This is a genomic window from Rickettsiella endosymbiont of Miltochrista miniata (assembly GCF_964031245.1).
Taxonomy (GTDB): Bacteria; Pseudomonadota; Gammaproteobacteria; order Diplorickettsiales; family Diplorickettsiaceae; genus Aquirickettsiella.
In genome coordinates this window covers 1,095,760-1,211,102 of record NZ_OZ035017.1, presented here as the reverse complement: position 1 = coordinate 1,211,102, position 115,343 = coordinate 1,095,760, and the positions used below count along the sequence as shown (strand labels likewise).

General features: G+C 38.8%; 106 protein-coding genes, 2 tRNA genes and 1 riboswitch (2 of these 109 only partly in view). Of the genes, 78 read left to right on the top strand and 30 right to left on the bottom strand.

Translation table 11 applies throughout. The features are described from left to right. The 37 genes from rplJ to rplQ all read left to right on the top strand — a co-directional run. Window positions 1-396 carry the 3' portion of a 50S ribosomal protein L10 gene (gene rplJ / locus AAHH40_RS05570; RefSeq protein ID WP_342219691.1) on the top strand. The gene continues 135 nt to the left of window position 1, outside the view, so the window shows 396 of its 531 coding nt (coding positions 136-531); the start codon falls outside the window, past its left edge; its stop codon occupies window positions 394-396. A 164-nt stretch (window positions 397-560) separates the two neighbouring features. Then, on the top strand, window positions 561-944 hold the full coding sequence (gene rplL, locus AAHH40_RS05565) for a 50S ribosomal protein L7/L12 (protein ID WP_342219690.1): 384 nt from the start codon (window positions 561-563) through the stop codon (window positions 942-944). A gap of 310 nt (window positions 945-1,254) precedes the next feature. Further along, window positions 1,255-5,388 carry a DNA-directed RNA polymerase subunit beta gene (gene rpoB / locus AAHH40_RS05560; RefSeq protein WP_342219689.1) on the top strand — a complete coding sequence of 1,378 codons (4,134 nt, stop codon included), beginning with the start codon at window positions 1,255-1,257 and terminating at the stop codon, window positions 5,386-5,388. Window positions 5,389-5,586: 198 nt separating this feature from the next. Next, window positions 5,587-9,825: a DNA-directed RNA polymerase subunit beta' gene (rpoC, locus tag AAHH40_RS05555; protein WP_342220807.1), complete on the top strand. Its 4,239-nt coding sequence runs from the start codon at window positions 5,587-5,589 to the stop codon at window positions 9,823-9,825. Between the two features lie 215 nt (window positions 9,826-10,040). Continuing rightward, window positions 10,041-12,086 (top strand): hypothetical protein, encoded by a 2,046-nt coding sequence (locus AAHH40_RS05550; RefSeq protein ID WP_342219688.1) that lies wholly within the window; start codon window positions 10,041-10,043, stop codon window positions 12,084-12,086. 359 nt (window positions 12,087-12,445) lie between these two features. After that, on the top strand, window positions 12,446-12,823 hold the full coding sequence (gene rpsL, locus AAHH40_RS05545; protein WP_342219687.1) for a 30S ribosomal protein S12: 378 nt from the start codon (window positions 12,446-12,448) through the stop codon (window positions 12,821-12,823). Between the two features lie 22 nt (window positions 12,824-12,845). Continuing rightward, the gene (gene rpsG, locus AAHH40_RS05540; protein ID WP_342219686.1) at window positions 12,846-13,391 is read left to right on the top strand and encodes a 30S ribosomal protein S7; all 546 of its coding nucleotides are present in this window, start codon (window positions 12,846-12,848) and stop codon (window positions 13,389-13,391) included. A 27-nt stretch (window positions 13,392-13,418) separates the two neighbouring features. Continuing rightward, window positions 13,419-15,533 (top strand): elongation factor G, encoded by a 2,115-nt coding sequence (fusA, locus tag AAHH40_RS05535; RefSeq protein WP_342219685.1) that lies wholly within the window; start codon window positions 13,419-13,421, stop codon window positions 15,531-15,533. Between the two features lie 24 nt (window positions 15,534-15,557). After that, entirely contained in the window at window positions 15,558-16,760 is a 1,203-nt protein-coding gene (gene tuf / locus AAHH40_RS05530; protein WP_342219684.1) for an elongation factor Tu, read from the top strand. Between the two features lie 19 nt (window positions 16,761-16,779). Continuing rightward, entirely contained in the window at window positions 16,780-17,133 is a 354-nt protein-coding gene (gene rpsJ, locus AAHH40_RS05525; RefSeq protein WP_342219683.1) for a 30S ribosomal protein S10, read from the top strand. Window positions 17,134-17,171: 38 nt separating this feature from the next. Then, a complete protein-coding gene (gene rplC / locus AAHH40_RS05520) occupies window positions 17,172-17,843 on the top strand; it encodes a 50S ribosomal protein L3 (protein ID WP_342219682.1) in 672 nt (223 codons plus the stop codon). 55 nt (window positions 17,844-17,898) lie between these two features. Further along, window positions 17,899-18,516, top strand: a complete 618-nt coding sequence (gene rplD / locus AAHH40_RS05515) for a 50S ribosomal protein L4 (protein WP_425287957.1) — start codon at window positions 17,899-17,901, stop codon at window positions 18,514-18,516. Then, window positions 18,513-18,827, top strand: coding sequence for a 50S ribosomal protein L23 (rplW, locus tag AAHH40_RS05510; RefSeq protein WP_425287956.1), 315 nt, complete (start codon window positions 18,513-18,515; stop codon window positions 18,825-18,827). Before rplD ends, rplW begins: the two co-directional genes overlap by 4 nt. A 15-nt stretch (window positions 18,828-18,842) precedes the next feature. Beyond that, window positions 18,843-19,670: a 50S ribosomal protein L2 gene (rplB, locus tag AAHH40_RS05505; RefSeq protein WP_342219681.1), complete on the top strand. Its 828-nt coding sequence runs from the start codon at window positions 18,843-18,845 to the stop codon at window positions 19,668-19,670. Window positions 19,671-19,692: 22 nt separating this feature from the next. Then, a complete protein-coding gene (gene rpsS, locus AAHH40_RS05500; RefSeq protein ID WP_342219680.1) occupies window positions 19,693-19,986 on the top strand; it encodes a 30S ribosomal protein S19 in 294 nt (97 codons plus the stop codon). A 17-nt stretch (window positions 19,987-20,003) separates the two neighbouring features. Then, window positions 20,004-20,351, top strand: a complete 348-nt coding sequence (rplV, locus tag AAHH40_RS05495) for a 50S ribosomal protein L22 (RefSeq protein ID WP_342219679.1) — start codon at window positions 20,004-20,006, stop codon at window positions 20,349-20,351. A gap of 2 nt (window positions 20,352-20,353) precedes the next feature. Further along, window positions 20,354-21,127 (top strand): 30S ribosomal protein S3, encoded by a 774-nt coding sequence (gene rpsC, locus AAHH40_RS05490; RefSeq protein ID WP_342219678.1) that lies wholly within the window; start codon window positions 20,354-20,356, stop codon window positions 21,125-21,127. 36 nt (window positions 21,128-21,163) lie between these two features. Next, window positions 21,164-21,577, top strand: coding sequence for a 50S ribosomal protein L16 (gene rplP / locus AAHH40_RS05485; protein WP_342219677.1), 414 nt, complete (start codon window positions 21,164-21,166; stop codon window positions 21,575-21,577). Beyond that, window positions 21,577-21,783 carry a 50S ribosomal protein L29 gene (gene rpmC / locus AAHH40_RS05480; RefSeq protein ID WP_342219676.1) on the top strand — a complete coding sequence of 69 codons (207 nt, stop codon included), beginning with the start codon at window positions 21,577-21,579 and terminating at the stop codon, window positions 21,781-21,783. The genes rplP and rpmC overlap by 1 nt, the downstream gene beginning before the upstream one ends. Continuing rightward, window positions 21,780-22,073: a 30S ribosomal protein S17 gene (gene rpsQ, locus AAHH40_RS05475; protein WP_342219675.1), complete on the top strand. Its 294-nt coding sequence runs from the start codon at window positions 21,780-21,782 to the stop codon at window positions 22,071-22,073. The genes rpmC and rpsQ overlap by 4 nt, the downstream gene beginning before the upstream one ends. A gap of 12 nt (window positions 22,074-22,085) precedes the next feature. Then, window positions 22,086-22,454 (top strand): 50S ribosomal protein L14, encoded by a 369-nt coding sequence (gene rplN, locus AAHH40_RS05470; RefSeq protein ID WP_342219674.1) that lies wholly within the window; start codon window positions 22,086-22,088, stop codon window positions 22,452-22,454. A 14-nt stretch (window positions 22,455-22,468) separates the two neighbouring features. Further along, entirely contained in the window at window positions 22,469-22,789 is a 321-nt protein-coding gene (gene rplX, locus AAHH40_RS05465; RefSeq protein ID WP_342219673.1) for a 50S ribosomal protein L24, read from the top strand. A 17-nt stretch (window positions 22,790-22,806) separates the two neighbouring features. After that, window positions 22,807-23,349 carry a 50S ribosomal protein L5 gene (rplE, locus tag AAHH40_RS05460; RefSeq protein WP_342219672.1) on the top strand — a complete coding sequence of 181 codons (543 nt, stop codon included), beginning with the start codon at window positions 22,807-22,809 and terminating at the stop codon, window positions 23,347-23,349. 26 nt (window positions 23,350-23,375) lie between these two features. After that, window positions 23,376-23,660, top strand: coding sequence for a 30S ribosomal protein S14 (gene rpsN, locus AAHH40_RS05455; RefSeq protein ID WP_425287955.1), 285 nt, complete (start codon window positions 23,376-23,378; stop codon window positions 23,658-23,660). A gap of 11 nt (window positions 23,661-23,671) precedes the next feature. After that, window positions 23,672-24,067, top strand: coding sequence for a 30S ribosomal protein S8 (rpsH, locus tag AAHH40_RS05450; protein ID WP_342219670.1), 396 nt, complete (start codon window positions 23,672-23,674; stop codon window positions 24,065-24,067). 20 nt (window positions 24,068-24,087) lie between these two features. Beyond that, window positions 24,088-24,618 carry a 50S ribosomal protein L6 gene (rplF, locus tag AAHH40_RS05445; RefSeq protein ID WP_342219669.1) on the top strand — a complete coding sequence of 177 codons (531 nt, stop codon included), beginning with the start codon at window positions 24,088-24,090 and terminating at the stop codon, window positions 24,616-24,618. 13 nt (window positions 24,619-24,631) lie between these two features. Continuing rightward, a complete protein-coding gene (rplR, locus tag AAHH40_RS05440) occupies window positions 24,632-24,997 on the top strand; it encodes a 50S ribosomal protein L18 (RefSeq protein WP_342219668.1) in 366 nt (121 codons plus the stop codon). Between the two features lie 18 nt (window positions 24,998-25,015). Further along, on the top strand, window positions 25,016-25,519 hold the full coding sequence (gene rpsE, locus AAHH40_RS05435) for a 30S ribosomal protein S5 (RefSeq protein WP_342219667.1): 504 nt from the start codon (window positions 25,016-25,018) through the stop codon (window positions 25,517-25,519). Between the two features lie 14 nt (window positions 25,520-25,533). Beyond that, complete coding sequence (gene rpmD, locus AAHH40_RS05430; RefSeq protein WP_342219666.1) at window positions 25,534-25,719, top strand: 50S ribosomal protein L30; 186 nt, start codon at window positions 25,534-25,536, stop codon at window positions 25,717-25,719. 2 nt (window positions 25,720-25,721) lie between these two features. Beyond that, entirely contained in the window at window positions 25,722-26,156 is a 435-nt protein-coding gene (gene rplO / locus AAHH40_RS05425) for a 50S ribosomal protein L15 (protein ID WP_342219665.1), read from the top strand. A gap of 4 nt (window positions 26,157-26,160) precedes the next feature. Beyond that, window positions 26,161-27,516 carry a preprotein translocase subunit SecY gene (secY, locus tag AAHH40_RS05420; RefSeq protein WP_342219664.1) on the top strand — a complete coding sequence of 452 codons (1,356 nt, stop codon included), beginning with the start codon at window positions 26,161-26,163 and terminating at the stop codon, window positions 27,514-27,516. A 41-nt stretch (window positions 27,517-27,557) separates the two neighbouring features. Next, window positions 27,558-27,674: a 50S ribosomal protein L36 gene (gene rpmJ / locus AAHH40_RS05415; RefSeq protein WP_339049872.1), complete on the top strand. Its 117-nt coding sequence runs from the start codon at window positions 27,558-27,560 to the stop codon at window positions 27,672-27,674. Between the two features lie 247 nt (window positions 27,675-27,921). Continuing rightward, window positions 27,922-28,281 carry a 30S ribosomal protein S13 gene (rpsM, locus tag AAHH40_RS05410; RefSeq protein WP_342219663.1) on the top strand — a complete coding sequence of 120 codons (360 nt, stop codon included), beginning with the start codon at window positions 27,922-27,924 and terminating at the stop codon, window positions 28,279-28,281. 45 nt (window positions 28,282-28,326) lie between these two features. Continuing rightward, window positions 28,327-28,779: a 30S ribosomal protein S11 gene (gene rpsK / locus AAHH40_RS05405; RefSeq protein ID WP_342219662.1), complete on the top strand. Its 453-nt coding sequence runs from the start codon at window positions 28,327-28,329 to the stop codon at window positions 28,777-28,779. Window positions 28,780-28,948: 169 nt separating this feature from the next. Then, a complete protein-coding gene (gene rpsD, locus AAHH40_RS05400) occupies window positions 28,949-29,569 on the top strand; it encodes a 30S ribosomal protein S4 (RefSeq protein WP_342219661.1) in 621 nt (206 codons plus the stop codon). An 11-nt stretch (window positions 29,570-29,580) separates the two neighbouring features. Beyond that, entirely contained in the window at window positions 29,581-30,624 is a 1,044-nt protein-coding gene (locus AAHH40_RS05395) for a DNA-directed RNA polymerase subunit alpha (protein ID WP_342219660.1), read from the top strand. Between the two features lie 18 nt (window positions 30,625-30,642). Further along, the gene (rplQ, locus tag AAHH40_RS05390; protein ID WP_342219659.1) at window positions 30,643-31,014 is read left to right on the top strand and encodes a 50S ribosomal protein L17; all 372 of its coding nucleotides are present in this window, start codon (window positions 30,643-30,645) and stop codon (window positions 31,012-31,014) included. A 109-nt stretch (window positions 31,015-31,123) separates the two neighbouring features. On the opposite strand, the gene AAHH40_RS05385 is transcribed toward rplQ, so the two are convergent. Further along, window positions 31,124-31,477, bottom strand: a complete 354-nt coding sequence (locus AAHH40_RS05385; RefSeq protein ID WP_342219658.1) for an Hpt domain-containing protein — start codon at window positions 31,475-31,477, stop codon at window positions 31,124-31,126. Between the two features lie 152 nt (window positions 31,478-31,629). Between AAHH40_RS05385 and prmB the strand changes: the two genes are divergently transcribed. The 14 genes from prmB to AAHH40_RS05315 all read left to right on the top strand — a co-directional run bounded on the left by prmB (window position 31,630) and on the right by AAHH40_RS05315 (window position 45,830). After that, window positions 31,630-32,574, top strand: coding sequence for a 50S ribosomal protein L3 N(5)-glutamine methyltransferase (gene prmB, locus AAHH40_RS05380; RefSeq protein ID WP_342219657.1), 945 nt, complete (start codon window positions 31,630-31,632; stop codon window positions 32,572-32,574). Beyond that, entirely contained in the window at window positions 32,558-33,580 is a 1,023-nt protein-coding gene (locus tag AAHH40_RS05375; protein ID WP_342219656.1) for an aspartate-semialdehyde dehydrogenase, read from the top strand. The genes prmB and AAHH40_RS05375 overlap by 17 nt, the downstream gene beginning before the upstream one ends. Before the next feature lie 125 nt (window positions 33,581-33,705). After that, window positions 33,706-34,932, top strand: a complete 1,227-nt coding sequence (locus tag AAHH40_RS05370; protein ID WP_342219655.1) for an O-antigen ligase family protein — start codon at window positions 33,706-33,708, stop codon at window positions 34,930-34,932. Between the two features lie 41 nt (window positions 34,933-34,973). Beyond that, complete coding sequence (locus AAHH40_RS05365; RefSeq protein ID WP_342219654.1) at window positions 34,974-35,990, top strand: glycosyltransferase family 4 protein; 1,017 nt, start codon at window positions 34,974-34,976, stop codon at window positions 35,988-35,990. Window positions 35,991-36,203: 213 nt separating this feature from the next. Continuing rightward, window positions 36,204-36,671: a hypothetical protein gene (locus tag AAHH40_RS05360; protein WP_342219653.1), complete on the top strand. Its 468-nt coding sequence runs from the start codon at window positions 36,204-36,206 to the stop codon at window positions 36,669-36,671. Then, window positions 36,672-38,078: a Dot/Icm T4SS effector AnkH/LegA3 gene (gene ankH, locus AAHH40_RS05355; protein WP_342219652.1), complete on the top strand. Its 1,407-nt coding sequence runs from the start codon at window positions 36,672-36,674 to the stop codon at window positions 38,076-38,078. It begins immediately after the preceding gene. A gap of 27 nt (window positions 38,079-38,105) precedes the next feature. Beyond that, window positions 38,106-39,158, top strand: coding sequence for a hypothetical protein (locus AAHH40_RS05350; RefSeq protein WP_342219651.1), 1,053 nt, complete (start codon window positions 38,106-38,108; stop codon window positions 39,156-39,158). Between the two features lie 71 nt (window positions 39,159-39,229). Continuing rightward, a tRNA-Met gene (locus AAHH40_RS05345) sits at window positions 39,230-39,306 on the top strand. A gap of 112 nt (window positions 39,307-39,418) precedes the next feature. Further along, the gene (gene rimP, locus AAHH40_RS05340) at window positions 39,419-39,877 is read left to right on the top strand and encodes a ribosome maturation factor RimP (RefSeq protein ID WP_342219650.1); all 459 of its coding nucleotides are present in this window, start codon (window positions 39,419-39,421) and stop codon (window positions 39,875-39,877) included. Between the two features lie 13 nt (window positions 39,878-39,890). Then, complete coding sequence (gene nusA, locus AAHH40_RS05335) at window positions 39,891-41,429, top strand: transcription termination factor NusA (RefSeq protein ID WP_342219649.1); 1,539 nt, start codon at window positions 39,891-39,893, stop codon at window positions 41,427-41,429. 121 nt (window positions 41,430-41,550) lie between these two features. Then, window positions 41,551-44,007, top strand: coding sequence for a translation initiation factor IF-2 (gene infB, locus AAHH40_RS05330; RefSeq protein WP_342219648.1), 2,457 nt, complete (start codon window positions 41,551-41,553; stop codon window positions 44,005-44,007). Further along, window positions 44,007-44,399, top strand: a complete 393-nt coding sequence (gene rbfA / locus AAHH40_RS05325) for a 30S ribosome-binding factor RbfA (protein ID WP_342219647.1) — start codon at window positions 44,007-44,009, stop codon at window positions 44,397-44,399. The genes infB and rbfA overlap by 1 nt, the downstream gene beginning before the upstream one ends. A 59-nt stretch (window positions 44,400-44,458) precedes the next feature. Continuing rightward, window positions 44,459-45,529 (top strand): tRNA pseudouridine(55) synthase TruB, encoded by a 1,071-nt coding sequence (truB, locus tag AAHH40_RS05320; protein WP_342219646.1) that lies wholly within the window; start codon window positions 44,459-44,461, stop codon window positions 45,527-45,529. A 130-nt stretch (window positions 45,530-45,659) separates the two neighbouring features. After that, complete coding sequence (locus tag AAHH40_RS05315; protein WP_342219645.1) at window positions 45,660-45,830, top strand: hypothetical protein; 171 nt, start codon at window positions 45,660-45,662, stop codon at window positions 45,828-45,830. A 356-nt stretch (window positions 45,831-46,186) separates the two neighbouring features. Here AAHH40_RS05315 and efp read toward each other — a convergent pair whose 3' ends face one another. Both efp and orn read right to left on the bottom strand, forming a co-directional pair. Then, entirely contained in the window at window positions 46,187-46,756 is a 570-nt protein-coding gene (gene efp, locus AAHH40_RS05310; protein WP_342219644.1) for an elongation factor P, read from the bottom strand. Window positions 46,757-46,765: 9 nt separating this feature from the next. Further along, on the bottom strand, window positions 46,766-47,311 hold the full coding sequence (orn, locus tag AAHH40_RS05305) for an oligoribonuclease (protein WP_342219643.1): 546 nt from the start codon (window positions 47,309-47,311) through the stop codon (window positions 46,766-46,768). Window positions 47,312-47,642: 331 nt separating this feature from the next. On the opposite strand from orn, the gene plsY reads away from it, so the two are divergent. Together plsY and AAHH40_RS05295 are read left to right on the top strand one after the other, a co-directional pair. Then, window positions 47,643-48,248: a glycerol-3-phosphate 1-O-acyltransferase PlsY gene (gene plsY / locus AAHH40_RS05300; protein ID WP_342219642.1), complete on the top strand. Its 606-nt coding sequence runs from the start codon at window positions 47,643-47,645 to the stop codon at window positions 48,246-48,248. A 115-nt stretch (window positions 48,249-48,363) separates the two neighbouring features. Next, complete coding sequence (locus AAHH40_RS05295) at window positions 48,364-50,520, top strand: DUF5617 domain-containing protein (RefSeq protein ID WP_342219641.1); 2,157 nt, start codon at window positions 48,364-48,366, stop codon at window positions 50,518-50,520. A 9-nt stretch (window positions 50,521-50,529) separates the two neighbouring features. Here the strand turns inward: AAHH40_RS05295 and tsaD are convergent, their stop codons facing one another. Then, complete coding sequence (gene tsaD / locus AAHH40_RS05290) at window positions 50,530-51,585, bottom strand: tRNA (adenosine(37)-N6)-threonylcarbamoyltransferase complex transferase subunit TsaD (protein ID WP_342219640.1); 1,056 nt, start codon at window positions 51,583-51,585, stop codon at window positions 50,530-50,532. 61 nt (window positions 51,586-51,646) lie between these two features. Between tsaD and rpsU the strand changes: the two genes are divergently transcribed. From rpsU to wip, 10 genes are all read left to right on the top strand, one after another. Then, on the top strand, window positions 51,647-51,874 hold the full coding sequence (rpsU, locus tag AAHH40_RS05285; protein WP_006035291.1) for a 30S ribosomal protein S21: 228 nt from the start codon (window positions 51,647-51,649) through the stop codon (window positions 51,872-51,874). 2 nt (window positions 51,875-51,876) lie between these two features. Then, window positions 51,877-52,326, top strand: a complete 450-nt coding sequence (locus tag AAHH40_RS05280) for a GatB/YqeY domain-containing protein (RefSeq protein WP_342219639.1) — start codon at window positions 51,877-51,879, stop codon at window positions 52,324-52,326. Window positions 52,327-52,556: 230 nt separating this feature from the next. Further along, window positions 52,557-54,314: a DNA primase gene (gene dnaG / locus AAHH40_RS05275; RefSeq protein ID WP_342219638.1), complete on the top strand. Its 1,758-nt coding sequence runs from the start codon at window positions 52,557-52,559 to the stop codon at window positions 54,312-54,314. Between the two features lie 326 nt (window positions 54,315-54,640). Continuing rightward, on the top strand, window positions 54,641-55,759 hold the full coding sequence (gene ald / locus AAHH40_RS05270) for an alanine dehydrogenase (RefSeq protein WP_342219637.1): 1,119 nt from the start codon (window positions 54,641-54,643) through the stop codon (window positions 55,757-55,759). After that, entirely contained in the window at window positions 55,752-57,125 is a 1,374-nt protein-coding gene (locus AAHH40_RS05265) for a leucyl aminopeptidase family protein (RefSeq protein WP_342219636.1), read from the top strand. The genes ald and AAHH40_RS05265 overlap by 8 nt, the downstream gene beginning before the upstream one ends. Before the next feature lie 32 nt (window positions 57,126-57,157). Beyond that, window positions 57,158-57,253, top strand: a riboswitch (TPP riboswitch). A 71-nt stretch (window positions 57,254-57,324) separates the two neighbouring features. After that, complete coding sequence (locus AAHH40_RS05260; RefSeq protein WP_342219635.1) at window positions 57,325-58,269, top strand: ABC transporter substrate-binding protein; 945 nt, start codon at window positions 57,325-57,327, stop codon at window positions 58,267-58,269. After that, window positions 58,269-58,571, top strand: a complete 303-nt coding sequence (locus AAHH40_RS05255; protein ID WP_342219634.1) for an FAD-dependent oxidoreductase — start codon at window positions 58,269-58,271, stop codon at window positions 58,569-58,571. The genes AAHH40_RS05260 and AAHH40_RS05255 overlap by 1 nt, the downstream gene beginning before the upstream one ends. 286 nt (window positions 58,572-58,857) lie before the next feature. Next, window positions 58,858-60,087: a thiamine phosphate synthase gene (gene thiE / locus AAHH40_RS05250; RefSeq protein WP_342219633.1), complete on the top strand. Its 1,230-nt coding sequence runs from the start codon at window positions 58,858-58,860 to the stop codon at window positions 60,085-60,087. Further along, window positions 60,084-61,202: a ThiF family adenylyltransferase gene (locus AAHH40_RS05245; protein ID WP_425287981.1), complete on the top strand. Its 1,119-nt coding sequence runs from the start codon at window positions 60,084-60,086 to the stop codon at window positions 61,200-61,202. The genes thiE and AAHH40_RS05245 overlap by 4 nt, the downstream gene beginning before the upstream one ends. 94 nt (window positions 61,203-61,296) lie before the next feature. Beyond that, on the top strand, window positions 61,297-62,580 hold the full coding sequence (wip, locus tag AAHH40_RS05240) for a Dot/Icm T4SS effector Wip (protein WP_342219631.1): 1,284 nt from the start codon (window positions 61,297-61,299) through the stop codon (window positions 62,578-62,580). Between the two features lie 86 nt (window positions 62,581-62,666). Here the strand turns inward: wip and folD are convergent, their stop codons facing one another. Further along, entirely contained in the window at window positions 62,667-63,521 is an 855-nt protein-coding gene (folD, locus tag AAHH40_RS05235; RefSeq protein WP_342219630.1) for a bifunctional methylenetetrahydrofolate dehydrogenase/methenyltetrahydrofolate cyclohydrolase FolD, read from the bottom strand. Between the two features lie 49 nt (window positions 63,522-63,570). On the opposite strand from folD, the gene serS reads away from it, so the two are divergent. From serS to AAHH40_RS05215, 4 genes are all read left to right on the top strand, one after another. Further along, window positions 63,571-64,845: a serine--tRNA ligase gene (gene serS, locus AAHH40_RS05230; RefSeq protein ID WP_342219629.1), complete on the top strand. Its 1,275-nt coding sequence runs from the start codon at window positions 63,571-63,573 to the stop codon at window positions 64,843-64,845. Window positions 64,846-64,856: 11 nt separating this feature from the next. After that, window positions 64,857-66,836: an OPT family oligopeptide transporter gene (locus tag AAHH40_RS05225; protein ID WP_342219628.1), complete on the top strand. Its 1,980-nt coding sequence runs from the start codon at window positions 64,857-64,859 to the stop codon at window positions 66,834-66,836. A 157-nt stretch (window positions 66,837-66,993) separates the two neighbouring features. After that, window positions 66,994-68,247, top strand: coding sequence for a divalent metal cation transporter (locus tag AAHH40_RS05220; protein WP_342219627.1), 1,254 nt, complete (start codon window positions 66,994-66,996; stop codon window positions 68,245-68,247). A 141-nt stretch (window positions 68,248-68,388) separates the two neighbouring features. Then, a tRNA-Lys gene (locus tag AAHH40_RS05215) sits at window positions 68,389-68,464 on the top strand. Between the two features lie 7 nt (window positions 68,465-68,471). On the opposite strand, the gene AAHH40_RS05210 is transcribed toward AAHH40_RS05215, so the two are convergent. From AAHH40_RS05210 to AAHH40_RS05200, 3 genes are all read right to left on the bottom strand, one after another. Beyond that, the gene (locus tag AAHH40_RS05210) at window positions 68,472-68,696 is read right to left on the bottom strand and encodes a hypothetical protein (RefSeq protein WP_342219626.1); all 225 of its coding nucleotides are present in this window, start codon (window positions 68,694-68,696) and stop codon (window positions 68,472-68,474) included. 71 nt (window positions 68,697-68,767) lie between these two features. Further along, window positions 68,768-69,721, bottom strand: coding sequence for a hypothetical protein (locus tag AAHH40_RS05205; RefSeq protein ID WP_342219625.1), 954 nt, complete (start codon window positions 69,719-69,721; stop codon window positions 68,768-68,770). 31 nt (window positions 69,722-69,752) lie between these two features. Next, a complete protein-coding gene (locus tag AAHH40_RS05200) occupies window positions 69,753-71,027 on the bottom strand; it encodes a hypothetical protein (RefSeq protein ID WP_342219624.1) in 1,275 nt (424 codons plus the stop codon). A 197-nt stretch (window positions 71,028-71,224) separates the two neighbouring features. Here AAHH40_RS05200 and AAHH40_RS05195 point away from each other — a divergent pair, with 197 nt between their 5' ends. Further along, on the top strand, window positions 71,225-73,771 hold the full coding sequence (locus AAHH40_RS05195) for a vWA domain-containing protein (protein ID WP_342219623.1): 2,547 nt from the start codon (window positions 71,225-71,227) through the stop codon (window positions 73,769-73,771). 67 nt (window positions 73,772-73,838) lie between these two features. On the opposite strand, the gene AAHH40_RS05190 is transcribed toward AAHH40_RS05195, so the two are convergent. The 4 genes from AAHH40_RS05190 to metE form a co-directional block, all read right to left on the bottom strand. Next, complete coding sequence (locus AAHH40_RS05190; RefSeq protein ID WP_342219622.1) at window positions 73,839-74,285, bottom strand: ankyrin repeat domain-containing protein; 447 nt, start codon at window positions 74,283-74,285, stop codon at window positions 73,839-73,841. A gap of 84 nt (window positions 74,286-74,369) precedes the next feature. Then, entirely contained in the window at window positions 74,370-75,128 is a 759-nt protein-coding gene (locus tag AAHH40_RS05185; protein WP_342219621.1) for a hypothetical protein, read from the bottom strand. 130 nt (window positions 75,129-75,258) lie between these two features. After that, complete coding sequence (gene metF / locus AAHH40_RS05180) at window positions 75,259-76,098, bottom strand: methylenetetrahydrofolate reductase [NAD(P)H] (RefSeq protein ID WP_342219620.1); 840 nt, start codon at window positions 76,096-76,098, stop codon at window positions 75,259-75,261. Beyond that, window positions 76,076-78,424: a 5-methyltetrahydropteroyltriglutamate--homocysteine S-methyltransferase gene (metE, locus tag AAHH40_RS05175; RefSeq protein ID WP_342219619.1), complete on the bottom strand. Its 2,349-nt coding sequence runs from the start codon at window positions 78,422-78,424 to the stop codon at window positions 76,076-76,078. Before metE ends, metF begins: the two co-directional genes overlap by 23 nt. Before the next feature lie 565 nt (window positions 78,425-78,989). Between metE and AAHH40_RS05170 the strand changes: the two genes are divergently transcribed. Next, window positions 78,990-79,706: a hypothetical protein gene (locus tag AAHH40_RS05170; RefSeq protein ID WP_342219618.1), complete on the top strand. Its 717-nt coding sequence runs from the start codon at window positions 78,990-78,992 to the stop codon at window positions 79,704-79,706. A gap of 13 nt (window positions 79,707-79,719) precedes the next feature. On the opposite strand, the gene AAHH40_RS05165 is transcribed toward AAHH40_RS05170, so the two are convergent. The 8 genes from AAHH40_RS05165 to rodA all read right to left on the bottom strand — a co-directional run bounded on the left by AAHH40_RS05165 (window position 79,720) and on the right by rodA (window position 89,936). Next, window positions 79,720-81,057 carry a S41 family peptidase gene (locus AAHH40_RS05165; protein ID WP_342219617.1) on the bottom strand — a complete coding sequence of 446 codons (1,338 nt, stop codon included), beginning with the start codon at window positions 81,055-81,057 and terminating at the stop codon, window positions 79,720-79,722. Window positions 81,058-81,389: 332 nt separating this feature from the next. Next, complete coding sequence (gpmI, locus tag AAHH40_RS05160; protein ID WP_342219616.1) at window positions 81,390-82,943, bottom strand: 2,3-bisphosphoglycerate-independent phosphoglycerate mutase; 1,554 nt, start codon at window positions 82,941-82,943, stop codon at window positions 81,390-81,392. 4 nt (window positions 82,944-82,947) lie between these two features. After that, the gene (locus AAHH40_RS05155; RefSeq protein ID WP_342219615.1) at window positions 82,948-84,351 is read right to left on the bottom strand and encodes an MATE family efflux transporter; all 1,404 of its coding nucleotides are present in this window, start codon (window positions 84,349-84,351) and stop codon (window positions 82,948-82,950) included. Between the two features lie 324 nt (window positions 84,352-84,675). Next, window positions 84,676-85,455, bottom strand: a complete 780-nt coding sequence (lgt, locus tag AAHH40_RS05150; protein ID WP_342219614.1) for a prolipoprotein diacylglyceryl transferase — start codon at window positions 85,453-85,455, stop codon at window positions 84,676-84,678. A 3-nt stretch (window positions 85,456-85,458) separates the two neighbouring features. After that, the gene (locus tag AAHH40_RS05145; RefSeq protein ID WP_342219613.1) at window positions 85,459-86,919 is read right to left on the bottom strand and encodes a glycosyltransferase family 87 protein; all 1,461 of its coding nucleotides are present in this window, start codon (window positions 86,917-86,919) and stop codon (window positions 85,459-85,461) included. Window positions 86,920-86,927: 8 nt separating this feature from the next. Further along, on the bottom strand, window positions 86,928-87,803 hold the full coding sequence (locus tag AAHH40_RS05140) for a septal ring lytic transglycosylase RlpA family protein (protein WP_342219612.1): 876 nt from the start codon (window positions 87,801-87,803) through the stop codon (window positions 86,928-86,930). Continuing rightward, window positions 87,787-88,803, bottom strand: a complete 1,017-nt coding sequence (gene mltB, locus AAHH40_RS05135; protein ID WP_342219611.1) for a lytic murein transglycosylase B — start codon at window positions 88,801-88,803, stop codon at window positions 87,787-87,789. The genes AAHH40_RS05140 and mltB overlap by 17 nt, the downstream gene beginning before the upstream one ends. 11 nt (window positions 88,804-88,814) lie before the next feature. After that, window positions 88,815-89,936, bottom strand: a complete 1,122-nt coding sequence (gene rodA / locus AAHH40_RS05130) for a rod shape-determining protein RodA (protein ID WP_342219610.1) — start codon at window positions 89,934-89,936, stop codon at window positions 88,815-88,817. 258 nt (window positions 89,937-90,194) lie between these two features. Here rodA and AAHH40_RS05125 point away from each other — a divergent pair, with 258 nt between their 5' ends. The 3 genes from AAHH40_RS05125 (at window position 90,195) to AAHH40_RS05115 (ending at window position 92,560) form a co-directional block, all read left to right on the top strand. Next, complete coding sequence (locus tag AAHH40_RS05125; RefSeq protein ID WP_342219609.1) at window positions 90,195-91,190, top strand: L,D-transpeptidase family protein; 996 nt, start codon at window positions 90,195-90,197, stop codon at window positions 91,188-91,190. Between the two features lie 44 nt (window positions 91,191-91,234). Then, on the top strand, window positions 91,235-92,038 hold the full coding sequence (locus tag AAHH40_RS05120) for an RMD1 family protein (protein ID WP_342219608.1): 804 nt from the start codon (window positions 91,235-91,237) through the stop codon (window positions 92,036-92,038). 132 nt (window positions 92,039-92,170) lie between these two features. Then, a complete protein-coding gene (locus AAHH40_RS05115; RefSeq protein ID WP_342219607.1) occupies window positions 92,171-92,560 on the top strand; it encodes an HU family DNA-binding protein in 390 nt (129 codons plus the stop codon). 156 nt (window positions 92,561-92,716) lie between these two features. Here the strand turns inward: AAHH40_RS05115 and zapE are convergent, their stop codons facing one another. After that, the gene (gene zapE / locus AAHH40_RS05110) at window positions 92,717-93,754 is read right to left on the bottom strand and encodes a cell division protein ZapE (RefSeq protein WP_342219606.1); all 1,038 of its coding nucleotides are present in this window, start codon (window positions 93,752-93,754) and stop codon (window positions 92,717-92,719) included. Beyond that, window positions 93,751-94,404, bottom strand: coding sequence for an alpha/beta hydrolase (locus AAHH40_RS05105; RefSeq protein WP_342219605.1), 654 nt, complete (start codon window positions 94,402-94,404; stop codon window positions 93,751-93,753). Before AAHH40_RS05105 ends, zapE begins: the two co-directional genes overlap by 4 nt. 79 nt (window positions 94,405-94,483) lie before the next feature. On the opposite strand from AAHH40_RS05105, the gene AAHH40_RS05100 reads away from it, so the two are divergent. From AAHH40_RS05100 to hemH, 3 genes are all read left to right on the top strand, one after another. After that, on the top strand, window positions 94,484-95,401 hold the full coding sequence (locus AAHH40_RS05100; RefSeq protein WP_342219604.1) for an ABC transporter ATP-binding protein: 918 nt from the start codon (window positions 94,484-94,486) through the stop codon (window positions 95,399-95,401). Between the two features lie 191 nt (window positions 95,402-95,592). Further along, window positions 95,593-96,366 carry an ABC transporter permease gene (locus AAHH40_RS05095; protein ID WP_342219603.1) on the top strand — a complete coding sequence of 258 codons (774 nt, stop codon included), beginning with the start codon at window positions 95,593-95,595 and terminating at the stop codon, window positions 96,364-96,366. Beyond that, window positions 96,363-97,310 (top strand): ferrochelatase, encoded by a 948-nt coding sequence (hemH, locus tag AAHH40_RS05090; protein ID WP_342219602.1) that lies wholly within the window; start codon window positions 96,363-96,365, stop codon window positions 97,308-97,310. Before AAHH40_RS05095 ends, hemH begins: the two co-directional genes overlap by 4 nt. On the opposite strand, the gene AAHH40_RS05085 is transcribed toward hemH, so the two are convergent. Continuing rightward, window positions 97,243-100,971 carry a hypothetical protein gene (locus AAHH40_RS05085; RefSeq protein ID WP_342219601.1) on the bottom strand — a complete coding sequence of 1,243 codons (3,729 nt, stop codon included), beginning with the start codon at window positions 100,969-100,971 and terminating at the stop codon, window positions 97,243-97,245. The genes hemH and AAHH40_RS05085 overlap by 68 nt on opposite strands. A 367-nt stretch (window positions 100,972-101,338) precedes the next feature. Here AAHH40_RS05085 and AAHH40_RS05080 point away from each other — a divergent pair, with 367 nt between their 5' ends. Continuing rightward, window positions 101,339-102,637 carry a flavohemoglobin expression-modulating QEGLA motif protein gene (locus tag AAHH40_RS05080; protein WP_342219600.1) on the top strand — a complete coding sequence of 433 codons (1,299 nt, stop codon included), beginning with the start codon at window positions 101,339-101,341 and terminating at the stop codon, window positions 102,635-102,637. Window positions 102,638-102,721: 84 nt separating this feature from the next. On the opposite strand, the gene AAHH40_RS05075 is transcribed toward AAHH40_RS05080, so the two are convergent. From AAHH40_RS05075 to AAHH40_RS05065, 3 genes are all read right to left on the bottom strand, one after another. Next, a complete protein-coding gene (locus AAHH40_RS05075; RefSeq protein ID WP_342219599.1) occupies window positions 102,722-106,138 on the bottom strand; it encodes a hypothetical protein in 3,417 nt (1,138 codons plus the stop codon). Between the two features lie 401 nt (window positions 106,139-106,539). After that, a complete protein-coding gene (locus AAHH40_RS05070) occupies window positions 106,540-107,784 on the bottom strand; it encodes a hypothetical protein (protein ID WP_342219598.1) in 1,245 nt (414 codons plus the stop codon). 18 nt (window positions 107,785-107,802) lie between these two features. Further along, a complete protein-coding gene (locus AAHH40_RS05065; RefSeq protein WP_342219597.1) occupies window positions 107,803-109,092 on the bottom strand; it encodes a hypothetical protein in 1,290 nt (429 codons plus the stop codon). 273 nt (window positions 109,093-109,365) lie between these two features. On the opposite strand from AAHH40_RS05065, the gene AAHH40_RS05060 reads away from it, so the two are divergent. Then, window positions 109,366-112,698 (top strand): hypothetical protein, encoded by a 3,333-nt coding sequence (locus AAHH40_RS05060; protein WP_342219596.1) that lies wholly within the window; start codon window positions 109,366-109,368, stop codon window positions 112,696-112,698. Between the two features lie 70 nt (window positions 112,699-112,768). Continuing rightward, window positions 112,769-113,437 (top strand): endonuclease III domain-containing protein, encoded by a 669-nt coding sequence (locus tag AAHH40_RS05055; protein WP_342219595.1) that lies wholly within the window; start codon window positions 112,769-112,771, stop codon window positions 113,435-113,437. A gap of 122 nt (window positions 113,438-113,559) precedes the next feature. On the opposite strand, the gene AAHH40_RS05050 is transcribed toward AAHH40_RS05055, so the two are convergent. The 4 genes from AAHH40_RS05050 to rpoH form a co-directional block, all read right to left on the bottom strand. After that, window positions 113,560-113,883: a DUF3579 domain-containing protein gene (locus AAHH40_RS05050; RefSeq protein WP_342219594.1), complete on the bottom strand. Its 324-nt coding sequence runs from the start codon at window positions 113,881-113,883 to the stop codon at window positions 113,560-113,562. A 55-nt stretch (window positions 113,884-113,938) separates the two neighbouring features. Continuing rightward, the gene (locus AAHH40_RS05045; protein WP_342219593.1) at window positions 113,939-114,622 is read right to left on the bottom strand and encodes a CYTH domain-containing protein; all 684 of its coding nucleotides are present in this window, start codon (window positions 114,620-114,622) and stop codon (window positions 113,939-113,941) included. Between the two features lie 85 nt (window positions 114,623-114,707). Next, window positions 114,708-114,884 (bottom strand): CBU_0585 family protein, encoded by a 177-nt coding sequence (locus AAHH40_RS05040; protein WP_342219592.1) that lies wholly within the window; start codon window positions 114,882-114,884, stop codon window positions 114,708-114,710. Further along, on the bottom strand, window positions 114,881-115,343 hold the 3' portion of the coding sequence (gene rpoH / locus AAHH40_RS05035; RefSeq protein WP_342219591.1) for an RNA polymerase sigma factor RpoH. 407 nt of this gene lie beyond the right edge of the window; the window shows 463 of its 870 coding nt (coding positions 408-870); the start codon falls outside the window, past its right edge; its stop codon occupies window positions 114,881-114,883. The genes AAHH40_RS05040 and rpoH overlap by 4 nt, the downstream gene beginning before the upstream one ends.

Below are 115,343 nucleotides of genomic sequence, written 5' to 3'. Positions count from 1 at the left end.
CGCAGTTCTGGAGTGTATTTACGTGTCGTGCGTAATACCTTGGCGCGTCGTGCTTTAGAAGGTACAGGCTTTGCGTGTTTACAAGATACGCTGGTAGGTCCTTTACTTTTGGCGTTTTCCCAACAAGAGCCAGGTGCAGCAGCGCGGCTTATTCGAACATTTACTAAGCAAAATGAAAAATTGGTCGTTAAGGCAGTTGCCTTTGATGGTCAATTACTAGCAGTGAATGAACTCGAAAAACTCGCGAATCTTCCAACCCGTAATGAAGCAATTGCGACATTGATGGCAGTTATAAAAGCACCGATTACTAAGTTAGTGCGTACACTGGCTGAACCACAAGCCAAACTGGTACGTACATTGGCTGCTGTGCGTGATAAGCAACAAGTAGCCGCATAATGCGCTGTAGATACTCACAGCAATGGGATTTTTGGCAAGGCGCCGCGACAATGAGCAACCGGAGTGTATTAGACATACATGAGGATTGCGAGTCGAGCGGTAACACAGACAAAAATTCAAGTGCGAAGAGTATAAGTTAAAGTTATTTTTTTGGAGTGATTAATATGAATGCTAAAGCAAAAGAAGATGTATTAGATACAATTTCTAACATGAGTGTCATGGAAGTTGTTGATCTTATTAAGAATATGGAAGAAAAATTTGGTGTTTCTGCAGCCGCCGCTACAGTCGCCGTGGCAGCAGCACCTGGTGCAGCAGCGGCAGCGGTTGAAGAAAAAACCGAATTCAATGTTGAGTTGAAAGAAGTGGGTCCTAATAAGATCAATGTGATTAAAGTAGTGCGCGAAGAAACTGGCCTTGGCTTAAAAGAGGCTAAAGATTTAGTTGAATCAGCACCTAAAGCGGTCATTAAAGAAGGTATGTCTAAAGCAGATGCCGAAAAGCTTATCGCTAAGCTTACAGAAGCTAAAGCTGTAGGCGAAATGAAATAAGTTTTATAACACTAAAAGAATGCTCAGATTTATGCTGGGCATTCTTTATGTTATGAAACTAGTTTCTAAGCATATATTTTTAATCTTTAAATGTGCAGTACATTATATAAGATTTGGATTTAAGACGATGTTGGTCGTAGGACGTAGGGTTAAATAGGGACTAAGAGTGAGATTGAAGTTCTATAATTCACTGAAATTGTGTAAAAAATAGACTTTAAAGCGTTATCAATAACCAACATAAACATAGGCCCAGACATAATGGGCGCGATTTTTCTTTATTTATTCTGTTCTCTAACTAGGTGAACTTTAGATGGTAATTCGGACATCCCCAGCAACTGAGCAAACAAATACCCCTTATTCATTTACTGAAAAAAAACGTATTCGTAAAAATTTTGGTAAACAAGCGACCATAATGGAAGCGCCCTATTTATTAGCGACGCAAATTGAGTCTTATCATCGATTTTTACAAACAGATACCTCGCCGGATGCGCTAGAAGATGTGGGACTTAATGCCGCATTTAAATCTATATTTCCTATTTCTTCTTATTCTGGTGGCGAAGCTACGTTGGAATATATTAATTATCGAATCGGGCAACCGCCTTTTGATGTTAAAGAATGCCAAGCCCGCGGTTTAACTTACGGCGCTCCTTTACGTGTAAAAATGCGTTTAATTATTTACGATAAAGAAGCAGCGCCAGGTTCAACAAAGCTCAAGTATATTAAAGAACAAGAAGTTTACATGGGCGAGCTGCCATTGATGACTGATACAGGAAGTTTTGTGATTAATGGAACGGATCGGGTGGTAGTTTCACAGTTACATCGTTCACCCGGTGTGTTTTTCGAGCATGATAAAGGTAAAACGCATTCTTCAGGTAAATTGTTATACGCGGCGAGAATTATTCCGTATCGCGGTTCTTGGTTAGATTTTGAATTTGATCCTAAAGATAATTTGTTTGTTCGTATTGATAGACGACGTAAATTAGCCGCAACCATATTATTACGCGCATTAGGTTATACCTCAGAAGAGATATTAGAGTTATTTTTTAGTAATAATGTCTTTCATCTAAAGGGTGAGAAGGTTGTTTTAGATTTAGTGCCCGAACGTTTGCGTGGTGAAATAGCGAGCTTTGATATTAAAGATGCCAGTGGCAAAGTGATTGTTGAGCAAGGTCGGCGTATTGCGGTAAGACAAATTCGTGAAATAGAAAAAGCTAAGATCAAACACTTAGAGTTACCGATAGATTACTTGATTGGCAAAACATTGGCCAAGCCTATTATTAATGCAGAAACCGGCGAAATTTTATTTGAAGCGAACACAGAATTAAGTGCAGATACTGTCAAAAAATTAATAGAAGCACAGATAGAAAAAATAGAAACCTTATATACCAACGATTTAGATTCGGGTGCTTATATCTCTACCACCTTACGTATTGATCCAAGTCACAGTCAGCAAGAAGCATTGGTAGAAATTTACCGTATGATGCGTCCGGGTGAGCCACCCACTAAAGAAGCTGCGGAGGCTTTATTTAAAAATTTATTTTTTGTTTTGGATCGTTACGATTTATCTGCAGTAGGACGGATGAAGTTTAATCGTCGCTTAGGCCGTGAAGAAATTACTGGGTCTGGTACCTTGACCAAAGATGATATTGTGGCTGTGTTACGCGCATTGATCGAAATACGTAATGGTAAAGGCGATGTGGATGATATCGATCATTTAGGCAATCGTCGCGTACGTAGTGTCGGTGAAATGGCCGAAAATCAATTTCGTATTGGTTTAGTGCGTGTTGAACGAGCCGTTAGAGATCGTTTAAGCGTGGCTGAATCTGAAAATTTAATGCCGCAAGATCTTATTAATGCTAAGCCTATCTCAGCGGCAATCAAAGAGTTTTTTGGTTCCAGTCAATTATCGCAGTTCATGGATCAGGTGAATCCGCTCTCCGAAATTACGCATAAACGTCGCGTATCTGCCTTAGGGCCTGGCGGTCTAACCCGTGAACGAGCAGGTTTTGAAGTTCGAGACGTGCATCCTACGCATTACGGTCGTGTTTGTCCGATTGAAACACCTGAAGGACCGAACATTGGATTAATCAATTCTTTGGCGGTGTATGCTCGAACTAACCATTATGGTTTTCTTGAAACACCGTATCGTAAAGTTGAAAATGGTAAAGTAACCAAAGAGATTCAATATTTATCGGCCATTGAAGAAGGTAAATATGTCATTGCGCAGGCCAACACACGTCTTGATGGCCATGGTAAGTTGATCGATGACTTAATTCCTTGTCGGCATCGTAACGAGTCGATGCTGACGACCGCAGATAAAGTCAATTATATGGATATTTCACCGGCCCAAGTTGTTTCGGTGGCAGCCTCTTTGATTCCCTTCTTAGAACATGACGATGCAAACCGTGCATTGATGGGTTCGAACATGCAACGTCAAGCGGTGCCTACCTTGCGTACTGAAAAACCTTTAGTGGGTACCGGTATGGAACGTAAAGTAGCGGTAGACTCCGGTGTGGTTGTAGTGGCTAAACGTGGCGGTTTTATTGATTCCGTTGATGCAGGTCGTATCGTCGTTCGTGTTGATGATAAAGAGGCAACAGCAGGCACGGCCGGTGTCGATATTTACAATCTGACAAAATATACGCGCTCTAATCAAAATACCTGTATTAATCAACGGCCTTTAGTAAAGAAAGGCGATATGATTAAGAAGGGCGACGTTATGGCGGACGGTCCTTCTACCGACTTAGGTGAGTTAGCTTTAGGGCGTAATCTGCTGGTAGCTTTCATGCCGTGGAATGGATACAACTTTGAAGATTCTATTTTGATTTCTGAGCGGGTTGTTTCTGAAGATCGTTTTACCACGATACATATCGAAGAATTAACCTGTATTGCACGTGACACTAAATTAGGGACCGAAGAAGTTTCATCCGATATTCCCAATGTTGGCGAAAGTGCTCTCTCTAAATTAGATGAGTCGGGTATTGTGCATTTAGGCGCTTGGGTAGAAGCCGGTGACATATTGGTTGGAAAAGTAACACCTAAGGGTGAAACGCAGTTAACACCTGAAGAAAAACTATTACGCGCGATATTTGGCGAAAAAGCGTCGGATGTAAAAGACAGTTCGCTACGTGTGCCTTCTGGAATGCGTGGTACAGTCATTGATGTTCAAGTATTCACGCGAGATGGTTTAGAAAAAGATAAACGCGCGTTAAGTATTGAAGAAATGGCTTTAGATAAAATTAAAAAAGATTTATACGACGAGTTTAGAATTTTAGAAAATGATTGTTATCAACGTCTAGAAACCTTATTGATCGGTGCTACGGCGAGCAATGGACCGAATAAATTAAAGTCAGGTAGCAAAGTTACCTGTGAATATTTACAAAATCTGGCTAAAGATCAATGGTTTTCCGTCAGCTTGCGTGATGAAGCGGCTAACCAGCAATTAGAAGCCGTTGCCAAACAGTTAGAAGCGGCACGTCTCGCATTAGATGAGAAGTTTGAGAATAAACGAAAAAAACTAACCCAAGGTGACGATTTAGCACCTGGCATACTTAAGATTGTTAAAGTTCATTTAGCCATCAAGCGTTGTATACAGCCCGGAGATAAAATGGCCGGTCGACATGGTAATAAGGGAGTTATTTCTACCATCATTCCCGTAGAAGATATGCCCTATATGGAAGATGGCACACCGGTTGATATCGTTCTTAACCCTTTAGGCGTACCATCACGTATGAATGTGGGTCAGGTGCTGGAAACGCATTTAGGTTGGGCAGCAAAAGGTTTAGGTATCAAAATTGGTGACATGCTGGATGCGCAAAAAAATATTAAAGAAATTAAACACTTCTTAGGGTCTATTTATAACGACACGAAAGAAACGGCACAAAAAGTAGATTTAGACAAATTATCGGATGAGTCTGTTGTTGAGCTGGCGCAAAATTTACGTCACGGCGTGCCTATGGCAACACCTGTTTTTGATGGTGTGACCGAAGCGGAAATTAAACGCATGTTGCGCTTGGCTGATTTGCCAGAATCAGGACAAACCACGCTCTATGATGGTAGGACCGGCGAACGTTTTGAACGACTTGTTACGGTGGGTTATATGTACATGCTTAAGTTGAATCATTTAGTCGATGATAAGATGCATGCACGTTCTACTGGATCGTATAGCTTAGTCACTCAACAACCACTGGGCGGTAAAGCGCAATTTGGTGGTCAGCGGTTTGGTGAAATGGAAGTTTGGGCGTTAGAAGCTTATGGAGCGGCTTATACTTTACAAGAAATGTTAACAGTCAAATCGGATGACGTTGCCGGTCGAACCAAGATGTACAAGAACATTGTTGATGGTGACCATCAAATGGAAGCGGGTATGCCAGAATCATTTAACGTATTAGTCAAGGAAATACGCTCCTTGGCAATTAATGCAGAATTAGAAACCAAAGATTAACCTGAAGTGGGGACTATAACCTTGGCTACATCTAAACCAAAAGCAGACACTGTAAAGTCAGAGCTTGAGCAGGCTACGACGATTGCATCCGAACTAGTGAAGCCAGAGCCCGCTCAAGAAAGCTTGGCGAGCATGGCGGAAGCGATCGAGTCGAACGCAAACAATGAAAGAAACAAAGTATTTGCTGATAAACCGTTGATGTCGGATTTATTGGGAATATTGAAGCAAGAAGATTATTTGGATGAGTTTGATAATATTCGTATCTCCTTAGCTTCGCCGGAAATGATTCGTACTTGGTCTTATGGTGAAGTTAAAAAACCAGAGACCATTAATTACCGCACTTTCAAACCTGAAAGAGATGGTTTGTTTTGTGCAAAAATCTTCGGGCCGATTAAGGATTATGAATGTCTATGTGGTAAGTACAAGCGGCTTAAACATCGTGGTGTGATTTGTGAAAAATGCGGTGTTGAAGTGGCATTGACTAAAGTACGACGTGAGCGTATGGGTCATGTCGAACTGGCAAGCCCAGTCGCCCATATTTGGTTTTTAAAGTCTTTACCATCACGTATCGGTTTATTACTCGATATGACATTACGCGATATAGAACGCGTTCTATATTTTGAAGCATTTGTGGTCATAGAGCCAGGCATGACAACCTTGGAACGTGGTCAGCTTTTAACTGATGAGCAATACTTAGAAGCTATCGAAGAACATGGTGACGAATTTGATGCGCGTATGGGTGCCGAAGCCATACAGCAATTACTGATCACCTTAAATATGAAGGAAGAAATCAATACCTTACGTGAAGAGATTCCCAATACCAGCTCGGAAACCAAATTAAAAAAATTCTCCAAACGCTTAAAACTGTTAGAAGGATTTGACCAATCCGGTAATAAACCAGAATGGATGGTGTTAACCGTATTGCCCGTACTCCCACCTGATTTACGTCCTTTAGTACCTTTAGATGGGGGACGTTTTGCGACGTCGGATCTGAATGATCTTTATCGACGTGTGATCAATCGTAATAACCGTCTTAAGCGTTTATTAGATTTGAACGCACCCGACATTATCGTGCGTAACGAAAAACGTATGTTGCAAGAATCAGTAGATGCGTTATTGGATAACGGTCGACGTGGTCGTGCTATTACTGGTAGTAATAAACGACCATTAAAATCTTTGGCGGACATGATCAAAGGTAAACAAGGTCGATTTAGACAAAATTTACTGGGTAAACGTGTCGATTATTCAGGTCGTTCGGTCATCGTAGTGGGCCCTACATTAAAATTGCATCAATGTGGTTTACCGAAAAAAATGGCTTTAGAGTTATTTAAGCCTTTCATTTTAAGTAAATTACAATTCCGTGGCTTAGCGTCTACGATCAAGGCTGCTAAGAAAATGGTAGAAAATGAGTCTCCTGAAGTTTGGGATATACTCGAAGATGTGATTCGTGAACATCCGGTCTTATTAAACCGAGCACCTACCTTGCATCGTTTAGGTATACAAGCATTCGAACCTATATTAGTCGAAGGCAAGGCAATCCAGTTGCATCCTTTAGTTTGTACCGCTTATAACGCGGACTTTGACGGTGACCAAATGGCGGTACACGTTCCATTAACCATCGAAGCCCAACTAGAAGCGCGTACGTTGATGATGTCGACTAACAACATTTTATCTCCCGCGAATGGCGAGCCGATTATCCTTCCGACTCAGGATGTGGTGTTAGGACTTTATTATTTAACGCGAGACAAAATCAATGCTAAAGGCGAAGGCTTAATTTGTGCCGATGTTAACGATGTGCGTCAGTTGTATGATGCAGGCTATGCAGATTTACATGCCAAGATTAAAGTGAGAATAACTGAAGTGTTATTCGATGCGAAAGGTGAACGTAACGAGTCGGTTAAGCTAATTGACACCACCGTGGGTAGAGCTTTGTTACGTGAAACGCTGCCAGATGGCTTACCTTTTTCTCTAATTAATAAAACACTGAATAAAAAGGCAATACTAAGTCTTATCAATGAATGTTATCGACGTTTGGGTTTGAAAGCGACGGTTATTTTTGCTGATAAATTGATGTATACCGGCTTTGGTTATGCCACACGTGCCGGTATTTCGGTAGGGATTGAAGATTTGATCATTCCTGAAAATAAAGCCGCAATTATCGCGGCCGCTGAAACCGAAGTAAAAGAAATTGAAGCGCAATATGCATCCGGTTTAGTCACGCAGGGAGAACGTTACAACAAGGTGGTTGATATTTGGTCGCGTACCAATGATCAAGTGGCTAAAGCGATGATGGAAAAATTAGCCACCGAAAATGTTACGGCTGCTGATGGTACTATTGTATCGCAAGAGTCATTTAATCCAGTGTATATGATGGCAGACTCAGGCGCCCGGGGTTCACCCGCGCAAATGCGTCAGTTGGCCGGTATGCGAGGTTTGATGACTAAACCGGACGGTACCATTATTGAGACACCGATTACGGCTAACTTCCGTGAAGGTTTAGACGTATTGCAGTACTTTATTTCTACACACGGTGCGCGTAAAGGTTTGGCGGATACCGCACTTAAGACCGCTAATTCCGGTTATCTGACCCGACGTCTGGTTGACGTAGCTCAAGATATGGTGGTTACTGAAGATGATTGCGGAGCGACCTTAGGCATTGCTATTACTCCCCATGTTGAAGGTGGAGAAATCATGGTGCCATTACGTGAGCGTGTATTAGGCCGCGTATTGGCTGAAGATGTTAGCTTGCCAGGTAGTGACGATATTGTGGTAAATAGAGGAACCTTATTAGATGAAGATTGGGTCAATATCTTAGAAGAGCGAGCAGTGGATCAAGTTAATGTGCGTTCGCCGATTACCTGTGAAGCTAAATATGGTATCTGTGCTGCCTGTTACGGCCGTGACTTAGCGCGTGGTCATTTAGTGGGTATTGGTGAATCAGTCGGCGTTATCGCTGCTCAGTCGATAGGGGAGCCCGGTACACAGTTAACCATGCGTACCTTCCATATTGGTGGTGCGGCTTCGCAGGTGGCTTTGGCTAATCATATCCAAGTGAAATCTAAGGGTCGCATTAAATTGCATAATATCAAGCTCGTCAAACACAATGATGGGCATTATGTGACGGTCTCACGTTCAGGTGAATTAACGCTGTTGGATCCTCAGGGTCGTGAAAGAGAACGTTATAAGCTGCCTTATGGTGCTGCTATTAAAGTTTCTGACGGTACCGAAGTGGTGCCAGGGCAATTAATTGCTCAATGGGATCCACATACGCATCCCGTGGTAACGGAAGTAGCCGGCTATGTTAAGTTTATCGACTTAATCGACGGTATTACCATGAATCGACAAACCGATGAACTTACCGGTTTAACCAGTATTGTGGTCATGGATTCCAAGCAACGTGGCTCAGGAGGTAAAGAATTACGTCCTATGGTAAGACTTACCGATAAAGAAGGTAATGATCTGTTCTTGCCGGGTACGCGTTTACCAGCGCATTATTTCTTGCCGATTAATGCTATTTTGAGTTTGGAAGATGGCGCTGCGGTTGGCGTGGGTGACATTGTCGCACGTATTCCACAAGAAACTTCAAAAACCCGTGATATTACCGGTGGTTTACCACGTGTCGCGGATCTTTTTGAAGCACGTAAGCCTAAAGAGCCTGCCATCTTAGCGGAAATATCCGGCATCATTAGCTTTGGTAAAGAAACGAAAGGTAAACGACGTTTAGTGATTACTGGCAATAACGGCGAAGCGTTTGAAGCGCTAATTCCTAAATGGCGTCACGTGACGGTGTTTGAAGGTGAACACGTAGAGCGAGGTGAAATTGTCGCCGATGGACCTTTAAATCCACATGATATTTTACGTTTGTTAGGGATTAACGCACTGACTAATTATATCGTCAGTGAAGTTCAGGAAGTGTATCGATTACAAGGGGTGAAGATCAATGATAAACACATTGAAGTAATCGTTCGTCAGATGTTACGTAAAGTAAATATCCTTGACTCCGGTGAAAGTCGTTACCTAAAAGGCGAGCAATTGGAAGAATCACGTCTCAAAGAAGAAAATAGGAAGCTGGTTGCTGAAAATAAATTACCGGCACGTTTTGAAGCGGTATTGTTAGGTATTACCAAAGCTTCGTTGGCGACGGATTCCTTTATCTCAGCCGCGTCATTCCAAGAAACGACACGTGTATTAACCGAGGCGGCGGTTACTGGAAAACGTGATGAACTGAAAGGATTAAAAGAAAACGTGATAGTCGGGCGTTTAATTCCTGCAGGAACTGGATTTGCTTATCATGCTGAAGCGCGTCGTCAGCGGGCTGCTAATATATTGGCAAAACAACAACGTTTAACGGCTGCTGCGGCACCACAAATGACAGCGAGTGATGTGGAACAAGCGCTGAGTGAGGCGTTATCTGAGCCTAAGAAAGATGAGAAGTAATACTATCTATCGTTAAATCTTCTCTAGTTTATAAAAAAATGCACTTTACGGTGCATTTTTTTTAATCTTTTTGTAACACTTCCCCTATACATTAAATAGTGAAAATCAGCTGAAGAAAGTTCAGCGCGTTCATTTTTTGTTAATAATCTTCTGCTTTAATTGGCAGATATATCAATTTTTTTGATATGAGATATTAACAAAAAAAGAATAATCCCATGAAAAAGATACTATTTGCAGCTGAAATACACGACCTTAAAGAAAATTTAAAACGACGTGGAAAATCTTTTAAAGCAGGGATGCTTTTATTAGTCGATGCTTTAAAAAACATTGAACTTACAAAAAATGTCAATAATAAAGAAACGAGTCAATTGATAGAAAAATATATAGCTATCATCGTTTGTATTGATGAGTTTTACGAAGAATACACGTCGAAGTTGGATGTTATCACTTCTCTAGATGGAGGAAAGCAAAATTTAAGTGATTTGCTTAGCAAGTATACACAGCTATTGCAGGCAAATATCGTATTAAAAGACCCTTTTCAATCTTTATGTGAGGCAGAACGTTATTCGGTGTGGAAAAATGGACGAGAAGCTTTGGATACGGTGGTTAAAAGCAGTCAATTTGAAGTAACTGGTATGACTGTTAAAAGTAATCAACTTGAAGTGACACAGCAAGAAATTCCTTACCATGATCAGGATCTTTTGGCTGAAGAATATAAAAAGATTAACGATAAAACTTCACCATTCTGGTTTAAGTGGTTATCACCTTGGCAACAAGGTTTTATTCGAGCTAATCAAGCTACGCTATTAAAAAATACTATTCCATCTTCTTTACGTTCTGTCCCTGGGCTGGCGAATTTATCAAAACACGTTTGCCGTATTAACGGTGTTGAAAGCTTAGCTTATTTTCGGCATGCCACGCCAAGGCCGGTGGATTTGATGAATAATAAAGATGCTTACGATGAAGAATACCGCGTAACCTGTTTGAATATGGCCAGTCAGATTAGATTGAGTTTGGAGGAACAAATTAAACGGGCTGGTGCAAAACAAATGAGAGAAGCTGTTATTTTAACGCAATCACTGTTGTCACCCGGAACAGCAGCCGATCTTAAGAGTAAGATTTCTGGACCTAGTGACAATGACACCGAGATATACAAAATGAAGGAGGAGATCGTTGAGCTCTTTCAATACGCATTATCTCACCCTAATAAGTCTGTAGATGAAAAACACGTGCGACTAAAAGTATTATTTTTTAGTTTAAATCAAGCAATTTATTATAAAGATTTTTTAGCCAAATGGGGCCTAGAAACACAACCTGATGGTTTATTTAAATACAAAAACTGTGACCCCTTAAAAATTACCTTGTTATCGACTAATCATCCTCTAAACATATTGCGACGTGGTGGCCCTTATTCCCAGCAAGGTGTAACAAACACGTATAATACAGCCCTATTGCTAGGGGCTATCGGACGCTACTTACATCCAATTTTTTCTGAAAAAGCTAAGCGACATGGAATTTCATTCCAGGAATATAACTACAATCAATTGTTAAGGACACTTAGTCAGTGCGAAGAAGAAAAAATAATCGCAACAGGTGATAAACGAAATTTAATTGAAGTTTTGAATAATTTATTGGGGATTCATCATAAATTGAAATTGGATCCAAATACCTTGCTTTTACTCCATGCAATGCATACGTTGCTGACGACACCATTAGATCAGGGTGGATTGATAGATGAAGATGTGCGTCACAATCAGTTGATGATAAGTGGTGCAGAAGCGATTATTTTGAACTGTCTCAATGGCTCGCTCTGGGTGGCTTGCAAAAGCGGCAAGGACCGCACCGGAATAGCCTCAGCTGCCTATGATGCTACGTTATTATATTATTATGAATATAAAAAATTACCTAAGTATAGCGATAAACAAGCCGATAGAAATGCCTATGTTTCGCAGTTGGAAAAGCTATTCAGCTCAGGCCATCAGCAAGAGGCAGCGGGGCAAAATGCCCCGGGCGCAAAGGGTATCGTTGAGCCACGGATGATTTTACCAGCCGATGTCAAGCTCAGTGAAGATAGCAATGAATTAAATACCTTTTTTGCCCGTTTAAATAAGCCAGCTGATCCAGATGGAAGGAAAATGATGGCCCCCTTATCCTCTCTAAGAAATCTAACCAAAGGACTATTTTTCAAACCAGTAAAAGAGCTAATAGCAGAGATCGAAAGCCCAAAGCCGAAAAGGGGTGGAATCCGGTTAGGAAGTTAAGAAAGGGGGATAAATTTTCCAGTCTGCTTAGATTTAAGATAATTGGAGAATTACGCTAAAAATAATCGGCCATTTTAGATAAGAAAATAAGCCTAAAGCGGGTAGCTATTCTGGCGGTATAGGTTTAAAAAAATACAAAAAAAAGAGTAAAAAATAAGTGAATAAGCCGATGGCGACACTTGACATCTTAGAGCGGTCTCTTTACAATCTCGCACCTCTTCGTTCGATGAAGAAAGTATTTTTTGAGCTTACTGTAACGCCTAAAAAATTTAGTGTAAACGCAACTAAAAACGTGATTTACACTAAAAAAGAAAGTATTCAGACTAAATTTAAGCCACATTTTTGAGTAAAGAGATTACATGGCCACAATTAACCAGTTAGTACGAAAGCCGCGTGTACAAAGACGCGCTAAATCAATGGTACCTGCGTTGGGCGAATGCCCCCAAAAACGCGGTGTTTGCACACGTGTTTATACAGTTACACCTAAAAAGCCAAATTCGGCTTTACGTAAGGTGGCGCGGGTGCGCTTAACCAACGGCATGGAAGTAACGACTTACATCGGTGGTGAAGGTCATAATCTCCAAGAGCACTCGGTTATTCTGATGCGTGGCGGTCGTGTAAAAGACTTGCCTGGTGTTCGATATCACGTAGTGCGCGGCGCTTTAGATACCTCAGGGGTATCGGGTCGAAAACAAGGGCGTTCTAAATATGGTGCTAAACGGCCTAAAGATAAATAAATTAATAGCTAGGAATTGAGTTATGCCAAGAAGACGTGTTGCTGCTAAAAGGGTTATCCTCCCTGATCCTAAGTTTAAAAGTGAGTTATTGAGTAAATTCATTAATTCAGTGATGAAGAATGGGAAAAAAGCTGTTGCGGAAAAAATCGTTTATGGCGCTTTAGAACGCTTAGATGCCCGATTAAGAGATAAGTCTAAAAAAGTAGATAGAGACGAAGAAGCAGGCGGGGAAGGTAGTAGTAAGCAAGGATTTGATGCGGACGCATTGCTCGATGTTTTTGACCAAGCTTTAGATAATATCCGACCGAATGTTGAGGTAAGAGCAAGGCGTGTGGGCGGCTCGACCTATCAAATTCCAGTTGAAGTGCGGCCGTCGCGACGTACAGCCTTAGCTATGCGCTGGCTGAAGGTAGCAGCGAGTCAACGTAGCGAAAAGACCATGGCACAGCGCTTGTCGGCAGAGATTTTGGATGCTTATGACAATAAAGGCATCGCAGTGAAAAAACGAGAAGATACGCACCGTATGGCTAAGGCTAACCAAGCTTTTGCTCATTTCCGGTTCGGCTGATTTCAAAAAATTTAAAAGGTACTGAGTGTGGATCGACAAACACCCATAGAACGCTATCGAAATATCGGTATTATTGCCCATATAGATGCGGGGAAGACAACAACAACAGAGCGTATATTATTTTATACTGGGGTATCACATAAGCTAGGTGAGGTCCATGAGGGCACCGCCATTATGGATTGGATGGCTCAAGAGCAGGAGCGCGGTATTACGATTACCTCGGCTGCGACCACCTGCTTTTGGGATGGTATGGCCCATCAATTTCCTCAGCATCGTATCAATATCATTGATACGCCTGGACACGTCGATTTTACTATTGAAGTGGAACGTTCACTGCGTGTGCTGGATGGAGCTTGTGTCGTCTTTTGTGCTGTGAGTGGTGTTGAGCCGCAATCGGAAACAGTATGGCGTCAAGCAAATAAATATCAGGTGCCGCGTCTTGCCTTTGTGAATAAGATGGATAGAGCGGGTGCAAACTTCTTGCGCGTCGTTGAGCAGATAGCTAAGCGCTTGGGCGGGCGTCCGATTCCTATCCATATCCCGATAGGTGCAGAAGAAAAATTTGAAGGCGTCGTTGATTTAGTGCAGATGAAGGCTATTTACTGGGATGAAAGTACGCAAGGCATGCGTTTTGAGTATCGAGATATTCCCGAAGCCCTACAAGCTGAGTGTGAAATTTGGCATGAGAAACTGATTGAGGCAGTCGCTGAAGCTTCTGAAGAGATGACGGAGCGTTACCTTAACGGCGAAAAATTTACACCTGATGAAGTCAAGCATGCTATTCGTGTGTTGACCTTAGATAGTAAGATTGTTCCTGTGCTATGTGGTTCTGCCTTTAAGAATAAGGGTGTGCAAGCGATGTTGGATGCCGTTATTGAGTATTTACCGGCGCCTAATGATGTTGCAGCCATTAAAGGTGTGCTCGATGATGCTAATCAAACGGTTGCTGAAAGACCGCCGGTTGATGATGCGCCTTTTGCAGCGCTTGCGTTTAAAATTGCTACCGATCCTTTTGTTGGTTCGCTGGTGTATTTTCGAGTCTATTCAGGTGTTGTAAAGAGCGGCGATGGTGTTTACAACCCAGTTAAAAGTAAAAAAGAGCGTATAGGACGTATCGTGCAAATGCACGCCAATACACGCGAAGAAATAAAAGAAGTTCGTGCAGGCGATATTGCTGCCGCTGTTGGTCTGAAGTACACCACAACCGGTGATACACTTTCAGATCCAAATAATATTATTACGTTGGAGCGCATGGAGTTCCCTGAGCCAGTTATCTCCGTAGCGGTAGAGCCTAAAACCAAGGCCGACCAAGAGAAAATGTCTATTGCCTTGAGTAAACTAGCGCAAGAAGATCCTTCCTTTCGAGTGCGTGTCGATGAAGAATCAGGTCAAACCATTATTTCTGGTATGGGAGAACTGCATTTAGAAATTATTGTTGACCGTATGAAGCGAGAATTCAGTGTCGAAGCGAATGTCGGTAAACCGCAAGTCGCTTATCGAGAAACCATACGTAAAGCCGTTGAACAAGAAGGGAAGTTTGTTCGTCAAAGTGGTGGTCGCGGTCAATATGGCCATGTATGGATAAAGCTGGAACCATTAGAAGCAGGTAAAGGCTACGAATTTGAAAATGCTATTGTCGGCGGGGTTATTCCTAGAGAATATATTCCAGCCGTGGATAAAGGGATAAAAGAGCAATTAGAAAATGGTGTCATAGCAGGCTACCCAGTCGTAGATGTGAAGGTAACACTTTTTGATGGTACTTATCACGATGTCGATTCCAGTGAAATGGCTTTCAAAATTGCGGGCTCAATGGCTTTTAAAGAAGGAGCACGCAAAGCGTCGCCTGTCTTGTTAGAGCCGATTATGAAAGTTGAAGTAGTAACGCCTGAAGAGTATATGGGTGATGTCATGGGTGATTTGAATCGCCGGCGTGGAATTTTGCAGGGTATGGAAGATTTGCCTGCGGGTGGTGGGAAAATGATACGCGCTGAGGTTCCACTTTCTGAAATGTTTGGTTATGCCACAGACTTACGTTCAGCGACTCAAGGACGTGCAACCTATACGATGGAGTTTGGTAAATATAACGAAGCTCCCGCTAACGTTGCGGATGGCATTATTCGTAAAAAAGATGATAGTAAATAATTAATAGTTATTGAGGTAAAAATTATGGCCACTGGAAAATTTGTACGAAATAAGCCCCACTTAAATGTGGGAACGATAGGCCACGTTGATCATGGTAAGACAACATTGACCGCAGCCATTACCAAATGTATGGCAGACAAATTTGGTGGCGAAGCGATTGCGTTTGATAAGATCGATAAAGCCCCAGAAGAAAAGGCGCGTGGTATTACTATTTCGACTTCACACGTAGAGTATGAAAGTGAAAAACGTCACTATGCACACGTTGACTGTCCAGGTCACGCCGATTATGTCAAAAACATGATTACCGGTGCTGCACAAATGGACGGTGCTATTTTGGTGGTTAGTGCGGCAGACGGTCCTATGCCACAAACACGTGAACACATCTTATTAGCGCGACAAGTCGGTGTGCCTAACATTGTTGTATTCATGAATAAATGTGACATGGTAGATGACGCCGAGTTATTAGACTTAGTGGAAATGGAAATCAGAGAATTACTTTCTAAATATGAATTTCCAGGCGATGATATTCCAATTATTCGTGGATCGGCTAAGAAAGCACTAGAAGGTGATTGCGAAGGTGGTGGTGTTATTGCGCTAGTTAAGGCGATGGATGATTATTTCCCAGAACCCGTACGTGATACCGATAAGCCTTTCTTAATGCCCATCGAAGATGTGTTTACGATTTCAGGTCGTGGAACGGTAGTAACCGGCCGTGTAGAACGTGGAATTGTTAAAGTAGGTGATGCTGTACAAGTGGTAGGTTTAAGAGCAGTACAAGATACCGCTGTGACGGGCGTGGAAATGTTCCGTAAGTTGCTAGATCAAGGTGAAGCAGGCGATAACATTGGTGCGTTAATCAGAGGATTAAAGCGTGAAGATGTGGAACGCGGTCAAGTATTAGCTAAGCCAGGTACAGTAGAAGCTTGGGTAGAATTTGAAGCGGAAATTTATGTATTGACTAAGGAAGAAGGCGGCCGTCATACGGCATTCATGAATAACTATAAACCACAATTTTATTTTCGAACGACCGATGTAACTGGAACGATTAAGCTTCCTGAAGGTTCGGAAATGGTAATGCCGGGTGACAACGTTAAAATTACAGTGACACTGATGAATGAATATGGTGTTGCTATGGAAAAAGGTTTACGTTTCGCAATTCGTGAAGGTGGTAAAACCGTAGGGTCTGGTGTTGTTTCTAATCTTGTTAAAAAAGGTAAAAAGGCCTAATGGTCAGTAGGAAATAATTATGTCTTTAAAAGTCCCAGATTTGCGTATAGTGCTACTTGCGTTTGATCATCGATTAATCGATGCGACAACGAAAGAGATTGTGAATTCATTAAAACGAACCGGAGCTATTATCTCTCCGCTTCCTTTGCCGACACACAAAAAAAAGTTGACGGTTAACACTTCACCACATGTCGATAAAGATGCTCGAGACCAATATGAAATACGTACGCATAAACGCATAATAGATGTTTATGCGTCAACTGATAAAACAGTCGATGCGATTAGATATCTTGAGGCTTTACCGTCTAATGTCGACATCCAGGTGAAAACCATGAGCGACAAAAAAGATAAGAGTGATAAGAAAGATAAGTAATTTCCTTAAAAATACTAATTCAGTGAAGGTGTTTTGTTATGACAATGGGTTTAATAGGTCGAAAATGTGGTATGACACAGATATATGCTGAGAATGGTGCGGCAATACCTGTCACGCTCGTTGAAATACTACCTAATCGTGTGGTTCAAATTAAAACTAAAGAACACGATGGTTATGAATCTGTTCAAGTAACTACAGATAAAAAATCTTCTTCACGGCTAAATAAAGCGGAAGCAGGTCATTTTGCTAAGGCCAATGTTGAGCCTGGAAAGGGTCTTTGGGAGTTTCAATTAAGTGACGAAGATAGTGAATTTGTTAAAGATTTGTCATTAGGAAAAGAAATTACTGTTGGCGAGTTATTTAAATTGGGTACATGGGTAGACGTAACGGGAACTAATAAAGGTAAAGGATTTGCAGGTGTTATTAAGAGACATCATTTCGCTACTCAAGATGCAACCCATGGTAATTCGCTTTCGCATCGTGCTCCAGGTTCTATTGGTCAGCGCCAATCGCCGGGCCGGGTATTTAAAGGGAAAAAAATGTGCGGACAGTTAGGGAATCACCGTTGCACTATTCAGTCGTTAGAAGTAGTCAAGGTCGATCCTGAACGGCATTTGCTGCATATAAAAGGAGCGGTGCCAGGAGCGCCAGGCGGACACCTTATTATAAAACCCGCAGTAAGAAAAAAGAATAAACGAAACAAAGGTTGATCCCTTGGTAGAGATTAAATAGAAATATTGAGATATAAATTTTTGGAATGGTGTTATGCAAGTGGCTTTAGTAACAAAGAATGGCTCGAATCAAGAACTGCAGTTGTCAGAAACTGTCTTTGGTTGTCGTTTTAATGAGCCTTTAGTTCATCAAGTTGTCACTGCTTATTTAGCAGGAGGACGGCAAGGTACGCGCGCCCAAAAAAATCGTTCTGCGGTGAGCGGTGGTGGAAAGAAGCCTTGGAAACAAAAAGGTATGGGTCGTGCAAGAGCAGGTACTATCCGTAGTCCGCTGTGGCGTAGTGGTGGAGTTACTTTTGCATCAAGTACGCAAGATTTTTCGCAAAAGGTAAATAAGAAAATGTATCGCGCAGCGATGCGATCCATTTGTTCAGAATTATTACGACAAGGACGATTTGTAGTTTTGGAATCGTTTGATCTTGAGAAAGCCAAGACACGTGATTTCGTGGCTAAGCTTCAAGAACTGAATATTGATCACAAGGTCCTTGTTGTTCTTGAAGAAGTTAATGAAAATATTTATTTAGCGGCAAGAAATTTACATAAAGTAGAGTTAACTGACGTGGAAGCTATCAATCCTGTTAACTTAATTAATTATGAAAAAATATTAATTACAGCGCCTGCTTTAAAACAAATTGAGGAACTCTTAGCATGATGAATATTGCCCTAACTCAGCAGTTGCGCCGGTTTAAGATTATTCAACGGCCGCATTTATCAGAAAAATCTACGATGTTAGCCGATAAGCATCGACAGTTTGTTTTTAAAGTATTAAAGAATGCAAATAAGTCAGAAATCAAACAAGCAGTAGAATCTCTGTTTAATGTGAAAGTAAATGCCGTGCAACTTTTGAATGTAAAAGCTAAAGGTCGACGCTTTAAACAAGTTGAAGGTCAGTTAAAAGGTTGGAAAAAAGCTTATGTAAGCTTAAAAGATGGTTACGACATTGATTTTACCGGAACAAAATAGAGAGAAATAAGTTTTATGCCTAGTAAAAAAGCAAATCCTACCTCACCAGGCCGTCGCTTTGTCGTTGAGATCTCCAAAGTAGGTCTACATAAAGGTAAACCACATAGTAGTTTATTGGCTCCAAAACCTAAAAAGGGTGGACGCAATAATCAAGGAAGGATTACGACTCGTCACCAAGGTGGTGGTCATAAACAGCAATATCGATTGATCGACTTTAAGCGAGATAAAGAAGGAATAGCGGGCCGTGCTGAAAGAATAGAATACGACCCAAATCGTACCGCACACATCGCTTTAATACTGTATCCGGATGGTGAACGGCGTTATATTTTGGCTCCGAATGACCTTAAAGTGGGTATGCAAGTAACAGCAGGGTCGGAAGCCTTGATAAGGCCGGGTAACTCATTGCCTTTACGCAATATCCCTGTTGGGACGGTATTACATGCGATCGAACTGAAGCCTGGTAAAGGCGCTCAGTTGGCACGTAGTGCTGGCGCATATGTACAGCTCATTGCGCGTGAGGGAGATTATGCTACTATACGGCTGCGATCGGGAGAGCTAAGAAAAGTCCCTGTCGAATGTAAAGCAAGCATAGGTGTTGTCAGTAATAATGATCATAATCTGCGTTCTTTAGGGAAAGCAGGGGCATCTCGTTGGCGTGGAATTCGGCCTACTGTTAGAGGTGTGGCGATGAACCCAGTCGACCATCCGCATGGTGGTGGTGAAGGTAAAACGTCAGGTGGACGACATCCTGTCAGTCCTTGGGGTCTTCCAACCAAGGGATATAAAACTCGCCGAAATAAACGTAATGCCAAAATGATTGTGCAACGGCGTAAAAAGAAATAATTTAATTTGATGAGGTGATCTAGTGCCACGCTCAGTAAAAAAAGGTCCATATATACAGGGACATTTAACGAAAAAGGTACAGGCCGCACAAGCGGCTAGTGTTAAGCGACCTATTAAAACATGGTCACGTAGCTCTATGATTTTGCCTGAAATGATAGGTTTGACGATAGCGATTCATAATGGTCGTGATTTTGTTCCTGTCTATATTACAGAAAATATGATAGGCCACAAATTAGGAGAGTTTTCTATTACGCGAACTTTTCGTAGCCATAGGGCAGCTGATAAGAAAGCCAAAGGCGCAGATGAAAAAAAATAGTTAATGAGGTATAGAAAGTGGAAGTTGCTGCACGTTTAAAATACGCACGGTTGTCACCGCAAAAGTGTCGATTAGTAGCGGATCAGGTACGCGGTCTGACCGTGGAGAAAGCACTGCAAGTTTTGACCATTAGTGTCAAAAAAAATGCTAAGGCTATAAAAAAAGTTTTGGAATCAGCCGTTGCTAATGCAGAACATAATGCTGGAGCGGATATCGATACACTGAAAGTTTCGACTATTTTTGTTGACCAAGGCCCTACTTTAAAACGTATGCACGCCAGAGCTAAAGGTCGAAGTAATCGCATATTAAAACCAACTTGTCACATTACAGTGAAAGTGTCAGATGTTAATGGGGAGAAAAACTAATTATGGGCCATAAGGTAAATCCTGTTGGAATACGTTTAGGTATTACCCGAACATCGACAGCAAGATGGTATGCAAAAAAGTCGCGTGAGTATGCGGATAATCTTTACAGCGATTTATGTGCTCGTAAGCAGATAGAAAAGGCGCTATTGCAAGCGGGAGTTTCTTCTATACAAATAGAGCGAGCGGCTAGAAAATCAAAAATAACCATAGCTGTTGCAAAACCAGGCATAGTGATAGGTAAAAAAGGGGAATATATCGATCGTTTAAGAGAACAATTAGAAAAAATTATGCTGGTGCCAGTTCGACTTTCCGTAGTGGAAGTAAAGAAACCTGAATTGGATGCAAAATTAGTGGCAGAAAATATTGCGCAGCAATTAGAGCGTCGAGTTATGTTTCGTCGAGCGATGAAACGTGCTGTGCAAACCGCGTTACGTTTGGGTGCACTTGGAATTAAAATTAATGTGTCCGGACGTTTAGGTGGGGCTGAAATTGCACGTAGCGAACGCTATCAAGAAGGAAGTGTTCCATTGCATACTTTCCGAGCGGATATCGATTACAGTTTAGCGGAAGCGCAAACAACCTATGGAAAATTAGGTGTAAAGGTTTGGATTTATAAGGGTGAAGTTTTTGATCGCTCAAAAATTTCGAATTTAGAAACTACAGAAGCTAAGACACAATTCCTTGATGATCGAAATCAAAAGCATTATAGTCGCAGACGTCAATCCGCGCCTAAACATGCTGTGAATAAAGAAATTGTCGATGAAGCTACGCGTTAAAATAATAGTGAAGAATAGGTAATTTGGGAAAAGATTATGTTGCAACCCAAGCGAACAAAATATCGTAAGCAGTTTAAAGGGCGTAATCGCGGTATTGCTACACGAGGTACAGAAGTTAGTTTTGGACAATACGGCTTGAAAGCAACCGCTGCAGGCTTTATTACTTCGAGGCAAATTGAAGCAGCGCGCCGTGCCTTAACGCGACACATAAAACGAGGTGGGAAAGTTTGGATTAGGATATTTCCTGACAAACCGATTACTAAAAAACCTTTAGAAGTACGTCAAGGTAAAGGTAAGGGCAGCGTTGAATATTGGGTAGCAGTCATACAGCCAGGGCGTGTTTTATTTGAAATGGAAGGCATCTCTGCTGAAACAGCTAAAGTGGCTTTAAAATTGGCAGCAGCAAAATTGCCTATGACGACTAACTTTGTAACGCGGACGGTACTTTAATGAATAAAAAAGAGAAAGCTGAATTACGAAAATTATCAATAGAATCGCTTAGGGAAGAAAGCTTTAAGTTAGGACAGGAAAAGTTTAAATTAGAAGCACAACATGCGACACATCAATTGACTGCGACACATAGATTGAAAGCAGTTAGGCGGTTGTTAGCAACATCATTAACTATTTTACACGAAAATATAGGCCAGAAAGTATGAGCCAAGCTAGTAAAGTAAAGCGGACCTTAACGGGACGAGTTATCAGTAATAAGATGGATAAAACCATCAATGTTTCCATAGAACGTAAAGTGAAACATCCTAAGTATGGAAAATACTTGAAACGTAGCAGTAAAATTCTTGCGCATGATCCTGAAAATCAGTGTCAAGAAGGAGATACTGTTATTATTCAGGAAGGACGTCCAATTTCAAAACGTAAAGCCTGGTCGCTCGTGCAAGTGGTAGTAAAATCGATAAATCAGCAACCCGTTCCTGAAGAAACGGCGGGATAGGGGAAGTTATTTATGATACAAATGCAAACAGAATTAGCTGTGGCAGATAATAGCGGCGCCCGTAGAGTGATGTGTATTAAGGTATTAGGCGGATCAAAAAGGCGCTATGCCGGAGTCGGCGATGTTATTAGAGTCAGTGTTAAAGAGGCTGTGCCGCGCGGTAAAGTTAAAAAAGGCGAGGTTTGTCACGCCGTTGTTATTCGTACTAAAAAAAGAGTACGTAGAAACGATGGTAGCGTGATACGTTTTGATAGCAATGCAGTTATTTTGTTGACTGCACAATTACAACCATTAGGCACGCGTGTATTTGGTCCTGTTCCTAGAGAATTACGTACCGAACGCTTTATGAAAATTATCTCATTAGCATCTGAAGTATTATAAAGGTAGACCAAAACATGCGTAAAATTAGAAAGGGTGATACCGTCATCGCCTTAACCGGTAAAGACAAAGGTAAACAAGGAAAGGTACTGAACATTAACGTGGCTCAGAATCGTGCGCGCGTGGAAGGAATTAACTTAATAAAAAAACACGTAAAACCTAACCCGCAAAAAAATGTTGCTGGGGGGATAGTCACGCAAGAAGCGGCAATTAATTTAACGAATTTGGCTGTGTATAATCCAGTATCGAAAAAAGGCGATAAAGTGGGGATAAAAAAGCTGGAGGATGGAAGGATGGTACGCATCTTTAAATCCAACGGTGAACTGGTTGATATCTAATAATTAGGTGAGATTTGATGGTAAGGTTAAAAGAACATTATTTAAATACGGTTATGGCCCAACTTAAGCAAGAATTTGCCTATGGTAGTGTCATGGAAGTTCCACGTATTACTAAAATTACACTCAATATGGGTGTGGGTGAAGCCGCCGCTAATAAGAAAGTTATTGATGCAGCCGCGTCAGATATGACGTTAATTGCTGCACAAAAACCAATTATTACTAAAGCTAAGAAATCTAACGCGGGTTTTAAAATCCGTGAAGACTGGCCTATTGGCTGTAAAGTAACACTGCGAAAAAATCGTATGTACGAGTTTTTAGATCGATTAATCAGCGTAGCAATACCGCGGATTCGAGATTTCCGTGGATTTAGTCCTCGATCTTTTGATGGTCGCGGTAATTATAGTTTAGGGATACGTGAACAAATCGTTTTTCCTGAGATTAAATACGATACTATTGATGCGTTACGAGGTATGGATATTACGATTACTACCACTGCAAAAACTGATCGGGAAGGCCGGGCTTTATTAGCAGCATTTGAGTTTCCGTTTAAAGAGAATTAATATTTATGGCAAAGAAAAGTGTAATTATGCGCCAGAAAAAGCGCGAACTTATCGTTAAAAAATATGCGGTAAAACGTGCTGAGTTAAAAGAAATTATTTATAGTCTAAACGCATCTGATGAAGATAAATGGTTGGCGCAACAGAAAATTCAATTATTGCCACGTGATTCTTCTCCCGTGCGATTACGCAACCGTTGTCGTTTAACAGGACGACCACGAGGTGTTTATCGACACTTTGGATTGTCTCGAAATATGCTGCGGCTTTATGCTATGAAAGGTGAGCTCCCAGGATTAGTAAAATCAAGCTGGTAAGGTAAAAAAATATGAGTATGCAAGATCCTATCGCAGATATGCTCTGCCGAATAAAAAATGCCCAAGCTATTGAAAAGCCAACGGTATCGATGCCTTCATCAAAAATAAAATTAGCTATTGCTAAATTGTTAAAAGAAGAAGGCTATATTACTGATTTTCAATGTGAAGAAAAGGGTTTTAGATCCGCGCTGACAATATTTTTAAAATATTATATGGATAAGCCCGTTATCGCTTCATTAAAACGTGTGAGTCGTCCTGGTTTGCGAATTTATCGTTCTGCGACTGACTTACCCAAAGTGGTAGCAGGTTTAGGAGTCGCTATTATTTCTACTCCAAAAGGGTTAATGACAGATAGAGCGGCTCGAGCTTTAGGTCAAGGCGGCGAAGTTATTGCTATCGTTGAATAAACGTTAAGATAAAGGTTGGTATGTCAAGAGTTGCAAAAAATCCAATAAATTTCGGCGATGCGCAAGTCACGCTGGATGGAAAAACATTAGTTGTTAAAGGCAGCAAAGGTGTATTGAATTTAAAGTTGGCTGATCAAGTTAACATTGAAATTAGAGACAAATCTTTGCAGGTTAGCCCTATAGATGAGAGTACTATGGCAGATGCTTTAGCTGGGACAACGCGTGCCAATATTGCGAATGCGATTGCAGGTGTAGTTGATGGCTTTAAGAAAGTGCTGCAATTAGTGGGTGTGGGTTATCGTGCTAATGTGCAAGGTAAAAAAATTAACCTTACATTGGGATTTTCACACCCTAGAGATTATGAAATCCCGGATGGAATTACGATCACGACACCGACACCGACTGAAATCGTTATACAGGGATTTAATAAGCAATTAGTTGGGCAGGTTGCGGCAGAGATACGTCAGTATCGTCCACCGGAATCTTACAAAGGTAAAGGTGTTCGTTATGCAAATGAACGCATTAAATTGAAAGAAACAAAGAAAAAATAGCAATGAGGTAGGCATGTTAGACAAGAAGTTAAAGCGAAAACGCAGGGCAACCAAAACACGCGCTAAGATACGTCAATTGGGTGTTCCGCGTCTGTGTGTGGGACGTACTTCTAAGCATATCTATGCGCAAATTATTGTATCTTCTGATCGAGGAGACAAGATATTGGCAAGCGCTTCTACGCTAGATAAAGAAATCAAGACCTTAGGTACTACGACTGGAAATAATATTAAGTCAGCGACAGTGGTTGGTGATTTTATAGCAAAGAGAGCATTAGCCGTTGGAATTAATCAAGTGGCTTTTGATCGTTCAGGTTTTAAGTATCATGGTTGTATCAAGGCATTGGCAGAGGCAGCCCGGGAAGCCGGATTGCCCTTTTAATTAAAAGGTTATTCATCGATGAGTTTTGATCAATCAACAAAAAGTGATGGTTTGCAAGAAAAACTAATAGCAGTTAATCGTCACGCTAAAGTCGTCAAAGGTGGACGTATTTTTAGTTTTGCTGCCGGAGTGGTAGTAGGCGATGGCAAAGGACGTATTGGTTTTAGCAAACGTCCGGCAAGAGAAGTGTCTGTTGCTATGCAAAAAGCGCTGGAAAAGGCGCGACGTGACATGCTTTATATCGAACTGAATAATCATACGCTATACCATCCGTTGGTCGGTCGTCACGGGGCGACTAAAGTTATTATACTTCCTGCGGTTGAAGGAACAGGTATTATTGCGGGTGGTCCTATGCGCGCAATTTTTGAAGTGTTGGGCATTAAAAATGTCATAGCGAAGATTATTGGGTCCTCAAATCGAATCAATGTCGTGCGAGCCACTTTAAAGGCGTTGTCGAGTATGTCTACACCTGAAATGATTGCGGACAAACGCGGAAAATCAATTAAAGAAATTTACGAATAATTAGGTAAGTAGATATGTCAGAAAAAAAATTGCGCTTGACTCTCATACGTAGTATCTCGGGTCGTTTGCCTCACCATACTGCGACGGTCCTTTCATTGGGCTTAAAGCGATTAAATCAGATCGTTGAAGTGAAAGATAATTTGCCTATGCGTGGAATGATCGATCAAGTATCTTACTTACTTAAAGTAGAGGAAATTTAACCATGTATCTTAATACATTGAAGCCGGCTCCAGGCTCAAAGCCTACTGCAAAGCGCGTAGGGAGAGGAATAGGTTCTGGTTTGGGAAAGACTTGTGGGCGAGGTCATAAAGGCCAACGTGCACGTGCGGGCGGCTTTCATAAACTAGGTTTTGAAGGTGGACAAACACCCTTACAAAGACGTTTACCTAAGTTCGGATTTACCTCACTTAAATCATTACCATTACAAGTGCTACGTATTGATGTCTTAAATAAAATTAAGGCTGAGGTCGTTGATATACAAGTACTAAAAGATTGTCGATTGATTCCTGCTCTGACAAAAGAAGTTAAATTCATAGCAACAGGTACACTTGAAAAGTCAGTGACCGTAAAAGGTATAAAATTGACTAAAGGAGCTGAAGCCTTAATTAAAGCAGCCGGTGGCAGTGTTGAGGCTTAAATAGATGGACAAAATTAGCCATCTAGCAGCTGCAGCTTCTACAAAAGCGCGTGCCCCGAATAGTGGGTTTAGTGAACTTAAAAGACGTTTACTATTTGTTTTATTGGCGTTGATTATTTATCGCATTGGTGCCCATATACCCGTGCCAGGCTTAGATCCACATCGCTTAGCAGATTTGTTTAGTCATCAAAGCAATAGCATTTTAGGTTTATTCAATATGTTTTCGGGGGGAGCGCTTTCCCGATTTACCGTATTTGCTTTAGGTCTTTTACCTTATATTTCTGTTTCAATTATCGTGCAGCTTTTAACAGCCGTAACGCCTGCATTGGAGGAGCTTAAGAAAGAGGGTGAAGCAGGGCGTCGTAAACTTAATCAATATACACGTTATGGCACTGCGCTATTGGCATTAATCCAAGCAGTGGGTATGGCAAAATGGTTGGTAGCTAATCAAGTTGTTCTAAACCCAAGTTTTTTCTTTTATTTTGTAGCTACGGTTACCTTGGTGACAGGTACCATGTTTTTGATGTGGTTAGGAGAGCAGATTACCGAGCATGGTATCGGTAATGGTATTTCTTTGATAATTTTCTCAGGAATCGTATCAGGACTGCCAGTGGCTATGGCTAAATCCTTGGAGCAATTTAGGCAGGGACAGGTACAGTTTCTTACCTTACTCTGTATTTTGGCCGTTATTGTTTTGGTAACGGCTTTTGTCGTATTTATGGAGCGAGGACAACGTCGTATCACCGTTAATTATCCGCAACGCCAACAGGGTCGAAAAATTTATAGCGCGCAAACCAGTCATTTGCCTTTAAAGATCAATATGGCAGGAGTTATTCCACCCATATTTGCCTCCAGCATCATGTTACTACCCGGAACCTTTGCCAATTGGTTTGCTAACGTGAAAGGCTTGGGTTGGTTAGGGAAGCTTAGTTTCTGGTTAGCACCGGGACAACCTTTATATATTTTGTTATTTGCTGCCGCAATCATATTCTTTTCTTTTTTTTATACGGCGTTGGTTTTTAATCCTAGAGAAACCGCAGACAATTTAAAAAAGTCAGGGGCATTTATTCCTGGTATTAGACCCGGTGAGCAAAGTGCGAGGTATATTGATACAACGATGACCAGGCTTACTTTAATAGGTTGTATATATCTGGTTTTGGTTGCCTTATTACCTGAGTTTATGATATTTACTTGGCATGTCCCTTTCTATTTTGGGGGCACTTCCCTATTAATTATTGTAGTGGTCATTATGGACTTTATGGTCCAAGTTCAATCTTTGTTGATGTCGCATCAATATGAATCGCTACTTAAAAAGGCCAATTTGAAGGGTTTGTCTGGCGGGCCAGGCAGTGCCTATTAGTATTGGCACAGAAAATATGAGCATCATCTTTAGAGGTTATTATGAAAGTTAGAGCGTCGATTAAAAAAATTTGCCGAAACTGTAAGGTTATTAAACGTAAGGGAAAATTGAGAGTTATATGTTCAGCTGAAGCTCGTCACAAGCAGCGTCAGGGCTAGTTTTTTGGCTTGTTGAGCATTTTTCGTCATTGCGAGCGCGTAGCGCGCGGCAATCCAGTGAAAAACTTAATTTTTTCTGGATTGCCCGCGGTCTCACTGGCGTTTCGGCCTCGCGCCATGACGGGCTCATCAATTTTTGTTGTGTGCAAAGATATTTTTCCAGTGAGTGTTATTGATTTTTAGTCAGGAGTGAGATACCCTACTGCGCCTTCTGAAATATCTTAAATTTAAGGGTTTGGAGTGAAAAATGGCTAGAATAGCCGGTGTCAATATACCAATAAATAAACATGTCGTTATAGGCTTAACCGCCATCTATGGGGTTGGACGATCCCGTGCAAGGGAAATATGCCAAGACTTGGCTATATCGCCTGAGACTAAAGTTAAGGACCTTGTAGATGCCCAGTTAGATGCTATACGGCAAAAGCTTCTCACTTATAAAGTAGAAGGTGATTTACGGCGTGAGGTTTCCATCAGTATCAAACGTTTGATGGACCTAGGTTGTTATAGAGGCATCCGCCATCGTCGTGGTTTACCCGTCCGTGGTCAACGTACTCGCACTAACGCACGTACGCGTAAGGGTCCTCGAAAAATGATTCGTAAGGATTAATGGCCATGTCACTAATAAAATGCATAAGCGTAGGTATTCACTAATATGACAGATTACAATTCACATGCTTCGCAGCCCCCCATGACTATGGCCGATAAGGCTTTAGCGGGAGCTCACCGTAAGCGTAAAGAGGTTATGCCGGATGCGATAGTTCATCTGAGCACCTCGTTTAACAATACGATTATTTGTATACGCAAGGGCGGCGATACCTTAGGTATATCTTCGGCCGGAGCTTGTGACTTTAAAGGCACTAAAAAGGGCACTGCCTTTGCTGCTCGGGTTGCTTTCGAAAAGGCCATAGAAAAGGCCTGCGATAAATATAGAGCTAAGTATAAACATAACATGGGACGTGTTGAAGTTAGAATTAAAGGACCCGGTCAGGGATCGGAACAAGCCATTATGGCACTGAAGAACAAAGATATAGAGGTCACACAAATACTTAATGTTACAGGCATTCCTTTCAATGGTTGTCGACCCCCTAAACGGCGTCGAGTTTAGAAGATATTCAGAGAGTATACTCACAGCAATGGGATTTTTGACAAGGCGCCGCGAGAATGAAGCAACCGGAGTGTATTCAAGATACATGAGGATTGCGAGTTGAGCGGCAACGCAGACAAAAATTCAAGTGCGAAGAGTATTATATTAATAATTGGGAGTAAATAATTTAATGGCTAGATACCGAGGTCCTACTTGTAAATTAGCACGCAGACTTGGGACTGATTTACAGTTAAAAAGTGGTATACGTGCACTTGACAGCAAATGTAAGTTAGCTACACCTCCGGGTATGCATGGCGCAAAACGTGGTAGATTATCTGAGTTTGGTGTACTGTTTCGCCAAAAACAATTAATTCGACGTACTTATGGCGTATTGGAAAGACAATTTCGACTTTATTATGCTAAAGCTGCTAAGCGTAAAGGGATTACCGGCGAAAATCTGCTTAAATTGTTAGAATGCCGTTTAGATAACGTAGTGTATCGTATGGGATTTGCATCGACACGTGCCGAAGCTAGACAGTTAGTTACGCATCGATCCGTAAAAGTGAATGCTAGTATTGTTAATATCCCTTCTTATCAAGTTAAGGCAGGCGATGTTATTGAGATTAAAGAAAAAAGTAAGGCTCAAACCCGTATTCAAGCTGCATTAGAACTTGCTAAGCAAAAAATCCAGCCTGGTTGGATAGATGTGGATTCCACTAAGTTACAGGGAATCGTTAAGTTAATTCCTGAGCGTAGCGAATTGCCCTTAGAATTTAATGAGAATCTAGTCGTTGAGTATTACTCTAAGTAAGAAGGTAGCCCATGTCGACGAATGTTAAGAAGTTTTTAACCCCACAAACCATCGAAGTTCAAAGTATCGCGCCAAATAGAGCGTTAATTACTTTGCAGCCTTTTGAAGCTGGTTTCGGTCATACCTTAGGAAATGCCCTACGTCGTATATTGCTATCGTCTATGCCAGGCTGTGCGGTTGTGGAAGCAAAAATCGAAGGTGTGCTTCACGAGTATAGTAGTTTAGAAGGTGTCCAAGAAGATATTATCGATATTTTGCTTAACTTAAAAGGCGTTGCTTTCCTGATGCATGGTAAAGAAGAAGTCACACTGGAACTAACCAAGAATACAGTCGGACCTGTGTGCGCTGGAGATATTACCTTACCGCATGACGTTGAAGTTAAGAATCCTGATTTTGTTATCGCGCATTTAACCAAGCCGAAAGAATTTAAAATGACGCTTAAAGTGGTAAGAGGGCGTGGTTATCAACCCGCATCGCTACGTAAGGCAGATGATCAATTCGTGAGTGAAGTTGGCTCATTACAATTGGATGCACGCTTTAATCCTATATTACGTGCGACCTATGCAGTTGAAAATGCACGTGTTGAGCAGCGTACAGATTTAGATAAGTTAGTTATCGATTTAGAAACTAACGGTACCATCGAACCTGAAGAAGCAATACGTCGAGCGGCGACGATCATACAGGAACAATTACATACTTTTGTTGAATTACAACATGAAACAGAAGATGAAGTGGTTGAAGATCTGGTTGATATTAACCCTATGTTATTACTTCCTGTGGATGAATTAGAATTAACGGTACGTGCGGCTAATTGTTTAAAGGCTGAACATATTTATCGTATTGCCGACTTAGTTACTAAAACCGAATCAGAACTTTTATCAACCCCGAATTTAGGTAAAGTGTCTTTATGGGAAATTAAAACTGCTTTACAAAAACGTGGATTATCCTTAGGTATGGATGTTCCCATACAACAACTGACCTCTCTAAAAAAATCTTTAGAGGGTGCAGAAGAAGCAGAAAAATTAGAAAAAACTGAAGATATTAACAAAGATTAATTTAAAGGGCTAAGTGTTATGCGTCATCTTAATTCAGGCCGTCGATTAGGCCGTACATCTAGTCACAGAACAGCAATGTTCCGAAATATGGTTGCGTCGTTGTTAACCAAAGAAATCATATGTACTACCGTGGCTAAAGCTAAAGAACTGCGTCGAGTTGCCGAACCACTTATTACTTTAGCTAAGAGTGATGGTGTTGCTCAACGGCGTTTAGCTTTTGATCGTTTACGTAATAAGGAAGCGGTGGCCACGCTTTTTAATACCGTAGGCCCACGCTTTAAAAAAAGACCTGGTGGTTACTTACGTATTTTGAAATGCGGATACCGTGCCGGTGATTGTGCGCCAATGGCGATGGTTGAACTCGTCGAACGTACAGAGAATGGAAACTAATTTAAAAAGTCACCGTCATGGCGAGCGAATATCTAGATTGCTGCGCGCCTATGGCGCTCGCAATGACGTCAATATATTATGTGCATCGCAATGACGAGTAGATCGTTTTTTATGCTCGAGTTATTTCTTTTGCCTTCTCCAACGCTGCCTCTATTTCTAGATTCAATTGCTCTAGTAACTCGTTAGAATAGTTTTGTTTTGCTGTGGCGTTTTCTAGTGTAATGATGCTGACTTTAAGCCTTAACCATCCACAATAGGCACAAGAACCTAGTAACTTATGCAATCGATCTTCAAGTTTTTGCTGTTGTTTGTTTCTAAAGGCTAGATTGATTTCTTTTTGTAACGTAGGGGTTTCTTTTATAAATAGATCGAGTAACTCCTTTAAAATTTTGTTCGAATTTTTTGTGAATGTTTTATCTATGTTTTTATCAATGATCGGCAGGTCGGATGGTTTTTCTTCCATATTCATTATCCTCTGGATTGCCAGATAAATTTTTCAGTGTACTCAATTGGCTTAATCTAGGCGAACTATTCCTTTATCTTAGTGTCTGTTGATTGTTTCTCCATTAGGCCTATGTTTAAATGTGGAATATTCTACTCAACTTTTAAAACTTTGTGGTTAAATTATCTTATTGTATTTCTGATGAAGAGCTTAAAGCTGCATTATTCGAATTTAGACATTTGCAAGACATCTTGCGCTGGGGATTTACTCAATTTAATAAAGCAAATCTTTATTATGGTCATGGAACTGATAATGCATGGGATGAAATACTTTATTTAGTGTTATCGACACTAAAACTTGGGCCTCTTTTGAATCCATGTTTTTTAGCCGCAAGTTTAACCTTAACTGAGCGTCGTTTACTTATAGAAAATATTCGTCAGCGTGTTGAGGATCGTATTCCTACCGCTTATTTGGTGAATGAAGCAAACTTTGCAGATTTATCATTTTATGTGGACACACGTGTGTTGATACCACGGTCACCAATAGCTGAATTAATTCAACGCGACTTTAGTCCTTGGATTAAAAATACTAAAAAAATCAATACGATACTTGATATTGGAACGGGTTGCGGTTGTATCGCGATTGCTTGTGCGTATGCTTTACCTGAAGCACGTATTGATGCTGTCGATAATTCGAAAGATGCATTAGCAGTGGCAGCCATTAACGTAGCCGCGCATAAATTACAAGGACAAGTTAATTTAATCCATTCTGATCTTTTCCAAAACCTAAATAGCCGACTTTACGATATTATTATTAGTAACCCGCCTTATGTTGACGCTGAAGACTTTGCGAGTTTGCCTCTAGAATATCAGCATGAACCTGCCGCGGCTCTAGCAGCGGGAAAGGATGGTTTAGATTTTGTTATTCAGATTCTTAAGCATGCCAAAAAATATTTGAAAGAAAAGGGTATTTTGATTATGGAGGTGGGTAATAGTAAAAAAGCTTTAATTAAGCGTTATCCACAAATTCCTTTTTTCTGGCTTGAATTTGAACATGGTGAAGCGGAAATATTTTTATTAACCCAAGAGCAGTTAACTCGTTATGAGCAAGAAATTTAATTTAGCCATCATTGGCGCTACAGGTTTTGTCGGTCAATCTGTGTTAAGTATTTTACAGCAACGAAAATTTCCGATTAACCATCTCTATCTACTCGCCAGTGAACGTTCTTCTGGCGAAACGATGGAATTTAATAAACAACAACTTCTCGTGTCAGATTTGGTTGAATTTGATTTTAAGCAAGCTGATATCGCGATATTTACCGCCGGTTCGGATGTTTCTGCTCAGTATGTTCCTAAGGCTACACAAAGTGGTTGCCTAGTTATTGATAATACCCCAGAATTTCGTTACGACAAAGATGTTCCTTTAGTTATTCCAGAAGTGAATCCCGAAGCATTAGCAGGTTATAAAAAACGTCGTATTATTGCGAATCCAAATTGTTCTACGATACAAATGTTAGTCGCTTTGAAGCCGATCTATGACGCCGTTGGTATAAGCCGTATTAATGTTGTAACTTTTCAATCCGTTTCTGGCGCAGGGAAGTCTGCATTTCATGAACTGATACAGCAAGCAGGTCAATTGCTAAATGGTTTACCTATTAAGCAGCCGAAAGCTTTTACTCAGCAAATTGCCTTCAATGTCATTCCGCATATTGATGAGTTTGAAAAAAATGGATATACACGTGAAGAAATGAAAATGGTTTGGGAAACACAAAAGATTTTTGCCGATCCAGAAATTCGAGTGAACCCTACCGCGGTTAGAGTACCTGTGTTTCATGGACACTCTGAAGCAGTACATATAGAAACTAAGAAAAAAATCACTGCTAACCAAGCCAAGCAGTTATTAAAAAAAGCTCCTGGTGTGTTAGTTATCGATAAGCTTGCCAATAATGGATATCCAACACCCGTTTCCCATGCTAATAGCGATAAAGTGTTAGTAGGCCGACTTCGCGACGATATTTCCCATCCCTTGGGCTTGGACATGTGGATCGTAGCGGATAATATTCGTAAGGGTGCGGCCCTAAATGCTATACAAATTGCTGAAATGATGATCCAAGATTATTTATAGGTTAAATTTTAATATTCGTATTAGGTAAAAAGGTTGTACTTCGAATTTTTGACAGATTGACTATCTAAGATGGCATTAGTTTACGCTTAAAATTTGTTCATATTTAACAAGGGTTTTTTTATAAAATGACTAGAATGTTAACGGAACTTAAAAGATTTTTTAGTTACGCGGAACAAGTGGCCGTTTTTTTTCTAGGATTAGGAACCTTCTTTCTTGCTTTATCGCCCTCGCTTAGCCGCAATTCCCTTGTATTAGCAGTTATATTTAGTTTATTGGCAGGGCATTGGGGGGATGCGTGCTATGCTATACGACGTTTGAAATTTATTCAATGGAGCCTGGTTTTAATTGTTTTAATGGCCATTAGTTTAAGTTACAGCATAGCGAGTTTAAAGCATGGTTTGACGGCATTATTTCATTATACAAAATTACTCTATATTCCTTTTTTATTGCCTTTATTTACCTCATTAGAGGTACGTAGACGGATTATCTATTGTTTAATTAGCTCAGCAATCGTGGCTTCCATATTATTTTTGTTGGCACACTGGAATATTTTATCTGTTTCTTTGTTTCAATATTCGTCTGTGCTGTTTGGTCAACAACCCGCGGGTTATCTTGTCAATCCTATCCCTGCTTCTGTTATAGTGGCCTTTGCTTTTTATTTTTCCTTAGATTTTTTCTTAAAAGAGAAAGCTAAATTTTACTTTTTACTGATAGCTATTTTTCTTTTTTTCTCTTTATTCGCCATTAACTCAGAACGAACAGGTTGTTTTATAGCGATTATTCTATTAATTTTTTTGCTGTTCCAGCATTTTATAGTAAAAAAGAATTATATCTTGCCATTGCTTATTGCTGTGTTAGTACCCATTTTAAGTTACCAGATTTTTCCCTCCTTTCAGTATCGTGTAAAAGACCTGATTACTAATTTCAGTACCAAGCCGGCTTCTCAAGAAACGAGTATCGGCCTTAGAGTACAATTTGCATTGAATTCGTTAAAGATTGTCCAGAAAAATCCTTTACTAGGTGTTGGCGCTGGTGGTTTCCCACAGGCTTATCGAAAAATCGTTGGTGATCGTGGTGTTATGTTTAATGATCCACATAACTCTTATTCGTTAATAGCGGTACAACTGGGAATTATTGGTTTAGTTACCTATTTATTAATTTTAGGTAGTGCTTGGTTTGAGATTAAAAAATTATGGAAAGATCCACAAGCACAATGGTTTGCTAGAGCTACGTTGTTTGGATTGGTATTTAATGGGTTAACTGACATTACTATCACTAGTACTGCTTTTGGAAATTTATACGTAATTTTATTAAGCAGTTTTTTTTCAGTGATTTTATGGGATAAATCATGAAAATTGCCATACTCCATACATATTTTCGATTCAAAGGAGGTATGGAGAGCTATATAAGAGATATTATTTTAGGTTTTTCTGCAGCTCACGATGAACTAACACTTTATGTTTGTAAAATTGATCCAACTATTTTGAAATGGCTACCACCGCTAACCGTTCGTAAGTTTCCTTACAGATTTTTATCTCGTGTGCTGAAAAAATTTGCCTTTTATTTAGCTTGTGATAGAGCAGATTTGCAAGATAGTTATAATTTGGTGATTAGCACAGTAAAAACAACCAGGCAAGATATTCTTATTTGTGGTGGCGTGCACAAAGCTTATCTCTTGACTAAGAAGAGTTACCGTTACCTGCATAATTGCTTAGAGCTTTACTTCGAGAAAAGGGCATTTCTGGGGACTCCGCTAATTATCGCTCATTCTCAGCAAATAAAAAATGAAATAACACAACATTATCCCGTTGCGTCAAATAAAGTTAAAGTACTTTACCCCCCAGTTAATAGCAGTAAGTTTTCTTATAAAACGATACAACAGAAGCAGGAGTTACGAGAGAAATTGGGGTTTTCTGATAAAACAACGATTGTTTTATTTGTTTCCACTTCTCATGCTCGGAAAGGATTTTATCCTCTTGTTGAAGCCTTTAAGCGTTTGGAATCTGATTTTCTTTGTCTTATCCTTGGCGAAAAGCCAACGATTGCCTTACCTCATACCATGCGCTGGCTTGGGTTTACAGAACGGATGCAAGATTATTATTGTGCAGCTGATGTAACTATTTTGCCTTCATTTTATGAGCCATTTGGGATTACTGTGATCGAGTCACTAGAGTCTGGAACACCTGTTGTTATTTCTGCGGAGGTAGGTGCCGTCGAATTACTAGAAGGAAATGATGGGGTAGTGTTGGAGTCAGTCACTCCCGAGGCCATTATTGACGCGCTAAAAAAAATCAAATTCGGTGGAGAATACTACAAACCCGAGAGAAATTTTGTGATACGTAAAGGTCTAACAATAGACCATCATATTCAATCACTGAGGCAATTTGCGAGAACATCTGTCCTGTTATGACCCGTTATCAGTTGACCCCACTTTTCTTAGTCAGTTATTTCTGGGTATAGCCTCATAAGGCTTAGTTAAAATTTCCTTATTATCAGCATTTAGCTTACAAATTTTGAAGTCTGCTTGGTTAAAGAAACAATGTCTTATTTAGAGATCGGGCTACTCTTTAGAATAGATCCAGTTTAGGTTAAAATGGAGTCAAATATTTTTATATATGAATATATGGCTGAAATTCGAAGCGAAAAAAAACTAGATGATGAAAAAAATACGTCATTGCAGATCTTAAATGTCGAACTAGAAGAAGATGAGGAGGGTGGTGACGCGGGTGGAATTACACTCAGTATTGAACAGTTAAATGCGTATTTACTGGCTGCATTTAAAAAGGAACGTCGGCAGCGTATAGATGGGCAGAAAAAATTTGGCGTCTCTCCTTTCTCAGAAGACCCTAACAATTTACTCGGCAAGAAAAATTCGCGATCATGTGGTTTTGGTGAATCACCGAAAATACATCCTTTATTAGCACATAGTCAGCAGTTTAGCGGGGATGACCCTACCATTAGCGCAAATCCTATCTATGATGATAGTGATAAGGCTAGAGAACGATTCCTTGAAAAACGCCTAGAAAATCAATTACGTTTACAAAAAAATCTCGGTTTAGGTGCAAGCAAAAGTGTAACGCTTGCTAGATAAATGGTAAAACCTACTTTCACTCACGAAATTTTGTTTGGCACTCTAACAGGTGTAGAGCAGTTTATCCTAATGGGAGCGGATATAGAAGAAACCGATGAGTATGGTTTCTCACCGTTAATAGAAGCGACGATTGCCAATAAGCTAGAGGTTGTTGCGTTATTACTAGAATATGGCGCGGATATCAACAATGCCGATATTACAGGTCGCACGGCATTACATTGGGCAGTCGATAATCACAATTTAGCTTTATGTGAATTATTACTTGCAAATAAAGCCGATGCTAATGCTTATACCACCGCAGGACAACCTGTTTTAGTTTATCCTTTATTGAGACAGCAAAATGAATTAAAAAAATTACTTTATCGATATGGCGCTAAATTAGGATTTGCTCAAGACTTTATCCAAGCTAAATTACTCGGACATCGTTATGAATTGGTAGGTCAGGTCGATATTGTTAATGGCGCAGGACGTTTTATAGAGATAAATTACGAAGGATTTTTTTTAGAGTTTACACTCGACGTCATACTCAATTCTTTGCGTCGCTATCAGAATAATTTTTCTTCACGCCATTTGCGGCCTTACTTCGACAATTTAGAAAAATTGATTGCCGCATTTTCTAACGCGCAGGCATTACTAAAATATCAGCGTTATACGGTTAATATTAAGGATCACACGCATAGTATCGATATCTTGTTGGATCAAGAATTATTATTATTACCTGTCGCCTATGAAGGCCACGCCATTGCATTGATTAAATATAAAAATTGGTTGGTGCGCTGCGATCGAGGTGAAAATAGTCATCGTGAAGGCAGTATCGTTATCTATGAATGTCAACGTCCTTATGCTTGGAATAATGAGTTTTGCAAACAATTAATTTACACACAGCAATCTCGTGAATTCCTGACTCAGGGAATACATCGTCACTTAGGTTTGGTTATCATCGCAAACTTACCCATCAAGGGACAAATCATCGGTAATTGCTCCTGGGCAAACATAGAAGCGAGTATTCCTGCGATGTTGTTTTTGTTATCAGCGGTTAATACCAAAGGCCAATTAGTTTCTCGTTTTGAAAAATATCAACAGCAAGGTTTAAGCTTTTTTCAGGATTGGCAAACCTGGGATAAAGATCGTGCTTTAGAGGAATGTATACAAGGATTTTATTATAGTAATAAAGCTAGAGGGGCCACTAAAGCGACTAGTTTAGCCGCCATTTTATTCCAAAAATTGACGCAACACCTTAATGATCTAAAACAAGCCGAAGCCATATTAAAAATTTTAACTTTAGATAATTATAATTATTTGCTAAAAAGTTATTTGCAGGTGTATTGGCAATCAAATAAAACGCCACAGGGAAAAAACTTAATTGGCTTGTTGGATGCTTGTGGTATAAGTCGAGAACTTTTATAACAAGTTTGAATTAAAGGAATAATAAGGATGAATAAGGATAAGATAACCTCGCAGCGTAGTAGTTTTTTTCATGTAAATACTAAACGAAGACGGATAGAAGAGTGGATTAAGGGTGTCAATCAACTTAATAAAAAATCAATTTATAACTTAACCTGGAATGCTTTTTATAAAGAATTACACAAGCTTGGCATTAAAGAATTCTTAAAGCAATATGGATATGCTTATAAGAAAAATTTACAACTTGACATTGCAAAATCAAATCTTTGGCAAAGACGATTAAGTTTGGGTGATTTTGAAAAGAGTACAGAACTAGCCTTGTATGAACGCTTAGGAAGTAGTTTTTTTGATAAAGTCACTCGCCAGACAGATTTTAATCCGAAAAATCATCCATTATCGACCATTCATTACTATTTATATCATCACAGTTTCCATTTTGCGGCATTAAGCCTTGGTTTTGCGAATAAACAATGTTTTCTTAATTTTTTTGCCCAGACCCAATATGTGCCTGAGTGTGTAGAAAATAGGGCCAAAAATCTAGGGGTTAGTATCGAAAGTCTACAAACAGTAACACCACGTCTATTGCGGAAAGAATTAGCGGACCTTTACGATCAGCCTTTAGTTAAGAATAAAAATTTCATAAAATATGATTTTACGCTAGACGAACTTAAATCAGCACTAGAAAATGAATCTAACGTGCTAGTCGTAGCCAGCTTAGGCGGCGGTAATGCTTACTTGGTCAATAAGAAGCTGCAAACATTGAGACCTATGGTTAATGTTTGCTTGCAAGATTTAAAGGAGCGATCTTGGAAAGAATTGATGGTAAATACGCCTATCCTATTGTGGAAAATAAAATTATATCAACTTTTCTCGAACCAACTAGCCTTAGATCATTGGCCTGCGACTTTATATATACCTCGACCGATACATAGGTCTTGCATGAATTATTATTGGCAATTTTTCACTTCACAGCAGGCACAAAGCCACACAGATACCCCATTGGATCATCCTTCATGTGCTTCTTTTTATTCGACTGAGTTAGTAGTGAGTGAGCGTTTATCAGCATGCACATTTACAGCTTAGCTAACCCTCAATTAGAATGTTTTATCCCATTGTAATTGCTGCATTGAATGGAGTATACTCTGTGCCGCTATCGCGGGGTGGAGCAGTCTGGTAGCTCGTCGGGCTCATAACCCGAAGGCCGTAGGTTCAAATCCTACCCCCGCTACCAATTATTGTGTGAGAGGCCCCATTATGGGGCTTTTTATTTTGGCTAAGCTAGAGCTAAATATTAGCCAGCTGAGAGAGATGGGTAATTTTATAATTCAAAGCCCTTTGTAGATATGAAAAACAATTCAGCGATAGAAGCAAAGATATCACCGACGGTTGAAGCCTTAGGTTACGAGCTATGGGCTTGCCTCTATCTGACACAAGGTCAACAAAGTGTGTTGCGCATCTATATCGATAGTGAAAAAGGTATTACCGTCGCTGACTGCGAACGGGTAAGCCGCCAGATTAGTGCATTATTGGATGTCGAAGACCCTTTATTAGGTCGTTATAATTTAGAAGTTTCTTCTCCGGGCTTAGACAGACCCCTTGTTAAAGAGAAGCATTTTCAGCGTTATGTTGGTCATACGGTGCGTGTTTCTACGCACACGCCCATCGATAATCAACGCAAATTTAAAGGTCTTTTACAATCAGTAGGAGTAGCTGGGATAGTGCTGAACCAGGATGGGAAAGAATTAGTGTTAACGTGGGACAATATTTTGCGTGCGAATGTATTGCCTGAAATGAATAAATAACCGGAGGCAGGCTATGAAAAAAGAAATTTTATTAGTGGCAGAGACGGTATCTAACGAAAAAGATGTTGATAAAGAATTAATTTTTAAAGCGATAGAAGCCGCTTTAGCGATGGCTACCAAGAAAAAAGCGGGTGAAGATATCGATGTCCGAGTGGCTATCGATCGCCGCACGGGTGACTATGATACTTTTCGCTACTGGACAGTCGTTGCCGATGAAACTGCGGCGAGTCATTTTGAAGATGCTCATATCCCCTTTGAACCCTTAAAACAAATACTATTAAGCGAAGCCAAAAAGCGTGATCCAAATAGCCAAATCGGGGACGTAGTAGAAGAGCATATGCCTTCAGTGGAGTTTGGTCGTATTGCAGCGCAAACGGCAAAGCAAGTCATTATCCAGAAGGTCAGAGAAGCCGAACGCGCTAAGATAGCCGAGGCCTATACCAGTCGTATTGGTGAATTGTTGTCAGGCATAGTCAAGCGTATTACACGAGAAGGTTTGATCGTGGATTTAGGCGCAAGTGTAGAAGCGTTTGTTCCGCGCGAAGAAATGATACCCCGTGAAGAAGTACGATCCGAAGATCGCTTGCGTGGCTATTTATATGCCGTGAATCCACAAGTGCGAGGTCCTCAGTTATTAATGAGTCGCACGCGCCCAGAAATGTTAATTGAACTCTTTAAGATAGAAGTGCCAGAGATTGGTGAAGAGTTGATTGAGATCAAAAGTGCAGCGCGTGATCCTGGTTCGCGTGCAAAAATTGCAGTTAAAACCAATGATGGTCGCATCGATCCGATAGGCGCTTGTGTTGGCATGCGTGGTGCGCGAGTACAAGCCGTCTCTAGTGAATTAGCCGGCGAGCGAATTGACATTGTGTTATGGGATGATAACCCAGTTCAGTTAGTTATAAATGCGATGGCGCCTGCTGAAGTTGCTTCTATCGTAGTGGATGAAGATACCAAAGTAATGGATGTGGCTGTACAAGAAGAACAATTATCACAAGCTATCGGTCGCAATGGTCAAAACGTACGTTTAGCCAGTGAACTAACAGGATGGATAATTAATGTTATCACTATAGAAGAAGCGGCCAAAAAAGTGGTTAAAGAATCGGAAGGTCTCCAAAATCTTTTTATGGAGCAACTTGCCATAGATGAAGAGATAGCAGAGATGTTAGCGCGAGAAGGGTTTACTAGTTTAGAAGAAATTGCTTATGTATCAGAGCAAGAGCTATTAGATATTGAAGATTTTGATCCAGAATTAGTAGAAACGTTACAAAATCGCGCTAAAGAAGTGTTAGCAACACAAATCGCGGCTAAGCAAAAATCGGCGATATCTGAACATGATAAATTTTTAGAGCCGCATCAAGATTTGCTTTCTTTGGAAGGTATTACCGAAGAGATAGCAACCATATTAGCTAAAAAAGGTGTTTCCTCCCGCGAAGCACTGGCTGAATTGGCAGTCGATGATTTGTTAGATATTATCGAATTAGATCGTGAAACAGCTGGCAGGCTAATTATGGCTGCGCGTGCTCCTTGGTTTGCTGAAGAGAAAAAATAGGAGTGAAAAAATAGAGCTATTGTTTTTACTCAAATAACTCCAGTAAAAATGAAGCAGCAATAATGTATTCAGAAAAATGTAAGTTTTCGAAGCTGTCAAATATTGGCAGGAGAAGCATAGTATGACAGAAAGTATTAAAGATAAAACTGCAAATAAAGTTTCCACAGAGCTTGGAAAAGAAACTTCTGCGGATAATAATCCTAAAAAAGTAATTACGCTGACTCGTACTCGTAAAAGCACGAGTTTACTTAAAGTGAAAGATACTTCAGGCAAGGCCAAGACTATTAAGGTTCAAGTTCGTAAAAAACGAACTTATGTGAAAAGTAATGAAGGCTTGATAGATGAAGAAACTAATCGCGCTAACGAAGCTAAAGAAATCAAAGAAGCAGAAGAATTAGCGCATCAAGCAGAAAAAGCCGCTGCAGAAAAATTGATCACCCCTGAAACGCAAGCCGAACCCACTTCTGAAAGTCATAGTCCAACGAATGAAGAGCCCGTGGTATCTAATGAAACGGTGGAAAAAGAGCAAGTGTCTGTACCTGAGAAAAAATTCATTGCGCCTATAACGAATCCAGAAAAAAAATCTAAGCCCAACGAAAAAGTGATTATTGCTTTACCCACGAATGCAGAAAGATTGGAACGTGAGAAAAAGCATAAAAATCGCAATTTAAAAGAAAAAGAACTGGCGAAATATCGACATAAAGCGATTTATCAACTTGAAGATGAATCCGACGAACAATTCCGTCATCGTAAAAAAACCGGTAAACATAGGCGGCCGGATCAGTTTTTACAACAACAATTTGAAAAGCCAACCGTAGCTGCCATACATGAGGTTGGAATTCCTGCATCGATTACGGTGGGTGATTTAGCGCAAAGGATGTCGATTAAGGCAGCGGAAGTTATTAAAGCGTTAATGAAGTTGGGTGTGATTGCAACTATTAATCAAGCCATCGATCAAGACACCGCTATACTCGTCGTAGAAGAAATGGGTCATGTTGCTAAGCCTGTAAGCTCCAATGCATTAGAAGAAGGTTTGGCGAATACCACGCAGCAACAAATGGGTGAATTACTGGCACGTCCACCGGTAGTGACCATTATGGGTCATGTTGATCATGGAAAAACTTCGCTTTTAGATTATATTCGACGTACCAAAGTAACTCAGGGGGAAGCCGGTGGTATTACCCAACATATCGGTGCTTATCACGTAGAAATACCCAAGGGAGTCGTTACGTTTTTAGATACTCCTGGACATTCGGCGTTTACAGCGATGCGAGCACGAGGTACACGCGTAACTGATATCGTTGTGTTGGTTGTCGCAGCCGACGATGGTGTGATGCCGCAAACCATAGAAGCAATTCAGCATGCTAAAGCGGCAAATGTTCCTATTGTTGTTGCCGTGAATAAAATTGATAAACCTGAAGCCGATCTCGATAGAATAAAGAATGAATTGGCCAAACAAGGTCTCAATCCTGAAGAATGGGGCGGCGATACGATGCTTATTCCTGTCTCTGCAAAAACAGGCCAGGGAATTGATGATTTATTAGATTCACTATTGGTGCAAGCAGAAGTATTAGAACTGAAAGCACCACAAGAAGGTCCAGGACAAGGAATAGTTATAGAATCGCGTTTAGATAGAGGAAAAGGTCCCGTTGTGACTATATTAGTACAACGAGGAAAGCTACATAAAGGCGATCTACTATTGGCTGGTACCGCTTATGGCCGTGTCAGAGCATTGCTCGATGAACGAGGTAAGTTAGTTGAAGCAGCGGGACCTTCTATGCCCGTTGAAGTATTAGGTCTATCGAGCGCTCCCGTGGCAGGTGATGAAGCAGTGGTTGTTGCTGATGAACGTAAAGCGCGAGAGATTGCTTTATTCCGTGAAGGAAAATTACGTGAAGCTAAATTAGCACAACAACGCATGATTAAAACCGATGATATTTTCGGTCAGTTGGATGAAAACCAAGTTAAGACTTTAAATATTATTTTAAAAGCTGATATGCAAGGATCAGCTGAAGCTTTACAAGAAGCTTTGAATAAGCTTTCTACTTCTGAAGTTAAAATAAAACTTATCTATGTGGGCGTAGGTGCGATTACCGAATCTGATGCTAATCTTGCTCTAGCTTCAAAGGCATTAATTTTAGGATTTAATGTGAGAGCGGACGCTACTGCAAAAAGAACGGTAGAAAAAGAAGGCTTAATAATGAATTATTATAGCGTTATTTATGACCTGATAGACCAAGTTAAAAACGTCATGAATGGATTGTTGGCTCCAGAAATAAAAGAAAATATTTTAGGTTTAGCTGCGGTTCGTGAAGTGTTTCGCTCCGCTAAGCTCGGTGTTATTGCCGGTTGTATGGTGACAGAAGGGTTGGTGCGACGTAATGCGCCTATCCGATTGTTACGCGATAATGTGGTAATTCATGAAGGTGAATTACATTCATTACGTCGTTTTAAAGATGATGCTGCCGAAGTCCGTCATGGTATGGAATGTGGTATCGGCATTAAAAATTTTGCCGATATACGAGTGGGCGATATGATCGAAGTGTATGAACGTATTTCTATATCTAGAACTATCTAATGCCAAAAGAATTTAGTCGCGTCGCGCGTATTGCCGATCTGATACAGAAAGAATTAAGTAATAATATTCTGAATAAAGAAATCGCGGATAGCCGTTTGAAATTTATCACGATCACGTCAGTTAAGGTGTCACGTGATCTTTCTTATGCAGATATATGGTTTACACAGTTAGATGTAGAAAATTCAACGGATAAACAACACAGTAAGGAATTAGCGGTTAAGTTGTTAAGAAAAGCAGCGGCTCGTTTACGTTATGCTTTAGCACAACGTTTACAATTGCATAAAGTGCCGAGCCTGCGTTTTTTTTATGATGATTTCATGGAAGAAAGTGATCGCATCCATAATTTAATTGACAGTGTTATCGAGAAAGATAAGGCTAAACGTTCCGAATAAATCATTCGCGAAAATTCAAGTGCGAAGAGTAAATAGTTATTTTTATAAAAGAATAAGTTATGCACCCCCCAATATCCAAAAAACGTTCCATCAATGGTATTTTATTGCTGGATAAACCTAAAGGGATGACCTCAAATCAAGCATTACAAACGGCAAAGCAATTATTCTCGGCAAGTAAAGCGGGACATACAGGAAGCTTAGATCCATTAGCAACAGGTTTGTTGCCATTATGTTTTGGAGAAGCGACAAAATTTTCTCAGTTTTTACTCAATGCCGATAAAATTTACTGCGTGAGTGCTCGTTTAGGGTTTAAAACCAACACCGGTGATGCTGAGGGAGAAGTGATAGAAACCCGTCCCGTAGCCAATTACTCCGCAGATCAACTAGAAAGCGTATTATCTGCTTTTCGTGGACCGATCTCGCAGATTCCTCCTATGTTTTCGGCACTAAAACATAAAGGTCGACCTTTATATAAATTAGCTAGGCAAGGGTTAGTGGTAGAACGTAATCCGCGTACCGTGATCATACATAGCTTACGTCTACTTGAAAGTAATAATACAGAAAAAAATTCAAGTGCCCAAAAAGTTGACTCGCAGCAATTGGATTTTTGCCAAGGCGCCGAGAAAACGAGCAGCCGGAGTGTATACAACATACATGAGGATTGCGAATTGATCGGTAACGCAGGAAAAAATTCAAGTGCTAAGAGAATACTTAATTTAGAAATTAAATGTAGTAAAGGGACGTATATACGTACCTTAATAGAAGATATCGGTGAAGCCCTAGGTTGTGGTGCTTATGTGCATGATTTACGTCGCTTAGGGGTCGCTAATTATCTTGCTGAACAAATGGTGAACTTGGAAGAATTACAAAGCTTAAGCCTGGCCGAATGCGATCAAAAATTATTGAGTTTAGATAGTTTGCTAAACGAATGGCCGGTTTTGAAAATTTCACAAGCTGCAGCTTATTATCTTTTTCGAGGACAAGCGGTATTACTCCCTAATCTCCCGAAACAAGGATTTGTGCGTTTACTATTACAAGAAAGTGGACAATTTATTGGTGTGGGAGAAATCTTAGACGATGGACGTGTCACCCCCCGGCGTTTAGTGGATTTAAATAAAGTCAGTTTTTAACTGACAACTATTTACGCTACCGGCATAAATTGATCATATTTTGTCCAATTAATAGGAATATTATGGTATTTAGCGAGGTCTTTGCTAGGCTTAAAGGGAGAGACATTATATGTTTTAATTAGGAGCTCATATGAACAAAGGTAAATTTCCTCACGATAAAAAACACCAAAAACCAAAATGGCCAGGTCATGCAGGTATTGGTCCACAAAAACCTCCGCACAATCCTGGACACCAAGGCGGACACGGCCCAGAAGGTAACCCAAACAAACCACAATGGCCAGATAATAAAGACAAACGCTAAAACCCATTAATGCTTTTGGATAAGCTTGCTAAGTTTTTTAGCAGTTGATTGGGGCAGGAGCGCAGCTGAGATGGATGATCCCACGATCATCCATCTTTTTTTATATGATACTCTTCGCATTTGAATTTTTGGCTGTGTTGTCGCTCAATTCGCAATCCTTATGTATCTATTAATACACTCCGGTTGCTCATTCTCGCGATGCCTTGCTAAAAATCCCATTGCTGTGAGTATGCCGCTATAGGATGCGAAGAATTGAAATATTGTATTCGTCATTGCGAGCGCGTAGCGCGCGGCAATCCAGGGAATTCTATTTGTGGATGGCCACGCTCATTGTATTCGCTCGCCATGACGGTGATTCATGCTTTTACGCGAGAAAGATATTCACCGGTACGCGTATCGACTTTAATTGATTCACCAATTTGGATAAACAGCGGGACTCGTACAATAGCACCCGTTTCTAAAGTAGCTGGTTTTCCACCTCCACCGGACGTATCGCCGCGCACACCAGGATCGGTTTCTATTATTTTTAAAACAACAAAATTGGCGGGTGTTATGCATAAGGGTGAGCCGTTAAATAAGGTCAACGTGCAGGAGTCTTGCTCTTTTAGCCATATTTTAGCTTCAGTTACTGCCGATGCGTCGGCTGCGTATTGTTCATAGGTCTCTGCATCCATAAAATGCCACACATGTCCATCGTTATAGAGATATTGAACATCAATATCAAAGACATCAGCAGCCTGTAAAGTATCCCCAGATTTTAAAGTACGTTCAATGACGCGACTATTTTTTAAATTTCGTAATTTAATCCGGTTAAAAGCTTGTCCTTTTCCCGGTTTAACATAGTCATTTTCTAATATTGTGTATGGGTCATTATCTAACATGACCTTCATACCATTTCTTAATTCATTGGTAGTGTAATAAGGCATAATTCGAAGTTAAAGTTTAAAAAGATGTTCGCGATAATAGCGTAATTCATTAATAGAGTCTCGTACATCCTCTAGTGCCAAATGTTTGGATTTTTTCTTGTAGGCATCTAAGATGCTGGGTTTCCAACGAAAGGCTAGCTCTTTTAAGGTACTGACATCTAAGTTTCGATAATGGAAATATTTCTCTAATACGGGCATACAACGGGCCAAAAAGCGACGATCTTGGCAGATGCTATTACCACACATCGGCGATTTATTAGGTGGGACATACGTCATAATAAATTCTAGGGTTTGTTTTTCCGCTTCTTCTTCAGTGGTTTTGCTGACTCTTACCCTTTCGAGTAAGCCCGAACCTTTATGTTGGCGTTTATTCCAATCGTCCATACCGGTTAATAGTTGTTCGGATTGGAATATAGCAAACACAGGACCCTCTTCTATAATCTCTAATTGAGAATCGGTGATAATGGTTGCAATCTCGATAATTTTATCTTGATTTGTATCAAGTCCTGTCATCTCGAGATCGATCCAAATTAAATTATCCGCTTTAGGCGTCATGTTAGGACCTTTTAATAATTATTACTATACTCTTCGCACTTGAATTTTTGGCTGTGTTGCCGCTCAACTCGCAATCCTCATGTATTTTAAATACATGAGGATTGCGAGTTGAGCGGCGACTTGCCAAAAGTCCAACTGCTGTGAGTATAAATTGGCTGTCGCAATTTTCAATCACGAAAATTATTTATTTGTTTATATTATACCGCGGCCTATTAAAGATGCGAATAATTTAAAATAGTTATGCTCGCATTGCTGGTTTGGTGCAAGTAAGTCATATGAGAAGTTACGAACTGAGACCTTCATAAATCAATGAGTCTACATAGGAAAATTTATGTTATTGCTATTTATTTTTATTTTAGTTGCTTATTTACTAGGTTCTTTATCCAGTGCGATTATTGTAAGTAAATGCGTGGGTCTCCCCGATCCGCGTACAAAGGGCTCTGGAAATCCAGGGGCTAGTAATATCCTAAGAATAAGCGGAAAAAAATTAGCGGCCATTGTTTTATTAGGTGATGTGCTCAAAGGATGGGTCCCAGTCATGTTAGCTAAATTATTTGGTTTGTCTTTAGCGTCTTTGGCGTGGGTTGCCTTTTTTGCTTTTATAGGTCATTTATATCCAGTTTTTTTTGGTTTTCGTGGCGGGAAAGGCGTAGCAACCGCATTGGGTGGATTAGTCGCTTTAGCTTGGCCTTTAGGTTTAATAGGACTATTAACCTGGGGTGTGGTGTTATTTTTATTTCGTTATATTTCCGTTGCATCCATAGTAGCGGCTACTGTGACGTTTTTTTATGTTTTTTATGCTTATTCGTTGTCGGTTTATTTCCCCATTTTTTTAATGACGGTATTGCTAATAGCCCGTCATTTTTCAAATATTCAACGCTTATTTCAAGGGTCAGAATCCCAATTAACTAAATCTAAATTGACTAGGAAAAAATAATTTTTACATTTTTTTAAATTATTTAATAGAGCTTTTTACAAAAACATTTTTATGTTATGTTGCTTAGATAATGGATATTTTATAATTAAAAAATATGATTAAATGGAGGTTATTCATGCCGATTAAACTTAAAAATATTTCTGTTGCCGGGCGAGCCGATCCCTTACAAGAACATATAAACAGTTTTTTGTCCCCTGCTACAGAAAAGCTCAAATATGCCGAGGAAAGATTAAAAGCAGCTTGTAAGGCTGCAGATTTGATTAAAAAAAATTCTGATATGCCAGAAAAAGTTTCTAAGTCCTCAGATCCCCTGAAAACAGTCGAAGCAAAAGATAAGCTTACTATCTTGTCAGCTGCCATCGATAAGGCAGCTCAGGTAAATCGAGAGAGCCAACAAACTGTCAATGAATATCTATGCAAGCAAGATAAGCTCAGAAAAGAAAATCAGTTAGTTTATGGAAAAAGTTCGGGCGATTCGGATTTAAATCATTTAGGCTTGGGTTTAATTGAAAATCAAGATAAATCTAAAGCTTCCTTTTATCAACGAAAATTTAGATCGACGTATGCATATAGTGTTAGCGGAGATCAATATGCCTTTCGAGGTGCGGCTGAATTTGGCGTAACTTATGATAATAGAATTTTTATTGTACCTATACCTATGCCTGGGGATTCAATAGTAAATTTATATAAGCTGGCGCAAGGAACTTGGTTAAAAGCGGTAGGATGCATACAAATTGATGATAAACAGGTAGAAGAGCGTTTAGCAGGGGGAGATTCTTACCCAAAAGTATTAGAAGGACAAGTAAAGTATGTTTCGGTTTATAATGCTTTTTTTGACGCTCCAAAAGACAATATTGCCGTTTCGCTGTTCGCTTTACAACGATTGGGTATTGATTTGAGTGACACACAAGTAGTTATTCCGAATGATAATGCATCATTAATTAGCCGTTTTTCTGATTGTAATATTCACATTCGGGGTGAAATACAAGATGCTGCGTATTATTTAGATGAAACTCGTTTTCCTGGGGCTAAAGCATTAGCTGAAAAACAATTAACTTTCCTTGATAAGATCGGCGAACTTTTTTGCGATATCGATGATCAAGTATTACTAAAACGCAATAAGCGATTTATAGAGCAAATTTGTGGAGAAAAAGAGCTCCTTAAATTAAATTTAATTAAATTGTTTAATTGTACGGAAGAGCTTACTAAAGATGCCGAGGTTACCAAAAAAAATATCAAAGTAACTAAAACCGAGCCGGGATTGCAGAGGGATATCCATCAACCCTCAACTTCTGCACAAGCTTTAAATCAAAATATTGAATCTTCTAAGATGGATAATGTTGAAGTACCAATTGGCTCTTTTAATGACTATTGGCAGGCTATAAAAACGCATATTCAATTTTTTAAAGAAAAAAATATTGATCTAAGTTTTCTTGTTTCTGAAATCAATATGATATTGGCCTATAGTTTACAAAATGGTTTGAAACCAGAAGAAAAAAATCAATTACGAGCATGGTCTATCCCAGAAACAATAATTCCAGGCCGTGGATTAGATAGAGAAAATATTTCTTCCTTTGTCGTATTTTATGAAAATGATCCGATAAAAACCTGTATTAATCTATTAAGGGATTACTCTAAGGGCCAGGGTTTATTAGGAGCTTTGAAAAGGTTTTTTTCTTTGGCTTGGAATCGGCATTATGTGCCGAGTGTTAACCAATTTTTAAGGACTTATGATCAAGAAGAGTTACCTGATAATTTAACTATTTATGATATTGTTAATAACTTACGAAATTCTGGAGCTAAAATTTCATTGCTGGATAATAGAGGTACCTTGCTGGATAGATTGTTATTTTGCGTTAAGCTTAATGGTGAAGAAAATTACTTTGCTCCAGTAATCGGTGATGTCGAATCTTTAAATGATGCGTCTAATCAATTGACATTGGAAAATGTCCAACCTAGGGTTCCTACTCAGCCGTTGTGGATGCCGCCACCTGCGATACGTACTACACCACCCCCATTTAAAGATTCGCTCACAGGATCCACAGAGTTAGTAATAAATAAACCTGGTAGCTATCAAGAAACTTCTAAAAATAAATTTTTTGATGAACAAGTACGTCCACGATCGATGAGTGTGACGAGTAAAAAAAATCTGCTTTCTAACAAATTTTTTATAGATGCAAAGAAAGGACTCAACCCAATTGTGCTGCTGGGCGAACAGGGGAAGGAAGCGAGTACAGCGTGTCCTCCCTCTCCACGAGTAAGTGATCTTTAAAATTGACGATTAATCCAACTGATCTAAAGGATAACGTGCAATGGTTTTTATGCTTAGATTATCGCTTAGCCCCAAATTCAAACGCCGATAACCTAAGTAAGCTATCATTGCCCCATTATCCGTGCAAAAGCTAGGTCGTGGATAATAGAGCGTGACGTTATGCTTTAATGCCATGCTAGCGAGTTCTTTTCGGAGCCAGGTATTGGCGGCTACACCACCTGCGACCACCAAACGATGCAGACCGGTTTGATTTAAAGCGCGCATTGTTTTGATCACTAAGGTATCGGCTACTGCTGCTTGAAATTCATGCGCAATGTTTGCTTTGGTTTGGTGCGTTTGATCACTGTTTTTTAATGTCGTACTCACAAATGTTTTCAGACCACTAAAACTAAAATCGCAGTCCGGTCTATTCACCATAGGCCGTGGAAAAGCATATTGTTTAGCTTGACCTTGCGCAGCTAATGCGGCGATGGCAGGACCACCTGGGTAATTTAAACCTAATAATTTGGCGGTTTTATCAAAAGCTTCGCCTACCGCATCATCTAGACTTACGCCTAGAATCTGATAATCGCCGATGGCATCTACTTGTGCCAGTAGCGTATGGCCCCCAGACACTAATAAGGCAACAAACGGGAATTCTGGGGCATGCTCTTCCAACATGGGTGCAAGCAAATGGGCTTCCATATGATGTACGCCTAGTGTAGGGATTCCGAGCGCCCAACCTAAACTACGCCCAAAAGCCGCGCCGACCAATAGCGCCCCGGCTAACCCAGGGCCTGCACAATAAGCGATGCCATCGATGGCGGAGAGCGGGAGATGGGCAGTCGCTAAGGTTTCCTTTACTAGGGGTAATATTTTCAGGATATGATCGCGTGAGGCTAATTCTGGAACGACGCCCCCATACTGATTATGTAGTTCAATTTGGCTATACAGAGAATGGGCGATGAGGCCTCTTTGACCGTGATAGACGGCGATACCCGTTTCATCACAGGAAGTCTCAATCCCTAACACACAATGTATGTTTTTTGGATGGGAATCGGTTTGTTTTGAATAGAAACTTTGCATTTTTATGGATTGCTGGTTAGAATTAGCACCTATTTTAACTTTAATTGAGGAAGTGCACTACATGCCCGGCGTAATACTTAAAACCAGCGAAACACTAGAGTCGGCTATCCGCCGTTACAAGCGTGCCTGTGAAAAGTCAGGTATTTTCGCTGAAGTGCGTCGTCGTGAATACTACGAGAAACCCACTGAAGCACGCAAGCGTCGCTTTGCTGCAGCAGTTAAACGTTGTCGCAAGCGTTTGATGCGCGATAACCCCTGCTTTATAGCTAAAACCAAGCGCAAGCATTAATCATGACTACCTCTCTCAAACAGCGCATACAGGAAGATATGAAAACTGCTCTTCGAGCACAAGATAAGCAGCGTTTGGGCGTGGTACGACTCATTTTGGCAGCTATTAAACAGGTTGAAGTGGATGAACGCGTTGAGGTAGACGATACGCGTATTTCGCAGATACTGAATAAAATGCTTAAGCAACGTCGTGATTCAATTGCTCAATATGACGAGGCTAAACGTGATGATTTAGCCGATCAAGAACGTTTAGAAGTAGGTATTATTCAAACCTATTTACCCGAACCTTTAAGTGAAGCAGACATTGATCGGTTGCTGTCTGAAGTCATAACAAAAGTAGGCGCAACTTCGATTAAAGATATGGGAAAAGTCATGGCAGAACTGAAAGAAAAATTGCAAGGTCGCGCGGACATGACACAGATTAGCGCAAAAATTAAAGAACGCTTGACTTAAACGTTCGTTTCTACCGCTTGCGGAAAATTCAAATAATTTACTCGTCATTGCGAGCACGTAAATATTAGTCGTCATTGCGAGCACCGTAGGTGCGTGGCAATCCATGGATAGCCACGCTCATCGCATTTGCTCGCCATGACGGTGATTTTTTACGCTTGAAAATATTCATCGCGAGATGTCAGGCACATCAAGATGCAAATCGCTCTTGATACGAAGAGTACCAGGAATATATGTCACTAGCGCCTATCCCACAAGAATTTATTAATGAACTCTTAGCGCGCGTTGATATTGTGCAGCTTATTGATGCACGCGTTCCATTGCGAAAAAAAGGTAAAAATTATATTGCCTGTTGTCCTTTTCATTCCGAAAAAACACCTTCCTTCACCGTTACACCTGAAAAACAATTCTATTATTGCTTTGGTTGTTCTGTGGGTGGAAATGGCTTAAGTTTCTTAATGGAATACGAAAAATTAAGCTTTGTAGAAGCGGTAAATTTATTAGCAGAGCAAATGGGCATGGAAGTTCCGCAACATGCAAAACAACAAGAAGTGTATAAAGTTTCTGCTAATCTTTATGGTTTGTTAGAAAAGGTGACGCAGTTCTATGCCAAAGAATTACGACATAATACACACGCTATTAATTATCTTAAACAGCGCGGACTATCGGGCGAGATAGCTAAGAAGTTTAACTTAGGTTATGCGCCAGCTGCTTGGGATAGCTTGCTCAAAACTTTTAACGATACAGAAAATTTATTTGCAGCGGGTTTATTGGTCAAAAAATCCGAAGGCCCAGGTTATTATGATCGTTTTCGCGACCGAGTCTTGTTTCCTATTCGTGATAGGAGGGGACGTGTCATCGGATTTGGAGGCCGCGTCTTAGCAGAACAGGAACCTAAGTATTTGAATTCGCCTGAAACCACGCTTTTTCATAAAGGTAAAGAACTTTACGGTCTTTATGAAACATTTCAGGCAAATCGTCAGCTTGAACGCATCTTAGTCGTTGAAGGTTACATGGATGTTTTGGCGCTGTTTCAAGCTGATCTTCCTTTTGCAGTTGCAACCTTGGGCACCGCAACCAGTCGTGACCAAATAAGTCGACTGATGAGTCATACACAGGAAATAATTTTTTGTTTTGATGGGGATGTTGCTGGAAAAAAAGCAGCATGGCGCGTACTAGAACAAAGTTTAGATTTATTAACCGATGGTTATATACTGCGTTTTTTACTATTACCCAATGGCGAAGATCCAGACTCATTAATACAGAAAAAAGGCCGTACCGAATTTATTGCTAGGTTACAACAAGCACAATCTTTAGGTGAATTTTTATTTGGGTATTTGTTAACACAAGTCGATATTAATCAATTAGAAGGTAAAGCACGCCTAGCAAAGCTAGCCGTTCCGCTGATTGAAAAAGTGGCGGTAGGTATTATGCAGCATAAATTATTTGAGCAATTGGCTGCTTTAGTCAATATGGATGTGGTGACATTAAAAAAAGTTACCGTCAATGATAAAAGCAATTCAATAAAAACCATGCAAAAAAAAATACATAAGCCTACTAATCGCGCCAATCGTTCTTCGCCAATGCGTTTAGCGATTGCCTTATTAGTGCAGTTCCCTCAAATCGTTAAAACACTTTCTGATAAGCAATGCCATACCTTAAGTCGACTAGAATTACCTGGCAGTGATTTATTAGTGAAGTTATTTTTACTGCTCAAACAAAATCCAGAACTGACAAGTGCCATGTTACTAGAATATTGGCGAGAAGATGAGTCCTGCCATAAAATCCTTAAACAATTGATAAGTCACCCCTTAACTATCCCTGAGTCTGGAGTCCAAGCAGAATTCCACGATTTACTTAAGCATTTAAAAAAAGCAGTCGCAGAAGGACAAATCGATAAGATATTACAACAAGGCAAACAGTCCGGCTTAAACGAAGAAGAAAAAAAACATTTATATCATCTGATGTTAGACAACATCCATGATAAGTAATTGATTTCCTTTTAATCTAAGGATTTCTAGCAGTTAAAATTTTCCTTTATTAAATGCCTGGTATTTTTAAGTAAATGGTACATATGGACTTTTTGTAAAACCCGTGTATTTTGTGTGGGTTCCAAGTGTAGTCCTAGAGGTCGAGGTTAAAGTATTTTTCGTCATTGCGAGCGCGCAGCGCGCGGCAATCCAATGAAAAGCTTAATTTTTTTTGGATGGCCACGGCCTCACTAACGTTTCGGCCTCGCCATGACGGACTATTTTTAATTTTTATATTGTGCTGCGAGTAATACAAACTTGGTAGCATTCTTTTATACGGAGTTAATATGCATATTGGCGTTCCTAAAGAAATTAAGAACCATGAGTATCGAGTCGCTATTATTCCTTCTATTGTTCGTGAATTGACTGATCATGGTCATCAGGTGTTTGTTGAAACGAATGCAGGGAGTGGCATTGATATTTCAGATGATGACTATCGAGAGGCCGGCGCTATTGTACTTAATACAGCACAAGAAGTTTTTCAACAAGGTAATCTGATCCTCAAGGTTAAAGAACCCCAGCCACAAGAATGTGCCTATTTAAATGAAGAAAAAACTTTATTTACTTTTTTGCATTTGGCCGCCGATAAAAAGCAAACGGAATTATTATTAGCATCGAATTGTACCGCTATAGCTTATGAAACAGTCACCGATGCTCGAGGAGGCTTGCCTTTATTAGCGCCTATGAGTGAAGTAGCAGGACGTATGTCGATACAAGCGGGCGCACATTGTTTAGAGAAAGCACAAGGCGGACGCGGTATTTTATTATCCGGTGTCCCAGGGGTTGCATCGTCTAGCGTTGTTGTTTTAGGTGGCGGTGTAGTGGGTAGTAATGCCATTCGCATGGCCTTAGGTTTAGAAGCGCAAGTGACTGTTTTGGATAAATCAGCGGCTAAACTAAAAGAGTTAGATCTACACTTTGGTGGACAACTAAATACCATTTTTTCCACACAAGATGCCATAGAAAAATATGTGCCGTTGGCAGATTTATTAATAGGCGCAGTGTTAGTACCCGGTGCTGAAGCGCCGAAAATTGTAACACGAGAATTATTAAAAAAAATGCGTCCAGGTTCAGTAGCGGTGGATGTGTCCATCGATCAAGGCGGATGTTTTGCGACAAGTCGACCGACAACACATACGGATCCTACTTATATTGTCGATGACATTGTTCATTATTGCGTAAGTAATATGCCGGGTGCGGTGCCACGTACTTCTACGTTTGCTTTGACACATGCCACACTACCTTACATTTTAGCGTTAGCTAATAAGGGCGTTTATAGAGCTTTGGCGGAAGATGCGCATTTACGTAATGGCTTGAATATTTCACGTGGTCGCATTACACATCAAGCGGTGGCGAATGTGTTTGATAAGCCTTATGTTTCAGCTCGGGAGGTTTTGAGTGCTTAATTGTTTTATTCACGAGTCGTCGCGCTCGATTCCTATCGCTGCCATTTTGCCAGAACAATGGCAAGCTTGGTTAGCGGGCCAGCCAAAAGTAACACAGCAGTGGTTACAAGTTATTAATTTTACCGCAAAACCTGGAAGTTATAGTTTACTTCCAGGAACAGCGGGGCAACTGCAACAGGTTTTGTTGATACGTAATGATGCAGCGGACTTTTGGACGTTTGGTTTGCTACCCAATGTATTACCAGAAGGCCATTATCATGTTGAAGATATCGACACACCAAAATTACTGGAACAGATTGCTTTAGCGTGGGGTTTGGGTGCGTATGAATTTAACCGTTATAAAAAATCAACGCGGCCTTTAGTACAATTGCTCATTTCGAAAAAGAGTCATACGGAATTGATGATAAAGCTTGATGCGATTTATCGCGTCCGTAATATGATTAATACGCCGGCAGATGACATGGATCCAGCTGAACTGGTAGAAAATGTATTTCAGATCGGCAAAAAATATCATGCCACAGTAACACAAATAGTCGGTGAAGATTTACTCAGCGCTAACTATCCCGCTATTTATACCGTTGGTAAAGCGAGTTGTCATGAGCCACGTTTAGTTGATTTAAAGTGGGGTGATAGCAAGCATCCAAAAATTACGTTAGTGGGTAAAGGTGTATGCTTTGATTCGGGTGGCTATAATTTAAAGTCTAGCGGCAATATGTTGGCTATGAAGAAGGATATGGGTGGAGCCGCGAATGCTATCGGCTTGGCCGAAATGATTATGGCGCATCAGTTACCGGTGCGTTTACGTGTATTAATTCCCGCAGTGGAAAATCTGATTTCGGGCAACGCTTATAAACCCGGCGATATTATTCAAACTCGACACGGTTTAACGGTAGAGGTTGGAAATACTGACGCGGAAGGTCGTCTTATTTTAGCGGATGCACTCTGTGAAGCCGATAGTGAAAGTCCAGAGTTATTAATCGATTTTGCTACGTTAACCGGTGCAGCGAGAGGTGCAGTCGGAACAGAAATAAGTGCCTTTTTTACCGACCAAGAACAATTGGCGCAGGATATTATCCAGCATAGTCAACAACAACAGGATCCGGTGTGGCGTTTGCCCTTGTATAAACCGTATCAAAAATTACTTGACACTAAATTCGCCGATTTAAATAATTGCGGTTCTTCTCCTTTTGCTGGTGCTATTACCGCAGCTTTATTTTTGCGTAGCTTTATTAGTGAAGAGACAACATGGTTACACTTTGATTTTAACGCTTACAATGTCAATACCAGACCCGGCCGACCCGAAGGCGGAGAAGCGATGGCGATATTAACAGTGTTTAGTTATTTGTTGGAAAAATATTCTGCTTAACAAAAATTAAAATTTAGCATAGACTTGATTCGTTAGATGGCGCGGGGTGTCGGGAAACCGGCTGAGAATATGACCCGTCGAACTTGAACTGATTCATATCAGCGTAAGGATCGCCTTCAAAAAATTCATTCCATATTTCTTATAGGGATGTTTACCTTTTGCCATCTCCATTTTTTATTTATTTTGAGAGGTGATGGCCATGTCAGCATTAAAATCCCGAGTTAGCTTATTACTCAATTGGTATACGAATCCTTATCATGCGCCGATTATTGTCGCGCAGCAATTAGGCTTTTATGCACAAGAAGGCATTAAACTGGCCATACTCGAACCCAATGATCCTAGCGATGTAACTGAGTTAGTTGGTTTAGGGACGGTTGATTTTGGTGTAAAAGCGATGATCCATACTGTCGCAGCTCGAGCTAAAGGATATCCAGTCACTTCGATAGGCACACTGCTTGATGAACCACCTACGGGTTTAATTGCTTTAAAATCAAGTGGAATCCGTCAATTCCATGACATCGTGAACAAACGAATTGGTTATATTGGCGAGTTTGGAAAGAAAATCATTGATGATCTGGCTAAGCTTGCCGGCATTGATCCAGAAAGTTATACAACCGTACGTATTGGGATGAATGTTACCGATGCAATTTGTCGGGATATAATTGATGCGGGTATTGGCTTTATTAATTTTCAAAAACTTGAATTAGAACATCTGCATGGCGAAACGGTTTTTTTACGTATCGATCAACTGGCTGGATTGGGTTGCTGTTGTTTTTGCTCTATACAATTGATTGTGCCAGAAAAAACTTTGTTACAGACTGAATTAACTCAATCTTTTTTGCGGGCAACACAACGTGGCGCTGCATTGACTACCGAACAACCTGAAGAGGCTTACGAAGTATTATGCCAAGCTAAACCACAATTACGTACCCCGCTGTATCAAAAGATTTTCATGCATAGTTTACCATTTTTTTCCCGTACTTTATTAAATGTTGAACGCGATTGGGATAAGGTAGGTCGTTATACCAAACACTTAAATATCATCGACGAACATTTTGCTATAGCGGATTGTTATACCAATCAATTTTTACCAAAAATTCCTTACTCAGAAATACCATCTGTTGCGGATTGTCTTGCAAGCTAATGATGATGCAAGCCGGTATTGTAGGAATGGGCATCATGGGCCGGTTGCTGGCATTGGCATTACATAATCTGGGTTGGCAAGTCACGCTTTTTGATGATCAGCAAGGGGATAGTAACTGCAGTTCGGCTGCGGCGGGTTTATTAACGCCTTTTTCTGAATGTGATAAAGCCGATCGTGTGATTTTTCAGCTAGGCCAAGAATCGGTTACATCCTATTGGCCTATATCAGATTTTTTCAACACACACGTTACATCACTGACACCCAGACAGATAGTGACTGATAAAAAATCTTATGCGTTTTGAGCGACAATTTGCAGTCATCCTAAATAATAAGCTGATTGCCCGCAGAGATTTTAAAACAACCTTGTTACAGTTAAATGATTGCGTAGATATTTTAATTCCCATGCAAGGGGGGTAATTATGTGGAATCTAATTGGAAAAACTTTAAATAGCTGTTTGTTATTAGGAACTGCCCATTACCCTTTGAATTAATTAAAGCAGCGAGAATTTTAATAAAGCAAGATTTTGATGTCTTTCCTTCCAGTACATCATTAATTGATACGCCATTTTGGTTGCAAGAAAATAAAGTATGAAACAAGCAAAGCGAGTAGTCATCAATTATTCAGACACGCCAGGGGATAGCGATACAATTGATTTAGAAACACTGAAAAATTTTAATGTCCAAGCCTTAACATTGATCGAGACAATAACAAAATACACTGCATCTAATATTACGGATTTTATGACGTTACTTCCTTGTGCGGATCTCCTAATCTGCAATTTGATGGAAGTGGAAAAATTATTTCAGGTAAGGATTAATACTTATCAAGACATACAAGAGGCAACGCAGCGCTTGTTACAATTGGGCGCTAAAAGCGTATTAATCAAAGCTAGTCAATTAAAAAACGATTATTTTTGTCATGATTATTGGTGTAATCAAGAAGAATCGTTTTGGATAGCGACTCCACGTTTACCAAACCAATCTATAATAATGACGAAAGCGATTTTTTATACCGCTGTTGCCGCCTGTTTAGTGCGCAACTATTCCCTTAAGGATGCCATTGTTATTGCAAAAATGTATGTGCATCGTGGTTTGCGTAAAGCTTATACAGAAAATCAAACGCTAAAATTTTTTCATAGTGGATGGCCAGAAGAACAAGCTGATCTTCCTTATCTTTGCGCAAAACCTTTATTAAAATTGCCGCAGGTTTTTAAGCCTTGTAGAGTAGGTTTGTATCCTATCGTTGATAGCAGTTTATGGGTAGAAAAATTATTAACGCAAGGTGTAAAATGTATTCAATTACGCATTAAAGATACGAATGCATTACTTTTAGAAAAAGAAATTAAGCGGAGTGTGTTTCTCGCAAAAAAATACCAAGCTAAGCTATTCGTTAATGATTATTGGCAACTAGCTATTCGTTTTAATGCAACAGGGGTGCATTTGGGTCAAGAAGATCTACATGACGCAGATATCGATGCGATTTATCATGCTGGATTATATCTAGGCGTGAGTACCCATTGTTATTATGAAGTCGCACGAGCGCATGTCTATAATCCATCCTATATTGCCTGTGGACCGATTTATTTTACCAGCAGCAAAGAAATGTCATTTCAACCACAAGGCATTGAGCAACTAAAGTGTTGGCGACGAACACTTTCTTATCCACTGGTTGCGATCGGCGGTATTAATCTTGATCGTTTACCCGATATTATAAAGTCGAAAGTGGATGGGGTTTCAGTTATTTCAGTGATTACACAAGCGAGTGATCCCGGTGCGATAATTGAAGAATTTTTACTACAAATAAATCGACCAAGATAATGCATGCCTACCTTTCAGTTGATGAAATAAAACGTTATGCGCAACAAATTAAATTATCAGAAATCGGTTTACATGGACAGAAAAAACTTAAACATGCTCGTGTACTATGTATAGGGCTTGGCGGATTAGGATCACCTTTACTACTTTATTTAGCAGCAGCGGGTGTGGGTAAGCTTGGAATAGTTGATCATGATAATGTGGAACTCACTAATTTACACAGACAAATACTTTATCGCGAACAACATCTGGGCCAAGCAAAATCAACTTCAGCAAGAGAACAACTTCTAGCGCTTAATCTTTCTATTGAAGTGAATTCCTATACAGAAAAACTAACACCAGACAATGCAGATAGGTTTGTTAGCCAATATGACATTATTGCTGACGGCTCAGATAATTTTGCTACGCGTTATTTAATTCACGATACGTGTTTTAAGTTTAACAAACCTTATGTCTATGCGAGTGCAGGACAATTTCAAGGTTACTGTGCCATATTTCATGCTAACCAAGAAAATCCTTGTTTGCATTGTTTGTTTCCATACGCTACTTCCCCTACTAGCGTTAATTGCGCAACTGACGGTGTTATAGGCGTGTTACCCGGCTTGTTGGGTATTCTGCAAGCGACAGAAATAATCAAATGGATATTAAAAATTGGTACGGGGTTAGTAAAACGTTTACTGATGGTCGATCTATTAGCAATGTCATTTAAAGACATTCATTTGAGTAAAAATCTTGATTGTCAATTATGTGTTTATCGTGAGTTTGCCCATGAGCCGATTTCTACAATTGTTTGTCCGGAGGATATATCCTTAAAAAATTATGCCTTATCTGCCAAACAATTGATTCATTTATTACAAAAAAGTAATATTTCCTTAGTCGACGTGCGTTCTGAAGCAGAACATAAGGATAAAAATATTGGAGGTAAATTAATTCCTTTAATAGAATTAGCTTACCGATTAAATGAATTAGATTTTAATCACACGATCATATTATATTGTCTTTCCGGTAAGAGAAGTCTACAGGCGCTAAAAATATTGTTAGCAGCAGGATTTACTTCGGTAAAATATCTAAGCAAAGGAGCGGTTGAATTTTTTAATTATTACCTATTGTATTTTTAGTTATGCTTATATCTTGAATACCTTCATTTTGCGGTGGAAATTGTGATAAGCTGATTATAAAATAAGCGCCCATAATATAAAAAAATTAACTAAAATGCCTATTAAATTATTACGAGAAAATGTCGATATTTATACTGCTCCTATACTTGATTTAAAATCAGAACCTATGAATGATGATAAAAATGAGCATACTATTGGCGATCTACATGGAAATGCTATCAAGTTATTCTATTTTCTTATAAAACAGGGCATCATAAAAAATATAGACGCTAAGGATTATAAGAAATTAGTTGATATCTATAAAAAACCAGTTGCTATGCTTGGAAAACAAGATCTTAATTTATTTAATAAAATTTTAAAAAAGATTAAATGCTTTGAAAATCGAAATTTAATAGTAAGACTCATTGGTGACGAATTGGCTGATAGAGGAAACAATGATTATTTCACTCTAAAAATTTTGCAAAAATTACACCAGCAAGGAATTCTACTTGAAATATTACTTTCTAATCATAGTGCAGAATTTGTAACAGCTTATGAGAGACAGAAACTAAATCAGCATGGTAAATTTAATTCGCTCAACTTACCAGCTAGGTTTATTACTTCGATGATGAATTTGCAAGTTCTTATCGATAAAAAATTAATTGATAAAGCTGAAATATTTACTATTTACCAAACCGTTTATAAACCAAATTTAAAGTTAATTGGATATACGTTGCATAACACCAATAAAAAAAAGCAAATTGTATTATACACGCATGCTCCAGCAGGATTGAATTCAATTCAATCTATAACAAGCGAGCTTGGTATATCTTATAAAGATGGGAAATTAACTGAGTTAACGGATACGATAGATAACATTAATGCCAAATTTCAAAAAGAATATATACAAAAAGATGAGATCCGTGAATTATTGGAATTTGAAAATATTATCTCTAAATTTATTTGGAATAGAAGCTATCAGGAGCTTCAACGGCCTGAGCAAAAACCAACATATAGGCTTAGTTTTGTTCATGGCCATGATGCAAGCGAGCCATCACAAGAAAATTTTTACAATCTAGATACTGATTTAGGTAAATGTGAAACATGTAACGAAGGAGAATATAGTGTGCTTCACATAACAGTAGAAAAAAAAGCTAAGACGAAAAAAGAATTTACGGAAAAAGCCTCTAAAGCAGAGGCATATTCTCCCATACCCTATGATCCTAGCTGGCTACCTCGTCAAGTATCCCAAGACATTACCACTCTGATGCAAAATGCTAATACATGCCGGAGAACCGAATTTTTTAGATATAAAGATACGAGCAAACATCCAATAACGCCCGTTATAGAAGTTTCGCAATCTATAAACGATGCTATTCCTACATTGACTCGTTGCTAAGTTTGATGTGTAACAGCTTATTTATAAACCGAATTAAATGTTTATCCCATAACCAATCTAGGTGTTTACTCTATTTAAAATTATTACTAAACATCACTCTGTTCAGCAGCAAATAAAGTATTTTCTAATAGCATTGCCACTGTCATAGGACCGACGCCACCGGGGACGGGTGTAATATAACCGGCGATTTCTTTAGCAGTGGCAAATTCTATATCGCCATGTAGTTTTCCGCTCGGTGCGCGCGTAATACCAATGTCAATTACAATGGCGCCGGGTTTGATCCATTGGCTTTGAATAATACCTGCTTTACCCATGGCACTCACCAATAAATCGGCACATTGAACATGTTGCTGTAAATCACGTGTGGCGCTATGACAAAGTGTGATAGTGCATCCTGCATTTAACAGTTCTAAAGCCATCGGTTTGCCCACGATGTTTGAAGTTCCCACAATGACCGCATTTAAACCTTTTAATGCAATTTTTTCATAATCAAATAGACGCATCACACCATAAGGAGTACAAGGACGTAAAAAAGCTCGACCCTGAGCTAAGAGTCCTAAATTCGTGGGGTGAAAACCATCGACATCTTTTTTCGGATCGAGACTATCTAAAATGTGCCCGGTATTCACGGAAGCAGGAAGAGGCAGTTGAACGAGTATACCGTGCACTTTCGGATCAGAGTTTAAGCTTTTAATTAAATTAAGTAGCTCGAGTTCAGTGGTATGCTGTGGCAGATCATAGGCAAAAGAATTCATCCCTATATCTCGGCAAGCATCCCGCTTGTTACGGACATAGATTTGCGAAGCCGGATCTTCACCGACCAAAACGACCGCTAAACCAGGCGTTTTAAGATTCTGAATACGTCGTTGTTCAAGTCGTTGCTTTAACGCAAGACGTGTTTGTTGAGCAATCGCTTTGCCATCGATGATAATTGCAGTCATAATTACTTTTCAGTATACCCGTTTTAAAAAAGAGCAATCTAGGCATTATATGTTAGATCCCAAATATTTACGTAACGATATTCAAATCGAAGAAATCGCCAAGCAGTTGGCTAATCGCGGCTATCAACTCGATACACGCTTAGTCTCGCGTTTAGAAACCCGTCGCAAAGAATTGCAATCTGAAACTGAAACCTTGCAAAACACCAGCAATCGCAGTGCAAAAGCGATAGGCTTAGCAAAGTCCAAAGGTGAATCCATCACGGCCTTACTAGAAGAAGTTGCCGGGATAAAAAAACGACGTGAAGTATGTGAAGCCCAGCTCAAGGACATACTCGAAGAATTGTCGGCTATTTATTTGACTATCCCCAATCTGCCTCATGCATCAGTACCGGTAGGTCAGGATGAATCTCAAAACAAGACGCAACGTCACTGGGGGAAAATCCCTAATTTTGATTTTGCAGTAAAAGATCATGTCGCATTAGGTGAAGCAAACGGCTTGATGGATTTTGCCAGTGCCAGCAAAATTGCTGGATCGCGTTTTGTTGTTTTGTATGGTCGTTTGGCAAGATTACAACGCGCGTTGATACAATTTATGTTAGAGATGCACACTAAGGAACATAAGTATCAAGAAGTCTATGTGCCGTATATCGCCAATACGGAAAGCTTAATCGGTACCGGTCAATTACCAGGTTTTTCTGAAGACTTATTTAGTATGAAAGGCGAGCATGGCTTTTATCTTATCCCTACCGCCGAAGTATCGGTCACTAATCTTGCTCGTGATACCATTTACGCTGCGGCGGATTTACCTAAAAAATACGTTGCCCATACACCGTGTTTTCGTAGTGAAGCGGGTTCTTATGGTAAAGATACACGCGGCATGATCCGTCAACATCAATTTGAAAAGGTAGAACTGATTCGTTTTGTCGAACCTAAAAATTCCTATCAGGCTTTAGAAGAATTAACTCAAGAAGCAGAATCGATACTGCAAAAATTGGAATTACCTTATCGCGTCGTATCTTTGTGTACCGGCGATTTGGGTTTTAGTTCAGCAAAAACCTATGATCTCGAAGTGTGGCTGCCTAGTCAAAATACCTATCGTGAGATTTCGTCGTGCAGTAATTTTGAATCATTTCAAGCACGTCGTTTAGCAGCACGTTGGCGTAATCCAGAAACCAGTAAAATAGAATTGATCCATACCATTAATGGTTCCGGTTTAGCCGTCGGGCGGACCTTAGTCGCATTGATGGAAAATTATCAAACTAAAGAAGGAAAAATACGGATTCCAGAAGTGCTAAAAGATTATATTCAAGACGACTTTATTTAAATTGAATGCTCATGCAAGAGGATAAGAAACAGTCAGTTGGTGTTATTACCTTAAGAGTGATAGTCTTAGGGATTTTTTTAGCCATATTATTGGCTGCGTCAAGTACTTACCTTGCTTTAAAAGTGGGGATCTTACCTTCAGCGTCGATTCCTGCAGCCATATTAGCGATGTCAATACTACGTTTGTTCCATAACGGGAATATTTTTGAAGCTAATCTGATTCAGACCGCTGCATCTGCCGGAGAAGCGGTTGCCGGCGGCATAGTATTTACCATTCCTGCGTTAGTCATCATTGGTTATTGGCATTATTTTCCTTATTTTGCAAATTGTGCGATTGCTTTATTAGGTGGATTATTAGGTATTTTATTTTCGATTCCGCTACGTAAAATTTTGATCAATACGCCACAACTTTATTTTCCGGAAGCGCGCGCGATATCCGAAGTATTACAGTTAAGTCAAAAACAAAGCTTTCATATTAAGAAAATGTTAGTCGGTACAAGTTTGGGTGCTGGCTTGGAATTCGCGCAAACCGGTTTAAAAGTTATTGCGGTATCCACTGAAAAATGGATCGTATTTGGACAAACTAATATTATTGGCTTTGGTTTTGGCTTTGCGCCGGCCTTAATCGGTGTGGGTTATTTAATTGGTTGGAATGTAGGTCTAAGCTTGTTGTTAGGAGCATTTGTTGCTTGGGGAATAACTCTGCCCTTATTAAGTTATTTTATTCCGGCGGGTAACACTTTTATTTTGGCAAAAAATTTAACCGCATACGCAAGCGATATTCATTATATTGGTTTAGGCGCAATGCTAGCGGCCGGATTATGGACTTTATTAAATTTATTCCATCCTTTTTATCTTAGCTTGCGTTTATCACTGCAAGGTTTGTTTCAACCATTAAAAGCGCCATTATTGCCTACTGAGCAAGATATACCATTGAATTATCTACTCGCGGGTTTAGGTTTGGTTATTGTGAGTATTTATTTTTTATTCGATTATTTATTACCTATTCACAGTTTAATGTTTTCATTGCCGCAATTATTTATCATCGGTGCAGTTCTGTATGTGTTGGTAATAGGTTTTGTGTTTGCAGCGCTCTGCGGTTATTTTTCCGGTTTAGTAGGTGTAACAGCTAGTCCAGGATCGGCCATCGTTATTTCAGGCCTATTATTCATGGCATTAATTTTACGCTTATTGTTGTTTTTCAAAGGACATGAATTGTTAAGTTCACAATTACTCAATGCAGCGGCTGTGACCATCATCATCGGAGCGGTAGTAGCCGGTGCCGCATGTATTGCAAATGATAATATTCAAGATTTGAAAGTAGGGCATCTTATTGGTGCAGCTCCTTGGCAGCAACAAGTCATGCTAATACTGGGTGTGCTCATAGCTGCTTTAGTCATTCCAATGGTAATGCAATTACTTTTTAATGTGTATGGACTTACCAACGTATTACCGCATGCGGGTATGGATCTCCAACAAAGCTTATCGGCGCCACCTGCCGCTATGATGGCCGGCTTAACCCAAGGTGTATTTAATCATGATTTGCCCTGGAACATGTTAGGGTTGGGTGCGGCTATTATGCTGGTATTAATTCTTGTGAATACACTGACCAAAATTAATATTTCTTTGCTAGGCGTAGGCATGGGAATTTATTTACCTTTAAGTTCTTCCACTCCCTTATTTATCGGGAGTTTGTTTGCTTATAGTGTTAAATTATTTTTACAAAAAAAAATTGATAAAGGTGCCGCATCGCAACCGAATTTTCAACAACACGATGCGATTTTACTCAGTTGCGGATTAGTAGCAGGTGCCGCGTTGATGGATGTATTACTCGCCATCCCTTTATCTATTACTGGAAATACCCGCTTATTTGCTATTTTTCCCGTGGGTTGGCAGGCACTCGCCAACTTGCTCGGTTTTCTAAGTTTATTAGGCTTAGCGGCCAGCTTCTATTGGGCCATTCATTCGAAAAAAATAACGCCTAGACTTTAATTGTCGCTAAGCTTTGGATGCTTCCATTGCTTACAGAAATCAGTTTTTCAATGTAAGTAACTGAGTAGCGCTAATTGATAATGATTATCATTAGTATTGATAGTCGCTATGGTTATTGCTAAAATACCAAGAATAATTCTAAAAATAACCGATAGGTATGTCTGTTTCGCAAATTTTAAAAAAAACACGTTCCTTAAAAAAGCCGCTACTTTGGCTGAGTATATTGGGCCCAGGTTTGGTGGTGATGTTGGCCGATACTGATGCCGGGAGTTTAATTACTGCCGCCCAAAGTGGTGCCGTCTGGGGGTATAAGTTACTGGCTTTACAGTTTATTTTGATGCCGATACTGTATATCGCCCAGGAATTAACCGTGCGTTTAGGTATTGCCACGGGTATGGGTCATGGCGAATTAATTAAGCATTATTTTGGCAAAACTTGGGCATGGTTATCGGTTTCGACCTTAGTGGTTTCCTGCATTGGTGCCATACTCAGTGAATTTAGTGGGTTGGCGGGGGTTGGAGCACTCTTCAATATTCCGGCCTGGGAAACCTTGTCCTTAGCCGTCGCTTTTTTGACTATCGTCGCCTGGACCGGGTCTTATCGTTCGGTTGAACGGATTGCTATTTTAATAGGATTATTCGAATTGGTATTTTTATGGGTCGCTTGGGATGCTAGGCCGGTAGGACATGAAATACTTAGCGGCTTTACCAATATTCCTTGGCAAAATAAATCTTACCTCTATTTGCTGGCTGGAAATATTGGTGCGGTGATTATGCCGTGGATGATTTTTTATCAACAATCAGCAGTGTTGGATAAAGGACTGAATGCCAGTCATTTACGTATAGCCCGTTGGGATACCGCCATAGGAGCCATCATTACGCAATTGATCATGGCGTCCTTATTAATTGCGACTGCGGCGACCATAGGTAAAATAAATCCCCAAGCCCCTCTGAATACGGTCCAACAAATTAGTCATGCCCTTACTCCCAGTTTAGGTTTTACCACCGGTCGAGTGTTATTTGCGCTAGGAATGACAGGTGCGGCATTAGTTGCCAGTATTGTAGTTTCTTTAACCGCTGCTTGGGGCTTAGGGGAGGTGATGGGTTTTCGCCGCTCCTTAGAGCACCATCCTAAAGAAGCGCCCTGGTTTTACGGAATTTATACCTTAATATTGATCTTAGGTGCAATATTGGTAGCGTCCCGCAGTGTAAATTTAGTAAATCTAAGTGTCGGTGTTGAGGTTATGAATGCCATATTATTGCCGATAGTATTGGGATTTTTGTATCTGCTAGCACTGCGTACCTTACCAAAAGAATTTCGTTTAAAACCCGTTTATGCTTTATTAGTTGGAGTAATTTTATTAATCACCGCTTCGTTTGGTTTGTTCGGTGGGATTTCAGGAATTTTATAGACCTAACATTTATATTAGGGTTATTTGAAGCTTAAATGATATGAATCGCTGCTCTCAATGGCCAGAGTAATCGAAAAAAAATGTGCATTAGGATTGCTATTCACTAGCAAATTGTCTACAATCTCGGCTTCCGTTTTCGCGGGGCCGTTAGCTCAGTTGGTAGAGCAGTAGACTTTTAATCTATTGGTCGATGGTTCGATTCCATCACGGCCCACCAGTAAAATCTAATAGGTCTCTTTCATCCCTGGCCTCATGAGCGTGGGGCTATGAATAGGATGAGTAGTATCTTGATCCGTTAAATAAGATCGAGCATAATTATCAAAATAATTTTTAAAACGTTTGGCAAAGACTTGTTTCATTTTAAGAGTAAGTCGTTCGTCTATCTCGCTTGAGATCTCATGTAAGAAACTAGAATGTCGTTGATTTTCACTGACGCCTTCGCTTTTCATGATATTTCCATAGAGTGTATTTATTTTGTTATAGCTATGCGTAATGTCATATAAAAATGCGCGGGCGAGTTCTAAGGGCGTGTTATCTCTATTCGCTGAAAGTAATAGTTCAATCTTACCTGTTTTCGCATGGACAATAGGCATCCTTTTATGTCTAAAAAAATAGAGTCCATTTTTTTCAGCGGCGAATTTTTATCCAAGCCTGAAAAATCCATTTTCATAAAATCTACTGTGCCATCAGGGCTAATCAAACGGTAAATTTTAGGATGATAAACTTCTATGGTTTTAAGGAATGTACTGAATTCTCTCTCTTCTGAAGCATTACGCTGTTTTTTGTTAAATAACTCTTTAATATGCTCCACATGCTTGAAAAATTCATCAACGGCTATACTTAATTCCGATTTTAATTTTTCATCCATTTTTCCTTGTTCGGTAAGGAAAGGGTACATAATAAAGCCTTTTTCTATTAGAAATGCTTTTACTAGCTCGTTACTAATTCTATACAGATTAATATCAGCTACTGTAACATGGTGTAATTCATTTAATAAAATTGATCGAAGTTCCTCTGTAGCCAATTTTTTCTGCAGCACAATGTCTATTTGTCGGGGTGCTGAAACAAAGCCTCCTATAATACCGCCTTTAGGGTGCTGAGCCGAAGAATAGGGAACCCAATGAATGGTTGTCTTAGACAACGCCAATTTATTTGCGGGGGTTAGCGAAGTTGAGGACAATATTTTTTTCTGTTGCTTTATATAATCAAGAATTATCGTCCGATCGTTGGTATTTGCAAAAGATTTATCCATAGAAAATTTGATCGAAGCTTGCCATTTGATGCTATTGTCTATAGGAGCAGGAAAGAACTGCGTGAGAATAGGGGCATCGGAAAGCGCTACCGTTTGATTACTTAAAGCCATGTTAGATTGATTACGCAACAAAGCATATACAACCGCTAGGAATAGACCTGAAGCAAATGCGCCTAATAGCCAATAGAGATAACTACAGTCATTGCTTTGCTTCGTTTGCATTGATTTTCTTTTTTTAGGCATTGCTTTATCTCTATGGAATGTTTTTTTTAGTTATACTTGCTTGGTGTGAACAACTCGCTTCTGATTCATTATTCGCAGGTTTAAAAAATTGGCTCGATCCAGGCGATTTTAATTTTTGGCCGGAATTATCTGGTGTGATTTCAGATAGTTTTAAAATTTCAAGCAATTCACTTAACTCACTGGAAATTCCAGTATTTTCTTCTTGCATGTACTTTTTATCCACGCCATTAAAGATAATTTCAGGTACATTCAAGGCGGGAATAAGTCTCTCTAACTCACAGGCAGTTAAATTTTCAAGAAATTCTGTTTCTAAGTATAACATATCATTATCCAAAACATACTTAGGTTGGCTATCTTTAAAAAAAGGTTTTATATGGTTCGCTTGTAAAAAATTAACAATGGGTAAAACGAGAAGTGTTTTTTCATTTTTAAACAATTTTATTAATTCTGTTGATACCAGCATTACAGGTAAATTGATCTGTAATTTATCGGGATTGAAAAGCTCTTCTCGAATTCCTTTGGGAAATATCACCATATAGGGCTCTGGCAGCTGGAAATACTTAGTTTTTGGAGTTTGACTCACTGTTAACACCAGGCTTTCTTCTTTGAATTTTGTTTCAAGCAGAGCCACTTTATTAACTATATGTCCTTTTAAATCCCATTCCACATAAGGTGATTTAATATTCTTCCAATAAATAAAACCATAGTCATAACCCAATAAGGAATTAGCTTTGAGATCCTCTTCATTTCTAAGAACAATTACATGTAAATAATTAATTTTCTTGTTAAATTTTATTTTTATGTGAATAAGCGTAGTCATTAAATTAGCACAGATGGCGCTATCGTTTCTTCTATTTTCTAGAGTAGGTAAATGCTGAGCACTATGTGCTAAACCTAAATTTTCTTTTGTTAGGCAAGTTATTTGATGACCGGTGCGCAAATTATATCTGGAATGGTATAGCTCACCTACAATGTGTTCTTTTTCCAACTCCGATGAAATATACAATCCGGTATAAGGTAAAAATATTACACTGCTAAGAACCCATCCTTTGGTAAATATCCCTTTTCCATAATCCCCCATATTTCGCTCTTTGACGTATCCAAGACTTTTTTTATATAAGTTGGAGAATTTATCAAGCTTAAATGCTTCTGACTTTTCGAGTGGCTTTTCGAATAATGCACTCGCATCATAAATAATTTCATTTTCTTTTGGAACAGGTATTTTATTTTCTTTAATTACTTGTAATGATCCTTCTAATACGTTCAGCTTAATATAATCCTGCATAAAAAATTCCTAAAAAATTATTTTATTAATAATTTTACATGAATATTTTAAAACTAAAATATATTTTTTAAAGTCGATAATATGAGGTAAATCTTCTTCTTATTTAATTTAAATTAAATATATTTAATGGCTTGCTTACTCGTCCATTGATGGACTAATATCAGATCACATTTGTTATTTTGAAAAGGAGAAAAAAAATGAATTCAGAGAATCAAACTAACACTACGCCAAGCATTACTTTATCGATCTCTCCACAGAAATTAGATTATTCTCTTGCAGAAACCCAAATACAAATCTTTTCACCTGTTCCGCACGATCCAATTGCAAAAGAAACTGATAAATTACTTCGTTTAGAAACTTGCTTTCGTGCGCCTTCTGTCTCTGTTTCGCCTACTGCAAAAATTGTGCATCATGCCATCGTGCTGGATGTAAGTAGCAGTATGCGGCGTGAAAGAATAGAAATGGCTAAAAGTTCGATTAAAAGTCTCATTAATTTCATTAGAGAATCAGATGCAAAAGCTTTAATTAGTTTAATCAGTTTCAGTAGTAAAGTTACCCGTATTTTTACATTTCAGCCAATAGCAGAATTAACAGAAAAAAAATTAGAAAATTTTTTAAATCAAGTAATGTTAAGTTGGGGTACGCGCATCGATCTAGGCGTATTAGAAGTATTAGCGCTTGATGAGAATAAAGAGACCAACGTGCAAGATGGGCTTATATTTTTATTAACCGATGGAGTTAATGACCGGAAAGCAGGACCTGCTCCATCGGTCATGCGAACTTTTCTTGATAAGCGAGAGAGCTTGCCTAGGATTATCGGTTTGGGGATAGGTGAAAAATATGACGCTTCGTATGTGGTGCAGTTACTGAATAAGTCACCATGGATGCATATAAAAAATTCGAATACAGCTTCTTTGGTGGACGAAAAAGATAAAATTGTACATCAATTAAAAGGCGAATGGGTGTCAGTGGATTTGATAATAAGATCATTAAATCAGTATATTTGTATTCCAATAGCGAGCGTCGATATTACGGAAAGGTTTAGTATTAGCTTAACTCCCGATGATTTAATGGCAGGAGGATTTTTAGACAAAACCGCTGTGGATGCGTTTTTTAATGCAAGAGAAGTTAATATGGGTATGGTGAGAAGTAATTCAGAACCGCTGGCCGTTAATCATCAAATCGGATTTTGCGATGAAATATTGATACCCTACTTTGAATCTGCAATAGCTAATTTTGAGAAACAATCCTTTACTGGCTCACTATCATTATCAGACAAGAATAAGGCGCTGGCTTTATTTAGAATGATACCCTGGACGACCGAGCGAGGATTTGAAAAGATTCGAGACGGGAGATGGAATGTATCGAGAGAGCACACGATCGATATTCAGGATGCAGCATTGCATTGCGAGCCCAACAATGATCCAAACTATAATAAACTCCGATTAAGACTCAAGGAAATAGTAGAAGGAAAAAAACTCAGCAAGGAAATCGGCGCTAAATTAATTTCAGAATCATCAGCGAGTGCAAGTCACACCACATTTCGCGGAAATAGAAATACTGCGCAGGAAAAGCAGTTAATTGATCCATTTAGTTTGCATGATTTCGCTGAGATAGATGAAGAAGAGGGTAGCATCAAAAAGCCTTATCTATTCTTGGTCGTGAACGATAAAACCGGTAGCATTCAACTACCTCCTTGTCGTTATGAAAAATCTACTATACGGGCTCTAAAGGAGAACGCAGAAAAAAACTATGCGTATACTAAATCTTTGTTACCACCCGGACCTTATGACCAGGGCGTAAAAAAGAGTAGCATTGTACTATTTGAAAAAGATAGTTTATTAACTGACTATCTTAAAACAGGAGATGATTATTCACAACTTCAAATGGATATAAGTCCAGTGAACCAAGCTGCAGATTGCCAGCATATTTTTGTATGTTCTACGTCAACGCAAGGCTTTAGTGAAGAAACTTTCCTCCGCGCTAAAAAGTTTATGCTGAATTTAGTGCAGAGTAGCGCGAGTGGGATTAACTTTAGTTTAATTTCTTACAATACCAGCTCTACGATTATTTTTGAAAATAAATCGATAGAAAAGGCAGAAGACAGAGAATTGATACTAAAAAACATAGGAAATTTAGCGCTATGTGCGCTTGAAGAAAATAAAGGATCTTCTCCTTCCTTAGGTTTAGCCCGTTCACTCAGTTTATGGGCGGACTCAATAAACCCAACAGGTAATGAAGAAAATTATTATCCTCCTCATACTAAAATATATTTATTTATGGGTGAACGTGAGAATAACTACGATTTTGTTGATGATTATGATGTTTTAAAGAGAAAGTACCAAGCTTACGACAACAGTACTGCAGAAGATGATCCTGATGGTTCGAACATCGAAAAATTCAATCTGTTATTGCATAGTGGTGATGAAGTAATGCTTCCTCGGTATCGGGCTAAGGAGCTAGTGGATTATTTTTCAAATAACCATACACCCAATGATAAAGTACCGCACTTTACTATTTTTACTGAATGCAATCGGTTCCCTTTCTTTATACAAAAATTTTTAGAAATGTATTCCTATAGTTTTGGTGCAGGAGTTGTTGAGAAACAAGACCTTTCAGTAGTAGCAAAGCGTGAAGAAATGAAAGGAAGTGGATCAAACAGTTCGTTTTTTGGCAGCCACGTTCAAGCTTTAGAAGTCAGTGAGCCAAGTGCAGCTACAAGTCATGCGCAATGTAGTCCCTGATAGAATACGTTGATGGGTTATATATAAACCTCGCCAAATGTTTGCTTAAGCGAGGTTTATATAACAATTATCTAGGGATAGTTAAATGGTTCGAAATATTTTTGCTATTTTTGTCAACTTCAGAAGAAAAGTTTTTAAAAAAACTGATAGTATTGTAAATATTCTTACCAACGATACGTTCAAGTTTTTTTTCAAATAATTGTTGCAAAGCGCTAAAATTATGGGTTACAGCATAATCTAAAGGTGTATGGCCCGCTTTATTATTTATCATAATGTCAGCACCGTTTTGTATGAGTAAGCTAGCTATCACTACTCTATTATCTTTTGCAGCGAAATGCAGTGGAGTGAGCCCTTCATTATCTTGCTCATTAGGATTGGCTCCATTTTTTAAAAGACGTCTTACAGAAGAGTAATCTCTTTTTATAACAGCATCCTTAAGTGTTTTTTGCAAGGATAAGTCTAAAGGAATATTGTATTTGATTGCTATATGTAGTTTTTTTGTAGATTTCCGCATAAATGTTACCCTTTATTATTTACTATTATTGACAACTTCACTTTGAAACCATACTTAACTTTTATAAGAAGTAAGTTATTAAAGTTAATGCTTAAAATCGTTTATAGGTGTTATATATTCTTTAAAAGTATTCTTAAGTGCAATTTGTGCTATTGGGGATAAAGCCTTTGCTTTAAAAGGTACTGTACGAAAGAACATATTATGATTTAAAGGGTTTTTTTGGCTAGCATTGCTTTGTATGATTGTTTTAAGCGAATTAACCTCTTCATTTCTAAGAGCTGGGTAAACATTCTTTAATAAACATAGAAATACGGTATTCAAAGAGGTTTGAAAAGAAACAGAACTACCTGGGACAAGTTTAGAAAAATTTGATTTTAGAAACCATTCCAAATTTTTATAATGAATTTTTTCAGAAAATAATATTTCTTTTAATTCATTGAAATCTTCACTATACATTTCATAAAAATACTTAGTTTCCTTTCTTAGATCATTACCTAAATTGAGTAATAATTTAACTCTAAAAAGGTGTAGTTCCAAAGCTTGTTTTTCAGCATCAGAATATTTTATTTCTGAAAGACTTTCTAAAAGTTTAGTAATCATTAACGAATCATCTGCTTTCTTTATGATGGCCTTAAAAAATTCTGGATCATTTTCCAGTTCAAATTCTTGATAAAATAAATTACTTTTGAGTTCATTAATAGTTTCTAGTATAGACTCTGTAAAAAGAGGCGAGATAAATATTTTTTTTAATTTTTCGTACGCATGAATTAATTTGTCTTTATTGGGTGACTCGGAAAACGACAAGACACGCAGCATATGGAAAAGTTTAGTTTCTATATTCATAAATATTTATCTAATTATTCTTTTAAAGTAAATATTCTATAGATTTTTTCTTAACCTTTTATTAAATCAAAGCCTACTAGCTAAATGACAAAAATACTTACTATGATTGAAACAAAAATTAATGGTACATTCAGATAAGATTTTGAATAATGCTATGCGTCGGTTCGGCGCGGTTTAAGGTGTAAAAATGAAATTCCTTGACACCATTTTGCAATAAGCCATTGCAAAGTTTGCTAACAAATTCAATGCCAATTTCTTGCAAAGAAATAGGATCATCGCTATAAGTTTTAAGATGCTTATGTAACCATAAAGGAATTTCTGCACCACAGGCCGTGGAAAATTGCATAAGTTTTTGATAATTCATAATCGGTGTAATGCCGGGAATAATCGGAATACGGATAGAAAATTTATCGCATGCTTCTATAAATCGAAAATAAGCATCACTATTAAAAAAAAATTGTGTAATAGCACTATTTGCGCCGGCTTCAATTTTCCGTTTGAAATTTTCAATATCTCTAGTCGGGCTAGTAGCGCGCGGATGAAATTCAGGATAGGCGGCTACAATGATATGAAAATAATCGTCGGTCATTTTACGTATGGCAGTGATTAATTCAGTTGCATCATTGAATTCAATTTCTATCTGTGTATTATCGCTAGGTAAATCGCCTTGAATCACCAATAATTGCTTAATACCTAATTGTTTATATTCGCAGAGTAACTCTCGTAAACGCTGACGGGTCATATTGACACAGGAAATATGTGGTGTGGCGGCAATTCCATGCGCGACGAATTGTCGCACCACTTCCAATGACTTTTGTTGCAGTGATCCACCGGCACCAAAAGTCACAGAAAAATATTTTGGTTTAAGTTGACATAATTCCTGTCGAGCTTGATTCAGATCATCTAAGCCTTTTTTTGTTTTTGGAGGAAATACTTCAAAACTAAAACTAAATTTTCGACAAACTGACATGAGAGGACTCCTTCCTCGCTAAGCGTTGGGCAACAAGATTAGTATCTTCACGCAGTAATTTAGCAGCGCCTACCATATAGCGTAATGCGGCGGTAACTTCAGGCCAATTACGAGTTTTTAAGCCACAATCTGGATTTACCCATAGACGTTCAATCGGAATATAAAGCAAGGCATGTTGTAGTTGTTCGATCATTTCATCTTGTGAGGGGATACGCGGTGAGTGGATATCATAAACTCCCGGCCCAATTTCATTCGGATAAGAAAAATTTTCAAATGCTTGCAAAAGCTCCATTTTTGAACGCGAACTTTCCAATGTAATGACGTCCGCATCGAGTGCGGCAATGGCTGCTATGACATCATTAAACTCGGAATAGCACATATGCGTATGAATCTGCGTGCTATCTTTTACACCACAGGAAGCAATTCGGAATGAAAATACCGCCCAATCTAAATAATTCTGCCAATCTTTGCGGCGTAAAGGCAAGGTTTCACGAAAAGCGGGTTCATCAATTTGAATAATATGAATACCTGCTTTTTCTAGATCGACGACTTCATCACGTAAAGCCAATGCAATTTGCAAGGCAGTAGCGTTGTGTGGTTGATCATCACGGACAAAAGACCACGCTAAAATTGTAACTGGACCGGTTAACATACCTTTGAGTGGGCGTTTAGTTAAGCTTTGACTATACGCTGACCATTCGACCGTCATCGCTCGAGGACGGCTGACATCGCCATAAATAATGGGTGGTTTGACACAGCGTGACCCATAACTTTGTACCCAGCCATTTTTAGTGAAAGCAAAACCGTTGAGCAGTTCGCCAAAATACTCAACCATGTCATTGCGTTCGGCTTCGCCATGGACTAAGACATCTAAATCCAACGCTTCTTGTTGGACTATCACATCGGCGATTTGTTGTTTTATTTTTTGTTGATAAATTTCATGTGACATTTTTCCCGATTTATATTCTTGACGAATTTTTCGGATATCAGTCGTTTGCGGAAACGAGCCGATAGTGGTAGTGGGTAATAAAGGCAATTTTAAAGATAATTTTTGTTGTTGGGCACGGGAAATATAATCCGAGTTGCGTTTTGCAAGATCCTTGGTGACAGAATTAACACGCCTCTGCACCAAAGTATTATGAATACGTTGCGATGATTTACGTGATTGTAATGCAGTTTTATTTTCATTTAATAAAGCGGTAATGCTGGGTTCATCAGCATTTAAAGCGCGAGATAATAAAGATATTTCCGAAAGTTTTTGTTTGGCAAAAGCGAGCCAATTTTTTATTTCTGTATCTAGTTTGGTTTCATTATCTAAATCAACTGGAGAATGAAGTAGTGAACAACTGCTGCCTATCCATAAGCTATCACCATACCTCTTATGGATAGGTTCTAACTTAGTTAATATTTCATTTAAATCGGCTCGCCAAATATTGCGTCCATTTATCAGCCCTAGAGAAAGAATTTTATCTTTGCCAAAAGGTTCTAAAAAGTGGGTTAATTGTTCAGGCGCAGTACAACAGTCAATATGCAAACCATCGATGGGCAATTTCTTTAAAATTTCTAACTGATCACTGACAGAACCAAAATAAGTTGCTAATAAACAGTGTAGATTTTCAAAATTTAATTGTTGATAAGCCTTAAGATAAGCCTGTTGCCAAGCTTCGGGTAAATCTAATACCAAAATAGGTTCATCCAATTGCATCCATTCAATATTCCTGACGCGAAATTCAGCAAAAATCTGATTATAAATAGGCAATAAATTATTTAATAAATTTAATTTATCACATTCTGGCTGCGTTTTACCTAACCAAAGATAGGTTAAGGGTCCGAGTAACACGGGTTTTACTCGATAGCCTTTGGCTATCGCTCGATCGATGGATGCAAATAAATAATCGGTGTTTAACTGAAAATTTTGATTTGGATTAAATTCAGGAACAATATAATGATAATTGGTGTTAAACCATTTGGTCATTTCGCACGCCGTGGTTTCTTTTACGTCCGGGGCTTGGCCGCGGGCCATACAAAATAGGGTATTTAGATCAATTTTTTTATTCTTATCTTTAAAGCGATCTGGGATAACGCCTAATAGTGCGCTGTGATCTAAGACATGGTCATACCAAGAAAAATCGCCGACAGTAATAAAATCAAGACCGGCTTCAGCTTGCATGAGCCAATTTAGGTCTTCAATTTGTTGGCCTATTTGTTGTAGTTCACCGAGAGAAATTTCCTTGCGCCAATAGCATTCAACTGCTTTTTTCATTTCTCGATGGGCACCAATTCGCGGTAGACCGAGGACATGTGATTGATTTGAGCAAATAGACATAATATTTTCCCTAAAAAAAGCTAAAAGAATCCTTTTTTAAATAACTAAAAATGTAAATAACATTAAAAGCCTGTTTTAATGTTAGAGATGTAAACCCTAGCGCATTAAAACAGGCTACGGGGGAATAGACAGAATAAAAGCAGAACCTGTGAAGCATGCTTCATAGATATGAAGTCTTTAAAGTAACAACAGTAATCACCCATGACAATTCACTCTTAGTTGGTCTTACGACTAAAAATAAGTAGCGAAAAAAAACCACCTGGCTAAAGCTGCGGTGGTTTTCATGACGCTTTAGCTAAACTTAATATAGCGCCAGCAAGCTGTAGCTCAAATCGGCGCTTATCACACCAAAAAATTATAGATTAAAAATAAAAAGAATGCAAGATGTCTATTTTTGATAAAAAATTTTTAAAAAATTCCGAGCAATTTTATTTTTTAAATTGATTTTTTTTAAAATTAAATTTTTAGATTGCCGCGCGCTCGCAATGACGAATAAACGATTAATTAGATAGACAACGGTCAAAAATTCAGATAAATTTATATTGCAATTTTAAAAGGACACATTATGCCAGAGGAGCTAATTAACTCCAGGAAATTAATGGCGATGGCCAGTAAATTTTCTGGGTATAGGATTGATCCGAAGTATTTTCCCTTAATGTTTGAGTCTCCATTTATCATAGAATCTTTAAACCATATCTATATTTTAGATCGAAATCGAAAACTTAGTATAGAAGATATGCAGGAGATAAAACGGGTTTTTCGAGAATATTTTAGCTTTTTTGCGGAACCATCTAATACACCAATGATAAAAAAATATAGTAAAAAATATTTAGTTTTATCAATAGTATTTTTTATTTTATTAATAGCCTCAGGAATTAGTTGCATTTATTTGCCGATTATTTCTTTTCCTTTAGTTTTTATTTCTGTTATTAGTTTAATTGGATGCGCCTGTCTAATTAATATTAATACTAAAACTTATTCCAGTGAAATAACAGATATACAGGATAGCTTTAAGCATGAGTTATTTGATTTGAAATATAACTTGAACCAATTGAAAAATGCATTAGCTGATAAATATCAGCTTAAAAAAACGCATGCTTTTTTTGATCATATCGCCACATTATTAGCTTTTAATCGGCTCAGAAATTTTCAGAATAAAAAAAAATCGGTCTCATTTGCGCCTAAGCTCAATGAGCTAAATATGTTTTTTATAGAAAGTCCTGAAATAAGATCTCGGGCGAATAGTTACGAAAGCAATGGAAATTTACAACCTAAAGCATGAAAAAATATGATTTTTATCCCGCATTTTTGTTATTTTGTAAAACTACCATGCTTTTTAATAGATTTAATGCTTCAAATAATTGGTAATCATCTTTCACCAAATCATTGTTGTTGATAGTTGCGGGAGAAAAAATAGTTTTTTCTGTCATATTACCATTTTTTAAATGTCCTTTTAATTCCGATTCATGGAGATAAATAGGTTCAGAGGGATTTTCGCTTAAGGAATTTATCTTCAATTCATCCAAGGTAATATCAGGAGAAATACCAGAAGCTTGGATCGAACGGCCCGAAGGTGTGTAATATAGCGCGGTGGTTAATTTAAGTGCGGTTGTCTCGTCCAATGGAATAACGGTTTGCACCGATCCTTTACCAAAACTTTTGGTTCCTAAAATGACGGCGCGTTTATTATCCTGTAGTGCACCCGCAACGATTTCGGCTCCGGAAGCGCTACCTTGATTGATCAAAACGATCAATGTACCGGCATAAACTTGATCATTCGGTTTAGCCGTAATTTTCATATTCGCTTCGGAGGATTGACCTTGTGTTGTGACTAACACTTGATTGAATAGCATTTTCTTAGTATCAAGAAAAGCATTGGTGACGTCTGCAGCGGAGGTTAATAATCCTCCAGGATTATTTCTTAAATCCAGTACTAAACCTTTAATCGGTGTTTTTTGTTGGTGCTGTAATTTTGAAACCATTTGATCTAAGTCATGACGTGTACTGGACTGAAAACTATTAATACGGATATAAGCATAGTCAGGTTCTAACATACGTCCTTTAACACTTTGGATGCGGATAATGCTACGTTTCAAATTAACTAACAGTGGTTTATGTAAACCTTGTCGTATCACCGTCAATTGTATGGAACTACCTTTTTCGCCTCGCATTTTTCTTACTGCTTCGCGTAAATTCAACCCTTGAATAGATGCGTTATTGATACGTATTATCAAATCTCCTGGTTTAATCCCGGCTTTTTGTGCGGGTCCATCATCAATCGGTGTTACCACACGTAACAAACCTTCTTCCATACCCACCTCGAGTCCTAAACCACTGAATTCTCCGGTGGTGGCTGTTTGTAAATCTTTTAAATCGTCGGCATCTAAAAAACTTGAATGTGGATCGAGTCCGCTCGCCATGCCTTGCATAGCATTTTGTAAAAGTTCATGCTCGGAAGTTTTTTGGACATATTCATTTTTGATAATGTCTAGCTCGCGATTGAAACGTAATACATCTTGAGAAAGTTTATCTTCTGGGGAAGGCGTCGCTTTAGCTTGTCCAGAAAAAGGTGTGGTACTAAAGCCTAATAAAGAACAGGTAAGGAAGAAAAAAAATAACATTTTTAGTTTCATATTGGCTTATCCTTTTATTTAATATTTGTCTGCACAAAAGCTATGGTTCGCGTCATGAGGATAACGACATACGTCGTCATTGCGAGCGCTTAGTTTTTACTCGTCATTGCGAGTGCTTAGTTTTTACTCGTCATTGCGAGCGCGGAGCGCGCGGCAATCTAGGAAACCGAAATTGTGGATGGCCACGCTCATTACATTCGCTCGCCATGACGGTGTTTTTTTATACTATTTTTTACTACTCTTTATAGTGTAATTCACTTTGATGAATTTGCGAGGTGAGGCACAGAAAAATGCTAATTTATTGACCAATAAACGCAGGGGTGAGACTTAAGTTATTCTAGTGTGAGTAAGCTTTGACCGGTCATTTCTTTGGGTTTAGGTAAATTTAATAGGCTTAAAAGAGTAGGGGCGATATCAGCCAAGCTAGCGTGTTTGACTGGATTTATTTTCGCAGAGCGGCCGATATAGATAAATGGGACGGGCTCATTGGTATGCGCGGTATGAGCTTGTTGGGTTTTTTCATCAAACATACATTCAGCATTGCCATGATCGGCAGTAATGATGGCTTCACCACCAAATTCTCGTAAGCAAGCGCTGATTTTTCCAATACAGTCATCGATACAGCTAATACCAAGTAAAGTTGCGGCTAAATTTCCCGTATGACCGAGCATATCAGGATTAGCAAAGTTACAAATAATAACATCGTATTTTTTTTCTTTAATATCTGTTAAGAGATGGTCGGTAATTTCGATAGCACTCATATTAGGAGTAAGATCATAGGTACTGACTTTCTTTGAAGGGATTAAAACGCGCGTTTCATTTTTCGCAGGAACTTCATTACCACCATTAAAAAAGAAGGTAACATGCGCATATTTTTCAGTTTCTGCAATGCGTAATTGTGTCAAGTGGTGTTGGGCTAGATATTCACCTAAACCATTACGTAAAGTTTGTTGTGGAAAAGCAATTTGACTGGGAATGTCGCTTGCATATTCCGTTAAGGAGATAAACCCAGCTAAATGGGCCTGTGTGTGTCGAGCAAAACCAGAAAACTGCGTATCAAGAAAAGCATGGCTCAATTGACGTGCGCGATCAGCACGAAAATTCATAAAAATAACCAGATCGCCATCTTGAATTTTTACCGCTGGTTTATTTACATCGTGTATGGTAGTGGGAGTAACGAATTCATCGCTTTCACCTCGATCATAGGCCAATTGCAAACCTTGTAAAGCGGTGACGGCGTGGTAACGAGCTTCACCTAAGCTTAAACAATCATACGCTGCTTGTGTACGGTCCCAACGTTTATCTCTATCCATCGCGTAATAACGACCGATGAGACTGACGATTTTTCCAAGACCTAGTTGGCTACATTTTTTTTCTAGATTTTCAAGGTAGTTTGTCGCACTTTTCGGTGGTGTATCACGACCATCGAGAAAAGGATGTAAATAACAATCTTGAATTCCTTGCTGAGCAGCAAATTCAAGCAAGGCATACCAATGTTGTTCATGACTATGTATCCCGCCAGGCGATAAAAGTCCTAGAATATGGACTGATTTTTGACTGGCTTTGATTTTTTTAAATCCGGCGAGCAAACAAGGATTTTTAAAAAATTCTCCCGTTTCTATGTCTTTATTAATACGGCTTAAATCTTGATAAAGAACACGGCCGGCGCCCATGGTGAGATGACCGACTTCTGAATTACCCATTTGACCGGTGGGTAATCCTACCGCTAAACCGGATGCATCCAGTAGTGTGTGTGGGCAGGTCTGCATCAGCTGATCCCAATGCGGTGTATTCGCCATAGCAATGGCATTGTGTTCTTTTCCTATTCGATGACCCCAGCCATCCAATATGAGTAACAAAATAGGACGTGGATTTTGTTTCGACATAATTTTAACCTGCCGTTTTCTTAATGTTACTGGTTAGATTGCTAGGTTCAAAAAGATATTCTTTTACTTTACGACGATATTGCCATACCAATAAAAATATACCGATGATTTCAGCTAAGATGGTTGCCCACCAAATACCGTAGCCGGCAAAGCCATAAGATAACGCGATAGCGCCTAAGGGTAAAGCAACGATCCAAAAAACCAAAACTGAAGTAAACAAAGTAAATCGAGTATCTTTTAAACCGCGTAATGCACCAAATAGGGCAAAGCGAGGTGCTTCAAAGAGTTGTACCAACGCGGTTAAGGCTAAAAATTCTTTTGCTAGACGCACAATGCTAGCATTGTTTGCATCATGCAAATTAAAGTCGATAGCAATGAGTTTTTCTGGAAATTCCCAATAAACGATTGCAACCAATAGCATAAAAATAGTCGAATAAAAAACACCCACGGAAGTTGCCTCATTGACGGCTTTTTTATTATTCCGTCCAACACTATGGCCTACGCGTATGGTGATCCCCTGAGCGAGTGCAAATGTCACTATCGAAAATAGCCAAAAAAATTGTAACGCAATCTGATTAGCACTCAGCGTATCCGCACTAATGCGGCCCATCAGTATGCTCATGGCTAGAAAGAAACCAATTTCGAAAAAAAAGGTTAAACCTAATGGCAAGCCGACTTGAAAAATCTCATGCAATTGCGGCACTATTTTTTTCCAGCGCGGAAATTTAAAATAAATTCGATAACTTTTACTTAAACAAAAATATACACTAAACCCTAGTGTGATAATCCAAAAAGTTAGTGCAGCACCCCAACCAATTCCAGCAATGCCTAAATTAGGAAAGCCGAATTTTCCAAACATTAAACTATAGTTGAAAAAAATACTCAGCGGAACAAAGAGCAAACTAAACGTTAAATTGGTTCTGGTTCGACCTAAACCTGCCACGAATTGTAATAATACGGTAATAATAAAATCAGGAATAATCGCCCAAGTAAGTCCATGCAGATAAAATTGCGCCAATTTAACTGCGGCAGGGGCTTGGCCAAAAAATAAAAATATCGGTGAAAGATTCCATAATAATAGCATGGCCGGCAACATTAATACGCTAGCCAGTAATAGGCCTGCGTAAAGTACATAGGATATCTCATCATTTTTTTTTGCGCCGTAATAACGGGCTACTAAGGTGGTAATTGCTGAAAGTGTTCCCCAAATAATCACCATTAATGTCATAAACACCCAGTTTACTAAGGCTCCGGCGGCCAGACTGGTTGCTCCAAGATGCGCAAGAAATATATTTGAAAAAAAACCAACTGACGTTTCAATAACGCCGCTGATAATCAGCGGAATGGCTAAAACTAATAGAATTTTGCTTTCAGAAAAAAAAGTTTTGTAATAATGAACTACGGACATGGAATATTTACAATTTGGTAAAAATTTCTACTATACCGCTCGTGGTTGAAGATGCAAAGTATTGAAATCCTAAAGCGACTAAAGCGAATGGAAGTGAATATAAAAAAAACAGCGTCATGGCGAGCGAATGTAATGAGCGTGGCCATCCATTGCTTCTTATATAGATTGCCGCGCGCCTTCGGCGCTCGCAATGACGAATAGAAACCAACGTCATGGCGAGCGAATGTAATGAGCGTGGCCATCCAAAGATTGCCACGCATCTACGGTGCTCGCAACGACGGTAATATTTTACATGCTCGCAATGACAACCAATATTTTACGTGCTTAATTCGTTTTATGTAGTTTGACCAATAAAAACATACCAAACAGGATCATCGGAATAGAAAGTAGTTGGCCCATTGTTAACCAACTCCATGCAATGAAGCCTAATTGTGCATCCGGTTGGCGGAAAAATTCGAGCACAAAACGGAAAATACCATATAAAATGGCAAACCAAGCTGAAACGGCCGTGCGTGGTCTTTTTTTACTCGAATAAATCCAGAGAATAACGAATAGTATGACTCCCTCAAAAAGGAACTCATAAAGTTGCGAAGGATGTCTTGGTAGGCCTCCGGCACGTGGAAAGACCATGGCCCAAGGCACATCGGCGATTCGGCCCCATAATTCTCCATTGATAAAATTACCAACCCGACCGGCGGCGAGCCCTACTGGTACTAGAGGAGCAGCAAAATCGGTAATATCAAAAAAATGTTTTCCGATTTTTCGACTAAATAAATAGAAAGCGACTAAAACACCTAACAGACCTCCATGAAATGACATGCCGCCTTGCCAAACTTGAAAAATAATCCAAGGATGGCTTAGGAAGTTGCCTAAATCATAAAACAGCATGTAACCGACACGGCCGCCTAAAATAACACCGAGTGCCGTGTAAAACAGCAGATCACTGACTTCGTCAACAGTCCAACCACTATTTGGTTTTTTAGCACGATAGATAGCGAGTAACCAGGCACCTATAAATCCAACTGCATACATGAGGCCGTACCAATGAACTTTGAGTGGTCCTAGGCTAAATGCAATCGGGTTCATCGTAGGGTAGATCAACATAATTTAATCCTGATGATGAGCAACCACTAAGTATTGCTGACTATAATGTGCACTGTGAAGTATCCAAATATTCGTGGCTTTGCTAATGCCTTTGTAAGAGGGTAAAAATATCACGATGCCGATTAGTAATAATAGGGCTGGAGGCATTCTTTCATAATGTACACTCTTATGTTGTGAGTATAATTCAAAACCCCGTGCTAAACGATAGCGCAGCCAAAATATGAAGCTGGTTAAGCCAATCAGGACTAAAAAATAGAGCGAGGAGCTAAAAAATACGCGCAGCATATTCGCTGTCGTGATTTGATCACTATCAAATAAACTGATGGGAATATTACTGAAAAAAATGCAAGCCATTAAAAATATCGGCAAGGTGATAGGATAAACCCCTTTCTTTGCCAATTGCCATAAAATTAATATCGGAATACTGAGAAAAGGAAAATAATATATCCAGCCTAAAGGGGATAATAATATCATGCCTAGGATAATGATTGAGAAATCAAGATCCACTTTTTGTTCCGCTAGCATATTAACCGCGGGCCGCAAAAATCGAATAATGGCTAGAAAAAAAACTCCAGCAAGGAATGGATAAACATAGGTAATGAGTCCAGGAACCGGTAACACAGCGACATTACTTTCTATGCCGCCTAATAAACGTAACAAAAAGCCATAAATTGAGACATTCCAACTTGAAGCAGCCCATTTTATTTGTTGACAGGCCTGATAATAGTCAGCGTAGCTATCTAGACCTAAAAACAAGGCAGCGATCAAGGCACAACTGAGAAGCGTTGCAAAAAATGCGCATAAGCCACGCCATTCTTTGCGCATAAGAAAATAAAATAAAAATAAACCGATAAAAGGTTTTAAACTCGTCGCTATCCCCAAAAAAATCGCCGCGTGTATCGTTTTTTCATCACGTGCCGCACGCCATCCTAATACCAGCAAAGGGAGCAATAATAAGCTGACTTGACCAAATTGTAAGGTTACAAAGCTAGGAAAATAACTGAATAAGGCAATTAACAACAACACTGCACAGGATGCTGAAAAAGTCCGTCGATCCAGTTTTTGTTGTATTAATAAAATTCCTAATGCTCCGGCTATTAGCGAAAGAAAAGTCCACAACAATAATGCATGCGGATAACTAAGATAGGCTAATGGAAAGCTTATCAGTGTAAAAAAAGGCGGATTTAAATTGCCACCTAATTTAAAGACTTTGGAGTGTGTCGGTTTAGTTGGCTTAGTGTGCGAAGAGGAATCTAGTTTATTTTTTACAAAGTAAATCGGTGTATAGATATTTTTCCCTTGGATAAACATTTGCTGTGAGTGATAAAATTTTCCAAAGTCACTATACAGAATATTAGTTTTTCCTAGCGTCAGCGGGTAAACAAAATTAAGGAGTAATATTATCGCAAGTAGAATGATTCCACTTAGTAAAATTAGCGAATGAGAGATTTTTTTAAATGACATATAAAAAATCAGCTTTTATACGCACAGCGATGACTTAACCCAGCAAGTTGCAGCTTATGCGTGAGTTGTTGCGAACTCTTGCTATTGGGTAAAGGTCCAATGACTACTTGATAATAATAGCGTTTATGAATGGAGGTTGTTTTTACATTGACAGGCGATCGAGTCCATTGTTTAACTAATAAAGCGAGTTTTTGTGCAGGCGCACGTTGTTTAAACAATCCTAATTGAATATATGGGGCCTGTTTTTTGGTTGGCTGATAACCGTCATAGCTTTCTCTGCGTATGGAAGTATTATTGGAAGCGAGACGTGTAATGCCTGGTGTAATGGCGACCACAGAAACCGGTGCTGTGCCAGTGCCGGTCATATCCAATTTTTTTGCAGCGGCATAAGAGAGATCGATCAAACGATTGTTAACAAAAGGACCTCTGTCATTGACTTTAACGATAATTTTTTTTCCATTACGTAAATTGGTTACTTGTAAATAAGTAGGGAGTGGAAGCGTTTTATGTGCGGCAGTCATGCCAGCCACATTATAAATTTCACCATTAGAGGTTTGAAAATCATGAAATTTCATACCATACCATGAGGCAATGCCTCGAGCATGATATCCCTTAGCGCTTTTCATGACATAGTAACGACGGCCAAAAATCACATACGATTTGGGATTACCGCGTTTACTTAAAGGTTCTGCTTTAGGTACGGCATTAGGAATCCGATTCGCATTAATTCTAAAACAGGGTGCTTTATCGTGCCGTAGAGGGTAACGATAATTACTACTGGAAGAGGAACAGGCTCCTAGACTGAGGATAAGTAGGCATAAAGTAAATCCAAAAATAATTCTAAAAAATAAGCTTCCTTGCTCAGCATTATTTTTTATTGACATGGGGTAGGTGCTCTTGTTGGTGAAGATGATGGATTAATTCACTTAATTGAAAAACTGCCATTGCATACAATGAGCTGGAATTATAGTGTTTAATGGTTTGGAAGTCATTAAATCCTAGCCAGTATTCATTGCCATGTTTGAGTGGTAGTTCAATCAGGAAGGTTTTGAGTTGCGGAGATACTTGCTTTTTAGGAATGATACGGTATTTTTCAAAATCTTTAACAGTGAAATTCTCTTGCGATTTAGGTAAATGTAATAATGCTTGGGGCGAAAAACTTGCGGGTATGGCCACTGGACCCGATTTAGCCCAGCCAAAGGTATGTAAATAATTGGCAATACTGAGAATAGCGTCATCGGAGTTATTGATAAGATCACTATAACCCTTATGCGTTGCGTCTACTGAAAGATGACGGTAATTGCTAGGCATAAACTGTACTTTTCCGATAGCTCCAGCATAGGAACCTTTAGTGGTTTTTGGATTTATAGCGGGATTTTCTCGACTGAGTAGCAAAAATTGTTCCAGTTCCTGTTTAAAAAAATCCGATCGCCGTGCGTGATTGAAACTTAAGGTGCTCAAGGAATCAATGACACGATATTTACCGGTGATCTCACCATAGCGGGTCTCGACACCTAAAATAGCCACGATGATCGAGCTTGGAACGCCATAACGTTTTTCTGCTTCAGCTAATGTTTTAGCGTGCGCATCCCAAAACTTTACACCAAGCTGCGCGCGTTTGTTAGTGACAAAAATAGGCCGATATTCTGACCAGGTTAAACGTTCCTTAGGTGTAATAAAAGAACTAATAATCGAGCGGTTCGATTTAACCGTATTGAAAAGTTGCTGCAGTTGTTTACGGTCAAAATGGTATTTTTCTACCATCCTATCAATAAATAATCGTACTTCGGGTTTATTCGCATAGGCGGTGCAAGAGGTCAGACAAAGTGTAATTAATAACAGCAATGCGCGTAAGACGCTACGCGAGCTTTTGTTCTTCATCATAATTGCTTTCCTTAGTTACCGACTAGTTTTCTATGTGTTTGGATAGACATTAGAATACCAAAACCCGCGATTAAAGTAATTAATGAGGTTCCACCGTAACTGATCAAAGGTAATGGTATACCCACTACGGGTAATAATCCGCTCACCATACCAATGTTAACAAAAGCGGCGATAAAAAAACTTAAACTTAATCCTCCGCCGAGTAGACGTGAAAAAGTGTCTTGTGCTTTCATGCTGATATAAAGACCGCGTGCAGCGATCCATAGATAAAGACTTAATAGCACGATACCACCCAGTAGGCCAAACTCTTCACCGCAAACAGCAAAAATAAAATCCGTGGTATGTTCAGGAAGAAATTGTAAATGCGATTGCGTGCCATGTAACCAACCTTTACCAAAAAGTCCACCGGCACCAATAGCAATTTTGGATTGAATGATATGATAACCGGCGCCGAGCGGATCTCTTTCTGGATTTAAGAAGGTCAGTACACGTAATTTCTGATAGTCGTGCATAAAATGCCAACCTACTGGCGCGATGACGAGCATGCATAGGCCACCGAGTAGTAACCAACGGCCACTCACGCCGGCTAATAAAATAACACTCATACCCGAAGCAACAATTAATAAGGCAGTGCCTAAATCCGGTTGTTTAATCACTAATAACGTCGGTACAGCGACTATAACCAACGCGATGAATAAATTAAACAAGGAAGGCGGTAATGATTTGTCATGTAAATACCAGGCTAACATCATTGGCACTGACAATTTCATCAGTTCAGAAGGTTGGAATTTTAATAGTCCCAAATTCAACCAGCGCTGAGCACCTTTACCGACCACGCCTAAAATTAATACCGCAAGTAGCAACGTAAAACTAAAAATAAATATCCAAGGCGCCCAGGCACGATAAACTGAAGGTGAAATTTGCGCAAGCATCAGCATGACCAAAAAAGCAATCAACATCCGCAACGCTTGTTTACTAATAATGACTAAGCTTTGATTGCTTGCACTATAAAGTATAATTAAACCTATACAGACTAGACTGAGTAAACCGATTAACAGGGGTTTATCGACACGAAAGAATTGTTGTATGTTTCGTAACGAAAATCGTCGGCGCTGTTTGCTAATCGTGAGCATAATCCCAGCCTAGTAAAAGTAAATAGCTGTAGTATAGAATAAAATCCTCTGACTTACGCTAAACTATAGATAAAAAATTATCGTCATGGCGAGCGAATGTAATGAGCGTGGCCATCCAGCATAGGGTTTCATAGATTGCCGCGCGCTACGCGCTCGCAATGACGAATAAACCTTGTTAATGAGCGACTGCAGTTGCGTAATCACTGATTCGATGTACAATACCCAATTTTGAGAAAAGCTGCTTTTTTATTGCTAAATATGTCAACACTATCAACTTCTATTGCAATGATTGAACGTTTTAAAAAACGAGTAATGCGTTTGACAATAGGGTTTTTTTTCTATTGGAGTACGGTTACACCCGCTACTGCATTAACCTTTGTATTGCCTGTGCATGGCGATGATATCGTTGGTCATGTGCAATGGACGCAAGCATTACCCGCCGATACGTTCAATAAAATTGGCCGGCGTTATGATATGGGCTATTTTGAATTGGTAGAAGCAAATCCAACGATAAATCCAGATCATCCGCAACCGGGAAGCATTATCGTTATTCCCAGTCGTTTTATTTTACCACCTAAGCGACATGGTTTAGTTATTAACTTAGCAGAATTACGTATTTATTATTACCCACCGCATCGCCATGTGGTGATTACTTATCCCGTAGGAATAGGTCGAGAAGGATGGGATACACCTTTAGGACCTTCATGGATCGCCGAAAAAATGCGTAATCCTATCTGGACAGTGCCGGAGTCTATCCGCAAAGATCGAGCTAAAGAGGGTGTACACCTGCCGGTAAAAGTTCCGCCGGGCCCAGATAATCCTTTAGGTGGTTATGCCATGCGGCTTAAACAAGCTACTTACTTAATTCATGGTACCAATGATTCACAAGGTGTTGGACGGCGCAGTAGTGCCGGATGTATTCGACTGTTTCCAGAAGATATAGAAAGTTTATTTGCAGAAGTGGCACGAAAAGAAAAAGTCACGATTATTGATTTACCTTATAAATTCGGTTGGGAAAAACATAGACTTTTTTTAGAGGCACACGTACCATTGCAAAAACAGTCATTATTTAGTCGTTTGTCGATGGAAAAGCTTATTCAAGCAAATACTTCAAAAGCTGCTAAAATTCAGTGGCAATCGGTTGAGCGCATTAGTTTACGAGAAAATGGAATACCACAAGTAGTCGGATATCCTGAGACATCACTACAGCATGTCGCGTCACATGCTCACCGAAAAAACAAAAAATCGGCTTGATCGCTTTGATTTTAAACCTATTTTTAATACGACAGTGAACCTTTATGCGTTGTGTTTCTTTTTGTACAGCAGCTAATTATAAATTAAGTCTACTCGCGGAATTTTTTCGTACTAAACGTTATACGGCCAAATTGTTCCGCAATGTACTGTATGTCACGAAGCAGGACAAGCCTATCGATATCTTTTTCTTTAATCATGGTTGTTTTGTAACCTGGAATCTCAGTAAAAAACAAGAGAAAAAAATAATCGAGGATATTAAGCCTTTTTCTGTTGATCCTTTAGAAAAAATCGAAATGGATCGCTTCATCTATTATCTCGATAAAGAAACCCGGCTTTTTCCGCATCAACGCTTTAATGTCGATGTGATTACTCTAGAAAGCGACGAATCAGATAATGTACAAATTAAACTTGCCATCTCTTATGGTTTAGCGCAATCGATAAAACTTGAATCCTATGAGGAATCGGTGAACAAAACCGTACTCGCGAATAGTCATTTCCCTAAAGAATTAGCACGCTTCGGGAAAATTTCGCTATCCCGCTCGGAAATTTCTAAACGTATTGGTGAAATTTTCTTGACACGAAGTTCGGTCAATCTCAGTAGCGAATATTTAGATGTTCCTGAGTACTTCTGGCGTTATTCGAATCTCGAATCCTACTATGAAATGACTGAAAAGTTTTTAGATATTCCAAAAAGAGTAGCGGCTTTGAATCATAAGCTGGATGTAGCGCATGAAATTTTAGAAATGTTAAATAGTCAGCTACAACATCGTTATTCCAGTATCCTAGAATTTGTGATCATTCTATTAATTCTTATTGAGATAGTGGTGCAAATTTTACAACATGTCTGAAAACGTGAGTATGCAAATAAAAAATAAACATAAAATATTTATAACGACCTCTAGCAAAAAACTAGAAATATGCTATTTTATAGAATCCTAACCTTCTGTTTACTCCTTATATAATTTAGAGGAATATGAACCATGGCTAAAAAATTAGCTAAAAAAAAGTCTCCGGTAGCTAAAGCGCGTAAAAAAGCTAAAGTAACATCAGCTAGTAAGAAACTAGCCGCTGTGAAAAAGTCTTTTACTAAAACTGAACTGCTCCAATGTTTAGTAGAAAGCACCGAATTACCTAAGAAAAAAGTTGCTGAGGTTTTAGAAACCTTGCAGATGATTATGCATGCGCATGTGAAAGCCGGCTGTGCTTTTGCACATCCAGGCATGTATAAAATTACTGTTGTAAAAAAACCAGCGACTAAAGCACGTAAGGGTATCAATCCGTTTACGGGTGAACCGACTACTTTCAAAGCAAAACCTGCGCGAAAAGTGGTAAAAATAAAACCATTGAAAAAACTGAAAGCAGCAGTTTAATTATGTTCCATAAAAAAGGCGCGTTCAGCGCCTTTTTTATTACTAGGAGTTGTGGTATTCGTCATTGCGAGCACCGTAGGTGCGCGGCAATCCATGGATGGCCACGCTCATTTCATTCGCTCGCCGTGACGATGATGTTTAAACTATGTTAAAACTTTAGCGTGTGTTTCGCCATTTTTCTTTAAAAGCGGCTAAACGACTTTTGGTACGCTCAAACTCAGCGCTGAGTCGACCTTTAGGGTAAATATTTTCGATAGGGTGTGTCGAGCTAAGGATCAGTTGCCTGTTGGCATCATAAAGGATGTCAATTAAGTGGATGAATAACCGGGCTAAATTATCTTCATACTCACCGATGGTCTTGACGTCGCTGATTAAAATAGTCGAAAAGCGTTGTGCAATGACTAAATAATCTAATTGACTGCGCGGTATCGCACAAATTGAACTAAAGTCAAACCATACTAGTTGTTCGGTACAGCCTAAATGTGAGATTAGGCGATCATTAATCGTTAACGCTTGATAACTAATCTTGGTATTTTTGCTTAATTTATCGAATAAAGTTTGTACTTGTGATGGGCTCATCACGCAAACTAACTCATTTTCATCATCGATTAAATGATCACGCCGATAATCTATCGTGCTATCTAAATGAAAGATACGTAGGTGTTGTTTGATTAAAGTAATCGCGGGTAAGAAAAGTCCACGTTGCAAGCCATTCGCATATAAATCGTCAGGAGGTGTATTTGCAGTAGTGACCAATACGATACCTTCTGCAAATAATGCCTTTAATAATTGTGCTAGCAACATGGCATCGCCGATTTCATGCACTAAAAACTCATCTAAACAAATAATTTCGACTTCTTTATGTAGACGTTGAGCAATTCGTAGCAGTGGATTCGACGTTCCCTGCAGTTGAGCGAGCTCCGCATGAATATGATGCATAAATTGATGAAAATGATAACGCGATTTAGCCACCGGTAGATGATTGTAAAACAAGTCCATTAAATAGGTTTTACCACGACCGACAGATCCCCATACATACAATCCTTTACCGGTTTTTTTGCTTGCTAGCCATTTTTTTGGTGTGGTTAACTCATCATATACCGCTTGAAATTGCTGCATCGCTAAAGCTTGTTGTGCATCGCTACGCAAGGATTGATTTAGTACTTGTTGTTGATAAGCGGCTAAAGGTGTCATGAAAGATCTTTATTGAGTGTTGTTGTTAGGCAATCGCGCATTTCTATTAGCTTGCCATGAAAAAAATGGCTTGCCCCCTGAATTTTAATTATTTCTGGAGGATGCTCCAAGGAATTCGCCCAGGAAAATACCGCCGCAGGTGATACCACTTCATCTTCATCACCTTGTACTAGTATCCAAGGGCAAGGAAAAGGTGGAAGTTCTTTAAAAGGAAATTTTTCTATAGGAGGTGCAACACAAATCAATTGCTTTGCTGGCCAAACTTTTGCAGCGCGAGCGGCTACATAAGCACCGAATGAAAAACCAGCCAGCCAAATGGCTGATTCAGGACAGTTTGTTTTTAACCAGGTGAGCACCGCCAATAGATCGTCAGTTTCTCCAATGCCATTAGCATATTCGCCCTGGCTTAGGCCGACACCACGAAAATTGAAGCGAACCGTAGCAAGCCCCATACTATTGAAACACCGTGCTAAGGTATAGATAACCTTATTGTGCATGGTTCCACCAAATAAAGGGTGTGGATGGCAAATAACCGCAATAGCAGGCGGATTTTGAAGTGTTTCTGGTGAGCTCGTCATAACTTCAAGCTGGCCCGTAGGGCCAGGTAATAACAGCTTGCCTAATCGATCAGTAGGGAATGGTATTGTCATGTTATACTCTTGGACGCTAATTAGAAGTCATTGATTATCAGCTAAAATTTTATTCATTTTATAAAGTTCTATTAAAGTTATGCAAGCATTGAGTATCCAAGGTCTCAGTAAAATATATAAAAATGGTGTTATTGCCCTTAAAAATATTGATCTCAATGTTGAGGAGGGTGATTTTTTTGCCTTGTTAGGTCCTAATGGGGCTGGAAAATCAACTACCATCGGCATAGTCGCTTCCTTAATCAATAAGACCGCCGGAACGGTTAAAGTCTTTGGCCATAGTATCGATAACGAATTAGAAGCCGCTAAATCCTGTATTGGCATTGTGCCGCAAGAACTTAATTTTAGTATCTTTGAAAAAGTTATCGACGTTATTGTTTATCAAGCCGGTTATTATGGTGTACCGAGACGTTTGGCTAAACAGCGTGCAGAAATCTATTTAAAAAAATTGGATTTGTGGGATAAGCGCGATCAAATTTCTATGCAACTGTCGGGCGGTATGAAACGCCGCTTAATGATAGCGCGCGCCTTAGTACATCAACCCAGACTGCTGATCTTAGATGAGCCTACCGCCGGTGTCGATATAGAAATACGGCGTTCGATGTGGGAATTTTTGCGCAGCATTAATCAACAAGGTATTACCATCATTTTAACTACACATTATTTAGAAGAAGCAGAATATTTGTGTAAAAATATCGCCATTATTGATAAAGGCAGCATTATCGAACATACCAGCATGAAGCATTTGTTAGCGACTTTAAATATGGAAACCTTTGTGTTTGATTTAAAAAAACCTCTGGTTGATCTGCCACAATCGCCGTTTGCGATGCGTTTATTAGATAATGTGACCTTAGAAGTCGATGTCGCTAAAGAACAATCACTGAATAATTTATTTGGATTTTTGGAAGGGCACCATATTGAGGTGACCAGTTTACGCAATAAAGCGAATCGTTTAGAAGAATTATTTCTTAATTTGATTGCTGCGAATAAAAACAAATGATTTTCATTTTTCTGTCATTGCGAGCGCGTAAAATATTAATCGTCATTGCGAGCACCGTAGGTGCGCGGCAATCCATGGATGGCCACGCTCATTTCATTCACTCGCCATGACGGAAGCATCAATACTCGAATGTAAAGGGTCTATGAAAGTTATCTAATATTTATAACTGAGATTAAAAAAGATTAATTACCATGCAAGCAAAAGTGTACTGGATCGCGTTTATTAGTTTGTTGCGCAAAGAAATTAAACGTTTTTTGCGTATTTGGGTGCAAACTTTATTGCCACCTTTGGTGACTATGACGCTGTATTTTTTGATCTTTGGTAATTTGATCGGCCAGCGCTTAGGCAATATCGAAGGTTATAGCTATATGCAATATATTGCACCTGGCTTAATTATGATGTCGGTAATTACTGCTGCGTATACCAATGTCGTTACTTCTTTTTTTGGCATGCGTTTTCAACGTAGTATTGAAGAACTGATAGTTGCGCCTTTGCCGAATTATTTATTATTATTGGGGTTTGTCGCTGGAGGTGTAGCACGCGGCTTATTGGTCGGTGTATTAGTAACGATCTTAGCCTTATTTTTTACACAATTACATGTTTACAATATTTTTGTATTGTTGGCGATAGTACCGATGACTACGATCTTATTTTCGCTCGCTGGCTTTACTAATGCCTTGTTTGCTAAGACCTTTGATGATGTATCGATAGTTCCGACGTTTGTGCTAACACCGTTGACTTATTTGGGTGGAATATTTTATTCAATCGATTTACTTCCCAGCTTTTGGCGCCATATATCCTTGTTCAATCCCATTTTATATATAGTGAATAGTTTTCGCTATGGTTTGTTAGGTATTAGCGATATTCCGGTAGTCTCTGCTTTAACCATCATATTTTTAAGTTGTGTGGTGTTATTTTTTATTAATCTGTATTTACTGCACCGCGGGAAAGGCATCCGCACGTGAAATCCGGCCTATTACTGATTAATTTAGGTACTCCGCAAGCGTCAAGCACGCGCGCCGTGCGTGATTATTTAGCTGAATTTTTAAGTGATAGACGCGTCGTGGAGTTGCCAGCTTGGTTTTGGCAGCCGTTGCTTAGATTAGTTATTTTGCCAATACGAGCGCGACGCACGGCGAAGCTGTATCAAAGCATCTGGATGGATGAAGGCTCACCTTTAGCCGTATATACACAGCGTTTAGCTGAAAAAGTACAAGCCAATTTAGGTGATAAATACCAAATAGTGCTGGCTATGCGTTATGGCCAGCCGAGTATTCGAGCCGGACTCAAGCAATTACTCGGCGCAGGTGTATCTTCCATCACAATTTTACCCTTATATCCGCAGTATTCTGCGGCTACTACCGCCAGTTGTTTGGATAAAATCAGTCAATTGTTACGGCAATCGCGGGTTATTCCTAATCTGCGTTTTATTGCATCTTATTTTGATCATCCACTGTATATTCAAGCGCTTGCTAATCAGATTAAAAAATATCGACTAGAACAGAGCGAAAATAATTATTTATTGTTTTCCTTTCATGGTTTACCGCAACGGAATATTGAATTGGGCGAACCTTATCAACAACAATGTTTTACTACTGTACGCTTAATAGCCGAACGCTTGCAGTTATCAGAGCCTGAATTTCAAATCGTATTTCAGTCGCGTTTTGGCGCAGCGAAGTGGTTACAACCGTATTGTGATGTCGTATTACAGGCGCTTCCGGCACGCGGCATAAAGAATGTCACCGTAATCTGTCCAGGATTTGCTGTCGATTGTTTAGAAACCTTGGAAGAGATTTCTAAACGTTATCGAGCGCTATTTTTAGCCGCCGGCGGTGAAAATTTTACTTATATCCCGGCATTAAATGACTCGGCTGAACAGGTGCAACTGTTGTCGAGCTTGGTACACTAAAGAAACTAGAGTGTTTAGCTGAGTAAACTCGAGTTTCTTGATTATTTTTTTGTATTGTCGCAAATTTTGAGAACAATTCTCGTAAATCACCCATGAGTAATGCTTTTTTAACTATTTTATCTGGTTTATTAGTTACTTGGTAAACTAAGAAGTTTCTGATATCTGAAAGCAAAGGATGTTCATTATTTTCTTGTTTAGCAAGCACTGCCATTTTACCTGCCTTAAACATAAAATCTGAAGGGAATTTTACCAAATAATAAACGTTTCCTATTCCAGTTTGGGGTAAAGTTACTTCTTTAATAGAAAATAATTCTGACCAGTGATCAAATCTAACATTATTCCAAGTGATTACTTCTAGACTAGAGCTTGTTAATAAATTGCTATGAGGGTCTGTCAAGCCTAAATTAAGCTGTATTTCAGTTGCTACCAATTGATGCAAGTCAGATTTATTATTCAGCAGTGAAGTTGTCTCAATTCTAAGAATTTTTAAATAGTTACTCACATCAGTGATGTAGGTCCTGAGATTAAATACACCACCATCACAGCGTTTTAGTTCATGCAGGGAATCCATATCATATTCATTATTTATGCTTAAGTTATGTTTTACTTCATCTAAAATATGGTTAGGAAGATTATCATTATTGCTGAACGTAGTGTTCATTTGCTCGAAAAGCGCTAAGTGACTGAGTGCTGCTTTTTTTATGAAATAATAGGCTGCTAATTGACAACGTTCTTTAGACTGCCAATCCGATGAGTAATCCTTGTTAGGGTTGTATACAGATTGATAGCCATTTTTCTCTGCAATAGCGACTACAGCGACTGCCTTTGTGCGGATATCTGCTAATAAACCAAGAGGATCATGAATTATTAATTTTGATTCAGTTTTAGAAGTTATAATTTCAATGATGGCCATGCCTCTTTCATCTGCTAAAGGGAGTAAATCTCTCCTAATTTGACTAGTCTGAATTTCTGATTTTCGTTGGAGCAACAATTGGTTTAATACTTCTTCGCTAGATAATTTTCTGGCAAGGCTACTGTCTGGTGGGACCGATTTAAAAATAGATAGAATATTATTATTTATACTCGTAGTTTGGCAGGCAGCGATGGCATTGTTACGTTTTCTCTCTATTGTGTTTACTAAGTATCCATTTTTTAGCTCTAGATCTTCTTCTGTTTTTTTACTATTTTTTGGAGCCATGGATTTTCTTGCTAGGGCCGATGCTTGGTTATTTTCAGCAGGATTTACTTTTTCAGTCTCAAATTCTAAGCCAGTTAATTTCAATTTATCGATGAATGTTGCCAGTAATCCTTCGAGTAAATCAGGAGCAGCATTATTCGGTAATAAACAAATTTCCAGGTAATTTTTGACAGACTTCTTTATAAAATAATAAGTAGCAAATAGGTCATGCTGTTTGGATTCACATGGTAAGAAAGTAATCTCAGGCTTGGAATTAACATAGCCAGATTTTATTGCATTATTAGTGAGGTCTTTTAGTTTATTTTTTAATAAATTATCTAGGTTATAAACTGATATTTTATCCTTTTGTAAGGATGAACTAGGATAAGTAACAATTTCAATTACAGCCGTTGCTGATTGGGTAGGCAATACAAATAAAAACTTAGAATAAGTATCATTACCAGTAGATTTATTCTTTGATAGGGCTTTTATTAACTGATTTATTGCAGAAAATAAAAACTTATTGTTAGCTGGATCTTGTTCGATTTCAGGCGTAAAAATACTCAAAACTTGGTTAGTTCCGTAAAAAATATTTATTCTCTCGAAAGAGTAGTTATTTTGAGTAAAAATTTTCGATTCAAATTTAAAACCTTTACTATTTAATTTTAAACCAGCAATAAAACTTCCTAACAGCTTTTTAAGTTGAGTTGTATTTTTATCAGCATTAGATTCCTTATCATTGTGAGTTTCAAGATTGCCAGTTTCAGTAAGTGTTAAAGGAATAATCGAACAATTTGCTTCTAAATTTTTATTGATGGGTATCAATCTTTCCTGAGCTTGCAGATGATTGTAAGCATATAGTCCTATTTCAGGATTTTGCATTGTTAATGTGATTAAATTCTTCAGGAAAAAAGCTTGAACTTTAATATCACTTTTATTTTCAAAAAATTTCATTCTATTGGCAGTATTAAGAAATGCATCTAGCTGTGCTGTGTTTTTTGAAGCAAAAGCTCCGGTGACCAATGTTTGGAATTGACTATCAAGATTAAGATCATCTTGTTCAAAAGCATGTTCAACCGCATTTGTATTTAAATTATTCAGGGGAATATTATTATTAGAACCTGTTTCAACATCGTTTTCTTTATTTTTTTCAGTTTTATTAACAATAAGACTAACGACGCTTTGTGTTACCTGGCTGGATAAACCGGCTGTTAGTAGGTTAGATCCTAGAATAACCATTGCTTCAGTTGAGGAATATCCGCCATTAATGAGTAAACCGGTGTTAGCAGCTAGCGGTAATGCATCTAAAGCTTTACTGACTATGGAATCTTTACCCATCGGTTTTTTGTTAAAATAGTAATAAGCTTTATGCCCAGCATAATTTATACCGTTTAAAATTAAACTGCCACCCAATGAATAAGCAGTGGAGTGTAATACCTTGGTTATGGGATCCGATTGTTCAGATTCGTTTTCAACGGTCGATAACATCGCGGGCAGCGTAGCAATGGTCATTGCATTAGCCAACATAACGCCTGCCTGAGCTAAGGGTTTACGCCAGCCATTTAAGCGATCTTTTGAATCATAGTAGTTGTAAATGCTTCCAGTAATCCTATGTACTACACCCGCCACCGCGCCATGTGTCGCAGAAACCCATCCTAAAGAGAATAAATTAGTTAAAGATCCTGTTGGCACGGTTTTATCATGGTTACTGTTTTGCGTTGTATTCAAATTAGGACGCAAGGTAGTTGAGTTTGTGGGCTGCAAAGTTTCTGTGGTGAAGTCAGGTGATAAAGTCGTGTTTACCGGTGGTGTAACAGGCTCAGCTGTAGTTAGTTCTGTACTGGAAAGGGGAGTTTGTGTCGTAGTTGTTTGACTCCAATTGCTAGTATCCGAACAATTTAGCCGTGTAACGCTGCTAGCATTTTTTTCGAGGTCCGAAATAAATTGAACATAGCGATTTACCAGCGCTTGTTTCTGAGGATTTTGGCGATAGACTATTGCAAAAGCTTCTCCAATTTTTTGTAATGGTTCGAATAAGCATTCGGATAGACCATACCGCTGTTGATGATTAACCATTTCATCGGCAAACGTATTAATACTCAGTTTATATCGTTCAATATAAGCGACCGGATCATTCTTTATAATGGATGCTAATTTATTTGGGAAAAAATCCAAATTACGTCCGGTACGGAAGCCATCTATAGCATCGGTCACGTTATAAAGCGTAGGAGCCTCTGTTATGCTCATACCATTTCCAATATCTAAATCGATGTCTATCTCAGCAATGCTAGCTGTATCGTTACTCATGCTAGGCGGAATTGCGGTGCTAATGCTTAATATTTCTTCACTGCTGGTATCTATGCCCTCAGTCGCATTAGTGTTATCTGCAGCTATAATTAGTTCGCTAGAGCTTACTTCAAGAGTCGATGTATCCTCTATTGGAATATTTTCTAGTGTTGTCGAATTTGAAGGGATAGCTGACATAATTCACCTACGAAAATTTAGTTAAAAAAAGCGCTTAAAATCACTAGAAATTTTCGCTATGCAGCTGAAAATTTATGTTTAGCTGATTAATCCCTGGGCCTGTTTAATCCCTGTATTTTTTTTGAACAGCTTGATTGTAGTTTTATAAGCTTAAGGTAAAATTAAATTTTTTATATAAATGAAATTTAATATCAATTATTTGATGAATAAGCATTTAATAAACACTTAAGTTTTGTGCTTAGAGCAAAGTTATGTGCATAATTCAAGCCACATTGGAAATGTAGCAGGATAATTAAGCTAATTTAAGCTAAATATTGGATAGGCGGTCAATGTTTTACGTTAACCGCCGCTAATGGAGTAGCGATGCATGAAAAGTTATGAAAAGGCTTATCGCACACGATTACGTGAATTATCCGATCGTATCGTGCAGGCGCAAGAAGCGATAAAAATTTTGGATAGCATTAAATGGGGATCAGAAATACAAGCGGATTTTTTTAAAAAAAAATGCAAACAATTACCTAAAGTAGATGTCGATTATTATAAAAAAAATAGTTTGGCATTTGATATAGACAAAAAACGCGAAGAATTTCAGAGCTTAGAACGTGATATTAATCGCGAAGTCGGCCAATTGAGTTCGATAGGTAGCATCATGTTGCGTATGTGTCGTGAATATCAGGATGTATTACGCTTATTAAGTGCGCGCGGTAAGCCGGAATTCAGTGCTTTGTCGCAAGAATTGTATGGTAGTGCCGATGATGCTTTTTATGTGAATGCGCCACGCCTAAAAGATTTAGTGCCAATTGTGTCGCAAGCACTGGCGAATATTAAAGATAAAACCCAAAATGAACTCGATGAAAAACGCTATGATAGTCAGCAAGCGGCCGAAATCCTGAATCACCGATTATCACTGTATTTTAAGCATTCAGGCAAAGCAAAAAATTGGGTGATCGTCAGCGATGGTATTGTTGCGGATGCCGCAGCAGGTGCAGAATGGATCAAGATACGCCAAGATGCTTTATTTAGTGAGCGTGATTTACGTATTTTAGAAGTGCATGAAGGTTGGGTGCATATGGGCACGACACTGAATGGCATGCATCAACCGATCTGTACCTTTCTCAGCAAAGGTCCGCCTTCGGCGATTGCGAATCAGGAAGGTCTGGCAATTATTATGGAATTTTTTCATTTTGTTTCCTCGCCGTTACGCATTAAAAAATTGACCGATCGCGTCACGGGTATCGCTATGGCAGAAGAGGGTGCTGATTTTCTGCAAGTGTATAATTTTTTTCTAGAACAAGATCATACGCCGGAAGAAAGTTATAAAAGCAGTGTGCGTATTTTTCGCGGCAGTTTACCGAATTTAGGACCATTCACTAAAGACTTGGTTTACAGTAAAGGTTTTATTTTAATCTATAATTATCTACGTTTAGCCGTTGAACAAGGGCTAGTAGATAGAATTGAATTATTATTCGTCGGTAAAACTAGCTTAGAAGATCAGCGCTTATTAGCGCATTTGCTGGAAGAAGGATTACTGGTAAAACCACATTATATGCCCCATCAATTTCGCGATTTAGCCGCATTAAGTTGTTGGATGTGTTATTCGTTATTTTTTAATCAACTCGATCTGAATAAATTGGCGATTGATTATCGTAATATTTTACAGGGCTAACTGATAAACGAAAAAAAGCCTGCAGAAGCAGGCTTTTTTATTTAGTTTAAGGACTTAACTTGCCTAAATAGGATAACGTTATCTTTAAACTCGATAAGTAGTCCCATTTAGCAATGGAGTTTCTTGCTGAGGATCGATAGGGTTGTATGCACTATTGCCGGATTTATCAGACTCATCTGAGGCAGTAGAAGTTCTGGAATTATCACTATCGCCACTAAATGTAAAACGACGATTATTAGCAGCAAATAGAGAAGTTTTTGGTTCGACACTTTTCTTTTGTCTCAGAAGAGTGCTGGTTATATTCCCCCCATTTAAGAGATTTGCTTTTATTTCACCACGTTTTTCTCCTTGATAGGCGGCATCGGCTGTATTATATGCGCTTACAAAGCCTCTTACTGGGGATAATAATGTATCTAAGGATGCATGCATCTCTTCTAATGTTTGTAATGTGCCTGAGTCAAAATTTTCTGTTCGTCCTTCGACAAAACCATATAATTTACTTAAAGCATCGCGTAAATTATTATTTCCCTTTGTTGTTTCATAAAAACCTTGCATAAGTTTAAATACATTACCAGTTTCTCCTATGACCTTATTGTATACAGCGAAATCGGTGTAAACTCGGCAAGCTTCATCATGATTTTTATCCATTAATCGTTCATGAAGAATATTTACCATATTAAACGGTTCTTTCAGCAGTTCTAAAACATGGTTTTTATCTGTAATACTTTTTTCATATTCATTTATTACATTCTTATTGTTGGACTTAACCTTAGATAGCTCGTCACTATCTCTACTTTTTTGTAATAAAGAAATAAATTTTTCTAGTGAAGTCTTAAGCTTTCGTGAATTTTTTCTTACGCTTTCAAGATTTTCCTCGGTTAAATACTTGAATGTTCTTGCAGGCTCAGTTTTTTTAGTATTAATTTCAAGTTCTTCATTATTACTTTCTGTTGTCAAATTTTCCATTTCAACAATATTTCTATTTACTTCTATATCAGATTTTTGATTATTTCTTGCAGAAAAAAATCGATTAAAACCTGCTAACCCGATAGAGCTTACTACGTAAGCTGTTCCAGTGTGTATTCCCGTTAGTATTGGATTCCGGCTAAAACTCCATAAACTACTAAGTGTAGGGATACTTTGTATTAGACTTTTAAGTGTGGATTGTTTAGATAAATAATTTTCACTAAGATAATTTAGCAACTGCAATCCAGTGCTCAAAGTTAAGCTGGTAAAAAAAGCAGGTAGCATTTCCTGTGTCATCAGGTCCCACTGTGCTTGCGCTTTCTCTTCATTACCTTCAGCAACGAGTTGGTTTAATGTAAACAACATTAACGGGAAAGTTGCCATGTAACTTGCTTGGAGAATTCCACCCGCCAAACTAAGTGATATCGCTGAAATTATTGATTCGCCATGTCCTTTGCTGCGTAACCAGATGGACATAGCTTGAGTCATTAGATTAAGTAAACCACTACCAAAACTGTGCGCAGCGGTTGAGCCGATTTCAGTTGCAGAAGGAAGTTTAGAACCTAAATCCTGTGTAATGGCGGTAATGATTTCAGTTGTAGAAGGAGTTTCTGGAAAAGAAATTGGAGAGAAAGTGGATATTTCTTGGTAGCCGACAGTCTGGTTAATTGCAGGTGCAACGGTGGTATTTACTTGTGGAGCTGATGTGGTGGTTGTAGTGCTTGTTGTATTGTTTGTGATTACTTCAGGAATTAGTGTTGTGGGAGGTGTGGTATCATCTTCCATTTCCATCGTTCCGTTAGAAGCTATAAACTCATGACAATCACTTAGATTAAATAATTTTTTGCAGTCACTAGTGATTTGGCTGGCATCTTTATCATGATATTGATTCAGAAAAGTCCATGCTATTCCTTTTAATTCATCTTCTGTGACTTGGTTGGTCGCATTTTTAAGAATAGCTTGAACATTTTTTAAAGTTGATTCAGCATCTGAAAGCTTTCCAGTTTTAAATAATCTGCGCGCCATAGTCCCTAAATTTTTACTAAATTGATTTAACGCAGTAAAGGAGTCACAAATTTCTAAGTTTAGGCAAGCTTCGCTCAGTTCTTTAACGATAGTATTTATCTCTTGATTATACTGATTTATAACCGAATTAATATTATTTATTGAATGCAGAATAGCCGAAAAAATTCTTAATGTGGTATTAATATCCGTATTATGTGAAGCACTATAAGCATTATAATTTTTTAATAAAATTTTTACTTCATCTGCACATGCACTTAGAACTGGCCATAAATGGAAATCATGATTGGCTATAGACGGATTTTTTAACATTGTTAAAAATAAAGATAATGCTTTATTTAAAATTTTTGGCCTAATGTTACCTTCGGAAAAAACGCCCTTTAAATGAATTAATAGTCTGGATAACTTGCTAACAACATTAGCTGATAAATCTTGATTCTGTTCATTATCTATACTTAGACTTTTTTTAAAATAATCAAGAAGGTTGGATAGTTTGTTGTTTTTATTTTTGGTTATGCTGAAATATTTTAGACGTTCTAATATGCTATTCTCAGAACCAAATAAAAACTGTTCTAATATCTTAGAACTTTCAGTAGAATTAATTGGAGAATGGCCTTGAGTAATAAGTTCAAATTGTTGATTAACTTCTGGAACATACGGATAGCATTCAGTGGTATTGAAAAGTTGCTGGCAAACATTTTCAATATCTGAATAACCCTGATGATATTGACTTAAAAAATTAAACCTTATGCTGCTTAATTCCGTGGGCGTAACTTTTATTGTAGCTTCATTTATCAGATCTTTTACAGAAGCTTCAATATCATGATAAGGTTCGTCGTTGTTTCTTAGCTTTAAAATCAGATTACCAGCGCCTTTAACAAAACTGTTTAAAAGATTAGTAATATCGTAATTATATGCGTTAGTTTGATTCGTTACTATTGAATCTTGGGCATTAGGCGCCATTTTTATAATGGATTTAAGCAAATTTTTTGAATAGGTAAACGCATTTTCACCACTGAAAAAGTTTGCTTCTATAGTCATAAAATCGGGAATTTGAAAAAATTCCTCTTCAAAGGAAAAATAACTATTGATTGTTTTTGCATCGTTTTCAGCGAAAGTATCATTAACAGTTGAAAATTTTTTGGTATATAAGACGATAAAATCGGATTGAAGTTGTAGTAATTTTTGAGTAGTAGCTTCTGAGATTTGATGATTTTGTGAAGAAATATAATCTCTGCAAAAATTCCAAACATTCTTAAGCTCATCTTTTTTAACTAAAAGCTCTAAAAATTTTATTTTTACAATTGGTTTGGTATTATGAAGGATGCAATTAGGATCATACGGTGAGGAATTTTCTTTGCAAGTAGACTCTTCAAGTAAAAAATCTGATAAAAATTGATTAAAATCAATGGTGTCGAGATATTGAGAATAGTTTCCTTTAAGAATATCTGAAAAAATTTCGTCTGGAATATTTGTTGCTTTAGAAGTTGTTCTTTTAGGAATAGCTGGCATTAAACACCTACAAAAAAAATTAAAAAATGATCTTCATCGTAGGTTGCGAAGCTTAAGGAATCCTTAACAAAAAAATCGATTTATTTTTTATATAAAGATATAAAATGTAATAAATAGTTTTGATTTATGCAAAAATTAACAGGCTTTTTATAAATTGAATTAAACAGATTATTGAAAAAAGTAAAAAAACACCATCATGGCAAGCGAATGTCTAGATTGCCACGCGCTGCGCGCTCGCAATGACGAGGATTTGCTGCGGTGCTCGCAATGACGAGGGTTTGCTGCGATGCTCGCAATGACGATCAATATTCTATGCGCTCGCAATGACAATCAATATTCTGCGCGCTCGCAATGGCGATCAATATTCTGTGCCTCGTAATGACGAGATAGACTAACTATTCTTAAAACCTCAAACGACTGGTCGCGGTCAAATTAGAAGTGTCATCTTCACAAGTATCGCTTACTAGTATCCCTTTTCCTTGATTTAGAACGAGGAATCTCTGATTTTCATAGTGATCGCGGTTTCTGTCGGGAAGAGCAGGAGCCGAATTGATAACAGGGTGATTAGGAATCAAATACCCATCTTCGCATACTTCATTAATCTTTTCATAAACGGGTGCCGCATTATTTGATGAGATAGCACCATTATTATAAAATGGTGTTTCATTTGTGGATGACGATGAGGAAGTGGTTTCTGCCATGTTAGAACGTAAGCCTAACTCAATATCGGTATTTTGTACCGCATTGCGTTGCTTAGAAAAAAAGTTCCATCCGGTTTGTATCGCAGTGGTAACTAGTCCGGCTGTAGCAACGTTAGTGCCGATAATAGCAGCAGTTTCTGTTAAACTGTTTCCGTCTTGGGCTAATAAACAGACATTTCCCGCAAGCGGTAAAGCATTTAAAAAACCTTTAACAAGTTTATTTTCTATAGCTTTTGCAAAGTAATTTATGCCACTGACTATCGCATAGGTACTGGAGCTGCTAGCCAAAGACATTGCAAAGGATTGCCACATTTTTTCTATCCTTGTCTCATCTGACGCATGCGAATTTTCCATAGCTGAAACTATCGATGCATAGGAAGCAATCACCAGTGAATTGAAAACAGCTGATCCTGCCGTGAGTAATCTACGTTGAGTCTGCGTATAGCCTTTGCTCTTAGCGGATTCTAAAGCAATGGCAGTGACAGCATGTGATGTGCCAGCGACAGCTCCGTGACCCGCTGCGGCGGCCATTTTAGAGGCTAAGTTAAACGGTGTGCGTGCCTCGATGTTTAATGTGGTTTCGCAACTTTCTTTTAGTCTAGTTTGATTTATATTATCGAGGGGATTATAAAAAGTTTCTAGATCATGCAGCGCTTTTGAAAATTTAATAAACTCAGGGCTATTTGGCGTGGTTTGATTAGTATTGCTACTATCAAAATTTTCAGGACAGAGCGCGGATAGAAATTTAGAATGCAGCGAAATTAGCTTTTCTAAAGTATCTTCTGATAACGTATGCACTCTTATATTGTTGGTGATATATTCCAAAATCGTGCTGAGTTGACTTTCAGTTTTACCCTTTAATGATTCATCCTTTAATAGTGTATCTAATGTACTTTGGAAAAAATCTTTTGAATTAGTTTCAATGATTGGATTTATTGTTTTCATGGTGTACCTCAGTATTAGTTAATTGCGTGATAGTTGCGCGATGGCTACCGCGGATGTATTAGGAATATTTTCTGAACTAGAAATGTGGGTCTTAAAAAGCATGCTGCTATATTTCACCGAGTTAAACGGTAAATATCCGTTTGCTTCCTTCGGGGCAGGATTACCTATAGCTAATGTTGTGGTTGAATCTTGTTGAGTTGATGCAGCGATTTTTTGTTTAACACTGGTTAAGTGTATTTTTGAATCTACTACGATATCCATTTCGAATTCATTCGTATTAGCTACGCTATCCAGTTGCATCCCATCACTCACGTTTGTATTGCTCACCGCAGTGGATGATAAAGGAAAGCAACTGAGTATTTTCCGTGTTGCATTACTAGGAATAGCCGCACCTAAAAGCGTAACCATGGCAATGGATAAGCCTTCTAAGAAACTGTCGTTTCCGTAGGCTGTTATAAATAAACAGCCAAAAAGCGGTAAATTTTGTAACAATGATTTAAGCATTGCGTTGGTGTTTAAAAAGTCATTTAAACGCCCAAGATAACGAGGCGTATTTTTTAGCAAATGCAAAGCTAAGGTTGCCATAAAGACGAACGTTAGTTTTTGTACATTTTCTGAATTAACCTGCGGATCTATTTGATCGTTATCTAGCGTGGTTACAATAGAATAAATCAACGGAAGGGCGGAGACGCCAACCGTAGTGGCCAAAGCCAATGCAATGGTTAACAATCCAAGCGTGCGAGGAGTGCAGTCATATCTTTTAGCGATATGCAATACCACTTGACTTGCACCATCTAAGAACCCGATTCCAAATCCAAACCCAAATGCAGTGCCTAATTTCGCTGGCAAGGAAAAGTCGGTATTCCCAGTAAGAGTGATCTCATTGCTTATATCGTCGCTAATAGTGGTATTAAAAAGCGTGGGATTAGAAACAGTGGGTCTATTATCACTGAATTCACTAGTGATATTAGCCAGACGCGCATCGATACTTGGGATATCGTTTGGACAATTTAATGGGGTAGTGTTGAGCGTATTATTTTTTAAACTGGATAGAAAAGTAAAGTAATCCTTAGTATCTCCCGATGCTGAAAAAGGGCCCTTGAGCTTATCTAACTGCTCTAAACTGCATACCGGTGTTCCATAATGAGCGATATGATCTTTTAAATATTGTATAAAATTTGCAAGAATAATGCCTGATTTTTTAAGATAAGTAACCGGATCATTTTTCAATATTATCGCTAATTCTCTTTGCAAACTAAGATGTGCTTTTGCAGATTCTAAGGCTGTATAAGGATTTAGAGCTGGCATATTACACCTACAAAAAAAATTTAATTAAAAGACGGCTAGTACGTCGTTTCCCGCGCTAAAGACCTCTAACGTCGGGCATATTTCGCACGCACGCACTTTTTCTGCTGGGATTCTAACTTTATATAATTAAGGAAACATTAAATTTTTTATTAAAAATTAATTTGTTATCAATTTTTTTAATACATAGCTCAAGCTTAAGAAATCCTTAAGATTCGCTATCTATGATCCATGGACACTTAAGTCCTGTAATTTTTATTCTTTAGAGAGAAATCAATGCCAGCAATAATAAAAAAAGCGGCAGGGAAGCAATTAGAAAAAGTTTTACAGGATGTTTTAAATACTGAGCCGAATGAATGGAAATATTTTTTTGAACCGCACAGAATTAAGGAAGTACTTGAAAAACTAGCGAATCAAATTAAAAGTAATAATTTTTTCACAAAAGATTATTCAATTAATACATTTTTAGATTTCTTAAAAGCTTATGTAAAATCAGAATTTACAATCGATAAATTAAAAACCATCGATAATGATATTTTACAAAATTTAAACAAAATTTTTCGGGATTCTAAAGATATAATTATTGCGCAAAGTTTTTTTAATGAAGCACAAATAATTATAGTTACCAATTATTTAAGTTTTTTTAAATTATTTTTAGAATGGAATAATAGAGATTTATTAGAAAATAATCGTATAAATTTGCATGCGGATGATTTGAAGCAAGTAGCGATTAAAGTAGTTGAAAATAATAACGGCACGACGCATGACTTTGTTGCAACCTATATTTCTACATTAAAACTTAGCTTTGATAGCATGATTTTTTTACAGGATTATCAAAATGCTAATCAAGGGGTTGTTTCTATAGCAAAAAGTTTATTTTTGCAAAAAGATATTAATATTAATCTTGTTATAACCCAATTCTTCGGGTTTTTTGCTTATGAGTCTACCTTAATAGAGTATTATAAAAATAAATTATCTCTTTCGGATGTTCAGCCCTGGCAAGAAAATATAATTCTTGCTGCAACGGATTTACAGCAATATTTTTTTGATCATATAGATAGCAGAGATGATATTTCTAAACAAGCATTAAAATATTATTTTTTTAAATATTTTTTGGAAGAAGCTAACATACTAAGTCCACTTAAAGATCGCTATGCGAGCTATTTATCCTATTATTCGGATAAAAATTTTAATCCTTTGCCTTATATTTACGAGTGTCCTACTTTAGGATTAAATAAATTTTTAATACAGCATGCTGGTTTAGATAAGAATAAATTGGAAATCGTGTGTCAAGCGAAAGCTTGTGCCGATGGTAACTATGACCAATGGCTAAAAAGAACGGGTATTAGTCAAAATCTACCCGTGGTTAGTCACTATACGTGTTATATTTTTAGTAACGAAAGTAGTTATGAAAGTGATATTTATCGTTTTGTAAATTTTGAACCTATGAGCACCGCTTTTTTTATTGGTGCACTGAGAAATGCTACGCATGCGATTGGCAAGGCTTACGTGCAATATAGGTCTGATCCAAGCAGTTGGTGGGTAGTGTCTGCGCATGAGTATAATCATTTTATTAATTTTATAAAATTTGGTTATATCCCTCGAAGTTTTGATGAGGGACTGTCTTATAGGCTCATATTGGATGTCTGTTTTGACGCAGGTTTTCAATTTTGGCTAAGAGAAAATCGTAATAATTATACTTCTTTAGATTTGCTATCGAGTCAAGAATTTATCGGTTATAACCCTTCCTCCTTATTCATGTCTTATTTTGTAGATACTAATCCCCCTGGCTTTGCAAAAATATTGGAATCATATCAAAAACGCGATTCATCCATTCCTTTGCAAATTACACACTTAATCCAACAGGATAAGGGTTATTTACCGTGGTTAGATTCCTATCAAAAGCATTGTTTCAATCATACATTTAGAGCTTTAGGCGCAGGAGATAATTATTGTCCAGATTTGTTGCAAGCAAATTTGATGAAAAAAAAATATACTGAAAACTTATCAACTGGAAAGACATCTATGCCTACGGTTTTTAGAAAAAATCATCACTCGCTTATGTATCCAACAACCAGTATGCATAGAAACCCTAAGTCAACGCTGGGATTTTTGGCAAAAAAACCTAGCGCTGATGAAATGGGAAGAAAATTAATATTTGCCATCAGCAATGACAATTTAGTCGAATTTAAACAATTATTGAGAGAGGGTGCAAATCCTAATTATTACGAAGATGGAAAAACCATATTACACTTTCTTTATTTTTATGGTAAGTGTGATACACAGTATTTAGAATCACTGCTTATACACGGCGCTAAAATAAGCAATAAAGAAGATCTTTTACACTATGCTATGGGTGAAAAACATTGTAACGCGACTCAGTTAGAAGCTATAAAATCTATTTTTGGTAAATTTACACCCGCTAAGCTCGAAGAAACGGGATTGATTCCTTATCAACAAAAAAAATTAACGATCACCATCAGTATACCGATATCTGCATTTGTCAGTGGGGTCATCGCGGGCGGATGGGAAGAAGTTACAAAACGTAATAGCGGGCAATACCCATGCTTACCGAATATCATTTTTTATGGTTTAGAACCAGCTTCTTTGGCGATGGGGAGCGCAGCTATGAATTCTCTATTAGTGGGATCCGCAACATTTATAGGTTTAGAAGATGCATGGTTGAGCTTTGCTTATTACTTAGGAATGAATTATCTAGGATTGATGCTGGCGCAATTAGGAGAGAAAGCGACTAAAAAAATACAAAATAAACTCTTGAATATTTTAATGCCGATACTGTTGTACACTTTTTTTATAAATCCAAGCTTGCTGATTACTCTGTTAAATGAAGGTTTTGGAATAGAAATTTTGCAGGCAGTTATGATGCCTCTCTTTAGTATATTAAGCAGTGGAATACTTTTCAAAGCCGGCGAATATGGCACACAAAAAGCTATTGGGAAATTTTTCCCAGTAAATTCAGCCCTGACTGATACAAATAAAAGCTATATTCGATATGAAATGGGTGACATAAACGAAGAGTCTAAAGAAGAATCTATTTGGGATGAAAAGTTAGGAAATTTTAAAAATAACTACGCTAATTTAAAGGTTCTTTTTGTACCGCTATTGAAAACTTCAGCTCATAAATTAATTTTTAGTAAAAATTTAAATTTGCTAGAAAAATTTTCTGAAGTAGAGACTATTAAACAAATTGATAACAATCCAGATGATTTTAAAAAGGCTTTTAGTGCTTTAGAACGAATCAAAGAAGATTTATCTAATTTAGATAAAGCACCTAATAAGAAAAATATTTTGGCAGAAATAACTAACAATCTTATGCCTACAATGAATGCAATTAGACCTTCACAGCAAGTTATTAATGCTCGTGGTGGCTTGGCTCAGAATAAAGGGGTGGTCACTATTGTTGAGGAACAGCGCGCTCCATTAATGGCCTCTTTTACTAAAGAAGCCCCTCGCTATACTCGGACGCCCACTTCAAAGTTAACGGGAATTTCTTCTATATTTAAACCAACTGATTTCCCAGCTCCTCATACCGAGCAAGAATTGCGGGAAATGGAGAGAGATATGAATAGTAAGTGCTATCCGGCCTAATTCTCCCTAGAGTTTTGAGGAGTATCGCTTATTGTCTGCCTTCAGCATACAATAGCTACTTTTTCAAGCGATGTCGGTTAACCAACAAAAACTGCTTAATATCTATGAGTGCCTGCTGAATAGGTACGGCCGCCAGAAATGGTGGCCGGCAGACAGCCCTTTCGAGGTTATGATCGGCGCTATACTCACGCAAAATACCAATTGGTCGAATGTAGAAAAAGCCTTAGCTCTTTTAAAAGGGCAAGTGAGTTTAACACCCGAGGCGTTACTAAGCTTATCAACCGCCGACTTAGAAATCTGTTTGAAACCGAGTGGATATTTTCGGATTAAGACACAGCGTTTACAGAATTATTGCCATTGGTATTTAGCGAAGGGTAATTACAGCGGCTTAGATCAATTAAGCACAACCGATTTGCGTGAGCAATTACTCAGCGTGAAGGGCATTGGTCCTGAAACAGCCGATGATATCTTATTGTATGCCTTTAGTCGGCCGGTGTTTGTGATTGATGCCTATACGCGACGTTTATTACAACGCTTAGGTTTGATTCAAGGTCAGGAAAAGTATGAGTATTGTCGACAGTTATTTGAAACACAGCTAGCAAAAAGTGTGGATCTCTATAAGCAATATCATGCATTGATAGTCATGCATGCCAAACAGCATTGTCGGAAAAATAAACCGGTTTGCCATTCTTGCCAACTAGCGCAGGATTGTTTATCAAAACAAAAATCAGATGTATAGCTTAGGAAAAATCACCGTCATGGCGAGCGAATGGAATGAGCGTGGCCATCCCTGGATTGCCACGCACCTTACGGTGCTCGCAATGACGTTTAATATTTTACGCGCTCGCAATGACGAGGGAATTACTCTGTTGCTTCAGCTTCTGTATAAGATTCGTGGATTTTTAAACGATTTTCGCCGGCAAATTTCATAATACAGTCAAAAATATCTGGATTGGTTTCTTTGAGCTTGGGGTCGAGGACTAAGCATTTGGTGCGGCTTTCCTGGTCGATCATCGGTCGTAGCTGCGGGGAATACACCATGCGCCGATTAGTAAAACTGGCCAAACAACCGCACATACGTTCAGCCCAATCACTAGGTCTGAATTTTTCGCCAGTTTCGGTGACTCCTTCTATCAGAATGAGTTTTTCTCTTTGGCTTTTATGTGTGATGGTGTTTTCTAACATACATTTAAAGTTTTTATTAAGTTGGGGTGATATTACTCTAATTGCTGGTGATTAACTATACATAATTAGATGACATTTTATTGTCATTATAGAGCAAATAGCCTCGTTCTGCCTTACTGCGTGTTTCTACGTTCAGCGGAATCGTTGATTTCAAAAAATCGGCTATTTTATAGAGTTCTTGACTGTCGCCTTGCTTTAATTCCAGCTCGATTTCATGTAGCGCGGCTTGATGGGTTGCGGTTTTTACCAGGCCTTGGTCTAAAACTAATTCGATTTGGGTTCCATTGTCAGTGTTTAAATTCCAAGAGCTACGTTGAAAATCGGTATGAAATAATTCTAACAAATGCTTATTGCCAAGGATGGTTTTTAGTTTGGCTATTAAGCTGGGGTCGGTAAATTGCTCGATATTTGGGATGTTTTGTGTCACGGGTTGATCCCATTCATGCCGATGTTGTAGGTCGCCTATTTGTTCGCCCGCTGTTTTTAAGGTTTGTATCGTGCGGCCACCGGCTTCGCGTACGCGCATCGACAATCCTTGCTGCCATAAGGCGAGGTCAGAGGTATCAAAATAGCGGCTGATGAGTTGTTCTACAGAGATAATTTGCGTGCTGGGGAGCTTTAATAAAGGATGTTGGTGTAATAGATTAACATCTTCGGGAGCAATGCTGAGTTTAAGTTCAATTTCGAGAAACATAGGTATACTCTTCGCACTAGAATTTTTGTCTGTGTTGCCGCTCAATTCGCAATCCTCATGTATCTTGAATACATTCCGGTTGCTTCATTCTCACGGCGCCTTGTCAAAAATCCAATTGCTGTGAGTATATTCAAGAGAGGGTATCGGTTTTTATATCGCGTTTTTCCATCAATGCTTGGTATTGCTCGATTTCTTGTTCTTGCGAAGCGGATTTTTCAGGATGGCGCTTATCGAAGGCGGTAAGAAATCGATCAATGTCACTGACAAAGTTCCTATCTGGTTTAAGTTTGTTTTTTATAGTGTTCATGCCGCTTGTTGTTCGATAGCGTGACGAAGCTCTTTAATTGCTTTTTGCTCGAGTTGACGCACGCGTTCAGCCGATACTTGATAGCGATTGGCTAATTCTTGCAAGGTAATTTTAGGTTCAGTTAACCAACGATCCCTGATGATGGTTTGTTCTCGTTCGTCTAATTTGGCCAGCGCTTTATGCAAATGATCTTGGCTGGATTCGGTGGTGTCACTCGCTTCGAGTAAACGTGCGGGATCGTAACGATTATCTTCAAAATGCATATCAAGCAATGGATAGCTAGTGGATTTGGAATCGTTGCTTTCATCACTGATATCCAAACTCATATCGTTAGAGGCCAAACGAGATTCCATCTCACGTACGGTTTCTGGTTTGACACCGAGATCACGCGCAACGGCTTCGATCTCTTTTTGGTTAAACCAACCTAAATGAGTTTTCATTTTACGTAAATTAAAAAAT

Excerpts from the sequence above, each read along its gene's own strand:
- secY (WP_342219664.1), top strand. The coding sequence starts at position 26,161 with ATGGACAAAATTAGCCATCTAGCAGCTGCAGCTTCTACAAAAGCGCGT.
- folD (WP_342219630.1), bottom strand. The coding sequence starts at position 63,521 with ATGACTGCAATTATCATCGATGGCAAAGCGATTGCTCAACAAACACGT.
- rpsD (WP_342219661.1), top strand. The coding sequence starts at position 28,949 with ATGGCTAGATACCGAGGTCCTACTTGTAAATTAGCACGCAGACTTGGG.
- efp (WP_342219644.1), bottom strand. The coding sequence starts at position 46,756 with ATGCCTTATTACACTACCAATGAATTAAGAAATGGTATGAAGGTCATG.
- AAHH40_RS05140 (WP_342219612.1), bottom strand. The coding sequence starts at position 87,803 with ATGTCAATAAAAAATAATGCTGAGCAAGGAAGCTTATTTTTTAGAATT.
- AAHH40_RS05375 (WP_342219656.1), top strand. The coding sequence starts at position 32,558 with ATGAGCAAGAAATTTAATTTAGCCATCATTGGCGCTACAGGTTTTGTC.
- AAHH40_RS05155 (WP_342219615.1), bottom strand. The coding sequence starts at position 84,351 with ATGTCCGTAGTTCATTATTACAAAACTTTTTTTTCTGAAAGCAAAATT.
- AAHH40_RS05100 (WP_342219604.1), top strand. The coding sequence starts at position 94,484 with ATGCAAGCATTGAGTATCCAAGGTCTCAGTAAAATATATAAAAATGGT.
- AAHH40_RS05280 (WP_342219639.1), top strand. The coding sequence starts at position 51,877 with ATGACTACCTCTCTCAAACAGCGCATACAGGAAGATATGAAAACTGCT.
- rplL (WP_342219690.1), top strand. The coding sequence starts at position 561 with ATGAATGCTAAAGCAAAAGAAGATGTATTAGATACAATTTCTAACATG.
- AAHH40_RS05255 (WP_342219634.1), top strand. The coding sequence starts at position 58,269 with ATGATGATGCAAGCCGGTATTGTAGGAATGGGCATCATGGGCCGGTTG.
- AAHH40_RS05195 (WP_342219623.1), top strand. The coding sequence starts at position 71,225 with ATGAATTCAGAGAATCAAACTAACACTACGCCAAGCATTACTTTATCG.
- tuf (WP_342219684.1), top strand. The coding sequence starts at position 15,558 with ATGGCCACTGGAAAATTTGTACGAAATAAGCCCCACTTAAATGTGGGA.
- AAHH40_RS05165 (WP_342219617.1), bottom strand. The coding sequence starts at position 81,057 with ATGAAACTAAAAATGTTATTTTTTTTCTTCCTTACCTGTTCTTTATTA.
- metE (WP_342219619.1), bottom strand. The coding sequence starts at position 78,424 with ATGTCTATTTGCTCAAATCAATCACATGTCCTCGGTCTACCGCGAATT.
- AAHH40_RS05395 (WP_342219660.1), top strand. The coding sequence starts at position 29,581 with ATGTCGACGAATGTTAAGAAGTTTTTAACCCCACAAACCATCGAAGTT.
- AAHH40_RS05050 (WP_342219594.1), bottom strand. The coding sequence starts at position 113,883 with ATGTTAGAAAACACCATCACACATAAAAGCCAAAGAGAAAAACTCATT.
- rpsL (WP_342219687.1), top strand. The coding sequence starts at position 12,446 with ATGGCCACAATTAACCAGTTAGTACGAAAGCCGCGTGTACAAAGACGC.
- rpsG (WP_342219686.1), top strand. The coding sequence starts at position 12,846 with ATGCCAAGAAGACGTGTTGCTGCTAAAAGGGTTATCCTCCCTGATCCT.
- lgt (WP_342219614.1), bottom strand. The coding sequence starts at position 85,455 with ATGTTGATCTACCCTACGATGAACCCGATTGCATTTAGCCTAGGACCA.
- rplO (WP_342219665.1), top strand. The coding sequence starts at position 25,722 with ATGTATCTTAATACATTGAAGCCGGCTCCAGGCTCAAAGCCTACTGCA.
- AAHH40_RS05210 (WP_342219626.1), bottom strand. The coding sequence starts at position 68,696 with ATGAAAAGCGAAGGCGTCAGTGAAAATCAACGACATTCTAGTTTCTTA.
- nusA (WP_342219649.1), top strand. The coding sequence starts at position 39,891 with ATGAAAAAAGAAATTTTATTAGTGGCAGAGACGGTATCTAACGAAAAA.
- AAHH40_RS05550 (WP_342219688.1), top strand. The coding sequence starts at position 10,041 with ATGAAAAAGATACTATTTGCAGCTGAAATACACGACCTTAAAGAAAAT.
- rpsM (WP_342219663.1), top strand. The coding sequence starts at position 27,922 with ATGGCTAGAATAGCCGGTGTCAATATACCAATAAATAAACATGTCGTT.
- AAHH40_RS05065 (WP_342219597.1), bottom strand. The coding sequence starts at position 109,092 with ATGCCAGCTCTAAATCCTTATACAGCCTTAGAATCTGCAAAAGCACAT.
- rplW (WP_425287956.1), top strand. The coding sequence starts at position 18,513 with ATGATGAATATTGCCCTAACTCAGCAGTTGCGCCGGTTTAAGATTATT.
- rpsQ (WP_342219675.1), top strand. The coding sequence starts at position 21,780 with ATGAGCCAAGCTAGTAAAGTAAAGCGGACCTTAACGGGACGAGTTATC.
- orn (WP_342219643.1), bottom strand. The coding sequence starts at position 47,311 with ATGACGCCTAAAGCGGATAATTTAATTTGGATCGATCTCGAGATGACA.
- rpoC (WP_342220807.1), top strand. The coding sequence starts at position 5,587 with ATGTCGGATTTATTGGGAATATTGAAGCAAGAAGATTATTTGGATGAG.
- AAHH40_RS05315 (WP_342219645.1), top strand. The coding sequence starts at position 45,660 with ATGAACAAAGGTAAATTTCCTCACGATAAAAAACACCAAAAACCAAAA.
- rplP (WP_342219677.1), top strand. The coding sequence starts at position 21,164 with ATGTTGCAACCCAAGCGAACAAAATATCGTAAGCAGTTTAAAGGGCGT.
- AAHH40_RS05370 (WP_342219655.1), top strand. The coding sequence starts at position 33,706 with ATGACTAGAATGTTAACGGAACTTAAAAGATTTTTTAGTTACGCGGAA.
- AAHH40_RS05115 (WP_342219607.1), top strand. The coding sequence starts at position 92,171 with ATGGCTAAAAAATTAGCTAAAAAAAAGTCTCCGGTAGCTAAAGCGCGT.
- AAHH40_RS05120 (WP_342219608.1), top strand. The coding sequence starts at position 91,235 with ATGCGTTGTGTTTCTTTTTGTACAGCAGCTAATTATAAATTAAGTCTA.
- metF (WP_342219620.1), bottom strand. The coding sequence starts at position 76,098 with ATGTCAGTTTGTCGAAAATTTAGTTTTAGTTTTGAAGTATTTCCTCCA.
- rpmD (WP_342219666.1), top strand. The coding sequence starts at position 25,534 with ATGTCAGAAAAAAAATTGCGCTTGACTCTCATACGTAGTATCTCGGGT.
- thiE (WP_342219633.1), top strand. The coding sequence starts at position 58,858 with ATGAAACAAGCAAAGCGAGTAGTCATCAATTATTCAGACACGCCAGGG.
- rpmC (WP_342219676.1), top strand. The coding sequence starts at position 21,577 with ATGAATAAAAAAGAGAAAGCTGAATTACGAAAATTATCAATAGAATCG.
- AAHH40_RS05260 (WP_342219635.1), top strand. The coding sequence starts at position 57,325 with ATGTCAGCATTAAAATCCCGAGTTAGCTTATTACTCAATTGGTATACG.
- zapE (WP_342219606.1), bottom strand. The coding sequence starts at position 93,754 with ATGACACCTTTAGCCGCTTATCAACAACAAGTACTAAATCAATCCTTG.
- AAHH40_RS05360 (WP_342219653.1), top strand. The coding sequence starts at position 36,204 with ATGGCTGAAATTCGAAGCGAAAAAAAACTAGATGATGAAAAAAATACG.
- AAHH40_RS05365 (WP_342219654.1), top strand. The coding sequence starts at position 34,974 with ATGGAGAGCTATATAAGAGATATTATTTTAGGTTTTTCTGCAGCTCAC.
- rimP (WP_342219650.1), top strand. The coding sequence starts at position 39,419 with ATGAAAAACAATTCAGCGATAGAAGCAAAGATATCACCGACGGTTGAA.
- rpoB (WP_342219689.1), top strand. The coding sequence starts at position 1,255 with ATGGTAATTCGGACATCCCCAGCAACTGAGCAAACAAATACCCCTTAT.
- ankH (WP_342219652.1), top strand. The coding sequence starts at position 36,672 with ATGGTAAAACCTACTTTCACTCACGAAATTTTGTTTGGCACTCTAACA.
- plsY (WP_342219642.1), top strand. The coding sequence starts at position 47,643 with ATGTTATTGCTATTTATTTTTATTTTAGTTGCTTATTTACTAGGTTCT.
- serS (WP_342219629.1), top strand. The coding sequence starts at position 63,571 with ATGTTAGATCCCAAATATTTACGTAACGATATTCAAATCGAAGAAATC.
- AAHH40_RS05200 (WP_342219624.1), bottom strand. The coding sequence starts at position 71,027 with ATGCAGGATTATATTAAGCTGAACGTATTAGAAGGATCATTACAAGTA.
- rplC (WP_342219682.1), top strand. The coding sequence starts at position 17,172 with ATGACAATGGGTTTAATAGGTCGAAAATGTGGTATGACACAGATATAT.
- AAHH40_RS05040 (WP_342219592.1), bottom strand. The coding sequence starts at position 114,884 with ATGAACACTATAAAAAACAAACTTAAACCAGATAGGAACTTTGTCAGT.
- rplQ (WP_342219659.1), top strand. The coding sequence starts at position 30,643 with ATGCGTCATCTTAATTCAGGCCGTCGATTAGGCCGTACATCTAGTCAC.
- AAHH40_RS05070 (WP_342219598.1), bottom strand. The coding sequence starts at position 107,784 with ATGAAAACAATAAATCCAATCATTGAAACTAATTCAAAAGATTTTTTC.
- AAHH40_RS05385 (WP_342219658.1), bottom strand. The coding sequence starts at position 31,477 with ATGGAAGAAAAACCATCCGACCTGCCGATCATTGATAAAAACATAGAT.
- rplB (WP_342219681.1), top strand. The coding sequence starts at position 18,843 with ATGCCTAGTAAAAAAGCAAATCCTACCTCACCAGGCCGTCGCTTTGTC.
- rpsK (WP_342219662.1), top strand. The coding sequence starts at position 28,327 with ATGACAGATTACAATTCACATGCTTCGCAGCCCCCCATGACTATGGCC.
- rplF (WP_342219669.1), top strand. The coding sequence starts at position 24,088 with ATGTCAAGAGTTGCAAAAAATCCAATAAATTTCGGCGATGCGCAAGTC.
- AAHH40_RS05085 (WP_342219601.1), bottom strand. The coding sequence starts at position 100,971 with ATGTCAGCTATCCCTTCAAATTCGACAACACTAGAAAATATTCCAATA.
- rpsN (WP_425287955.1), top strand. The coding sequence starts at position 23,376 with ATGCGCCAGAAAAAGCGCGAACTTATCGTTAAAAAATATGCGGTAAAA.
- ald (WP_342219637.1), top strand. The coding sequence starts at position 54,641 with ATGCATATTGGCGTTCCTAAAGAAATTAAGAACCATGAGTATCGAGTC.
- AAHH40_RS05225 (WP_342219628.1), top strand. The coding sequence starts at position 64,857 with ATGCAAGAGGATAAGAAACAGTCAGTTGGTGTTATTACCTTAAGAGTG.
- rodA (WP_342219610.1), bottom strand. The coding sequence starts at position 89,936 with ATGCTCACGATTAGCAAACAGCGCCGACGATTTTCGTTACGAAACATA.
- AAHH40_RS05295 (WP_342219641.1), top strand. The coding sequence starts at position 48,364 with ATGCCGATTAAACTTAAAAATATTTCTGTTGCCGGGCGAGCCGATCCC.
- rplE (WP_342219672.1), top strand. The coding sequence starts at position 22,807 with ATGGTAAGGTTAAAAGAACATTATTTAAATACGGTTATGGCCCAACTT.
- rpsH (WP_342219670.1), top strand. The coding sequence starts at position 23,672 with ATGAGTATGCAAGATCCTATCGCAGATATGCTCTGCCGAATAAAAAAT.
- AAHH40_RS05185 (WP_342219621.1), bottom strand. The coding sequence starts at position 75,128 with ATGAATATAGAAACTAAACTTTTCCATATGCTGCGTGTCTTGTCGTTT.
- rpsC (WP_342219678.1), top strand. The coding sequence starts at position 20,354 with ATGGGCCATAAGGTAAATCCTGTTGGAATACGTTTAGGTATTACCCGA.
- AAHH40_RS05205 (WP_342219625.1), bottom strand. The coding sequence starts at position 69,721 with ATGCAAACGAAGCAAAGCAATGACTGTAGTTATCTCTATTGGCTATTA.
- AAHH40_RS05145 (WP_342219613.1), bottom strand. The coding sequence starts at position 86,919 with ATGTCATTTAAAAAAATCTCTCATTCGCTAATTTTACTAAGTGGAATC.
- AAHH40_RS05080 (WP_342219600.1), top strand. The coding sequence starts at position 101,339 with ATGAAAAGTTATGAAAAGGCTTATCGCACACGATTACGTGAATTATCC.
- rplX (WP_342219673.1), top strand. The coding sequence starts at position 22,469 with ATGCGTAAAATTAGAAAGGGTGATACCGTCATCGCCTTAACCGGTAAA.
- rpsU (WP_006035291.1), top strand. The coding sequence starts at position 51,647 with ATGCCCGGCGTAATACTTAAAACCAGCGAAACACTAGAGTCGGCTATC.
- AAHH40_RS05170 (WP_342219618.1), top strand. The coding sequence starts at position 78,990 with ATGCCAGAGGAGCTAATTAACTCCAGGAAATTAATGGCGATGGCCAGT.
- infB (WP_342219648.1), top strand. The coding sequence starts at position 41,551 with ATGACAGAAAGTATTAAAGATAAAACTGCAAATAAAGTTTCCACAGAG.
- AAHH40_RS05125 (WP_342219609.1), top strand. The coding sequence starts at position 90,195 with ATGTCAACACTATCAACTTCTATTGCAATGATTGAACGTTTTAAAAAA.
- rplN (WP_342219674.1), top strand. The coding sequence starts at position 22,086 with ATGATACAAATGCAAACAGAATTAGCTGTGGCAGATAATAGCGGCGCC.
- gpmI (WP_342219616.1), bottom strand. The coding sequence starts at position 82,943 with ATGTCGAAACAAAATCCACGTCCTATTTTGTTACTCATATTGGATGGC.
- wip (WP_342219631.1), top strand. The coding sequence starts at position 61,297 with ATGCCTATTAAATTATTACGAGAAAATGTCGATATTTATACTGCTCCT.
- dnaG (WP_342219638.1), top strand. The coding sequence starts at position 52,557 with ATGTCACTAGCGCCTATCCCACAAGAATTTATTAATGAACTCTTAGCG.
- rbfA (WP_342219647.1), top strand. The coding sequence starts at position 44,007 with ATGCCAAAAGAATTTAGTCGCGTCGCGCGTATTGCCGATCTGATACAG.
- rpsJ (WP_342219683.1), top strand. The coding sequence starts at position 16,780 with ATGTCTTTAAAAGTCCCAGATTTGCGTATAGTGCTACTTGCGTTTGAT.
- tsaD (WP_342219640.1), bottom strand. The coding sequence starts at position 51,585 with ATGCAAAGTTTCTATTCAAAACAAACCGATTCCCATCCAAAAAACATA.
- AAHH40_RS05075 (WP_342219599.1), bottom strand. The coding sequence starts at position 106,138 with ATGCCAGCTATTCCTAAAAGAACAACTTCTAAAGCAACAAATATTCCA.
- AAHH40_RS05055 (WP_342219595.1), top strand. The coding sequence starts at position 112,769 with ATGTCGGTTAACCAACAAAAACTGCTTAATATCTATGAGTGCCTGCTG.
- AAHH40_RS05190 (WP_342219622.1), bottom strand. The coding sequence starts at position 74,285 with ATGCGGAAATCTACAAAAAAACTACATATAGCAATCAAATACAATATT.
- AAHH40_RS05350 (WP_342219651.1), top strand. The coding sequence starts at position 38,106 with ATGAATAAGGATAAGATAACCTCGCAGCGTAGTAGTTTTTTTCATGTA.
- mltB (WP_342219611.1), bottom strand. The coding sequence starts at position 88,803 with ATGATGAAGAACAAAAGCTCGCGTAGCGTCTTACGCGCATTGCTGTTA.
- truB (WP_342219646.1), top strand. The coding sequence starts at position 44,459 with ATGCACCCCCCAATATCCAAAAAACGTTCCATCAATGGTATTTTATTG.
- rplR (WP_342219668.1), top strand. The coding sequence starts at position 24,632 with ATGTTAGACAAGAAGTTAAAGCGAAAACGCAGGGCAACCAAAACACGC.
- rpmJ (WP_339049872.1), top strand. The coding sequence starts at position 27,558 with ATGAAAGTTAGAGCGTCGATTAAAAAAATTTGCCGAAACTGTAAGGTT.
- AAHH40_RS05060 (WP_342219596.1), top strand. The coding sequence starts at position 109,366 with ATGCCAGCAATAATAAAAAAAGCGGCAGGGAAGCAATTAGAAAAAGTT.
- rplD (WP_425287957.1), top strand. The coding sequence starts at position 17,899 with ATGCAAGTGGCTTTAGTAACAAAGAATGGCTCGAATCAAGAACTGCAG.
- AAHH40_RS05105 (WP_342219605.1), bottom strand. The coding sequence starts at position 94,404 with ATGACAATACCATTCCCTACTGATCGATTAGGCAAGCTGTTATTACCT.
- AAHH40_RS05220 (WP_342219627.1), top strand. The coding sequence starts at position 66,994 with ATGTCTGTTTCGCAAATTTTAAAAAAAACACGTTCCTTAAAAAAGCCG.
- AAHH40_RS05095 (WP_342219603.1), top strand. The coding sequence starts at position 95,593 with ATGCAAGCAAAAGTGTACTGGATCGCGTTTATTAGTTTGTTGCGCAAA.
- rpsE (WP_342219667.1), top strand. The coding sequence starts at position 25,016 with ATGAGTTTTGATCAATCAACAAAAAGTGATGGTTTGCAAGAAAAACTA.